Origin of the sequence: Streptomyces sp. NPDC004134 (assembly GCF_042874195.1) — a bacterium.
Taxonomy (GTDB): Bacteria; Actinomycetota; Actinomycetes; order Streptomycetales; family Streptomycetaceae; genus Streptomyces.
This window is the reverse complement of the sequence record NZ_JBIAMS010000012.1, coordinates 61590-175852: the sequence shown is the minus strand read 5'-3', so window position 1 is coordinate 175852 and position 114263 is coordinate 61590. Positions and strand designations below refer to the sequence as shown.

The window sequence follows — 114263 nt, the reverse complement described above, 5'->3', positions numbered from 1 at the left end:
TCACCCGGGCCGCCGAGCGCGAGCACGTGGCGCAGCCGTCGCTGTCGCAGTCCGTACGGGCGCTGGAGCGGGAGCTGGGCGCCGAGCTGTTCCACCGGGCCCGCGGGCACATCACGCTCACCGATGCCGGCGAGGCGCTGCTGCCGCTGGCGCGGCGGATCCTCGCCGACACCGAGACGGCGCGGCGGGAGGTGCAGGAGGTCGCGCAGTTGCGGCGGGGGCGGGTGCGGCTGGGGGCCACGCCGAGCCTGTGCGCGAGCCTGGTGCCGGACGCCCTGCGCACGTTCCACGCCCGCTACCCGGGCATCGAGCTGCACGTCCACGAGGACGGCTCGCAGGATCTCGTACGGACGCTCGCGGCCGGCGAGCTGGACCTGGCCCTGGTCATCACGCCGCTGGCGGGGCAGGCCCCGGCACTGACGACGACGGAGCTGCTGCGCGAGGAGCTGGTCGTGGTCTCGGCGCCGGACGCGCCGCCGGTCGCCGGGGCGGGCGGCGCGGGCCGCGGCATCCGGATCGGTGACCTGCGGGGGCGGCCGCTGGCGATGTTCCGGCACGGGTACGACCTGCGGGAGCTGACGGTCGCGGCGTGCCGGGAGGCGGGCTTCGAGCCGGAGTTCGGGGTGGAGGGCGGCGAGATGGACGCGGTGCTGGGGTTCGTGCGGGCCGGGCTCGGGGTGGCGGTGGTGCCGAGCATGGTCGCGGAGCGCTCGGGGCTGCGGACGACGGCGTTCGCGGCGCCGGGGCTGCACCGGACGATCTCCGTGGCGCACCGGGGCGACGTGTCGCCGCCCCGGGCGGCGCGGGAGCTGCGCCGGCTGCTGATCAGCGCGGTCGGCGGCGGCTCGGGGACGTGACACGGGAGCGCCGCGGCCGTACGGAAGCGGGGGACGCCCCGCGCGGCGCCGCGGCCGTACGGGGAGACGGCCGCGGCACCCCGCCGTCTCAGTACTCCAGCCCGTGCCCCAGCGGGTACAGGTCCGCGCCCGTCGCCCCCAGCTCCGGGATCGCCACCGGCAGCCGCCCCGTGGGCCGCAGGTCGCCGTAGAGCGCGTCGACCGCCCGGGTCAGCACTCCCGCCCCCGTGCCGTACGTGCACAGGTACACCGGCGCCTCCGGGAACCGCCGCACGTCGTACGGGTTGCGCACGGCCACCACCGCGACCGGCGTCCCCGACGCGAGCAGCGCCCGCACCAGCGCCGCCTGCGCCGCGCCCCGCTGCGCCACCGGCTCCGCCCCGGCCGCCGCGTTGGCGCTGACCAGCACCAGGTCGTGGTCCCGGGCCGCGGCCACCGCCGCGTCGATCACCGACTGGGCCGGCGTCCCGCCCGTCGCCAGCACCGTCGCGGTCTGCCCGGCGCGCGCCCCGACCGCCCGCGCCAGCCGGTCCAGCGCGGGCGCCGACGACGTCTGCCACCCGGCGACCAGCACCCGCCGCGCCCCCGCGGCCAGCGGCAGCAGCCCGGTGTCGTTCTGCACCAGCGTCACGGCCCGCCCGGTGAGCGCCCGCGCGTCCGCGACGTGCTCGGCGTTCCCGACGATCCGCTCCGCCCGGCGCTCGTCGACGAACGGGCCGAAGTACAGCCCCTCGTCGATCTTCCGCGCCAGGATGCGCACCACCGACTCGTCCAGCCGCCGCGCGCCGATCTCGCCGCCGCGTACGGCCGCGAGGACCGACTCGTACGCGACGTCCATCTGCGGCGGCAGCACCAGCATGTCCGCGCCCGCCGCGAACGCCGCCACCGACGCCCGCTCCGGCGGGTACTGGGACGTGGCGCCGCCCATGTCCAGCGCGTCCGTGACGATCAGCCCGTCGAATCCCAGCTCCTCGCGGAGCAGCCCGGTCAGGATGCGGTGCGACATGGTGGCGGGCACGCCGTCGTCGAGCGCGGGCACGAGGATGTGCGCGGTCATCACCGTGTCCAGGCCCGCGGCGATCGCGGCCCGGAACGGCGGCAGGTCCAGCTCGTGGATCTGCTCCAGGGTGTGCTCGATGCGCGGCAGCAGGAAGTGGCTGTCCTGGCCGGTGTCGCCGTGGCCGGGGAAGTGCTTGGCCGCGGACGCGACGCCGCCGCGGCGCTGGCCGCGTACCGCCGCCGCGACCATGCGCGCGACCTGCTGCGGGTCGGCGCCGTACGAGCGCAGGCCGATGACGGGGTTGTCGGGGTTGATGTTGACGTCGGCGACGGGCGCGTAGTTCTGGTTGATGCCCAGCGCCGCCAGCTCCCGGCCGGTGATCTCGGCGGCGCGCTGGGCGTCGGCGGTCGCGTAGGTGGCGCCCAGGGCCATGCTGCCGGGCAGTTCGGTGGCCGGCGGGGTGGGCAGCCGCTGGACGAGGCCGCTCTCCTGGTCGGTGGAGATGATCAGCGGGACGCCGCGGCGCTGCGCGAGCGAGGCGCGCTGCAGGCCGTTGGAGAGCCGCGCGATCTGGCGGGCGTCGCGGAGGTTGTCGTCGTTGCGGGCGCTGAAGTAGATGACGGCGCCGGGGCGGTACTTGCGTACGACGTCGGCGGGGGTGCGGACGCCGTAGCGCCGCTCGTTGACGGCGGCGGCCGCGTCGGTCACGTCGTCGGCGTCCTGCCCGGCGACCTCGACCACGAAGAGCTGGCCGACCTTCTCCTCCAGGGTCATCCGGCGGGCCAGCGCCGCGGCCAGCAGCCGGGCGTACGAACCCGACCCCGCCGTGCCGCCGGAGCGGGCCGCGGCGGGGCCCGCGGCGGCCGTGCCGGCGCCGAGCGCCGCCGCGGTGCCGAGGAGGCCGGTGACCGCCTGTCTGCGCGTGGTGGTTGACCGCATACGAACACTCCTCAGCGCATCGGGTGTGCTGCGTGGGCATCGGTGGCCGGCCGACGGGGCTGCTCCCCCATGGAGGCCGCCGAGGAGAACTCGGCCGCGGAGTCTGGCAACGGCGCGGGGGCGCGTCAATACTCCGGTGCCCGCGGTGTCACTTTCCTGTCAGATCCCGTAAAACCGGGTTATCCGCCGCATGGTGCCCCGCGCCGCGCTCACCAGGCGAGGCCCGCCGCCACCGGCAGGTGGTCGCTGCCCGTGGCGGGCAGCAGCCAGGCGCTCCGCGGCTCCACGCCGCGTACGAGGATCTGGTCGATCCGCGCCACCGGGAAGCCGGCCGGCCAACTGAAGCCGAAGCCGTTCCCCGCCTCCTCCTGGACCGAGCGCATCTGGCCGGTGAGGCCGTCGAAGGCCCGGTCGTCCACGGTGCCGTTGAGGTCGCCGAGCACCACCACGCGCTCGGCCGGCTCGGCGGCGACGGCCGCGGCCAGCGCCTCGGCCCCCGCGTCGCGCTGGGCGGTGGACATGCCCGCGCGGGGGTTCACGCGCACGGACCCCAGGTGGGCGACGTACACCGCCAGCGGGCCCCGCTCGGAGGCCACGGTGGTGCGCAGCGCGCGGGACGGGTACATGGCGATGTCGACGGGCCGGGTGTCCGACAGCGGGAGCTTGCTCCACAGGCCGACGGTGCCGCTCGTGGTGTGGTGCGGGTACGTCTTCGCCAGCTCCTCCTCGTACACCGGCCGCGCCGTGTCGGTCAGCTCCTGGAGCGCCAGCAGGTCGGCGCCGGAGGCGGCCAGATCGCGGGCGGTGCCGGCCGGGTCGGGGTTGGCGGCGCCGACGTTGTGGCCGGCGACCGTGAGGTCGCTGCCCGGCCGGGACTTGTCGGTGAGCAGCCCGCCGAAGAGGCTCAGCCACACCGTGACCGGCAGCACCAGCGCGACCACCGCGGACGCGGAACGGCGCCACAGCGCCCCGGCGAGCAGCGGGAGGACGAAGAGGCCGAACCACGGCAGGAAGGTCTCCGTGAAGCTGCCGAGGTTCATGAGGCCGGCCGGGATCCGCGCGTGCAGCGCCATCAGCAGGCCGAGCAGCAGGGCCAGCGCCGCGAGCACGGGGCCGCGCCGCCAGGGCGCGGGACGGCGGAGGGCGCGGGCCGCACGGCGGAGGGGCGGGGTACGGGGCCGGCGGGTGGGCGCTGTGTCCGCTGTGTCCGCTGTGTCTTGGGCCGCCGGGGTCTCCTGGGTGTCCGCGGTGTCTGCCTGGTCCGGCTGCTTCATCGTAAGAACTCGCTCGCTCAACTCTGCATCCTCGGGTCCTGGGTGGGGTCGGCGTACATGGGTGGGCAGCGGCCGCCGATCGCCTCGGTGCGCAGCTCGTAATGCCAGGGCTCGTTCCGGTAGACCGGGCACAGCCCGTAGGCGGCGCCGTGCTCGAAGAGCCACATCGTCGCGTCGGATTCGCCGAGGTCGACCGCGTCACCGGACACGTGCGGCGAGGTTTCCGCGGTGGCCACCCAGCGGGCGGCTTCTTCCTCCGACCCGTACTTCCCGATCGCGTCGCGCAGGAGCCGGTCCTGGTACGCCGGAGAGCGCCAGCCGCTGTTGACCCGGATCTCGACTCCGTACGCCGCCGCATCCGTCGCCGCCTTGCGCAGCGCGGTCCGCAAACCGGCGTCGAGTCCGGCCACCGCCGGAATGCCGTCGTCGAAAACCGTCGTGCCCTCGGGGACGACGCCGTCGTCCTCGCCGACCGGCCCCACCCGCTTGCGCTGCGGTGACTCCGCCGGCCCGGCCGGCTCCTGCGCCTCCGGGGAAGCCGGGGCGGCGGGGGAGGGCGAGGAGGCGGAGGCGGACGGGGTCTGCATCGACCGGTAGCCGAGCGGCGCGACGATCGCCACCAGGAGGGCGATCAGGCCGATGCCCAGAAGCGTGCGTATCCGCAGGGTTCCGCCGCGTGCCGCTCGCCGGGTTCGAGTCATTCCGCAAGTGCACGCGGTGGGCCGTTGCCGGCGCGTATGCGGTTTTCTATACGCGGACGATATGCGCGCGCTCGTACCATCTGCTCATGCGTGTGCTGATCGTCGAGGACGAGCCCTTCATGGCGGAGGCGATCCGCGACGGCCTCCGCCTGGAGGCGATCGCGGGCGACATCGCGGGGGACGGGGACACCGCCCTGGAACTGCTGGGCGTGAACTCGTACGACATCGCCGTCCTGGACCGCGACATCCCCGGGCCCTCCGGGGACGAGATCGCCCGCCGGATCGTCGACTCCGGCAGCGGCATGCCGATCCTCATGCTGACCGCGGCCGACCGGCTGGACGACAAGGCCACGGGCTTCGGGCTCGGCGCCGACGACTACCTCACCAAGCCCTTCGACATCCGCGAGCTCGCGCTCCGGCTCCGCGCGCTCGACCGCCGGCGCGCGCACATCCGGCCGCCGGTCCGGGAGATCGCCGGGCTGCGGCTCGACCCGTTCCGCCGCGAGGTCTACCGGGACGGCAGGTATGTCGCGCTGACCCGGAAGCAGTTCGCCGTGCTCGACGTCCTGGTGGCCGCGGAGGGCGGCGTGATCAGCGCGGAAGAGCTGCTGGAGCGGGCCTGGGACGCCAACGCCGACCCGTTCACCAACGCGGTGAGGATCACGGTCTCGGCGCTCCGCAAGCGGCTCGGCGAGCCCTGGCTGATCGCGACGGTCCCCGGCGTCGGATACCGCATCGACACGGCGTCCGGCGCCGACGGCGACGCGGAGGCGCCCGCGTAGACCGCAGGGACCGGGGATTGCGAAAGAAGTGTTGCGCAATACTTCTTTCCTATCTACGGTCCCCGCATGGGCCGAGAACCTGAGCGGATCACCGAGCTGGCGCAACTGAAGGCGTTCACCCACCCGTTGCGCATCGAGCTGTACCGGCTGCTCACGGCGGCCCGCACCGCCACCGCGTCGCACCTCGCGGAGCAGGCCGACGAGGCGGTGTCGCTGGTCAGTTACCACCTGCGCAAGCTCGCCGAGCACGGCTTCATCGAGGAAGCGGCGGAGCAGGGCAGGGACGGGCGGGAGCGCTGGTGGCGGGTCTCGGCGGAGCGGTCGTTCACCTTCAGGTCCGCGGACTTCGACGACACCCCGGAGGGCACGGCCGCGCTGACGGGCGTCACCCGCGAGCTGCTGGCCACCAGGAGCCGCACGTACCTCAACTACCTGGACCAGCAGTCCGGGTGGGGGCGGGAGTGGACGCGGGCGGCGTTCAGCTCGGAGTACACCGTGCGGCTGACGGCCGGTGAACTGCGGGAGCTGGCGGAGGAGATGGGTGCGTTCGTCCGCAGATGGCGGGAGCGGGCCGAGGCGGCCGAGGCGGCCGAGGCGGCCGAGGCGGCCGAGGCGGCCGAGGCGGGGGACGCGGGGGACGCGGGGGAGACGGGGGCCGCCGGGCGCGAGACCGTCGCCCTCCACCTCTACGGCTTCCCCTTCCGCCCCTGAGCCCGGGGCCCGCGCCCATGCCCGCGTCCCGCGACACCGGAGTCCCGCGGTGGCTCGTCGCGTACGCCCTCTCCGTGCTCGGCGACGGCGTGTTCTTCCTCGCCCTCGGCTGGGCCGCGCAACGGGTCGCGGGCCCGGCGGAGACCGGGGTGGTGATGGCGGCCGGCTCGGTGCCGCGCGCGGTGCTGCTGCTCGGCGGGGGAGTGGTCGCCGACCGCTTCGGGCCGCGCAGGGTCGTCATCGGCGCCGACGCGGCGCGCTGCGTCCTCATCCTGGGCGCCGCCGCGGCGCTGGGGATCGCCGCGCCCGGGCTGTGGCTGCTGGTCGCGGTGGCGCTGGCGTTCGGCGTGGCCGACGCGCTGTTCCTGCCCGCGGTCGGCGCCCTCCCGGCGCGGATCGCGCCGCCGGAGGAACTGGGCCGGATCGCCGGGCTGCGGGCGCTGGCCCTGCGCCTCGGCGGCGCCGCGGCCGCGCCGGTCGGCGGGTACGCACTGGTGCTGGGCGGGCCCGCGGCGGCGTTCGCGGCCGCGGGGCTGCTGTTCGCCGCCTCGGTGCCGCTGCTGATGACGCTGCGCGTACGCCCCCTTCCCGACGCGCCCGGCGCGCCGGGCACGGAAGCCGGAAGGGCGCCGCAACCCGCGGGCGCCGGGCGGGAGTTGCGCGAGGGGCTGCGGTACGTCCGGAGACACCCGCTGATCGGCCCGCTCGTCCTCTCCGGCGCGCTCAGCGAGTTCGGCCTCAACGGGCCGCTCAACGTCGGCCTCGTCCTCCTCGCCGCGGAACGCGGCTGGGGTGCCGCCGGACTCGGCTGGCTCGTCGGCGCGTTCGGCCTCGGCGCGGGGGCCGGTGCGCTGCTCCTGGCCGTCGCCGGCCGGCTGCCGCGCCCCGGCCTCGTCCACATCGCCACGCTCGTCGCCGCCGGCGCCGCCCTCGGCAGCGTCGCCCTCGCGCCCTCCCACGGGCTCGCGGTCGCCGCCTGCGGACTCGGCGGGCTCGCGGGCGGCGTCTGCGGCGGGCTGGCGTACGCGCTGATCCAGACCTCCGCCGCACCCGCCTACCTCGGCCGCGTCACCGCCGCCACCAGCCTGACGGGACTGGGGCTCGCGCCGCTGTGCTACCCGCTCGTCGGCGCGGCCATCGGCGCCTGGGGCAGCGCGCCGGTCTTCCTCGCCTGCGGCGCGTTCAGTTGCCTGGGCGCCGTCGTCTGCCTCGCCGCGCCCGCCGTACGCCGGGCGGAACTGCCCCGTCCCCGGGGCCGGCGCCGCACCTCCGCCACCGGCCCGCTGCCGGACCCGCCGCCCGCCCCGGCTCCGTAGCGGATCCGGCGCATCGCGCGGGCGCCCGGCGCAACCCGCCGCCGTGCGGCGTCAGATGCCGAGCGGCGCCGACCGCGCCTTGGCCACGGCCTCCTCGTCGCCCTCCAGTTCCACCTTCGCCGCCTCCTGCCGCCCGGTGACGAACAGCAGCAGCTCCGCGGGATCCCCGGTCACCGTGACCACCGGCGCGCCCCGGTGGGCCACCGCCGTCTGGCCGTCGGGGCGGCGCAGCACCAGCCCGACGGGCGACTTGCGGCCCATCATCTTCGCGCCGCGCTCCAGCCGGTTCCACAGCGTGTCGGAGAAGACCGGGTCCAGCTCGCGCGGCGCGTAGTCGGGCTGCGCGCGGCGGACGTCCTCGGCGTGCACGTAGAACTCCACGACGTTCGCGGCCTCGTCGACCTGCTTGAGCGCGAACGGCGAGAACCGCGGCGGCCCGCTGCGGATGAGCTGCACCAGCTCCTCGTACGGCTTCTGCCGGAACTCCGCCTGCACGCGCTCCAGCCGGTTCTGCAGCGGCTTGAAGAGGATGCCGCCGGCCGCGTCCTGCCGGCGCTCGCGCACCACCACGTGCGCGGCCAGGTCGTACGCCGTCCAGCCCTCGCACAGCGTCGGAGCGTCGGGACCGGCGCCCTCCAGCAGATCGGCGAGGAGGAGCCGCTCCCGCTTCGCATGGGTCGTCATGCCGCCACCCTACGACCGCCGGCGACGGCGGGGCACGCAATGCCGCGCCGGGAGTCGGCGCCCGCGCGGCGCGGGCGGGGTCAGGGCAGCGGCTGGGTCAGCTTCGGGCCGTCGGGCTCGGTGCTGAGGGTCAGCGCGCAGGAGATCTCGTCCTGGCTCTGGTACTCGTACGTCGTCATCGTCGGGTACATCGCGTAGTAGAAGTAGTGCCGCCCGTCCGCCGGCATCGTCTCCAGCTTCTCCTCCGCGGCCCGCTGGCACAGCCCCAGCGCCTGGTCGTCCAGCGCGTCGCCGTCCGGGAAGTCGCCGCTGAGCGTGCGGTTGCCGATGACCTCGCCGTCGTGCGGTCCCGTGCACGGGCGGGTCTCGACCGACTCGACGCCCGTGTCCAGCGACGGGTGGTCGAAGCACTCGCCGGTCCGCAGCACCACGTACGGGATGTGCGATTCGGTCGGCTCCAGCTCCCCCCGCGCGTCCGCGGTGCCCGCCGCGGAACCCGCGCTCGCGCTCTTCGTCTCCGGCCCGCCGAGGCTGTCCTGACCCGCCGGCCGCTCCGCGCTGCCCTGCGGCCGCGGGCCGCCCGCCTGCGTCCCGCCGTCGTCCCCGCCGCGCAGCGCGAGGAAGGCGGCGACCGCCACGGCGACGAGCAGGGCCGCGGCCACCGCTGCGGTGACGGCGGTCTTCGGCCCGCGGGGTCTTGCGGGCGTATCCGGAGGTGGGTTGGTCATGGGCGAAGCATGCCCTATCGACACGTTCCGATGTACGGGAAGCGGCCATCCCCGGCCGCGCGCGTCGCGCCCTCCGGCACCGTGGTGTGTCCGTCTCTGTTGGCACAATGGCCCCATGACCGGCAACCGGCCCGCGGGGCCCTCCGACCTCGATCCCGCCGTCGCGGCGCGCCTGAAGCGGAACGCCGACGGCATGCTGCCCGCCGTCGTGCAGCAGTACGACAGCGGCGAAGTGCTCATGCTGGCGTGGATGGACGACGAGGCGCTGCACCGCACGCTGACCACCGGCCGCGGCACGTACTACAGCCGCAGCCGAAAGGAGTACTGGGTCAAGGGCGAGACGTCCGGGCACGTGCAGCACGTGAAGTCGGTCGCGCTCGACTGCGACGCCGACACCGTGCTCGTCCGCGTCGACCAGGTCGGCCCCGCCTGCCACACCGGCAGCCGCACCTGCTTCGACGGACGCGAGCTGACCGTGGGCGGCGCCGAGTGACCACTCCGGACCGGGAGACCTTCCGCACGCTGGCCAAGGACCGCCGCGTCATCCCCGTCGTGCGCCGGCTGCTCGCCGACGGCGACACCCCCGTGGGGCTGTACCGGAAGCTCGCCGGTGAGCGCCCCGGCACGTTCCTGCTGGAGTCCGCGGAGAACGGCCGCACGTGGTCGCGGTACTCGTTCGTCGGCGTGCGCAGCGCCGCCACCCTGACCGAGCGCGACGGCCGGGCGCACTGGCTCGGCACCCCGCCCGTCGGCCTGCCCACCGGGGGCGACCCGCTGGCCGCGCTCCGCGCCACCGTCGAGGCCCTGCACACCCCGCGCGACCTGCACCAGGGCGCCGACGGCCGGGACGTGCTGCCGCCCTTCACCGGCGGCATGGTCGGCTACCTCGGGTACGACGCGGTGCGGCGGCTGGAGCGCATCGGCGACAGCGCCCGTGACGACCTGCGGCTGCCGGAGATGACGATGCTGCTCACCTCCGACCTCGCCGTCCTCGACCACTGGGACGGCAGCGTCCTGCTGATCGCCAACGCGATCAACCACAACGACCTCGACACGGGCGTCGACGAGGCGTACGAGGACGCGGTCGCCCGGCTCGACGCGATGACCGCCGACCTCGCCCGCCCCACCGCCGCGAGCGCGGTGCCGCTGCCGCCGTCCGCGCTGCCGGAGTACGGGGAGCTGTGGGGCGGCGCGGAGTTCAGGGCGGCGGTCGCCGACATCAAGGAGCGGATCAGGGCGGGGGAGGCGTTCCAGGTCGTGCCCTCGCAGCGGTTCGAGACGCCGTGCGCCGCGAGCGCCCTCGACGTCTACCGCGTGCTGCGGGCCACCAACCCCAGCCCGTACATGTATCTGATCCGGCTGCCCGACACCGGTGCGGGCGCGGGCGCGTTCGACGTCGTCGGCTCCAGCCCCGAGGCGCTGGTCAAGGTCGAGGACGGGCGCGCGCTGCTGCACCCCATCGCGGGTACGCGCCCGCGCGGGGCGACGCCGCAGCAGGACGCGGCGCTGGCCGAGGAGTTGCTCGCCGACGAGAAGGAGCGCGCCGAGCACCTGATGCTCGTCGACCTCGGGCGCAACGACCTCGGCCGGGTCTGCGAGCCCGGCAGCGTCGAGGTCGTGGACTTCATGTCGATCGAGCGCTACAGCCACGTGATGCACATCGTCTCCACGGTCACCGGCCGGCTCGCCCCGGGGCGTACCGCGTTCGACGTGCTCACCGCCTGCTTCCCCGCCGGGACGCTGTCGGGGGCGCCGAAGCCGCGGGCGCTGCAGATCATCGAGGAGCTGGAGCCCACGCGGCGCGGGCTGTACGGCGGCTGCGTCGGGTACCTGGACTTCGCCGGGGACGCGGACACCGCCATCGCGATCCGCACTGCCCTGCTGCGCGACGGCACGGCGTACGTGCAGGCGGGCGCCGGGATCGTGGCGGACTCCGACCCGGCGGCGGAGGACGCGGAGTGCCGCAACAAGGCGGCGGCGGTGCTGCGGGCGGTCGCGGCGGCGGGGCACCTGTCGCGGGCCGGCCGGGAGACGGCGGGGTAGCGGGGCGTACGGGGGCGGCGGTACGGGCCGTACGACGGCGCCGGGACCGTACGCGACGGCGTCCGCACGACCGCCCGCGCCCGGCGGCTCCGGTGCGGGTGCCCAGCCGCCTGCGCCCCCCTGCCGGAACCGGTCCCGACGGGTGCGAGACACTTACGGGGTGACATATCAGTCCGCCTCCCGCGCCCCGCTCGCCGCCGCCCTGCTCTCCGGCGCGCTCGGGGCCGCCGTGGTCCTCGTCGCCGCCGGCCGCACCTGGGCCGAGGGAGAGGCCGCCACCCCCGTCGCGGACGCCGTGCTTCACGTCACCGCCGGCGGCCGGGACGTCACCGGTGTGCCGTCGGCGCTGGCGATCGTCGGGCTCGCCGCCCTCGTCGCCGTCTTCGCCGTCCGCCGCGCCGGCCGTACCGTCGTCGCCGCGCTGCTCACGCTCTGCGGCATCGGCGTGATCGCCGCCTCCGCCCTCGGCGCCTCCGACACCGCCGCGCTCGACGACCAGGCCGCCGAGGCGGCCGGCCTCACCGACGCCGCGGTCGCCGCCGTCAGCCACACCGCCTGGGCCTGGGTGAGCCTGGCCGGCGGCGTGCTGCTGCTGTGCGCCGGGCTGCTCGCGCTGCGCTACGGCCCCGGCTGGCCGGCGATGTCCGGGCGCTACGAGCGCCCCGGCGCCGGCGCCGCCGCCCGCCCCCGGCGGGCCGCGCCCGTGGACCCGGAGCGGCCCGAGGAGCTGTGGAAGGCCCTCGACCGCGGCGAGGACCCCACCCGCGAGGGCTGACCGGCCCCCGTCGTCGGCGGCCGGGACCGATCGGGGACAATGGCCCCGTCTGGTGATATGAGCGGTTGTACGTTTCAAGGAGTGCAGTAATGGCGGAGAACCACGACCACGGACACACGCCGGCCGCATGGACCGCGGTGGTCATCATCTTCATCGGGTTCTGCGTTTCGGGCGCTCTGATGGTGATGGACCAGCCCCTGGCGTTCTGGCTGAGCCTGGTCATCATCCCCATCGGCGGCGTGGTCGGTGCGGTGATGCGCGGCATGGGCATGGGCAAGAAGCCGCTGCCGCCGGTGCGCACCGCCGGCGAGTAGCCCGTACGGTCCGCGCCCCGCCCCCGGCAGGGGAATCCGGGCCGGGGCGCGCGGCGCCGTAAGTGCGCCGCCTTTTCCTGCCGTACGCCGCACCACCGGATGCGGCCGCCTTTCCATACCGGGACAATCCGGGTGTGCCCGCCCGTACCGCCGCGACCGCCCCGCTACGGCGCCTCGCGCCCCCGCTCGCCGCGCTGGCCTGCGCCGCCGCCGGCCTCGCCGCGGTCGGCGCCGCCGACCCGAACGAGCCCGGCCGCTACCCGCCCTGCCCCGTCCTCGCGTACACGGGCCTGGCCTGCCCCGGCTGCGGCGGCCTGCGCTGCGCGTACGCGCTCGCCCACGGCGACCTCGCCGGGGCGTTCGGCGCCAACGCCCTCGCGGCCGCCGGCGCGGCCGTCCTCGCCGTCGCCCTGCTGGGCTGGCTGCTCGCCGCCGTACGCCCCCGCCCGCGCCCGCGCCCGCTCGGGCGGATCCGGATCCCGGCGCGACTTCCCGCGGGGTCGGTGCTGTTCGTGCTGGTCGCAGCGTTTACGCTGCTGCGGAACCTACCGTTCGGGCCGATGCCTGGACCGTAGCGGCAGCGTGTCCGGCTGGTGGGACGGAGAAGGTCCGGATTCGGGGCTTCCGCCCGGTGCCGGATACCATCAGAGGTACCCGAACAGCCGCCCGCCGGCGGCCGGCGCCAGGCGCCGGCCGGCACCGGCGCCAGCAGAAAGGGGTCCGCTCGCGTGAGTGTGCTCGACGAGATCATTGACGGCGTGCGCGAGGACCTCGCCGAGCGGCAGGCCCGGGTCGGCCTCGACGAGCTCAAGGAGCGCGCCGCCAGGGCCCCCCAGGCGCGCGACGGCGTCGCCGCGCTGCGCGGCGACAGCGTCACCGTCGTCTGCGAGGTCAAGCGCTCCAGCCCGTCCAAGGGCGCGCTCGCGGCCATCGCCGACCCGGCCGCGCTCGCCGCGGACTACGAGGCGGGCGGCGCCGCCGTCATCAGCGTCCTGACCGAGCAGCGCCGCTTCGGCGGCTCGCTCGCGGACCTGGAGGCCGTGCGCGCCAAGGTGGACCTGCCGGTGCTGCGCAAGGACTTCGTGGTCACGTCGTACCAGCTCTGGGAGGCGCGGGCGTACGGCGCCGACCTGGTGCTGCTGATCGTCGCCGCGCTGGACCAGGAGGCGCTGGTCTCGCTGGTGGAGCGGGCCGAGTCCATCGGGCTCACGCCGCTGGTCGAGGTGCACGACGAGGAGGAGACCGAGCGGGCCGTGGCCGCCGGGGCGAAGATCATCGGCGTGAACGCGCGGAACCTCAAGACGCTCGAGGTGGACCGCGGCAACTTCGGCCGGGTGGCCCCCGAGATCCCCGACCACATCGTCAAGATCGCCGAGTCCGGCGTGCGCGGCCCGCACGACCTCATCGCGTACGCGAACGACGGCGCCGACGCCGTGCTCGTCGGCGAGTCCCTGGTCACCGGCAAGGACCCGCGCGCCGCCGTCGCCGACCTCGTCGCCGCCGGCGCCCACCCCGCGCTTCGCCACGGGCGGGGCTGACGCCCCGGTGGCCACGCACGCGGACCGCCCACACCCGCCGCGGGGCGCGGCGGCCGGCCGCCGCGCCGCACTCGCCTCCGTCCGCCAGGCGGGAGGCGTCCTCGCCCCCGGGTGCCGGCCGCGCGGCTGCCGGGCGCCCGCGCGGCGCGTGCGCGGGCGGCGGGTGAGGTACCACATCGGGGCCGAGCCCGGCCAGATCAACGGCATGCGATGGCACGCGGCGTGTCCCCACGCCGTCCGCCATCCGTTCCGACCGAGGATCAGCCATGCCCGCAGAATTCTTCATCCCTGACCCGGAGCGTCAGGTGCCGACCGCCGAAGGCTATTTCGGCGCGTACGGCGGCAAGTTCATCCCCGAGGCGCTGCGCGCCGCCGTCGACGAGGTCGCCGTCGCGTACGAGAAGGCCAAGGGCGACGAGTCGTTCGTCGCCGAGCTGAACGACCTGCTGGTCAACTACACCGGCCGGCCCAGCCCGCTCACCGAGGTGCCGCGCTTCGCCGCGGAGGCCGGCGGCGCCCGGGTCTTCCTCAAGCGCGAGGACCTCAACCACACCGGCTCGCACAAGATCAACAACGTGCTGGGCCAGGCCCTGCTCACCCGCCGCATGGGCAAGACCCGCGTCATCGCCGAGACCGGCGCGGGCCAGCACGGCGTGGCCACCGCTACCGCCTGCGCCCTCCTCGGCCTGGAGTGCACCGTCTACATGGGGGAGATCGACACCGAGCGGCAGGCGCTCAACGTCGCCCGCATGCGGATCCTCGGCGCCGAGGTCGTGCCGGTGAAGTCCGGCAGCCGCACCCTGAAGGACGCCATCAACGAGGCGTTCCGCGACTGGGTCGCCAACGTCGAGCACACCCACTACCTCTTCGGCACGGTCGCGGGACCGCACCCCTTCCCCGCGCTGGTCCGGGACTTCCACCGGGTCATCGGCATCGAGGCCAGGCAGCAGTTGCTCGACCGCACGGGCCGGATGCCCGACGCGGCCGTCGCCTGCGTCGGCGGCGGCTCCAACGCCATCGGCCTCTTCCACGCCTTCCTGCCCCACCCCGCCGTGCGCCTGATCGGCTGCGAGCCCGCCGGGCACGGCCTGACCAGCGGAGAGCACGCCGCGACCCTCAGCCTCGGCGACCCCGGGATCCTGCACGGCTCCCGGTCGTACGTGCTGCAGGACGAGGACGGCCAGATCACCGAGCCGTACTCGATCTCCGCCGGCCTGGACTACCCGGGCGTCGGCCCCGAGCACGCCTACCTCAAGGACGCCGGCCGCGCCGAGTACCGGGCCGTGACCGACGACGAGGCGATGCAGGCGCTGCGGCTGCTGTCGCGCAGCGAGGGCATCATCCCGGCCATCGAGAGCGCCCACGCGCTCGCCGGTGCGCTGGAGGTGGGCCGCGAGCTGGGCCCCGACGGCCTCATCGTCGTCAACCTCTCCGGACGGGGCGACAAGGACATGGACACCGCCGCCCGCTACTTCGGGCTCTACGACGCCGAGGAGACGGACCGGTGACGGGCAACATCGCGCGGCTCGACGCCGTACTCGCCGCCGCGAAGGCGGAGGACCGGGCGGCCCTCATCGGGTATCTGCCCGCCGGCTTCCCCGACGTGGACACGGGCGTACGGGCCATGACCGCCATGCTCGAAGGCGGCTGCGACGCCGTCGAGGTCGGCCTGCCGCACAGCGACCCGGTGCTGGACGGCCCGGTGATCCAGACCGCCGACGACATCGCGCTCCGCGGCGGGCTGCGCATCAAGGACGTGATCCGCACGGTCGCCGAGGTGCAGTCCGCGACGGACGCCCCGGTGCTCTGCATGACGTACTGGAACCCGGTCGACCGCTACGGCCCCGAGCGCTTCGCCGAGGACCTGGCCGCGGCGGGCGGCGCGGGCTGCATCCTGCCCGACCTGCCCGTCGAGGAGTCGGGCCCGTGGCGGCAGGCGGCCGACAAGCACGGCCTGGCCACGGTCTTCGTGGTCGCCCCCAGCAGCCGCGAGCAGCGGCTGTCGGCCATCACGGCGGCCGGCAGCGGCTTCGTCTACGCCGCGTCGCTGATGGGCGTCACCGGCACCCGTCAGTCCGTGGGCCGTGAGGCCCAGGACCTGGTCCGGCGCACCCGCGGCACCGAGGCGGTACGGGACGGCGGCCTGCCGGTCTGCGTCGGCCTCGGCGTCTCGACGGCGGACCAGGCGGCAGAGGTCGCCGCGTTCGCCGACGGCGTGATCGTCGGCTCGGCGTTCGTCAAGCGGCTGCTGGCCGCCGGGGACGACCACGAGGCGGGCCTCGCGGCCGTGCGGGCGCTGGCCGGCGAGCTGGCCGAGGGGGTACGCCGCCGGGGCTGAGGGCCTCTGCGGATATCCACAGGGCCCTCCGCGGTGGGTACGGACGTGCGAAACTTGAGGTAGCAATCCGTGCCGCACAGGGGAGGGCCCGATGGCCGGCAAACAGCCCGGCGCCGACGACGAACCGCGTCTGCCCGAGGACATATGGGAGCGGTTCCAGAGGGACTCCCTGGGCCAGATAGAGGCCACCGCCCCGAAGGAGCGCTCCGCGCGGTGGTACGAGGTCACCGAGCGCCTCGCCGCCGAGGAGTCCCGGCGCGAAGCGGCCCCCAGGCAGCGCCGGGTGCCCCGGCCCCGTCCGCGGATGCCCCACGCGCCGGTGCCGCGCGCCCTCACGGTCTGCCTCGTCCTCGTCTCGGTCGTGCTGGTGCTCTCCGCCGCCGCCGCTTACCTGCAGTACGGGCGCGTGTTCTGATCCGTCACCGGGGGGCGGGTCCCTCGTTATAGCCGGGCGTGAGCGAGAACAACCCTCAGGGGAAGCGCACCGCCCGGGACCGGATGCAGGCCGAGCGCGAGCGGCAGAGGTCCAAGGACAAGCGTCGGCGGATGCTGACCGTGCTCGCCGCGGTGGTCGGGGTGCTCGCCGTGGTCACGGTGGTCGGCGTCCTCATCGGCCAGAACAGCGGCAGTGACACCAACGACAAGCCCGTCGCGTTCCCGAAGGGCGCCGTCGGCAAGGACCGCCTCGCGCTGCCCGCGGGCAAGGCGGACGCCCCGGCCGACCTCACGGTGTACGAGGACTTCCGCTGCCCGGCCTGCGGCCAGTTCGAGAGCCGCTTCAGCAAGACGATCAACGACCTGGAGGACGCCGGGAAGCTGCGCACCGAGTACCGGCTGGTCAGGCTCATCGACGGCAACTTCGGCGGCACCGGCTCGCTGAACGCCGCCAACGCCGCCGCCTGCGCCCAGGACGCCGGCAAGTTCGTCCCGTACCACGACGTGCTCTTCCGCAACCAGCCGCCGGAGAACGACGACGCCTTCGCCGACAAGGGGCACCTGAAGGACCTCGCGGGCAAGGTGGACGGGCTGCGCGGCAAGCGCTTCGACTCCTGCGTCGACGACGGCAGGTTCGACGGCTGGGTCGGCGCCTCCGACGAGGCGTTCGGCAAGTCCGGCCACAACTCGACCCCCACCGTCCTGCTGGAGGGCAAGAACATCCTCGGGCCTGGCTCGAACCTCACGCCGGAGAGCTTCAAGCAGCTCGTCGAGGACGCCGGCAAGGGCTGAGCCACCGGTGCGCGGCGGCGATATCGCGGAGAGTTACGGAGCCGTTGTCCCCGCGGGCTCCCCGCGCCGCGCCGCGGCCCTGTACCGTCGGTGCTGCTATGGATCTCGCATACATCCCCAGCCCTTCCGACGGCGTCTGGCACCTCGGACCGCTCCCGCTGCGCGGTTACGCCCTCGCCATCCTGCTCGGCATCTTCGCAGCCATCTGGCTCGGCGGACGCCGCTGGATCGAGCGCGGCGGCCGGGCGGGGACCGTCGCGGACATCGCCATCTGGGCCGTGCCCTTCGGCCTCGTCGGCGGCCGGCTCTACCACGTCGTCACCACGTACGAGCCGTATTTCGGCGAGGGCGGCGACTGGGTCAAGGCGTTCGAGATCTGGGAGGGCGGCCTCGGCATCTGGGGCGCCATCGCGATGGGCGCGCTCGGCGCCTGGATCGGCTGCCGCCGCCGCGGCATCCCGATCCCGGCCTACGCCGACGCCGTCGCGCCCGGTATCGCGCTCGCCCAGGCCCTGGGCCGCTGGGGCAACTGGTTCAACCAGGAGCTGTACGGCAAGCAGACCGACGTGCCCTGGGCCGTCGAGATCGACGCCGAGCACTCCGTCACCGGCACCGCCGAGACCTTCCACCCCACCTTCCTGTACGAGTCGCTGTGGTGCATCGGCGTCGCGCTGCTGGTGATCTGGGCCGACCGGCGCTTCCGCCTCGGCCACGGCCGGGCCTTCGCGCTCTACGTCGCGGCGTACACGGCGGGCCGTGGCTGGATCGAGTACCTGCGCGTGGACGAGGCGCACGACGTCCTCGGGCTGCGGCTCAACGTCTGGACGTCGATCCTGGTCTTCGCCGCCGCGGTGCTCTACATCGTGGTGTCGGCGAAGAAGCGGCCGGGCCGCGAGGAGGTCGTGGAGCCCGCCGCGCTGGACGAGCCCGGTGCCGCCGGGAAGGCCGGGGCCGACGCGAAGGACGGCGAGCCCGGCAAGACCGACGGCCAGGACGAGCCCGGCGACGCTTCCGGGGCCGCCGACGACCAGGAGCAGGAGCCCGCGACCGCCGGCGCGGCCGAGGCCAAGACCGCGGGGGACGCCCCCGCGGGGGAGCGCGGCCGGCACACGTAGCCGCCCGGCACACCGCACGCACGGCAGGGCCGTCACCGCACCCGCGGCGACGGCCCCGCCCGTGTCCGGCCCGGTTGCCCGGCCGGATCGTCCCCTAGAGTCTGTCCGGCGAGTCCGGCGACCGAACCCCGCCGGCACGGCCGGTAAGGGCACCTCCGCCGGGGGAGTCCCCCCGCGCATCCGAAGCAACCCCGCGGCCGCAGCGCCACTCACACCTCAGCCGCTCGCGCCCCCGCCGCCCGGCCGCCCCTCGCCCTTCGCGGCGGTCACGGTCCGCTCCAGGCGCTCGAAGTGCGCGTGCAGCGCGCGCAGTTCGTCCGCGACCTCGGACCTCGCCGCGCGCTCCGCGCTCTCCACATCCCCCGTCAGCCGCTTCGCGCGGCGCGCGGCGTCGCCGACGAACCAGGTGGCCACGGCCGCCGTGACCACGCTGAACAGCGCGATCCCCACGAACAGCAGCACCGTGGCGATCACCCGGCCGCCGAAGGTGACGGGGTACAGATCGCCGTAGCCGACGGTGGAGGCCGTCTCCACGGACCACCACAGCGCCAGCGGAAAGGAGGTGATGTTCGCGCGCGGCGCCGACCGCTCGACCGGCACGATCAGCCAGGAGCCGGCCAGCATCACGACGACGACCACGACCACCGCCCACCCGGCCGCCCGGACGTGGAGCCGCTGCCAGCGCTCGCTTCCCAGCAGCCGGCGCAGGAGGCGGGTGAAGACGGGGAGCGGCGGCACGCGGACACCTCGCTGCGGTACGGAAGACGCTGGGCCACCCCGAAGCTAACGCGCCCCGGCCACCCCGCCGCCCCCGGACACACCGGCCCCGGGCACCCGCGGGCCTCGGCCCGGCCGGCCGCGTCGCCCCAGGTGAGTACGGCCTGCCTTGCTGGCGGGCCGCCGGGACCCCGCGTATCGTCGAACTGAAGATCGACGAGGGGAGCGCGATCCATGTCCGCGGGGCTCCAGGCGGGCGGGCCGGCCGAGCGCCACGGCCATACCCACCGTGACGTCACCGGCGGCTGGCTGCGGCCCGCCGTCTTCGGCGCGATGGACGGGCTGGTGTCCAACCTCGCGCTGATCACCGGCGTTGCAGGCGGCTCGGTCTCGTCCTCGACGATCGTGCTCACCGGCCTCGCGGGGCTGGCGGCCGGGGCGTTCTCGATGGCCGCGGGGGAGTACACCTCCGTCGCCTCCCAGCGGGAGCTGGTCCTCGCCGAGCTGGACGTGGAGCGGCGCGAGCTGAGCCGGCACCCGGAGGACGAGCTGCGCGAGCTGAGCGACCTGTACGAGTCCCGCGGGGTGGACCCGGAGCTGGCCGCCGAGGTGTCCAGGCAGCTCATGCGCGACCCGGAGCAGGCGCTGGAGATCCACGCCCGCGAGGAGCTGGGCGTCGACCCGGGCGGCCTGCCGTCGCCGCTGGTGGCGGCGCTGTCGTCGTTCGGCTCCTTCGCCGTCGGTGCGCTGCTCCCGGTGCTGCCGTATCTGCTGGGCGCCACGGCTCTGTGGCCCGCGGTGGTGCTCGCGCTGGTCGGGCTCTTCGCCTGCGGCTCGGCGGTGGCGCGGATCACCGCCCGCACCTGGTGGTACAGCGGGCTGCGGCAACTGCTCCTCGGCGGGTCCGCGGCGGCCGTCACGTACGGCCTGGGCGCCCTCTTCGGGGCCACGGTCGGGGGCTAGCCCCCGGCCTGCGGGCGCACGACGCGGGCGCGAAGACGGGCCCTGGCGCCGGGCCGCGGGCCCGGCCGGATCCCGTATCCTCGAAAGCGATCCGCCCGCACGCCTGATCTATTTCCCCCGCGTTTCGAACCGGACCCACGCGGGCATGTGAGGGGAACCGCGGGCAGTGCCGCCCGCGCTTCGTCCTGCACGAACCGTGCAGATCCCCCGCGCGGCGGGGCGCACTCCCCGACCCGGAGTGTCCGGATGCTGATACGCGGTATCCGCTTCCTGAGCTGCAGGTCATCATGTAACCTGCACGAAATTTCGGCCAGGGCCAACGTCGTCCCTCGGCACGCATCACTGCCACGACGACGACGGGAGAGCCGATGCGGCACGCATCCCAGGCGGCCCGCCCTGCAGCGCAGGGGCTGTACGACCCCCGGTACGAGCACGACGCCTGCGGGGTCGGCTTCGTCGCCACGCTGAGCGGGGAGGCCAGCCACGCACTCGTCCAGCAGGCGCTGACGGTGCTGCGCAACCTGGAACACCGCGGTGCCACCGGCTCCGACCCCGACACCGGCGACGGCGCCGGCATCCTGCTGCAGGTCCCGGACGCCTTCCTGCGCGCCACCGCCGGCTTCCCGCTGCCGGCCGCCGGTTCGTACGCCGTCGGCATGGCCTTCCTGCCCGTGGCCGAGGACGAGGCCGCCGCCGTACGGGAGCGGGTCGGGGCCATCGCCGCCGAGGAGGGCCTGCGGGTCCTCGGCTGGCGCGAGGTGCCCGTCGCGCCCGGGCTGCTCGGCGCCGGCGCCCGCGCGACCATGCCGTCGTTCGCCCAGCTCTTCGTCGAGAGCGCCGACCCGGCGGCCCGCAAGAGCGGCATCGAGCTGGACCGGTCCGCGTTCGTGCTGCGCAAGCGCGCCGAGCGCGAGACCGACGTGTACTTCCCCTCGCTGTCCTCGCGGACCCTGGTCTACAAGGGCATGCTGACCACCGGGCAGCTCGAACCGTTCTTCCCGGACCTGTCGGACCGCCGGCTGACCACCGCCATCGGCGTCGTGCACTCCCGGTTCTCCACCAACACCTTCCCGAGCTGGCCGCTGGCCCACCCGTACCGCTACATCGCGCACAACGGCGAGATCAACACGGTCAAGGGCAACCGCAACTGGATGCGCGCGCGCGAATCCCAGCTCTACTCGGAGCTGTTCGGGGAGCACGACCTGGAGCGGGTCTTCCCCATCTGCACCCCCGACGCCTCCGACACCGCCTCCTTCGACGAGGTGCTGGAGCTGCTGCACCTCGGCGGCCGGTCGCTGCCGCACGCCATGCTGATGATGATCCCGGAGGCGTGGGAGAACCACGAGTCCATGGACCCGGCCCGGCGGGCGTTCTACCAGTACCACTCCACCGTCATGGAGCCCTGGGACGGCCCGGCCGGCGTCAGCTTCACCGACGGCACCCTCGTCGGCGCCGTCCTGGACCGCAACGGCCTGCGCCCCGGCCGCTACTGGGTCACCGACGACGGCCTGGTCGTGCTGGCCTCCGAGGTCGGCGTGCTCGACTTCGACCCGGACCGCGTCGTGCGCAAGGGCCGGCTGCAGCCCGGCCGGATGTTCCTGGTCGACACCGCGCAGCACCGCATCGTCGAGGACGACGAGATCAAGGCGGAGCTGGCCGCCGAGCACCCGTACGGGGACTGGCTGGACGCCGGCATCGTCGCGCTGCCCGAGCTGCCCGAGCGCGAGCACATCGTGCACACCCACGCCTCGGTCACCCGCCGCCAGCAGACCTTCGGCTACACCGAGGAGGAACTGCGCGTCCTGCTCGCGCCGATGGCCCGCACCGGCGCGGAGCCGATCGGCTCCATGGGCTCCGACACCCCGCTCGCCGGGCTCTCGGACCGGCCGCGGCTGATCTTCGACTACTTCACCCAGCTCTTCGCGCAGGTCACCAACCCGCCGCTGGACGCGATCCGCGAGGAGCTGGTCACCTCGCTGCACTCGGCGCTGGGCCCGCAGGCCAACCTGCTCAAGCCCACGCCCGCGTCCTGCCGTACGGTCACGCTCCCCTTCCCCGTCCTCGACAACGACGAGCTGGCCAAGCTCATCCACGTCAACGCCGACGGCGACATGCCGGGCTTCAAGTCCGTGACGCTCTCCGGGCTCTACCGCGTGCAGGGCGGCGGCCAGGCGCTCGCCGACCGGCTCGCGGAGGTCTGCACCGAGGTGGACGCGGCGATCGACTCCGGCGCCCGGCTGCTGGTCCTCTCCGACCGGCACTCCGACGCCGAGCACGCCCCGATCCCGTCGCTGCTGCTCACCTCGGCCGTCCACCACCACCTGATCCGGACCAAGCAGCGTGCCCAGGTCGGCCTGCTGGTCGAGGCCGGCGACGTGCGCGAGGTGCACCACGTCGCGCTGCTCATCGGGTACGGCGCCGCCGCGGTCAACCCGTACCTGGCGATGGAGTCCGTCGAGGACCTCGTCCGCGCCGGCACGTTCATCGAGGGCGGCCCGGACGGCGACGCGCAGGCCGCCATCCGCAACCTGATCAAGGCGCTGGGCAAGGGCGTGCTGAAGGTGATGTCCAAGATGGGCATCTCCACCGTCGCCTCGTACCGCGGTGCGCAGGTCTTCGAGGCCATCGGCCTGGACCAGGAGTTCGTGGACACCTACTTCCACGGCACCACGTCCAAGATCGGCGGCGCGGGACTCGACGTCGTCGCCCGGGAGGTCGCCGCCCGGCACGCCAAGGCGTACCCGGCCTCGGGCATCGCCCCGGCGCACCGGAACCTGGAGATCGGCGGCGAGTACCAGTGGCGCCGCGAGGGCGAGCCGCACCTGTTCGACCCGGACACGGTCTTCCGGCTGCAGCACTCGACCCGCACCCGCCGCTACGACATCTTCAAGCAGTACACGCAGCGCGTGGACGAGCAGTCCGAGCGGCTGATGACGCTGCGCGGGCTCTTCCGGCTGGCGTCGGACCGCCCGTCCGTGCCGCTCGACGAGGTCGAGCCCGTCGCCGAGATCGTCAAGCGGTTCTCCACCGGCGCGATGTCGTACGGCTCCATCTCGCGGGAGGCGCACGAGACGCTGGCGATCGCGATGAACCAGCTCGGCGGCAAGTCCAACACCGGCGAGGGCGGCGAGGACGCCGACCGGCTGTACGACCCGCGGCGGCGCTCGGCGATCAAGCAGGTGGCCTCCGGCCGCTTCGGCGTCACCAGCGAGTACCTGGTCAACGCGGACGACATCCAGATCAAGATGGCGCAGGGCGCCAAGCCCGGCGAGGGCGGCCAGTTGCCCGGCCACAAGGTGTACCCGTGGGTGGCCAGGACCCGGCACTCCACCCCCGGCGTCGGCCTCATCTCGCCGCCGCCGCACCACGACATCTACTCGATCGAGGACCTGGCGCAGCTCATCCACGACCTGAAGAACGCCAACCCGCGGGCCCGCATCCACGTGAAGCTGGTCAGCGAGGTCGGCGTCGGCACGGTCGCGGCCGGGGTGTCCAAGGCGCACGCCGACGTGGTGCTGATCTCCGGCCACGACGGCGGCACCGGCGCCTCCCCGCTGACGTCGCTCAAGCACGCCGGCGGCCCCTGGGAGCTGGGCCTCGCCGAGACGCAGCAGACGCTGCTGCTCAACGGGCTGCGCGACCGGATCGTGGTGCAGACCGACGGCCAGCTCAAGACCGGCCGCGACGTGGTCGTCGCCGCGCTCCTCGGCGCCGAGGAGTTCGGCTTCGCGACCGCGCCGCTGGTGGTCTCCGGCTGCGTGATGATGCGCGTGTGCCACCTGGACACCTGCCCGGTCGGCATCGCCACCCAGAACCCGGTGCTCCGCGAGCGCTACTCCGGCCAGGCGGAACACGTCGTCAACTTCTTCGAGTTCATCGCCGAGGAGGTCCGCGAGCTCCTGGCCGAGCTGGGCTTCCGCAGCCTGGACGAGGCCGTCGGCCACGCCGAGATGCTCGACATCACCCGCGCCGTCGACCACTGGAAGGCGCAGGGCCTGGACCTCGCGCCGCTGCTGTACGTGCCGGAGCTGCCGGCGGGCGCCGCGCGCTACCAGGTCACCGGCCAGGACCACGGCCTGGAGAAGGCGCTCGACAACGAGCTGATCAAGCTCGCCGCCGACGCGCTGGCCGCGCCGTCCGCCGCCGAGGCCCAGCCCGTACGGGCCCGGGTGGCGATCCGCAACATCAACCGCACGGTCGGCACCATGCTCGGCCACGAGGTGACGAAGAAGTTCGGCGGTGAAGGACTCCCCGACGGCGCGATCGACATCACCTTCACCGGCTCCGCCGGCCAGTCCTTCGGCGCCTTCGTGCCCCGCGGCGTCACGCTGCGGCTGGAGGGCGACGCCAACGACTACGTCGGCAAGGGCCTGTCCGGCGGCCGGCTCGTGGTCCGCCCGGACCTCGCCGCGGAGCACCTCGCCGAGTACAGCGTCATCGCGGGCAACACCCTCGCGTACGGCGCCACCGGCGGCGAGATGTTCCTGCGCGGCAAGGTCGGCGAGCGGTTCTGCGTCCGCAACTCCGGCGCGCTCGTCGTCGCCGAGGGCGTCGGCGACCACGGCTGCGAGTACATGACCGGCGGCCAGGCGGTCGTGCTGGGCGAGACCGGGCGCAACTTCGCGGCCGGCATGTCCGGCGGCGTCGCGTACGTCATCGACCTCGATCCGGACAACGTCAACGAGGGCAACCTCGCCGCCGTCGAGAAGCTGGACGACGCCGACCGGGAGTGGCTGCACGACGTGGTGCGCCGCCATCACGAGGAGACCGGCTCGACCGTCGCCGGGAAGCTGCTCGCCGAGTGGGACGCCCCCGACGCGGGCGTCGCCCGGTTCAGCAAGGTCTACCCGTCCACGTACAAGGCAGTGCTCACCGCCAAGGACGCCGCTGAGCGGGCCGGCCTCACCGAGGCCCAGACGCACGAGAAGATGATGGAGGCTGCGCTCCATGGCTGACCCCAAGGGCTTCCTGACCACCGGCCGCGAGGTCGCCGAGACCCGGCCCGTCGCCGAGCGGGTCAAGGACTGGAACGAGGTCTACGTCCCGGGCTCGCTGCTGCCCGTCATCAGCAAGCAGGCGGGCCGCTGCATGGACTGCGGCATCCCCTTCTGCCACAACGGCTGTCCGCTGGGCAACCTGATCCCCGAGTGGAACGACTTCGCCTACCGCGAGGACTGGACCGCCGCCAGCGAGCGGCTGCACGCGACCAACAACTTCCCGGAGTTCACCGGGCGGCTGTGCCCGGCGCCGTGCGAGACGGCCTGCGTGCTGGGCATCAACCAGCCGGCGGTGACCATCAAGAACGTCGAGGTCACCATCATCGACAAGGCGTGGGAGGCCGGCGTCGTCACGCCGCAGCCGCCGGAGCGGCTGTCGGGCAAGACGGTCGCCGTCATCGGCTCGGGCCCCGCGGGGCTGGCCGCCGCGCAGCAGTTGACCCGGGCCGGGCACACGGTCGCGGTGTACGAGCGCGCGGACCGGATCGGCGGGCTGCTGCGGTACGGCATCCCCGAGTTCAAGATGGAGAAGCGGCACATCAACCTGCGCGTCGAGCAGATGCGGGCGGAGGGCACCAAGTTCCGTACGGGCGTGGAGATCGGCCGCGACATCGACGCCGCCAAGCTGCGCAAGCGCTACGACGCGGTGGTCGTCGCCGCCGGCGCCACCACCGCCCGCGACCTGCCGGTGCCGGGCCGCGAACTGGCCGGCATCCACCAGGCGATGGAGTACCTGCCGCTGGCCAACAAGGTCCAGGAAGGCGACTACGTCACCCCGCCGCTTACCGCCGAGGGCAAGCACGTCGTGGTCATCGGCGGCGGCGACACCGGCGCCGACTGCGTCGGCACCGCGCGCCGGCAGGGCGCGGCGTCCGTGACCCAACTGGAGATCATGCCGCGTCCTTCGGACGAGCGCCCCGAGGGCCAGCCGTGGCCGGTCTACCCGATGACGTACAAGGTCACCTCCGCCCACGAGGAGGGCTGCGAGCGCGTCTACGCGGTCTCGACCACCCACTTCGAGGGCGACGAGGACGGCAACGTGGCCTTCCTGCACCTGGTCGAGGTGCGGTTCGAGGACGGCGGGTTCAAGCCGGTGCCGGGCACCGAGGAGAAGATCCCGGCCGAGCTGGTCACCCTCGCGATGGGCTTCACCGGCGTGGACCGGGAGAACGGTCTGGTCGAGCAGTTGGGCCTGGAGCTGGACGCGCGCGGCAACGTCGCCCGCGACGCGGACTACGCCACCAGCGTCCCCGGCGTCTTCGTCGCCGGCGACGCCGGGCGCGGCCAGTCGCTGATCGTCTGGGCGATCGCCGAGGGGCGTTCCGCGGCGCGCGGCGTGGACCGTATGCTGACGGGCGCCAGCGACCTGCCGGCGCCGATCCGGCCGACGGACCGGGCGCTGGTGGTCTGACGCCCGGCCGCACCACAGAGATGTCCTTGGGATGTCCCGTACAACGAGGTACGGAACAGCAAGACCCGCGGCGCCTGCCTCTCCCCGACCGTTGAGGCGGGCGCCTCGGCGCGTCCGGGGGCGCGGTGGGGCCGCGGGAGCGGGCGGGGCAGGCGGGGCGGACGGGATGGCTGCGGTCTGGTGCGGCCGGGGCGCAGCGGATACCTTCCGGGAAGGTGCGCCGTCATGCAACTCCCGTTCGTATCCCAGGAGTCCACATGCTCAGACGTCGCTCGACGGCACCGCTGTTCCTCGCCTTAGTGCTCGCCCTGTTCGCCCCGCTCACGGCCGCCGCCGCTCCCGAACCGACCGTCACCGGATCGGGTCCGGCCGCCGACGTCCCGCTGGAGGAGCTGGCGGTGACCACCACCCAGGTGGCCTCCGGACTCCGCCGCCCCATCGACATCGCCGCGCCCGACGACGGCAGCGGCCGGCTGTTCATCGCCGAGAAGCGCGGCACCGTCCGCGCCTACCACCCCGACACCGGCCTCGCCCCGGAGCCCGTCGCCGACCTCACCGACGTCGTCGACGAGTCCGGCAACGAGCGCGGGCTGCTCGCCATCGTCCCCGACCCCGAGTTCCCCGCGGTGCAGGACCTGTACGTGGTCTACAGCGCGCTGCCCGACGGGGCGATCACCCTCGCCCGCTACGGGCTCGACGACGGCGGTCTCGAGGTGCTGCTCGCCCAGGAGCACGCCGAGTACAGCAACCACAACGGTGGCACGCTCGCCTTCGGCCCCGACGGCTACCTCTACTGGACCATCGGCGACGGCGGTGGCGCCGGCGACCCGTTCGACAGCGGCCAGCGCCTCGACACCCTGCTGGGCAAGCTGCTGCGCATCGACGTCAGCAGGACCTGCGGCGACCTGCCGTACTGCGTGCCGCAGGACAACCCCTTCGCCGGCACCGCGGGCGCCCGCCCGGAGATCTGGGCGTACGGGCTGCGCAACCCCTGGCGCTTCTCCTTCGACCCCGCGGACGGCTCGCTGTGGCTCGGCGACGTCGGCCAGGGCCGCTGGGAGGAGATCGACCACGTCGCCCGTTCGGAGCAGCCGGGCGCGAACTTCGGCTGGTCCTGCCGCGAGGGCTTCGAGGTCTTCGACGAGGCCCAGTGCGCCGGGGACGCCGACTACACCGACCCCGTGTTCACCTACTCCCCGCAGACCGGCGGCTGTGCCGTGGTCGGCGGCCGGGTCTACCGCGGCGAGCGGTACGCCGACCTGCTGGGCGGCACGTACATCGGCACCGACTACTGCTCGTCGGCGGTCTGGGCGCTGCGTGCGGACGGCCGGGGCGGCTACCGGCAGGCCGAGATCGGCCGGTTCCCGACCCAGATCACCGATGTCGGCGAGACGGTCGACGGCGAGTTCTACGTGGTCAACGACCTGCCGGGCGGGCTGCACAAGGTCGCCTTCGAGCGGCAGCGGCCGACCTGCGCGCTGGACATCGCCTCGACCACCTGGGGCGGCGGCCTGACCGCGGATCTGACGCTCACCAACACGGGCAGCACGCCGATCGACGGCTGGACGCTGAAGTTCCCCCTGGCGATGGGGCAGACCGTGATCTCCGACTGGAACACCGACCTCTTCCAGGGCAGCGACATGATCACGGCGGCCAACGCCCCGCACAACGCGGTGATCGAGCCGGGGAAGAGTGTCTCGCTGGGCTATCTGGCGAGCCATACGGGTGATGTTTCGCCACCGAAGCGCGCCACGCTCAACGGAGACGCCTGCACGCTGACCGCTTCCGGTAAGGCCACCGGCTGACGCTTCGCCATAGCAAGCGCTTCCAACCCCGCCTCCGGTCGTGCGCCGGAGGCGGGCGGGAAGAAAATGGCGATGATAGTTTCGGATGCACAGCGCGCAACGCCAAAGGTCGGACAATTGTCGGATGGACGCTTCGGCGACACCTCAGACAACGGTTCGGCATCACCTCGAAACCACCCTTGACCCTGGTTAAACCACTCCATACCGTCCTGCTGGTCTAGACAAGTTCAGGTTCGGCTCAGTGGAGAGCGGGAGCGGTTCATGCGGAAGTTCGTCATCGGCGCCGTGAGCGCCGCAATGGTGCTGGGGCTCGCTGCCTGTGGCAGCGACTCCGACGATGGGGACGGCGGCGGCGGCGACGCACTGGACGGCAAGGGCAAGACCCTCGACGTCTGGATCATGAAGGGGACCAACCCCGATGCCGAGCCCTTCTTCGACAAACTGAACAAGGAGTTCGAGAAGAAGACCGGCGCGAAGGTCAACGTCGAGTACCAGCAGTGGGAGAGCGCCCAGCGCAAGTTCACCACTGCGATCGAGGGCGGCCCGGACCAGGTGCCGGACGTCGCCGAGGTCGGCACCACCTGGGTGCCCCAGTTCGCCGAGACCGGCGGTCTGGTGGACGTCACCGACCAGGTGAAGGACGCCGGGCTCGACCAGGACCTGGTCGAGGGGCTGAAGGACGCGGGCACGCTGGAGGGCAAGCAGTACGGCATGCCCTGGTACGCGGGCGTGCGCGGCCTCGTCTACCGCAAGGACATCTTCGACAAGCACGGCCTGAAGGCCCCGACGACCTGGGAAGAGCTCCGGGACGTCGCGCTCACCCTGAAGAAGGAGGAGCCGGACATGATCTCGTTCCCCGTCGCCGGCGGGGCCGAGATGTTCGCGATGCCCTTCGTCTGGGGCGCGGGCGGCGAGCCCGCCGTGCAGGAGGGCGACACCTGGAAGTCGGCCATCAACTCGCCGGAGTCCGTCGAGGGCCTGCAGTTCTACACCGACCTCGCCACGAAGGACAAGGTGTCCCCGGCGAAGGTCACCACCTGGCGCGAGGACGAGGTGGCCCAGGAGTTCACGAAGGGGAACGTCGCCATGACGATCTCCGGCAACTGGACCCCCAAGACCTTCCTCGACGAGGCCCCCGAGCTGGAGGGCAAGATCGCCGCCGCGCCGATACCCGGCAAGGACGGCGGCATGAGCCCGTCGTTCCTCGGCGGCTCCTACCTGTCGACGTTCGACAGCGACAAGAAGGAACTGGCCTGGGAGTACGTCAAGATGGCCACCACCGGCAAGTTCGCCGCCGAGTGGGCCGAGCAGACGAACTACTTCCCCGGCACCAACACCGAGCTGAAGAAGATCGCCGACAAGGGCGACCCGCTGGTCGAGCCGTTCGCCAAGCAGATGCTCGAGGCCGGCGCGACCGTCCCCAAGACCACCTCCTACGGCGAGATCCAGGCCAGCCAGGTGGTGCTGAAGTTGGTCCAGTCCGTGCTCAAGGGCGACCAGAGCGTCCAGGAGGCAGCGGACAAGGCCGCCGGCGAGATGGACGACATCTTCGCCAAGTCCGAGTAGACCCTGGTTTCGGACAAGGACACGGAAAGACACAGTGAAGGATTCGATCGCCGCCGAGGTCGCGCTGGCTCCTCCCACGGAGCCGTCGCGGCCCGGCCGCGCCTCCGCTGACGCCGCCCGCCGCCGCAAGCGGCTGGTGACGGTGACCCGGCCGTGGCTGCTGCTGGCACCCTCCCTCGTGGTGCTGGCCGGGCTGCTGCTGTGGCCGCTGATCGAGGTCGGCAAGCTGTCGCTGCAGGAGTACGAGGTCAAGTTCGGCGGCGGCGTCGGCACCTGGACCGGCTTCGACAACTACTCCGCCCTGCTCTCCAACGAGCTGCTGTGGAAGACGGTGCTGCCGAACACGGCGTTCTTCGCCTTCGGCTGCGTGATCCTCACGGTGGCGTTCGGCACCTTCGTCGCGTTGCTGCTCAACCGGCTGGGCACCGTGTGGCGGGTGGTCTGCTCCACCGCGATCATGGCCGCCTGGGCGATGCCCGCCGTCACCGGCACGTACGTCTGGGTGTGGCTCTTCGCCGCGGAGGACGGGCTGATGAGCCGGCTGGCGGGCGCTCTCGGGCTCATCGACCCCGAGACCACCAACTGGTTCACCGAGCGGCTCGGCTTCTACGCCATCGCCACCCTCAACGTCGTCCACCACGGCTTCCCCTTCGTCGCCATCACCGTGCTCGCGGGCCTGATGACCGTGCCGAAGGAGCTGTACGAGGCCGGGATGATCGACGGCGCGAGCGCCTGGCAGCGGTTCTGGCGCATCACCGTGCCGGCGCTGCGGCCGATCTTCCTGGTCGTGACCATCCTCTCGACCATCTGGGACTTCAAGGTCTTCACCCAGATCTTCCTCATGCCCGGCGGCAGCGGAAGCAACGAGGACGTCATGAACCTCGGCGTGTACTCGTACATCGAGGCGTTCGCCAAGAACGACTACGGGGCCGGCGCCGCCGCGGCGGTGATGCTCACCCTGCTGCTCATCGCCATCACCCTCGTCTACATCCGCACGCTCTTCCGGCAGGGGGAGGAGGACCTGTGAAACGCACCTCGATCGGCTCGCGCATCGGCCTGCCGGCCGCAGTCGCGGGACTGCTGATCTTCACCCTCTTCCCCGTCTACTGGATGATGAGCACGGCGCTGGACCCGCGGGCCGCCTCGCGCGGCTCGGACCTGCTGCCCAGCGGCGTCACGTTCGAGCACTTCAGCCGGGTGTGGAACGAGGGCGACTTCGACCGCTACCTGCTGAACTCGGCGATCGTCGGCCTCGGCACCATCCTGGCCGCCGCCGCGCTGTCGCTCTTCGCGGCCGTGGCCGTGGCGCGCTTCCGGTTCAAGTTCCGCACCTCCGTGCTGATCATGATCCTGATCGTGCAGATGGTGCCGCTGGAAGCGCTGGTCATCCCGCTCTTCCTGCAGATGCGCGACTACGAGATGCTCAACAGCCTGCTCGGGCTGACGATCGTCTACATCGCGCTGTCGCTGCCGTTCGCGATCTGGACGCTGCGCGGGTTCGTCGCCACCGTGCCGAAGGAGGTCGAGGAGGCGGCGTACATCGACGGCTGCACCTGGCCGCGGATGTTCTGGTCCGTGCTGCTGCCGCTGGTGGCGCCCGGCCTGGTGGCCACCAGCGTGTTCGCCTTCATCACCGCCTGGAACGAGTTCGTCTTCGCGTACACGTTCATGAAGGACAGCGAGAAGTACACGGCGGCCGTCGGGATCTACCAGTTCTTCGGCGAGAACGACACCGCGTGGGGGCCGGTCATGGCCAGCTCCACGCTGATCACGCTGCCGGTGCTGATCTTCTTCGTGATCGTGCAGCGGCGGCTGGCCTCCGGTCTCGCGGCCGGGGCGATCAAGGGCTGAGGACGCGGCACGTACCGGCCCGCGGACCCCGGGGGTTCCGCGGGCCGGTCACGTGTCGCACTCCAGCACCGCCTTGCACAGCCCGCAGCGCGCCCGTACGAACCCGCGCACCGGCACCCGGATCCGCTGGTGGCAGACGGGGCACGGGAACGACACCCGCATCGGGGGCCCCGCCTCGAAGGCGTAGCCGTCCACGGGGGCGGCCGTCGTCGTCAGCCCGCCGCCCGGCTCGCCGCCCGTCTCCCCGCCCGCCGCGCCCAGGAACAGCTCCTGCGCTCGCCTGCGGTCCCTGGTGTACCGGTGCCGGCCCAGCCGGCCGCTCGCCGTCAGCGGCGGGCGGGCGGCGTCCCGGCGCGCCATGCGCATGCCTTCGGTGTACGCCTCGTACGCCTGCGGGCTGGTGAACCAGACTTCCGGGTTCTCGCCGAAGGCGAGGGCGCGCTTGGCGACGACGTAGCCGAACTCCTCGGGCGTCAGATAGCCGAACCGCTGCGAGGCGCCGCCGCCCTCCCGGAAGGCGTCCAGCAGCAGCCAGCCCGCGCCGAGGTAGGCGGTCGCGGTGTCGGTGAGGATCTCGTTCTCCCCGGTGTCGGGGAAGGACAGGTCGAGGCGGTCCAGATAGACGTGCATCACCTCGTGCGCCAGCGCCCCGCCGATGTCCCTGCGGTGGTCGCGGAAGCGCGGGTTCAGCTCGACGAAGTACTCCGGCCCCGCGGCCAGCTCCACGACCGCGGCCTCCGGCATCTCCCGGAAGCCGACGATCACCCGCGCGTCCGGCAGCCGCAGATGCTGCACCAGCGTGTGCGCCACGCGCTGGACGCCGAGGTACAGATCCTCGTCCGCGGCCAGGGCGACGTCGGCCGGGGGGACGCTGACCGCGAAGTCGGCGTGCAGGACGTCCGCGGTGAGCCGCCGGTAGAGCGCCGTCAGGGCCGACCGCACGGTCCGCAGATGCGGAAAGCCGTGCACGACCTCGCTCGCGCTGTCCACCTGCGACCCCCAGGGTCCGACTCCAGCCCACTGTACGGGCCCCGTGCCGCGCGGCCCGGTGCGACGTATCGTGACGCGCATGAGCCCCAACATCGCCACCAACACCCGGGTCGACCTCGCCGGGCTGCTCGACTTCGTCCGGCCCAGGCACCGGGCCCTGCTGCTCACCCGGCGGGCCGACGGCTCGCCGCAGGCGTCGCCGCTGACCTGCGGGGTGGACGACGCGGGGCGGATCGTGGTGTCCACGTACCCGGAGCGGGCCAAGACGCGCAACGCGCGGCGCGACCCGCGGGCCGGGATCGTGGTGCTGTCCGACGAGTGGGACGGGCCGTGGGTGCAGGTCGACGGCGCGGCGGAGGTGATCGACGCGACGGAGGACGTGGAGCCGTTCGTGGAGTACTTCCGCAACATCGCGGGGGAGCACCCCGACTGGGACGAGTACCGCGAGGCCATGGTGCGGCAGGGGAAGTCGCTGATCCGGATCACGCCGGAGCGGTGGGGTCCGGTGGCCACCGGGGGCTTCCCGGCGCGGCTGTCGGAGGGGGCGTAGCCCCGCGGGTCAGGACGGCGGCGGGGCGAGCAGCGGCTCGCCGCCGGGCTCGACCAGCTCCAGCAGCAGCACCTCGTTGGCGCCCGTGCGGAGCACCGGGCCCGGGACGTACAGCGACTCCTGCGGTCCCACCGCCCAGTAGCGGCCCAGGCAGAAGCCGTTCACCCACGCCCAGCCCCGGCCCCAGCCGGGCAGCGTGAGCGCGGCGTCGCCGGGCTTCGCGATCTGCGCCGACGCCCGGTACAGCCCCGTGCCGCCCGTGTCCGGCGGGCCGTACGAGAGCGCCGCCACCGCCTCCGTGTCGTCGAAGGCGTCGAGGCGCAGCCCCCGGGCCCGTACGCCGTGCACGTACTGGCGCTCGTGCAGCAGCCCGCCAGTGATTCCCTTCGGCTCGCCCAGCCGCGGGCCGTAGTTGACGCGGCCCAGCGACTCCACCCACACCTCGACCTCGGCCGGACCCGCGACGTCCCCGAGCGGCGCCTCCTCGCCCTCCAGCGCGATCCGCCGCTCGCCGGCCGCGTCCCGCACGTATGCCAGCGCCACGTCGCGCAGTCCGGTGACCAGCAGCGGGTACGGGCGCCGCGGGCCGGGGATACGGAAGAGGTAGCGGACGAGACCGCGGTCGACGTCCAGTTCCTCGAACGTCGGCGGCGTCCCGTGCTCCCGCTCCGGGCCGCCCAGCGCCGCCAGCACCCGGGCCGCCGGCACGTGCCCGTCGACCGGCGCCGGCACGGCCGCGGGGAGGGCCGGGGGCGGGGGCGGCGGGTCGGGGAGCGGGCCGGCCGCGTACCGGGCCAGCACTTCGCGGAACGCCTCGAACTTCGGCGTGGCCCGCCCGTACTCGTCGACCGGCGCGCCGTAGTCGTACGACGTGACGTCCGGCTGGAGCGCCCCGCGGTGCAGGTCGCCCGCACGGTTCGCGCCCGCCCTGCCGCCGAAGCTGGTGCCGCCGTGCGCCATGTAGAAGTTCACCGACGCGCCGCAGTCGAGGATCTCCGCCAGCACCGCCGCGGCGTCCGCCGGTTCCCGTACGACGTGCTCCGCACCCCAGTGGTCGAACCAGCCGCACCAGAACTCCGCGCACATCAGCGGCCCGTCGGGACGGTGCCTGCGCAGCGTCGCGAACGCCTCCCGGGCGCCGGAGCCGAAGGTCACCGCCGCCGGCAGTCCCGGCAGCGAGCCGCCGGTGAGCATGTGGTCCTCGGGCCCGTCCGCCGTGAACAGCGGCACGGTCACGCCGCGGGCCCGCAGCCCGTCGGCGAGATGGCGCAGATAGGCGCGGTCGCTGCCGTACGAGCCGTACTCGTTCTCCACCTGCACCATCAGCACCGGACCGCCCCGCGTCACCTGCCGGGCGGCCACCTGCGGCAGCACCGCGTCGAACCAGTCGTCCACGGCGGCCAGGAACTCCGGGTCGCGGGTGCGCACCCGCGCGCCCAGCGGTCCCGTCAGCCAGTGTGGCAGCCCGCCGTTCTCCCACTCGGCGCAGATGTACGGACCGGGGCGGACGAGCACCCACAGCCCCGCGGCCTGCGCGGCGTCGATGAAGCGGCCGGCGGCCGCGACGTCCTCGTAGCGGCCGGGGTGCGGCTCGTGCAGGTTCCAGGGGACGTACGCCTCCACGCAGTTCAGGCCCATCGCGCGGAGCATCGCGAGGCGGTGGCCCCACTGCGCCTCGTGCACCCGGAAGTAGTGCATGGCCCCGGACAGCAGCCGCACCGGCCGTCCGTCGAGAAGAAAACTGTCGCCTTCCACCGTGAACTCAGGCACCGATTCCCGCCGTTCGTCGCCGATTGCCGGGCAAATACTCTCGCCCCCTGGCCACCCGCCCGTCCATGGACAAAGATCGACGGTGCTTGGACTCGGCGCTTGGACCCGGTGCCCGGACCCGGCGGCGGCGATGCAAGGAGGGCGGGCGATGAGCCACCACACGTGGATGCGCTACTTCACCCCCGGTCCGGTGCACCGCAAGCTCGGCCTGGTCTGCCTGGGCGTCGGCCTGCAGTACGGCGACCTGCCGGTCGTCGGGCCGCGCACGCTCGACCACCACGTCGCCGTCGTCATCAGCAGTGGCCGCGGCTGGTTCCGCAACGGCGACGGCCCGGTTCTGGACGTCGCGGCGCCGGCGCTGCTGTGGCTCACCCCGGGCGCCGTCCACCACTACGGGCCCGATCCCGCGACCGGCTGGGACGAGGCGTTCGTCGACTTCACCGGGTCCGCCGTGGCCGCGTACACGGAGCTGGGCTACGTCCAGCCGGAGCGGCCCGTGGTGCCGCTCAGCGACGCCACCGGGCCGCGCACCGTCGTCACCCGCATCGCCCGCGCCGCCCGCCGCGGCAACCCGATGCTGGAGGTCGAGACCTCCGCCGCCGTGCACGACCTGCTCGTGGCGCTGCGCCGGTCGCGCGCGGACATGGCACCGGACGGCGACCCGGTGCTGCCGGCGCTGGCCCGCGACGCCTTCCTGCCGCTGTCCGTCGCCGAGCACGCGGCGCGGCACGGGATGACGACGGCGGAGCTGCGCTCCGCAGTGCGCCGGGCGGCGGGGTGCAGTCCGAAGGACTACCTGCTGGGGATACGGCTCGGCCGGGCGAAGGAGCTGCTGGCCGCCACGGAGCTGCCGATCGCGGCGGTCGCCCGGCGGGTGGGGTACGACGACCCGGCGTACTTCTCACGGCTGTTCACGCGCCGGGTGGGGGTGGCGCCGGTGCACTTCCGCGACCAGCAGGGCCGCACGGCACCCGGCACCTGGAGCGACCGCGCCCCGGACACGGGGGACCCGCCGGTGGCGGAACGGACCCCGCGGGGGCGAGGCCCCGCGTAGGCGGCTGCCGGCCGCTGCCACCCGCGGTCACGGGTCACGCGCTCAGCGCGGGCTCTCCTCCTGGGCCGGTCCTCCGGCCGGCTCCCCGGCCGCCGTCCCGGCCTCCGGCGCCGCACCGGCCGCCGCCGCCCCCGCCGTGCCGCCCGAGGCGACGACGCGTGGGTCGCGGCGGATGCCGCGGCGGCGTGAGACCGCCACGCCCGCCAGGCACAGGGCGCCGCCCAGCAGCGTCGGCACCTCCGGGACCTCGCCCAGGGCCGCCCAGGACATCAGCACCACCAGCGCCGGGACCGCGTACGTCGTGGCGCCCATCTTTCCCGCCGTGGTGCGCTTGAGCGCGTACGCCCACGTCGTGAAGGCCAGCGCCGTCGGGAAGATGCCGAGGTACACCACGTTGGCCGTCGCGGAGAGCGGCGCGTCGCCTGTCTGCCCCGCCAACTGCCCGGCGAACGGCAGGCACAGCACCGCGCCCGTCATGCAGCCGTAGGCCGTGACCTGGAGCGGGGAGGCGTGCGCCAGCGCCGGCTTCTGGCTGACGACCCCGCACGCGTACGTCGCCGCGGCCAGCAGGCACAGCAGCACCCCGCCGAGGGAGGAACTGCCCCCGTCGGACATCGATATGCCCACCACCACGGCGCCCGCGAAGGACACGCCGAGGCCCGCGAGCAGCATCCGCGGGAAGCCCTCCTTCAGCAGCCAGCCGCTGAGCAGCGCCACGAGCATCGGCCCGACGTTCACGACCATCGCGGCCGTGCCCGCGTCGACCAACTGCTCGCCCCAGTTGAGCGCCACCATGTACACCCCGAACCAGAGCGTGCCCGACACGGCGATGCCCGGCCACGCCCCCCGCGGCGGCAGCCCCTCGCGGCGCACGAGCAGGAGCAGCGCCAGCGCGGCCGAGCCGGCCAGGAGCCGGCCGAGCGCCAGCGCACCCGGGCTGAAGTGCTCGCCCGTATCCCGGATGGAGACGAAGGCCGATGCCCACAGCACCACCGTCACCGCCGCCGCGGCCATCGCCCGCCGGTCCGCCCCCGCCTGCACGTTTGCCATGCCCAGGAAGGTAACAGCCGGCACTGACAACCGGCCCGCCCCTGTTACGGTGGCCGGATGACCGACCACTCCACGTCCCCGTCGGCCATGGACGGCCTCTCCGACTCCGATGTACGCGGCGAGCTGGACCGGCTCCGCGACAGCATCGACAACATCGACGCGGCCGTCGTGCACATGCTCGCCGAACGCTTCAAATGCACCCAGCAGGTCGGCCGTCTCAAGGCCGCCCACCACCTGCCGCCCGCCGACCCCGCCCGCGAGGCCCGCCAGATCATCCGCCTCCGCGAGCTGGCGGAGAGCGCCAAGCTGGATCCGGCATTTGCCGAGAAACTTCTCAACTTCATCATCGCCGAGGTCATCCGGCACCACGAGACCATCGCCAACTCCGCCGCCCCGGGGGCCTCCGGGGGCGAGTGACCGCGTGCAGGCCCGTCCCCGGGATCTCGACGGGTGCGGTGGACGGCAGCGACGAGTCGTTCTTCTCGATCTTCCAGGGCCCGTTCCGCGCGGGCACCCGGCGGCGGCTCACCGGGTCCGGTAGCGGGCGTAGATCAGTCCGCTGCCGAAGGCACGCTCCTCGACCAGCTCCAGGTCGAGGCGTACGCCCCCGGGGAAGAACGGCGTGCCGCCGCCGACCACGCTCGTGGTGATGAACAGGTGGTACTCGTCCACCAGGCCGGCCGCGATCGCCTGCGCCGCGAGGTTCGGCCCGTCGACGGTGAGGTCGTGAGCGGACTCGGCCTTCAGTCTGCGTACCGCTTCCGGGTCGAAGCTCCGCTCGATCCTGGTCTTCGCGCTGGACACCGACTCCAGCGTCGTGGAGTACACGACCTTCTCCGCGGCCTGCCAGTCGCGGGCGTACTGCAGGATGTGCGGCGGGTGGCCGGGCTCGGTGTGCGCGGTCTCCCAGTAGACCATCGTCTCGTACATCCGCCGGCCGTAGAGGTACGTGCCGACGGGGCGGAAGAGGTCGTTGATGAAGGTGTGCACCTCCGGGTCCTCGGCGCCCCTGCCGAGGTCGCCCTCGGCCGCCTTGGCGTAGCCGTCGAGCGAGGTGATCATCGAGTAGACGAGCTTTCCCATGTGTCTCCTTCGGGTACGGCGCGCCGGTCCGGCGGCCTCTGCGGATTGTGACTTCCGCACCGCCCGGAACTCATCGGCCGGCCGCCGGGCGTGTCACCACTTTGCGAAGGCGCCGTCCTCGTACGTCCAGGTGGGCGACCCCGCCGCGAGCGGCCCCCGCACCACGGCCGCGCGGACCGCGTCCGTCGTAGACCTCGGCGGGGGTGGCGATGCGGAAGACCTCGGTGATCCCGCTGGAGGCGGCGCCGCCCTTCGGCTGAGCGGCCCCGCACCGCACACGCGGGGGAGCCGCCCCGCTCGTGCTACGGCCCCTCGTGCGCCGCGTACGCCCCGCCGCCCGCGTCGTACGCCGCGAAGGTCCGCTCGGGCAGCAGCCAGCCCTCCTCGTGGAAGATCCGCGTCCCCGCCTCCCGCACGCCGGCGTCGGCCCCCACGCGCGCGACCCAGTCGCGGGGCGCCGGGCCCAGGAGGTCCCGCAGCCGGGCGGAGGCGGCGAGGAGGCGGGCGAGGAGGGCGGGTTGGTCCGGGGTGTGGGGGAGCGGACGGCCGCGGCCGTCGGAGAGGATGCCGCGGGTGTTGTAGTAGACGTATGTGTCCGGCAGCCGCCCGCCGCCGGGCAGCCGCACCGGGAACTCCGCGGCCGGCAGCAGGGCGCGCCCGTAGTTGGGCATCTCCGTGCTGTCCACGGCGCGCAGTTGCCCGTCGTCCAGCCACGTCACCCACAGCCGCGACTCGGCGGAAGCTTCGGCGTACGGGGCGGCCGCGACGTACCCCGGCGCGCTGATGTGCCCCGAGACGCCGACCCCGAGGCCGCCGGCGGTGACCGGGGAGACCGGCACGACGGCGGGCAGCCCCAGGTGCGTCAGCTTGTGCCGCACCTGCCCCGGCGCCGCGTTGGACCCCAGCGCCAGCACCGGCGCCCGCGCCGCCACCGGCGGCTGCCCGAGCGCCGCCAGCGCCTCGTCCAGCCCCGTGTCCGTACCGCCGTCCGCGACCCGCCACCGCCCCACCCCGCCCGGCGCGGGCCGCAGCGGCAGCAGCCGGTCGCCGGCGAGCAGCGAGGGTCCCGGCACCGGCGGTCCCGGATACGCCAGCGGCTCCAGCAGGGGTACGGTCGCGAGGCCCAGCGCCTCCAGGGTTCTGTCCGGCACGCCGAGCAGCGTAGTCCCGCCGCCCGCGCCCCGGACGCGGGTTCGAGGCCCGACCCCGCCCGGGTGTCGTCGTACCCGCAGGTCGTGAGGCAGCATAAGGCCCATGCCCGCACTCACCCGCGCCGAGGCGCAGCTCCGCGCCGACCTGCTGGACGTCCGCCACTACGCCGTCGACCTCGACCTGACGCGCGGTGAGGAGGTCTTCGGCTCCAGCACCGTCATCACCTTCGCCGCCCGCGCGGCGGCGGAGACGTTCGTGGAGATCCGGCCCGCCGAGCTGGTACGCGCCACGCTCGACGGCCGGGACCTCGACACCGGCGCGCTCGACGACAACCGGCTCGCGCTGCAACTCGCCGAGGGCGAGCACGAACTGCGCGTCGAGGCCGTCATGGGCTACTCGCGCACCGGCGAGGGCGTGCACCGCTTCACCGACCCCGCCGACGGCGAGACGTACGTCTACAGCCAGCTCTTCCTGGACGACGTGCAGCGCGCCTTCGCCGCGTTCGACCAGCCCGACCTCAAGGCCGTCTTCGACGTCTCCGTCACCGCGCCCGCCGGCTGGACCGTACTCGGCAACGGCATCGCCCACCAGGAAGCGGACGCGGGTCCCGGCGCCGATCCCGAAGCCGGTGTGCGCTGGCGGCTGACCACCACCCCGCCGCTGGCCACCTACCTGGTCGCCGTCGCCGCCGGACCGTGGCACTCCGTCCACACCGAGCACGCCGGGCTGCCCTTCGGCCTGCACTGCCGCCGCTCGCTCGCCGCCCACCTCGACGCCGACGCGGAGGAGCTGTTCGACGTCACCCGGCGCTGCTTCGACCGCTACCACGAGCGGTTCGCCGAGCCGTACCCCTTCGACTCCTACGACCAGGCGTTCGTCCCGGAGTTCAACGCCAACGCCATGGAGAACCCGGGCCTGGTCACCTTCCGCGACGAGTTCGTCTACCGCTCCGCCGTCACCGACACCGAGCGCCAGACCCGTGCCATGGTCATCGCGCACGAGATGGCGCACATGTGGTTCGGCGACCTGGTCACGCTGCGCTGGTGGGACGACATCTGGCTGAACGAGTCCTTCGCCGAGTACATGGGCTACCAGATCCTCGCCGAGGCCACCCGCTTCACCGGCACCTGGACCGACTTCGCCATCGCCCGTAAGAGCTGGGGCTACGACGCCGACCAGCGGCCCTCCACGCACCCCGTCGCCCCGCCGCGCGTCCCCGACAGCGCCTCCGCGCTGCAGAACTTCGACGGCATCTCGTACGCGAAGGGCGCCTCCGCGCTGCGCCAACTCGTCGCCTGGATGGGCGAGAAGGACTTCTTCGCCGGGCTCGACGACTACTTCTCCCGGCACCGCTTCGGCAACGCCACCCTCGCCGACTTCATCGAGTCCATGGACCGCGCCTCCGGCCGCGACGTGCCCGAGTGGGCCGACGCCTGGCTGCGCACCACCGGCGTCGACACCTTCCGCCCGGAGACCTGGCAGGGCGAGGACGACGTGTGGGTGCTGGAGGTGGAGCACACCGGGCGCCGCCCGCACCGGCTGGACGTCGGCCTCTACGACGAGGTCCCCGGCGAGCCGGGCCGGATGGTGCTGCGCGAGACGGTGGCGCAGGAGTTCGCCGAGGACCTCGGGCTGAAGTCCGCGTCCGCGGAGGGCCGGGCGCCGGACCTCGTGCTCGTCAACGACGGCGACCTCACCTACGCCAAGATCCGGCTCGACGAGGGCTCCTGGGAGACCGCGCTGCGCTGTCTGTCCGGCATCCCCGACCCGCTCAGCCGCGCCGTGCTGTGGAACGCCGCCCGCGACATGGTGCGCGACGCCGAACTCCCGCCTGCCGACTACCTCCGAGCCGCCGCCGCGCACCTGCCGGCCGAGGACGACCTCGCCGTCGTCCAGGGCGTGCTGGCCTTCGCCCGCGGGCCGGTCGCGGGCGTCTACGTCCCCGACGCGGACCGCCCCGCGGCCCGCGCGACGGTCGCGGAGACCTGCCGCGAGCTGCTGCGCCGCACCGACGACGACAGCGACCCCGGGCTGCGGCTCGCGGCCGTACGCGCCCTCATCGACTGCGCGGACGAGCCCGACGAGGTACGCGACTGGCTCGCCGCCGGCACCGTGCCCGGCGGCCCCGTGCTCGACCCCGACCTGCGCTGGCGCTGCCTCGCCCGGCTCGCCGTCCTCGGCGCCGTGACCCCGGAGCGGATCGAGGCGGAGGTGGCGCGCGACCCCGGCGCGTCGGCGCAGGAGGGCGCGGCGCGGTGCCTCGCCGCGCTGCCGGACGCCGGGGCGAAGGCGGCCGCCTGGGAGTCGATGTACGGGGGCGCGGGCGGCGCCGCCGAGCTCTCCAACTACCTGTTCACCGCCACCGCGCTGGGCTTCTGGCAGCCGGAGCACCGCGAGGTGCTGGCGCCGTACGTGCCGCGCTGGTTCGCCGAGACCCCGGCGCTCGCCGAGCGCCGCGGCCCGGCCATCGCCGAGGCGGCGGGGCGCTCCGGGTTCCCGCGGGGGTTCGTGGACGCGGAGACGCTGCGGCTCGGCGAGGAGTGCCTGGAGCGGGACGACCTGCTGCCGGCGCTGCGGCGGCGGCTGGCCGACCAGCTCGACGACCTGGGCCGGGCGCTGCGCGTACGCGAGGCGGCGGACACCGGGGGCGAGTAGCGGCACGGGGCCGGGCGGGGCTGCCGGAACGGCGTCGCGCCCGGCCCCGTAGCAGATCGTGGAACGCGTCCCTCCGCGTCCTGACGCGTTCCCACGTACGGGCGAACTCCCGGGCAGAACGGTGCGTTTCGGAGAAATGGCGGAAGTAGGTTAGGGCCGCCTCACCTCACCACCGGTCCTCCGGGACCGGCGCCCTCAGGAGCCTGCATGCCCGCTGCCGCCGAAGCCGCCCTCGCGGGCGGCCCCGCCGGCCCCCGCGCCCTCCGCCCGTACCTCGACACCGTCCTCGCCGCCCTCGGCGACGGCGCCGACCGCCGCCGGGGGCCGCTGCCCGCCGGCGGCCCGGCGGCCGTCGCCGCGCGGGTGCGCGAAGCCGTCCGCCCCGTGCTGCCCGACACCGGCGTCGGCGCGGACGCGGCCCTCGCCGCACTCGTCCGCGTCCTCGCCGAAGGCGCCGCCGACCCGGCGGACCCGCACTGCGCCGCCCACCTGCACGCCCCGCCGCTCGCCGTCGCCGCGGCCGCGGACCTCGCGGCCGGCGCGCTCAACCCGTCGCTGGACTCCTGGGACCAGGCCCCGGCCGCCGCCGAGCTGGAGGCCGAGGTGGCCGCCGCCGTCGCCGCCGAGGTGCACCCCGGCGCCGCCCGGCCCGACGCGCTGGCCACCACGGGCGGCACGGAGGCCAACCAGCTCGCGCTGCTGCTCGCCCGCGAACTCCTCGGCCCCGGCGTGCAGGTGGTCGCGGGCGCCAACGCCCACCACAGCGTGCGGCGCGCCGCGTGGCTGCTGGGCATGCGCGCCCCGCACGTCGTGCCGACGCCGCGCGGCGTCCTGGACCCCGCCGCCGTACGGGACGTGCTCGCGGACGTCCGCGGTCCCGGCGGCGCCCCGGGCCCGGCGCTGGTGGTCGCCACCGCCGGCACCACCGACGCCGGCGCCGTCGACCCGCTGCCGGAGCTCGCCGACGCCGCCGCGGCACACGGCGCCCGGCTGCACGTGGACGCCGCGTACGGCGGGCTGCTGCTGCTCGCCCCGCGCCGCGCGCACCTCGTCGCCGGGCTCGACCGGGCCCACACCGTCGCGCTCGACCTGCACAAGCTGGGCTGGCAGCCGATCGCCGCCGGCTTCCTGGCCGTACGCGACGACGCCGACCTGGCGCCGCTCGCGTACACCGCCGACTACCTCAGCGCCGACGACGACACCGACGCCGGGCTGCCCGCCCTGCTGCACCGCTCGCTGCGCACCACGCGCCGCGCCGACGTGCTCAAGGTCGCCGTCACGCTGCGGGCGCTGGGCCGCGCCGGGGTCGCGGAGCTGGTGGAGGGGACGTTCACCGCGGCGGCGCGGCTCGCGGAGCTGGTCGGGGAGGACCCGGAGCTGGAGCTGTACGCGCCGCCGACGCTGACCACGGTTCTCTTCCGGCCCGCCGGCGCCGACGACGCCGCGGTCGCCGCGCTGCGGCGGCGGCTGCTGTACGACGGGCACGCGGTGCTCGGCCGCGCCGAGGCGGGCGGGCGGCGCTGGCTGAAGGCCACGCTGCTCAACCCCCATGTCCAGCCGGGCGATCTGCGCAACCTGCTCAAGCTCGTCACCGAGGCCCACCGGGCACCGGCCCCTTCGCCCCGGCAGGAACTGGAGAACGGAACCGTCCCCGATGCCCGCTGAGCACACCGGCCGCCGGCGCCCCCTGGACCTCGCCGGGATCGGCATCGGCCCGTTCAACCTCTCGCTCGCCGCCCTCGCCGCCCGCGTCCGTGGGCTGACCACCGCGTTCTACGAGCGCCGCCCGGAGTTCCGCTGGCACCCCGGGCTGCTCATCGAGGGCACCACGCTCCAAGTGCCCTTCCTCGCCGACCTCGTCACGCTCGCCGACCCCACCAGCCCCTTCAGCTTCCTCAACTACCTTCGGGTGCGCGAGCGGCTCTACCCCTTCTACTTCGCCGAGCGCTTCCACGCCCACCGCGCCGAGTACGACGCGTACTGCCGCTGGGTCAGCGGGCAGCTTCCCGGCCTGCACTTCGGCCACCAGGTCGAGGACGTCCGCTGGAACGCCGAAAGCGGCCTCTTCGAGGCCGACTTCGCCCAGCTCGACGCCGCCGGCGAGGCCGCCGCGCTGGGCCGCGCGCACGCCCGGCACCTCGTCGTGGGGGTGGGCACCGAGCCGTACGTACCGGAGGCGCTGCGCCCGCTCGTCGGCTCGCCCACGGCCGACGTCGTGCACTCCGCCGACTACCTGCCCCACCGCGCCCGCCTCGCCGCCGCCGGGCACGTCACCGTCATCGGCGCCGGGCAGTCCGGCGCGGAGGTCTTCCTCGACCTGCTGCGGGCCCGGCCCGCGGGCGCGGAGGGGCTGCACTGGCTGGCCCGGTCCCCGGCGTTCGCGCCGATGGAGTACAGCAAGCTGGGCCTGGAGCAGTTCACGCCCGACTACGCGCGCTACTTCCACGGGCTGCCCGAGGAGGTGCGCGACGATCTGCTGCCCCGGCAGTGGCAGTTGTACAAGGGCATCGACGGCGAGACCATCGCCGCCGTGCACGACGAGCTGTACCGCCGCACCCTCGGCGGCGGCTGGCCCGACGTGGTCCTCACCCCCGGCGTCACCGTACGCACCGCGGGCCGCCTCGGCTCGGACCGCATCGAACTGCACCTGGAGCACGCCGCGCAGGGCGCCCGCGAGACGCTGCGCACCGACGCCGTGGTGCTCGCCACCGGCTACCGCGAGCGCCCGCTCGACGGCCTCCTCGCCCCGCTGGAGCCGCTGCTGCAGCGCGACGCCGCGGGCCGTCCGCAGGTCGACGAGCGGCACCGCCTCGTGCTCGACCCCGAGGTCACGGGCCGGATCTACGTCCAGAACGCCGAGCGGCACACGCACGGCGTCGGCGCCCCCGACCTGGGCCTGGCCGCGCACCGCAGCGCCGTCATCCTCGACGACGTCACCGGCGCGGAGCCGTACCCGCTGCCGAGCCGTACCGCCTTCACCACCTTCGGGCTCCGGCAGACCCGGCGCGCACGCCCCGGTGAACCGGCGCCCCCCGGCCCGCGCGCGCCGGACCCTGGCACAGTAAGGGCATGACGAACCCGCCCCCCGCTTCCGCCCCGCCCCCCTACGGCACCCCGGACCAGCCGCGCCTCGCCGTCCGCGGCGAGGCGCGGCTCGAAGTCGACCCGGAGATCGCCCGGATCGCCGTCACCGTCGCCGTCCGCGGCACCGACCGGCGCACCGCGCTGGAGGATCTGACCCGCCGGAACGCCGAGGCGCGCGACCTGATCAGGTCGTACGGCGACGCGGTCGAGAAGCTGGAGACGGGCGCGCTGCTCGTGACCCCGGAACTCGGCCGGCACGGCCGCGGCGAGCGCGTGCGCCGCTACCACGGCCGGGTCCGGCTGGCCGCGACGTTCAGCGACTTCACCGCGCTCGGCGAGCTGAGCACCCGGGCCGCCGACCTCGAACTCACGAGTGTCGAGGGGCCGTGGTGGGCGCTGCGCCCGGACTCGCCGGTGCACCGCGAGGCGCGGCAGCAGGCGGTGCGGGAGGCGGTGACGCGGGCCCGCGAGTACGCGGAGGCGATGGGCGCCGAGCTGACGGCCGTGCTGGAGATCGCCGACGAGGGCGCGGAGCGGCAGGAGGCGTGGATGGCGACGGAGGCGACCCGGGGCTACGGCGGCCTCGCGGTACCCGGCGGGGAGGCGGCCCCCGCGCTCGACCTCGAACCTCAGCGACAGACTGTCTACGCACGGGTGAACGCAAGGTTCACCATGACCCGTCCGCAACTCTGAAAGCGCTCATCAGAGCAGCGGCCCGCACGTTTTATTAGTTGTCAGCTCGATCTCAATAGACCTTCGCTCAAATGTCGTTGGGGAATGGCCAATACCCGGTTCCCTACCTGCCGGTAAGTCATAGAGTCGAATGTATGCGCCGAGCGAAGATTGTCTGCACCCTGGGTCCAGCCACCGACACATACGACCAGATCAAGGGCCTGGTCGAGGCGGGAATGGACGTCGCCAGGTTCAATCTCAGCCATGGCACCTACGCTGAGCACGAGGAGCGTTACGCGCGGGTGCGCAAGGCCGCGGACGAAACGGGGCGCAGCGTCGGCGTGCTCGCCGACCTTCAGGGCCCGAAGATCCGTCTGGCCACGTTCCGCGAAGGTCCTGTATTTCTCGAACGGGGCGATGAATTCACCATCAGCGTCGATCCGGTCGAAGGCGACCGCCAGTGCTGCGGTACGACGTACGCCGGGCTGGCCGCCGACGTCGGGCGGGGCGAGCGGATCCTCGTCGACGACGGCCGCGTCACGCTGGAGGTGACCGCCGTGGACGGGCCCCGGGTCCGCACCATGGTCATCGAGGGCGGCATGGTCTCCGACCACAAGGGCCTCAACCTGCCCGGCGTCGCCGTCTCCGTCCCCGCGCTCTCCACCAAGGACCGCGAGGACCTGCGCTGGGCGCTGCGCGCCGGCGCGGACATCATCGCGCTGTCCTTCGTCCGCTCCGGCCGGGACGTCCGCGACGTCCACCGGATCATGGACGAGGAGGGCCGGCGGGTGCCGGTGATCGCCAAGGTGGAGAAGCCGCAGGCGGTGGAGAACCTGGAGGGCATCGTCGACGCCTTCGACGGGCTCATGGTGGCCCGCGGGGACCTCGGCGTGGAAATGCCGCTGGAGCAGGTGCCGATGGTGCAGAAGCGGGCGGTCAAGCTGGCCAAGCGGAACGCCAAGCCGGTCATCGTCGCCACGCAGATGCTGGATTCGATGATCGAGGCGTCCCGGCCGACGCGCGCGGAGGCGTCCGACGTGGCCAACGCGGTGATGGACGGTACGGACGCGGTGATGCTGTCCGGCGAGACCAGCGTCGGCAAGTACCCGATCCAGACGGTGCGGACGATGGGCCGGATCGTGCAGGCGGCGGAGGAGGAGATGCTCGCCAAGGGCCTGCCGCCGCTTACCGAGCGCAACAAGCCGCGCACGCAGGGCGGCGCGGTGGCGCGGGCGGCCGCGGAGATCGGCGACTTCCTCGGGGCGCGTTATCTGGTGGCGTTCACGCAGTCCGGCGACACGGTGCGGCGGCTCTCGCGCTACCGCTCGCCGATCCCGGTGCTGGCCTTCACCCCGGACCCGGCGACGCGCAGCCAGCTCAACCTGACGTGGGGCGTGGAGACGTTCCTCGGCCCGATGGTGCAGACGACCGACGAGATGGTGGCGCAGGTCGACGAGCAGTTGCTGAAGATCGGCCGATGCCGCAAGGGCGACGTGGTCGTGATCACCGCCGGCAGCCCCCCGGGCATCCCCGGCTCGACCAACCTCGTCCGCGTCCACCACATCGGCGAGGACGACACGGTGAGCTGACGCACCGCGGAGGCGCGCCTCCGGCGGGGGTGGCCGGGTGGGGAACCAGGGCATCGCCGTGCGCGTGGGCCCGCGCACGCGGAACGCCGCGCCCGGCCGCCGCTGCTCGCCGCAGGCGGCAGCGGTGAGCCTCGCAACTCCCGCTCCCGCCGGCGGAGCCGCGGACCGGGCCGTGCCCGGCCCGCGCCCGGGGGAGAGGCGCTCAGTGCGCCGCCGACTCCCAGTCCGGGCCGACGCCCACCGCGACGTCCAGGGGCGCCCGCAGGGACACCGCGCCGGCCATCTCGCGGCGTACCAGCTCCTCCACCCGCTCGCGCTCGCCCGGCGCCACCTCCAGCACGACTTCGTCGTGCACCTGGAGCAGCAGCCGCGTCCGCAGCGACGCCGCCGTCAGCGCCCGGTCCACCCGCAGCATGGCCAGCTTCACGATGTCCGCCGCCGTGCCCTGGATCGGCGCGTTGAGCGCCATGCGCTCGGCCATCTCGCGCCGCTGGCGGTTGTCGCTGTTGAGGTCTGGCAGATACCGGCGGCGGCCGAACATCGTCTCCGTGTAGCCCGTGGCCCGGGCCTCGTCGACGACGCGGCGCAGATAGTCCCGTACGCCGCCGAAGCGCTCGAAGTAGTTCTCCATCAGCTTGTGGGCCTCGGCCGTCTCGATGCCGAGCTGCTGCGAGAGGCCGAACGCGGACAGACCGTAGGCCAGCCCGTACGACATCGCCTTGATCTTCCGCCGCATCTCGGCGTCGACCTCGGTGCGCGGCACCGCGAACACCTGCGAGGCGACCGTGTCGTGCAGGTCCTCGCCGGACGCGAACGCCTCGATCAGGCCCTCGTCCTCCGACAGATGGGCCATCACGCGCAGCTCGATCTGGCTGTAGTCGGCGGTCAGCAGCGACTCGTACCCCTCGCCGACGACGAAGCCGCGCCGGATCGCCCGGCCCTCGTCGGTACGGATGGGCACATTCTGCAGGTTCGGATCGGTCGAGGACAGCCGACCGGTGGCGGCGACGGTCTGGCTGAACGTGGTGTGGATCCGGCCGTCCGCCGCGATGGTCTTGATCAGCCCCTCGACCGTGGAGCGCAGCCGGGCCTGCTCGCGGTGGCGCAGCATGATGACCGGCAGCTCGTGGTCGGTCTTGGTGGCGAGCCAGGCCAGCGCGTCGGCGTCCGTCGTATAGCCCGTCTTGGTCTTCTTCGTCTTCGGCAGGTCCAGCTCGCCGAAGAAGACCTCCTGCAACTGCTTGGGCGAGCCGAGGTTGAACTCGTGCCCCACCGCGTCGTGCGCCTCCCGGACGGCCTGCTGCACCGCGCCGGCGAACTGCTCCTCCATGGCCTCCAGATGGGCCCGGTCGACGGCGACGCCGGCCCGCTCCATCCCGGCCAGCACCGCGGAGACCGGCAGCTCCATGTCGCCCAGCAGCTCCGCCGCGCCGACCTGCGCCAGCTTCTCCGACAGCGCCTCGCCGAGGTCCAGCACCGTACGGGCCGTGCGCATCAGCGCGTCCCGCTCGGCCGCCTCCTGGTCGCCCTCCGCGCCGTCGAGGCCCAGCTCCAGTTGCCCGTCGGCCGCCGGGGGCTCCAACTCGCGGCCCAGATAGGCGATCGACAGCGCGTCGAGCGCGAACGTCCGCCGTCCCGGGGTGACCAGATAGGCGGCCAGGGCCGTGTCCATCGCCACGCCCTCGACCGTCCAGCCGTGCTCGGCGAAGACGCGCATCGCGCTCTTCGCGTCGTGCACCGTCTTGGCGCTGCCGGCGTCCGCGAGCCAGCCGGCGAACGCCTGCTCGTCCGCGGCGTCCAGCCGGGCCGGGTCGAACCACGCGGCGGGCCCCTCCGCATGGGCCAGCGCGACCTCGGAGACGCTGCCGACGCCCAGTTGCCAGGTCCCGACGGTGGCCATGCCGAGGGGCGCGGAGCCGTGCTCGGCGAGCCACGGCGCCAGCTCGCCCGTCGCCAGCACCCGGCCTTCGACCTGCACGCCCGGCTCGGGCTCGACCTCCGCCTCGGCGGCGCCCGGATCGGCGTTGAACAGCCGCTCGCGGAAGTTGGGGTTGCGGAACTCCAAGGCGTCCATGACGACCTGGAGCGACGTCCGGTCGTACGGCTTGCGCTCCAGGCCCTCGGGTCCGGTGGGCAGCTCGACGGCGCGGTCCAGCTCGGTCAGCCGGCGGTTGAGCTTCACCGCGTCGAGGTGGTCGCGCAGGTTCTGCCCGGCCTTGCCCTTGACCTCCTCGGCGCGCTCGGCCAGCTCCGCGAACGACCCGAACTGCTTGATCCACTTGGCCGCGGTCTTCTCGCCCACGCCCGGGATGCCCGGCAGGTTGTCCGAGGGGTCGCCGCGCAGGGCGGCGAAGTCCGGGTACTGCGCGGGCGTCAGGCCGTACCGCTCCTCGACCTTCGCCGGGGTGAAGCGGGTCAGCTCGGAGACGCCCTTGGTGGGATACAGCACCGTCACCTGGTCGGAGACGAGCTGGAAGGAGTCCCGGTCGCCGGTGACGATCAGCACCTCGAACCCGGCGGCCTCGGCCTGCGTGGCCAGCGTGGCGATCACGTCGTCCGCCTCGAAGCCCTCGACGGCGAAGCGCGGCACGTTCATCGCGTCCAGCAGCTCGCCGATCAGCTCGACCTGGCCCTTGAAGTCGTCGGGCGTCGACGACCGGTTCGCCTTGTAGTCCGCGAACTCCGCGGAGCGCCAGGTCTTGCGCGAGACGTCGAAGGCGACGGCCAGGTGCGTCGGCGCCTCGTCACGCAACGTGTTCGACAGCATCGACGTGAAGCCGTAGATCGCATTGGTGACCTGCCCGCTGACGGTGGAGAAGTTCTCCGCGGGTAGCGCGAAGAACGCCCTGTATGCCAGGGAATGTCCGTCCAGCAGCATCAGGCGGGGGCTGCTGGGCTTACGGGGTTTCGATGCGTTCTCAGCCACGGCCCCGATCCTGCCATGCCGTACCGACAACGGAGCCCGTGACGGTGCGGCATGGCAGGATCGGTCCCGTACGTCCCACACCAGAAAGGGTGACCGCCATGGCCGGCAAACCGCCCGTCGGCGACCCCGTGCAGGACGCCCCCGAGGTCACCCCGCCCCAGCAGTCGGCCGTCGGCGCCGCCGCCATCGCGCACGCGCTGCGCACCGGGCAGGAGCAGATGGGCGTACGGCGTACGGCCCGCACCCTGCTGCGCGTCAACCAGCGCGACGGCTTCGACTGCCCCGGCTGCGCCTGGCCCGACCCGGACCGGCCGCACACCTTCGAGTTCTGCGAGAACGGCGCCAAGGCCGTCGCCGAGGAGGCGACGCTGCGCCGCGTCACCCCCGAGTTCTTCGCCGCGCACCCCGTCGCGGACCTCGCCGGCCGCAGCGGCTACTGGCTGGGCCAGCAGGGCCGGCTCACCCATCCCGTGTACCTCGCCGAGGGCGCCGAGACGTACGAGCAGGTCTCCTGGGAGCGGGCGTTCGCCATCGTCGCCGAGGAACTGAAGGCCCTCGACTCACCGGACGAGGCGGTCTTCTACACCTCCGGGCGCACCGGCAACGAGGCCGCGTTCCTCTACCAGCTCTTCGCCCGCGAGTTCGGCACCAACAACCTGCCGGACTGCTCGAACCTCTGCCACGAGTCGTCCGGTTCCGCGCTCACCGAGACCCTGGGCGTCGGCAAGGGCAGCGTCCTGCTCGACGACCTCCACCAGGCCGACCTGATCATCGTCGCCGGCCAGAACCCGGGCACCAACCACCCGCGCATGCTGACCGCGCTGGAGCGCGCCAAGGAGAACGGCGCCCGCGTCATCACCGTCAACCCGCTGCCCGAGCCCGCCATGGTCCGGTTCAAGAACCCGCAGACCCTGCGCGGCCTCGCGCGCGGCGGCACCCCGCTGACCGACCTGTTCCTCCAGGTCCGCGTCGGCGGCGACCAGGCGCTCTTCCGCGCCCTGGCCCGGCGGGTCCTCGCCGCGCAGGACTCCGGCGCCGGGGCCGTCGACGAGGAGTTCGTCGCGGAGCACACCCACGGCTACGAGGAGTACGCGGCCGCCGCCCGCGGCTACGCCGACGCGGACGCCGAGCGCGCCACCGGCCTGACCGCCGCCGACCTCGACCGCGCCGCGGAACTGGTGCTGGCCGCCGACAAGATCGTCGTCTGCTGGGCGATGGGCCTCACCCAGCACAAGCACGCCGTGCCCACCATCAAGGAGATCGTCAGCTTCCTGCTCCTCGGCGGCCACATCGGCCGCCCCGGCGCCGGCGTCTGCCCCGTGCGCGGCCACAGCAACGTCCAGGGCGACCGCACCATGGGCATCTTCGAGCGCCCCGCCCCCGCCTTCCTGGACGCGCTGCAGAAGGAGTTCGGCTTCGACCCGCCCCGCCACCACGGCTACGACGTCGTACGCGCCATCCGCGCGCTGCGCGACGGCGCCGCCAAGGTCTTCTTCGCGGTCGGCGGCAACTTCGTCTCCGCCTCGCCCGACACCGGGGTCACCGAGGCCGCGATGCGCCGCGCCCGGCTGACCGTGCACGTCTCGACCAAGCTCAACCGCAGCCACGTCGTCACCGGCGCCCGCGCGCTGATCCTGCCCACCCTGGGCCGCACCGAGCGCGACCGGCAGCCGGGACCCGACGGCCGCGGCCACGAGCAGTTCGTCACGGTCGAGGACTCCATGGGCGTCGTGCACGCCTCCCGCGGCCGGCTCGCCCCGGCGAGCGACGCGCTGCTGTCGGAGGTCGCGATCGTCTGCCGGCTGGCCCGCGCGGTGCTGGGGGAGGACAGCGCCACGCCCTGGGAGGAGTTCAGCGGCGACTACGGGCGCATCCGCGACCGCATCGCGCGCGTGGTGCCCGGCTTCGAGGACTTCGACGCCCGCGTCCGCCGCCCCGGCGGCTTCACCCTGCCGCACGCCCCGCGCGACGAGCGCCGCTTCCCCACGAGCACCGGCAAGGCCAACTTCACCGCGGGCCCGGTGACGTACCCCGAGGTGCCCGAGGGGCGGCTGCTGCTGCAGACGCTGCGCAGCCACGACCAGTACAACACCACGATCTACGGCCTGGACGACCGCTACCGCGGCGTGCGCGGCGGGCGCCGCGTCGTCCTCGTCCACCCCGACGACGGCGCGGACCTCGGCCTCGCCGACGGCGCGTACGCGGACATCGTCGGCGAGTGGCACGACGGCGTCGAGCGGCGCGCGGACGGCTTCCGCGTCGTGCACTACCCGACGGCCCGGGGCTGCGCGGCCGCGTACTACCCGGAGACCAACGTGCTGGTGCCGCTGGACTCCACCGCGGACACGAGCAACACCCCCACGAGCAAGTCCCTGGTGGTCAGGCTGGAACCGGCCGCGTCTACGGTGGAGCCCGACACGACGGTGTAAAGGACGGAGCCGGGCGCCCATGGGCGAGCACACCACGAAGTTCCCCCGAGAGATCCTCGACGAGTTCGCCGGCGTCGGCGTCGACCTGGAGAAGCTGTTCTCCGCCGGCGCCCTCGGGCAGCGCATGGGCCTGCGGGTGCTGGAGGCGGCGCCCGAGCGCGTCGTCGGCACGCTGCCGGTGGAGGGCAACACGCAGCCGTACGGGCTGCTGCACGGCGGCGCCTCCGCGGTGCTCGCCGAGACCCTCGGCTCCGTCGGCGCGATGCTGCACGGCGGCCCGGCGAAGGTCGCGGTCGGCGTCGACCTCAACTGCACCCACCACCGGGGCCTGCGCGCCGGCGTGGTCACCGGCGTCGCCACCCCGCTGCACCGCGGCCGGTCCACCGCGACATACGAGATCGTCGTCAGCGACGAGGAGGGCCGCCGGGTGTGCACCGCACGGCTCACCTGCCTGCTGCGCGACGCCTGACCCCGCGGCGGACCGGCGCACGGCGGCGGCCGGAGCGGCCGGGGCACAGGGCCTGCCCGGACCGCCGGCCGCCGCCGGGCGGCGTCAGCGGCGCGGCGCCCTCAGCCCGTCCCTGACGACGACCTTCTTCACCGGCCCGCGGTCCCCGTGGGCGTGCGTCCGCTTGGCCTTCTTGCAGTGCCCCCGGGGCACGTCCTTCACGTGCACCCGCTTGCCGGCCTGGCCCGCCTGGCCGGCCGGACCGTGCGAGACGTGCTTGGCCTGCGCCGCGCACGGGCGCTGCGGCGCGGCGTGCCCCTCGGCGGCGCTCGCCGCGCCCGCGGTGCCCAGCAGTACCGCCAGCGCCGCGACCGCGGTGACCGCGGCGCGCTTCATCGTGACGTTCATGGTGAGATATCCCTTCCGTGCCGGTCCGTCCGGCACGGGCACCACCTTCGACCGCGCCGCCCGCGGGTCCGAACTCCCGCCGCCCGCCCGCGTGTCCCGCCGCGGGACACCGCCGCGGCGCCGGGGATGAGAAGCCCATGAGAATCGTTCACCCGATACGCTCAGAGCGGCCGCCCCCGGGGCCGTCCCCTCTCATCGCGCTCTCATGCTTCTCAGCACCCCCTCACCCTGGCGGCGCCGGCGCCGCGTGCGGAATTCACCCGTCCGGGCGGTGCGAGGCAGTGCCCGGGACGGGATCCCGCAGGTCTGCGCGGGCCCCCCGAGGTCGCTGTGACCAGCACCACTCCGCATCAATCAAACTAGCTATGACCTGCGTGTTTAGCGAACATGCCGCGCGGGTACGTTGCTCGTCTCACAAACGCCTTCTAGCCTCGGGGCGCATGAACCTCCTCCGGAAGCTCAATCACAAGCTCGGCGCGACCACGGGTTTCGAGATCCGCAAGGCCGGGCTGCCGCATGCGCCTGCCCCGAAACCCGCCCCGGCCAAGGAGCCCGTGGAGCAGAAGCCGGTCGCCCAGGTCGCGTACCGCCCCCCGGAGGACCCCGAAGTCGACCGGCTGCTCAGGCGGCCGGTGTTCATCATGTCGCCGGTACGCTCCGGCTCCACCCTGCTGCGTCTGCTCCTCAACGCGCACTCGCGCCTGCACTCCGCGCACGAGCTGCACTTCCGCCGGCTGGAGGTCACCACCAGCACCAAGCTCGCCGAGCGCGCCATGGCCGAGCTGGGGCTGGAGCGCGGCGACCTGGAGCACCTGATCTGGGACCGGGTGCTCCACCGTGAGCTGGTCCGCTCCGGCAAGGACTTCCTGGTGGAGAAGACGCCCAGCAACACGTTCGCGTACAAGCGCATCGCCGCCTGCTGGCCCGACGCCCGGTTCATCTTCCTGCTCCGCCACCCCGCCTCCATCGCCAGCTCCTGGTACGAGGCCGACCCGGAGAAGCGCACCGAGGAGGAGGCCGCACTCGACGCGCTGCGCTACATGCGGGCCACCGAACGCGCCCGCCAGGCCCTGCCGGGGCACGTCGTGCGCTACGAGGAGCTGACCGACGACCCCGAGTCGGCGATGAAGGGCATCTGCTCCTACCTGGAGATCGACTTCGAGCCCGGCATGCTCGACTACGGCTCCCAGAACCAGGCCGGCTACAAGAAGGGCCTCGGCGACTGGAAGGACAAGATCCGCAGCGGCCAGGTGCAGGCCGGCCGCGCGCTGCCCACCGCCGAGGAGATCCCCGAGCCGCTGCGCGAGATCAGCGCCGCCTGGAGCTACATCGAGGGCCGGGCGGAAGACCGGGACGCCGCGGCCGCCGCCCGCGAGCCGCACGCCGAGATCGCCGAGGTCTGGCCCCGCGACGGCTCCGTACGCCTCACCGGCAGCCTGCACGGCGTCACCGACGGCGGCACCGGCTCCTGGGAGATGCTCCTCGTCCGGCGCGACCACGAGGACCAGCAGTTGCGCTATCCGGCCGGAATGGCCGACGGCGGGTTCGACGTCACCGTGCCCGTCACCGACCTGGCGCCCGCGGGGCTGACCACCCCGGCCCAGTGGGACATCCACCTGGCCGCGGGCGAGGGCGACGCGGAGGTCCGGCTGCGCGCCGGCCGCCACCTCGACGGGATCACCGGAAAGAAGAACATCATGGTCTACCCCGGGCAGCCCGCCCAGATCGACGGCGCCGACGTCGAGGTCAAGCCGTACTACACCATCAAGGACAACCTCTCCGTCGAGGTACTGCCGGCCTCATGAAGATCCGCTATCTGCTCATGCACGCCTACGGCACGGGCGGGACCATCCGCACCGTGTTCAACCAGGCCGGGTCCATGGCCGCCGCGGGCCACGACGTCGAGATCGTCAGCATGCAGCGCACCCGCGACGAGTTCCACTTCCCCCTCCACCCGAAGGTCACCGTCACCACCCTGGTCGACCAGCGGCCCGCCGCCCGCGAGGCGGAGCTGGCCGCGGCCGGCCCCCGGGCGGCGGAGAAGCGCGTCGAGCGCGAGGGGCAGCCGCCCCGGCACATCCCGTCGGGGGAGTTCGCGTACGAGCGCTACAACCGCCACGTCGAGGACACCGTCGTCGACTGGCTGGAGCGGCAGCGCGACGCCGTGATCGTCCCGACCCGGCCCGGGCTGAACTTCCTCACCGCCCGGTTCACCCCGCGCTCCTGCCACAAGATCGCCCAGGAGCACATGAACCTGGGGACGCACCCGTCGGACATCCGCACCGCCATCCAGCGCGAGTACCCGCGGTTCGACGCCGTCGCCGTCCTCACCCACGGTGACCGCGAGGACTACCAGGAGCTGCTGCCCGGCACCCGCGTCGTCCGCATCCCCAACGCCGTGCACACCGGCGACAAGAAACTGACCACCTACGCGGAACACGTCGCCGTGGCCGCCGGCCGGCTCTTCCCCCAGAAGGGCTTCGACATGCTGATCCCCGCGTGGGCGCAGCTCGTGGAGAAGTTCCCCGACTGGCAGTTGCGCATTTTCGGCACCGGCGAGAAGAAGGCCGAGCTGCGCCGGCTGATCAACGAGAACCACCTGTACAACCACGTCTTTCTGATGGGGCACACGCACAAACTGGACGACGAACTTGCGAGAGCATCCTTTTATGTGCTCAGCTCGCGGTTCGAGGGCCTGCCCATGGTGATGATCGAATCGATGACCCACGGACTTCCCGTGGTCAGCTTCGACTGCCCGACGGGCCCCGCCGACGTGCTCACCCACGGGAAGGACGGGCTGCTGGTGCCCCGGAAGGACGTGGACGGGCTCGCCGAGGCCATGGGGCAGCTCATGGACGACGAGGGCCTACGGGCCGACATGGGAGCGGCGGCACTGCAGACGTCGCGCTCCTACACTCCCGAGGCGGTCCATCCGCAGTGGGAGGCACTTTTCGAGGAGATTCACGGGAGTGGGAGTGCCTGACAACGCACCCGGCGCCGACGGCGTACACGCGCGCGGCGCCACGATCTGGCTCACCGGCCTGCCCAGCGCCGGCAAGACGACGCTGGCGCGCACCTTCGGCGAGCGGCTCCGGGACGCCGGCCACCGGGTGGAGGTGCTGGACGGCGACGAGATCCGGGAATTCCTCACCGCAGGACTCGGTTTCTCCCGGGGTGACCGCGACACCAACGTGCAGCGCATCGGCTTCGTCGCCGAGCTTCTCGCGTCGCACGGCGTGAAGGTCCTCGTGCCGGTGATCGCCCCGTACGCGGACAGCCGCGAGGCGGTGCGCAAGCGCCACCAGACGGAGGGTACGACGTATGTGGAGGTGCACGTGGCCACGCCTGTCGACGTCTGCGCCGAGCGCGACGTGAAGGGCCTCTACGCCAAGCAGGCGGCCGGCGAGATCTCCGGACTCACCGGCGTGGACGACCCGTACGAGCCGCCCGCGGACCCCGATCTGCGCATCCCCACGCACGAGCAGAGTGTCGAAGAATCCGCGGCGATGCTTCACGCCGCACTGGTGGAACGAGGTCTCGCATGAGCCAGTTCGAGCAGGCCGCCGCCCAGGACTTCCAGTTGCCGCACCTGGACGTGCTGGAGTCCGAGGCGGTGCACATCTTCCGCGAGGTCGCGGGGGAGTTCGAGCGTCCGGTGATTCTCTTCTCCGGCGGCAAGGACTCCATCGTGATGCTCCATCTGGCGCTGAAGGCGTTCGCGCCGGCCCCGCCGCCGTTCGCGCTGCTGCACGTCGACACGGGGCACAACTTCCCCGAGGTGCTGGAGTACCGCGACCGCGTCGCCGCGCAGCACAACCTGCGGCTGCACGTCGCCTCCGTCCAGGAGTTCATCGACCGCGGCGAGCTCAAGGAGCGCGCCGACGGCACCCGCAACCCGCTGCAGACCGTGCCGCTGCTGCGCGCCATCGAGGGGGCCCGCTACGACGCGGTCTTCGGCGGCGGCCGCCGCGACGAGGAGAAGGCCCGCGCCAAGGAGCGCATCTTCTCCCTGCGCGACGAGTTCGGCGGCTGGGACCCGCGCCGCCAGCGCCCCGAGCTGTGGCAGCTCTACAACGGCAAGCACGCCGTCGGCGAGCACGTCCGGGTCTTCCCGCTGTCCAACTTCACCGAGCTGGACGTCTGGCAGTACATCGCCCGCGAGAAGATCGTGCTCCCGGAGATCTACTACGCGCACCGCCGCGAGGTCTTCCTCCGCAGCGGCATGTGGCTCGCCCCCGGCGAGTGGGGCGGCGCCAAGCAGGGCGAGCGCGTCGAGACCCGCACGGTGCGCTACCGCACCGTCGGCGACATGTCCTGCACCGGTGCCGTCGACTCCGACGCCGACACCATCGAGAAGGTCATCGCCGAGATCGCCGCCACCCGCCTCACCGAGCGCGGCGCCACCAGGGCCGACGACAAGATGTCCGAGGCCGCCATGGAAGACCGCAAGCGCGAAGGCTACTTCTGATCATGACTGTGAACCCACCCGCCCCCGCCACGGAGCCGGCCGCGCTCACCGAGGTCTCCCTGCTGCGCTTCGCCACCGCGGGCAGCGTCGACGACGGCAAGTCGACCCTCGTCGGCCGGCTGCTGCACGACTCCAAGTCGGTCCTCGCCGACCAGTTGGAGGCCGTCGAGCGCGCCTCCGCCAGCCGCGGGCAGGAGGCCCCCGACCTGGCGCTGCTCACCGACGGGCTGCGCGCCGAGCGCGAGCAGGGCATCACCATCGACGTGGCGTACCGCTACTTCGCCACCCCGCGGCGCCGCTTCATCCTCGCCGACACCCCCGGCCACGTGCAGTACACCCGCAACATGGTCACCGGCGCCTCCACCGCCGAGCTGGCGGTCATCCTCGTGGACGCCAGGCACGGCGTCGTCGAGCAGACCCGCAGGCACGCCGCGGTCGCCGCGCTGCTGCGCGTGCCGCACGTGGTCCTGGCCGTCAACAAGATGGACCTCGTCGGCTACGCGGAGGACGTCTTCGCCACCATCGCGGCCGAGTTCACCAAGTACGCCAAGGCCCTCGGCGTGCCCGCCGTGACCACCATCCCGATCTCGGCGCTGGAGGGCGACAACGTCGTCACCCCGTCGGCCGTCATGGACTGGTACGCGGGCCCCACGGTGCTGGAGCACCTGGAGACCGTCCAGATCGACCACGACCCGCGCGGCCGCGTGACCCGCTTCCCCGTGCAGTACGTGATCCGCCCGCAGACCGCGGAGCACCGCGACTACCGCGGCTACGCCGGGAAGATCGCCTCCGGCATCTTCCACGTCGGCCAGCCCGTCACCGTGCTGCCCTCGGGCCACACCTCCAGCGTCGCCGCCATCGACGTGCTGGGCGAGAGCGTCGACGCCGCGTGGGCGCCGCAGTCGGTCACCATCCGGCTCGCCGACGACATCGACATCTCCCGGGGCGACATGATCGCCCCGAGCGAGCAGGCCCCCGACGCCACGCAGGACATCCAGGCCACCGTCTGCCACCTGCACGACACCGCGCTCACCCCCGGCGCCCGGGTGCTGCTCAAGCACACCACCCGCACCGTCAAGGCGATCGTCAAGCAGATCCCCGACCGGCTCACGCTCGACGACCTCTCCCACCACCCCGCCCCGGGGTCCCTGGAGGTCAACGACATCGGCCGGGTCGTGCTCCGCACCTCGGAGCCGCTGCCGATGGACGCCTACGGCGACTGCCGGCGCACCGGCTCGTTCCTGCTGATCGACCCCGCCGACGGCTCCACCCTCGCCGCGGGCATGGCGGGCGCCGCGTTCGCAGGCGCGGACAGCGAGAAGCGGGCCGAACTCGACGACGCCGAGTGGGACTTCTGACCGCACCCCGCCCGGCCGCCGGCCCGCCGGGACGCTGACGGCGTCCCCGCGGACCGGTCGCGGGCCGCGTACGCACGACGGCGGCGGGAGTCGGGGCACGGGCCCCGACTCCCGCCGCCGTCGCGTACGTTCGGTAGTCGGACGCGAGTACGTACGGGCCGCTGCGCAGCGGCCCGTACGCCCTTACTCTGTCCGCCATGAGCGCCCCCACCCGGCCCGAGCCCGGCCCAGAACCGGACTCCGGCCCACCCGCGGAGGTCCTCGGCGGCGGCTCCGCGGGGCCGCGCCTCGGCGAGCGCTGGACGGCGCTGCCGCCCCGCTCCCGCCGGCTCGCCGCCGCCGGCGCCGGACTGGCCGTGCTGGCCGCCGTCGGCGTATACGCCCTGGCCACACGGCCGGAGCCGGAGCCGCCCGCGCCCGTGCCGTACCCGATCCAGTCCACTCACTTCTCCTTTCTCGGGATAGAAACCCCCAAAGCGGGCGATAGCGTCTTTGACGCGCAGCTCATGGCCACGTCGGACAGCGGCGCCTCACTGGAGAAGATCACCCAGGGCTACAGCGGCCTGAAGCTGTCGGTCCGGCCCGCGCTGCCGCTGGACCTCGCCCAAGGCCAACCCACCCGGGTCACCGTCAGGTTCGAGGTCGTCCGGTGCGCGGGGCTTCCCCTCGACGCGAGTCTGCCCTCCCTGCGCGTAACGCTGCGTAACACGCGCGCAATACAGGACTACAGCTCCATCCTCGGCGGGACCTACGCCGCCGAACTGTCCCGGGCGCTGCGTACGATATGCGAACCCGCCCCGCGGGCGGCTCCCGGCGCATAGGACATCAGCAGCGGCTTCGCGCCCGTTCGGGCGTCCGGACTCCGTGGATCCGGCACAGACCACGCCCGCCGACGCGGAAGGTGGCTGTAAGGGTCATAACAAGAGAGTCACAGCATTGCCTGCACCTCTGCCCCCTCGACCCGGGGCGGCTTAGAGTCACGCCCAGTCACCGCGCAGCAGGTCACCTTCCGACGCCTGCCGCGTGCACCGGCCCACTCTGCGCAGTCGAGGCCGCGCCAGGGGAAAGGACAGATCGTGCGTCACCGTTCCTTGCTCATACTCACCACTGCGGTCACCGCAGGGGCTCTCACGCTGTCTGCTTGCGGTTCCCGCGACGACGACAGCGAAGGCGGGGGCGGTGGCGACGGAACGACCGTCGTTATCGGCCTCGACGCCCCGCTGACGGGTGACCTCTCCGCCCTGGGCATCGGCATCCAGAACTCCGCCGAGCTCGCCGTGAAGACGGCCAACGAGAACGAGGAGGTCAAGGGCGTCACGTTCGAGCTCGAGCCCCTCGACGACGTGGCCCAGGCCCAGCAGGGCCAGCAGAACGCCACCAAGCTCGTCGGCAACGAGGACGTCATGGGCGTCGTCGGCCCGCTCAACTCCGACGTCGGCCAGTCCATGCAGAAGGTCTTCGCCGACGCCGACCTGGTCCAGGTCTCGCCCGCCAACACCAACCCCGCCCTGACCCAGGGCGAGGAATGGCAGAGCGGCGAGAAGACGCGCCCGTTCGACACGTACTTCCGCGTGTCCACCACGGACGCGATCCAGGGCCCGTACGCGGCGCAGTACCTCTACAACGAGCAGAAGCTGAAGAAGGTCTTCGTCATCGACGACAAGAAGACCTACGGCGCCGGCCTCGCCGGCACCTTCGCCGACGAGTTCGAGAAGCTCGGCGGCAAGGTCGTCGGGACCGACCACGTCAACCCCGACGACAAGGACTTCGCGGCCATCGCCACGAAGGTCAAGAACTCCGGTGCCGAGTTCGTCTACTACGGCGGCGAGTACCCGGCCGGCGCCCCGCTGGCCGCCCAGGTCAAGAAGGCCGGGGCCAAGATCCCGACCGTCGGCGGCGACGCCCTGTTCAGCGCCGAGTACGTGGCCCTGGCCAAGGAGAACGCCGAGGGCGACATGGCCAGCTCCGTCGGCGCCCCGCTGACCGAGCTGGACACCGCCAAGGAGTTCATCAAGAACTACGAGGCGGCCGGCTACGAGGACGCGTTCGAGGCGTACGGCGGCTACTCCTACGACTCCGCCTGGGCGATCATCCAGGCCGTGAAGACCGTCGTCGAGGACAACGACGGCGAGCTGCCCGGTGACGCGGACGAGGCCCGCAAGGCCATCACCGAGGCCATGAACGACGTTTCCTTCGAGGGAGTGACCGGCAGCGTCGGCTTCGACGAGTTCGGCGACACCACCAACAAGCAGTTGTCGCTGTACCAGGTCAAGGACGGCGAGCACGTGCCGCTGACCAGCGGCGAGTTCGAAGGCTGACCAGGGCGACCACCACCGCCCATTGATCACATAGACCGCAAGCGGCGCGGGGGGCGCACACAGCGCCCCCCCCGCGGCCATATCTGACACCCACTCGGAGGCCCAGCGGTGAACGATCTGCCGCAGCAACTTGCCAACGGCCTGCTACTCGGCGCCTTGTACGGGCTCATAGCCATCGGCTACACGATGGTGTACGGCATCGTCCAGCTCATCAACTTCGCCCACGGCGAGATATTCATGATCGGCGGCTTCGGCGCCCTGACGATGTGGCTGTGGATGCCGAACGGCACCAGCCTGCTCGTCGCCCTGCCGCTGATGATCCTCATGGCCGTCATCTGTTCCGTGCTCGTCGGCGTCGGCGCGGAACGTTTTGCCTACCGTCCCCTGCGCGGGGCCCCCCGCCTCGCCCCCCTTATCACCGCGATCGGCCTGTCCATCGCCCTCCAGCAGGCCATCTGGGCCTGGTACCCCGAGGCCACGAAGTCGCGGCCCTTCCCCGAGTTCTCCGGCCCGCGCATCGACTTCGGCGCGTTCACCATCGAACGCGGCGAGCTCTACCTGCTCATCGCCGCCCCCGTGTGCATGATCGCCCTCGGCTTCTTCGTCTCCAAGACCCGCACCGGCCGCGCCATGCAGGCCACGTCGCAGGACCCGGACACGGCCAAGCTCATGGGCATCAACACCGACCGCATCATCGTCATGGCCTTCGCCATCGGCGCCGCCTTCGCGGCCATCGCGGCCATCGCCCACGGCCTGCGCTACGGCGAGGTCAACTTCAAGATGGGCTTCATCGCCGGCCTCAAGGCGTTCACCGCCGCCGTCCTCGGCGGCATCGGCAACATCTACGGCGCCATGATCGGCGGCGTAGTCCTCGGGCTCTCCGAGGCCATGGCCACCGCCTACATCGCCGACATCCCCGGCATGGAGCAGCTCGGCGGCGGTGCGTGGAAGGACGTCTGGGCGTTCGTCCTGCTCATTCTCGTACTGCTCTTGCGGCCCCAGGGCCTCTTGGGCGAACGCGTCGCGGATCGGGCGTGATAGCGATGACCACCCTGGAGAAGAACACTCCCTCCGCCACCGCCCCCGCGGGCGGCGCGCTGCCCCTCCCCCCGGGCGTCGCCCGGCCGCTCGCCTACGCCGGCGCCTTCGGCACGTTCGTCTCGACGTTCCTCTCGTGGACCTACACGGAGGAGTTCCCGGGCAACCTCACCGTCTACGGCTACCCCGGCGGGCTGCAGCTCCTGACGCTCACCGGCGCCCTGCTCACCCTGCTGTTCCTGCTCTCCGGCAGCGGACTGCGCGGACTGCGCTGGCTCACCCCCGGCGGCGCCAACAGCGCGGTACGGCTGCTCGCGCTCGGCACCCTCGGCGTCACCGGCTACACCGTCGGCGCCATCATCAAGAACCTCGGCGGCCTGATCAACGTCGACCCCGGCGGCTACATCGCCGTGGCCATGGCCCTGACCGCCGTCATCGGTACCCTCGGGCTGCCGTCCGACGTCCCCCCGGACGCCGAGAACCCGCCCGCCAACCCCTGGGCGCACCTGGTGCACTCGCTGAAGGCGCCGGTCCCGGGACGGGTGCGGGACCTGCCGGGCTGGGTGGAGATCGTCATCATCTCCGCCGCCTTCGCCCTCGGCCTGTACGTGTTCACGTTCGGCATCGACACCGACTACGCCGAACTCTTCATCGGCTACATGGTGCTCGTCTCCTTCGCGTTCCCCGCCGTGGGCCGCGCGGGCCTCACCCGGCAACTGGGCCAGCTCACCGCCAAGCACCGGAACGTGACCGTGACCGCGGCCTTCGTCGCCGCGTTCGCCTTCCCGTTCACCCAGAGCAACGACGCCTACGCCAGCATCGGCACCAACATCCTCATCTTCGCCACCGTGGCGCTCGGCCTCAACGTCGTCGTCGGCCTGGCGGGCCTGCTCGACCTCGGCTACGTCGCCTTCCTCGGCGTCGGCGCGTACACCGCCGCCCTGGTCTCCGGCGCACCCACCTCCAGCATCGGGGTCACCTTCCCGTTCTGGGCGGCCGTGCTCACCGGCGCCGCGGCGTCCCTCGTCTTCGGCGTGCTCATCGGCGCCCCGACCCTGCGGCTGCGCGGCGACTACCTCGCCATCGTGACCCTCGGGTTCGGCGAGATCTTCCGCATCGGCGTGCAGAACCTCGACGGCGACTCCGGGCCCGACGTCACCAACGGCCCCAACGGCATCCCGAACATCCCGGAGCTGGAGATCTTCGGCTTCAACCTCGGCGAGGAGCACACCATCCTCGGCCAGGAGCTGGGCAGGTTCTCCAACTACTTCCTGCTCATGCTGCTGTTCACCGTCGTGATCGTCACGATCTTCCGGCGGGCCGACCAGTCGCGCATCGGCCGTGCCTGGGTCGCCATCCGCGAGGACGAGACCGCCGCCCGCGCCATGGGCATCAACGCCTTCCGGCTCAAGCTCCTCGCGTTCGCGCTCGGCGCCACCCTGGCCGGCATGGCGGGCACCGTACAGGCGCACGTGACGTACACCGTCACGCCCACCCAGTACAAGTTCGTCGAAGCCGTGCCGCCGAACTCCGCGTTCCTGCTGGCGGCCGTCATCCTCGGCGGCATGGGCACCGTCAGCGGCCCGCTCATCGGCGCGTCGCTGCTCTACCTGATCCCCGCCAAGCTGCAGTTCGTCCAGGAATACCAACTGCTGCTCTTCGGCGTGGCGCTGGTCCTGCTCATGCGCTTCCGCCCGGAGGGCCTCATCGCCGACCGCCGGAAGCAGCTCGAGTTCCACGACACCGGCCAGTTGGACGTGCCCAAGGAAGATACCGACCTCGGCAAGAAGGTGGGGGTGTGACACAGATGGTCAGCGAAACCGTCCCCGCCAAGGGACCCGGCGGCGGGACCGTCCTGGACGCCCGCGGCGTCACCATGCGCTTCGGCGGCCTCACCGCCGTACGCAACGTCGACCTGACCGTCGACCACGGCGAGATCGTCGGGCTCATCGGCCCCAACGGCGCCGGCAAGACCACCTTCTTCAACTGCATGACCGGGCTCTACATCCCCACCGAGGGCACGGTCAGGTACAAGGGCACGGTCCTGCCGCACCGCTCCCACCGCGTCACCGAGGCGGGCATCGCCCGTACCTTCCAGAACATCCGTCTCTTCGCCAACATGACGGTCCTGGAAAACGTCCTCGTCGGCCGGCACACCCGCACCCACGAAGGGCTGTGGTCCGCGCTGCTGCGCAACCCCGGCTTCAAGCGGGCGGAGCGGGAGTCGGAAGCGCGCGCCATGGAACTGCTGGAGTTCACCGGGCTGGCCGCCAAGCGCGACCACCTCGCCCGCAACCTCCCCTACGGCGAACAGCGCAAGCTGGAGATCGCCCGGGCGCTGGCGAGCGAACCGGGGCTGCTGCTCCTCGACGAGCCCACCGCGGGCATGAACCCGCAGGAGACCCGGGCCACCCGCGAACTGGTCTTCGCCATCCGCGAGCAGGGCATCTCGGTGCTCGTCATCGAGCACGACATGCGGTTCATCTTCGGGCTCTGCGACCGCGTCGCCGTCCTCGTCCAGGGCGAGAAACTGGTCGAGGGCACCCCCGAGGTCGTCCAGAGCGACGAACGCGTCGTGGCCGCGTACCTCGGGACCCCCTACGAGGGCGTCCCCGAGGACGAGGCCGTCGAGGAGGTCGCCGCCGCCGAGGACGCGGTCGCCAAGAACACCGGGAGCACCAGCGCCCCCAAGAAGAGCAAGGAGGGCGACGCGTGACCGCGCTACTGCAGGTCGACGACCTGAAGGTCGCCTACGGCAAGATCGAAGCTGTCAAGGGCATCTCGTTCAGCGTCCAGAGCGGCGAGGTCGTCACCCTCATCGGCACCAACGGCGCCGGCAAGACGACGACCCTGCGCACCCTCTCCGGACTGCTGAAGCCCTCCGGCGGCAAGATCTTCTTCGACGGCACGCCGCTCAACGGCGTCGGCGCCCACAAGATCGTCGCCATGGGCCTCGCCCACTCCCCTGAGGGCCGCCGGCTCTTCCCCCGCCTCACCATCACCGAGAACCTCCAACTCGGCGCCTTCCTCCGGAAGGACGCGGCGGGCATCGAGCAGGACATCAAGATGTGCTACGAGCTGTTCCCGATCCTCGGCGAACGGCGCAAGCAGGCAGCCGGCACCCTGTCCGGCGGCGAGCAGCAGATGCTCGCCATGGGCAGGGCCCTGATGTCCCGGCCCAAGCTGCTCATGCTCGACGAACCCTCCATGGGCCTCTCGCCGATCATGATGCAGAAGATCATGGAGACGATCCGGGAGCTGAAGGCCCAGGGCACCACCATCCTGCTCGTCGAGCAGAACGCCCAGGCCGCGCTCTCCATCGCCGACCACGGCCACGTGATGGAGGTCGGCAAGGTCGTCCTGTCGGGCACCGGAGAGGAACTGCTGCACGACGAATCCGTGCGCAAGGCGTACCTCGGCGAAGACTGAGAGCCCAGCGCACGGCCAGAGCGGCCCGCGCCCCGGGGAGGGGGGCACGGGCCGTTCGCGCGCGTTCGTGGCGCAGGTCGCGCGGAAGCCCGTAGAGGCTCCGCGGACTAAGCCTGCTTCTTCTTGGCCTTCTTCTCCGCGTCGTCCTCGATCACGGCCTCGGCCACCTGCTGCATCGACAGCCGGCGGTCCATCGACGTCTTCTGGATCCACCGGAACGCCGCCGGCTCCGACAGCCCGTACTCGGTCTGCAGGATGCTCTTCGCCCGGTCCACGAGCTTCCGCGTCTCCAGCCGCTGGGTGAGGTCGACGACCTCCTTCTCCAGCGTCTTCAGCTCCGTGTAGCGCGAGACGGCCATCTCGATGGCCGGCACCACGTCACCCTTGCTGAACGGTTTCACCAGATACGCCATGGCCCCGGCGTCCCGCGCCCGCTCCACCAGCTCGCGCTGGGAGAAGGCGGTGAGCATGAGCACCGGCGCGATGGAGTCGGCGGCGATCCGCTCGGCGGCGGAGATCCCGTCGAGCACGGGCATCTTCACATCCAGGATCACCAGATCGGGCTTCATCTCCCGCGCCAACTGCACCGCGGTCTCCCCGTCCCCCGCCTCCCCGACGACGGTGTACCCCTCCTCCTCCAGCATCTCCTTCAGATCGAGCCGGATGAGGGCCTCGTCCTCCGCGATGACGACCCGGGTGGTCAGCGGCGGCACGTGCTCGTCGCCTCCCGCGCTGGCGGCGGCGATGTCCTCCGGGGTTTCGGGGGTCTCGGGGGCGCTCACGGTGCTCCTCGGGGTATTGCCTGGCTGCGATAGGGGGGCACCCACGAGGGTACCGACCGCGCCATCGGCGGTGAGCACGCGGTAGGCTTGGCCCGCGCAGAGCGAGCCCGGTTGGTGGAACTGGTCAGACACGCGGTTCTCAAACAACCGTGCCTTCGGGCATGTGGGTTCGAATCCCACACCGGGCACTTCTCGCTCGACCGGAGTGCATCATTCTCGTGAATTCCGGCGGCGCATCCGTGCGGCCGCGTTCGGTCGCGCACAGTTGTTCCATGCACACGCACGGCACGGATGTACGTGATCGGGCACTCGCCCTGCTGCGCACGGGCGCGCGGAACGCCGACATCGCCCGAGACCTCGGCGTTCCCGTAGGAACGGTCGGCTACTGGCTTTGCCGGGACCGGGCCAGGCGCGGGACATCACCGGGTGCCCCGGACCGCCCGTGCCCGCGGTGCGACGGCCGGCCGCTGGACGACACGGCCTACGCCTACCTCCTGGGCCTCTACCTGGGCGACGGCCACATCGTCCGGTACTCCGGGCACCGGGTCCCCAGCCTCATGATCACCTGCGCCGACGCCTGGCCCGGCCTGATGGGCGACTGCCACCGCGCCATGAGCGCGGTCTTCCCGCACAACAAGGTCTGCTCGGTCGCACGGACGGGCTGCCACAACGTGAAGGTCTACTCCCGGCATCTGCCGTGCCTGTTCCCCCAGCACGGCCCCGGCCCCAAGCACGAGCGGGCGATCCGTCTGGAGACCTGGCAGCAGGGCATCGTCGACGCGTATCCGTGGCCGTTCATCCGGGGGCTGGTCCATTCCGACGGGTGCCGGATCACCAACTGGACCGCGCGCACCACCGGGGGCGTGACGAAGCGATACGAGTACCCCCGCTACTTCTTCACCAACCGCTCCGCCGACATCATCCGGCTGTTCTGCGACACGCTCGACCGGGTCGGGGTCGAGTGGAGGGCCGGTGGGCAGCGGGCGCGGGCGGCCAAGAACATCTCCGTCGCCAGGCGTGCCTCCGTCGCGCTCATGGACGCGCACGTCGGGCCCAAGTACTGACCCCACCCCTACCTCCGCCCCGCCGGTGTCCTAGGGGTATCCGCGGGGTGTGCGGGTGCGGTCACCGTTCATCCACAGGCGGTAGAACGCGGCATCAACTTGACGTATGGTCGCGAGCATTGCTGTGCGGGGGAGCCTGCAGACCTACGGAGGGGACGGGTAGGCGATGTCTGCGCCGACGCGACGACGACTGCGCAAGGGTGCGATGACCGCGGCGGTGGCCGCCGCCGCGATGGCGGCGCTCACGGCCTCACAGGCGCCGGGGCTTTCCGCCGGGCCCGACGCCCCCGGGAAGAGCGCCCCTGACCAGGCGCCCGGCGGCGGGGAGGACTCGATCACGGGTGGCTCCCCTTATTACACCGACCTGCCGCCGCTGGAGAGCGCCAACCCCTCGCCCGGTGACGAACTGGAGGACGAGGCAGACGACTCCGGTATCCCGGCGACCGTCCTCGACGCGTACAAGCAGGCCGAGAGCCGGCTCGCGAGCACGAACCCCGGGTGCAACCTGGAGTGGGAGCTGCTGGCGGCCATAGGCCGGGTCGAGTCGGGGCACGCCCGCGGCGGTGACGTGACCGCGAACGGTACGACCCGGAACCCGATCCTCGGTCCCGTGCTGAACGGCAACGGCTTCGCGAACATCACGGACACCGACGGCGGCGAGTACGACGGGGACACCACCCACGACCGCGCCGTCGGTCCCATGCAGTTCATCCCCTCGACCTGGGCCACCTGGGGCAGCGACGGGAACGACGACGGCGAGCGGGATCCGGACAACGTCTACGACGCGGCCCTGTCCGCCGGGCGCTATCTGTGTGCGGGCGGGCGGGATCTGTCCTCGCAGGCCGACCTGGAAGCCGCCATCCTCGGGTACAACCAGTCGGAGTCGTATCTCCGTACGGTCCTGACCTGGTACGACTTCTACAAGGAGGGCGGCGCCGACTCGGTGCCCGACGGCACCGGCGCCGATCCGGGCGACCGCAGCGACGGCATCAACACGCCGACGCCCTCGCCGAGCCCGTCGGGGAGCGACCGCCCGGGCAAGGGCGGCGACGACGGCAAGGGCGGCGGCGAGGAAGACGGCAAGGACGACGGCAAGGGCGGCAACAGCCCCGGCCCCGGCCCCACCGAGCCGCCGCCGCCCGGCGGCGAGGACCCCGGCGACCCGTCGCCGGCACCGACCATCGCGGATCTGCGCGTGGTGAGCCCGCAGTCCCCGACCGCGTACACCGGCGCCGACTTCGCCGAGCGGCCGAAGGTGCGGGGCGTGACCTCGCGCGGCACGGGCGTGTCCGGCAAGACGGTGACGTTCACCATCAGCGGCCAGACCGGCGCGGTCTTCGCCGGTGGCGGCAAGACCGCCTCGGTGACCACGAACGGCTCCGGCTACGCGACGGCGCCCGTGGTCAAGGCGGGCCAGTTGACCGGGGACTTCACGATCCGCGCCACGACGAGCGGCGGCGTGAGCCCGGTGGAGTTCGCCGCCGAGGTGGAGGCGTCGTACGGGCTGGCCCGGGTCGGTGACGCGGCGCTGAAGGCGGCGGCGGGCGGCGAGTTCGGCACCGTCGAGGCCAAGGTGACGTACCGCGGCGGTCCCGCGGCGAAGGCGCCGGTGACGGCGGCGATGGTCACGGAGGCGGGCGAGCCGAACGACAAGGGCCCGTACTTCGAGGACACCGAGGGCAACCCGGTCCGCAAGCTGAACCTGACGACGGAGGACGACGGCACGGTGAAGCTCCCGACGATCCACGCGGGCGACACGGCGGGGACGTACCTGCTGCTGCTCACGACGAGCGAGGGCGTGACGCTGACGCTGGAGCTGACCGTCGAGCAGGGCGCGGCGTAGGACGGGCAGGGCCGGCGGTCAGCCGGCCCCACCGGTCAGCGGCCGGCGTTCGTGCGGCGCGTCGTGTGCCGGGTGGGCGTGGCGGTGGCCGGGTCCTCGGGCCAGGGGTGCTTCGGGTAGCGGCCGCGCAGCTCGGCGCGGACCGCGGGGTAGCCCTGCCGCCAGAAGGACTCCAGGTCCGCGGTGACGGCGGCGGGGCGGCCGGCGGGTGACAGCAGGTGCACCAGGAGCGGTACGCGGCCGTCCGCGATCCGCGGGGTCCGGTCGAGGCCGAAGAGTTCCTGGAGCTTGACGGCGAGCACGGGCTGCTGCGGGTCGTCGTAGTCGACGCGGATGCGGGAGCCGCTGGGCACGTCGATGCGTTCCGGGGCGAGTTCGTCGAGGCGGGCGGCTTCGCCGCGGGCCCAGGGGAGGAGCCCTTGGAGTACGCGGCCGGCGTCGATGCGGCGCGGGTCGTCGTCCAGCCAGTCGTCGGCGCGGGCGAGGAGTGCCTCGTCGGAGACGTCGGGCCAGGGGTCGCCGAGTGCGCCGTGGAGGAACGCCAGCCGGCGGCGTAGCGCGCGGGCGTGCTCGGACCAGCGCAGCAGCGCGGTGCCTTCGCGGCGCAGTCCGTCGAGGCGGGCGGCCCGGAGGCGGTCGGGGTCGGGGCGGGGAAGGGGCCGGGCGCGGAGTTCGACGGCGCCGAGGCGGGTGACGCGGCGGGCGACGGTTTCGTGCCGCTCGGCGGACCAGGTGACTTCTTCTTCGGTGCGGAGCAGGGTTTCGGCGGCCCGTAGCGCGGTGGCTTCGTCGAGGGGGGCGCCGAGCCGCAGCCGGGCGCCGGCGGCGCCGACGGGCCGGTCGGCGACGGCGACGGCGAGCCACGGCTGCCCGCGCAGGGCGGATTCGGCGCCGGCTTCCACGCGGGTGCCGGATGCCATGAGGTACGAGCCGTCGCCGCGGCCCCGGGCGACGCGCTCGGGGAAGGCGAGCGCGGCGACGAGACCGGCGACGGCGTCGTCGCCGAGTCCGCCGCCGCCCTGGCCGCCGACGTCGCGGGAGGCAGCGGTGCGCCCGGCGGCGCCGTGGGCGGCGGCTTTCGCGGGTGGGGTCGCGCCTTCGCCCGTGGCGGGTGTGCGGGACGGGGTGCCGGGCTCGTCTTCCCAGTGCGCGCCCGCCGGATTCGGGTCGTCCGCCGGTGGCCGCAGCGCCCGCCGCAGGCGCTGGGCTTCGCGGCGCCAGCGGGGGGCGTAGGCGTCGCCGCCGCGGCGGGCGCGGCGCCAGGCGGCGGCGAGGTCGTCGCCGTACGAGCGCGGCGGCTCTTCGCTGAGCAGCGCCACCGCCTCGGCCGCCGCGCGGGGGCCGGCTTCCGCGGCGGCGTCGAGCAGGGCGCGGCCGAGCCGGGGGTGCAGGCCGAGGCCGGCGAGGCGGGTGCCGCGGGGCGTCGGGCGGCCGGCGGTGTCCACGGCGCCGACCGCCCGCAGCACGTCGCGGGCGGCGGCCAGCGCGCCCGGCGGCGGGGTGTCGAGCAGGGCGAGCCCGGTGGCGTCGGGGTCGCCCCAGCAGGCGGCTTGCAGGGCGAAGCCGGCCAGGTCGGCGACGGCGATCTCCGGCGACGGGTAGCGCGGCAGCCGCCCGTCCTCGGCCTGCGACCAGCAGCGCAGCGCCAGTCCTGGCCCTTCGCGCCCGGCGCGGCCCAGCCGCTGCGTGGCGGTGGCGGCGGAGACCCGTACGGTCGTGAGTGCCCCGAGCCCGCGGGCGTGGTCCATGCGCGGTTCGCGTGCGAGACCGCCGTCGACGACGATCCGCACGCCCGGCACGGTCAGGCTGGACTCGGCGACCGCGGTCGAGAGGATCACGCGCCGCTCGCCGGGGGCGCTGCCGCGCAGCACGGCGTTCTGCACCTCGGCGGGTGCCTGTCCGTGCAACTGCAGTACGTCTGCGGCCGTGTCCGCCAGCAGTCCGGCGACCCGGGCGATCTCGCCGACGCCCGGCAGGAAGCAGAGCACGTCGCCGTCCGGCCGGCGCAGCCCTTCGCGTACGACGTCGGCGATGTGGGCCAGCAGCGCCGGGTCGACGCGGGTGCCGTGGGCGGGGCGTACGCCGGCGGGCGGGGGGCGGTAGCCGATCGCGACGGCGTGCATCGTGCCCTCGCCGCGTACGACGGGGGCGGGCGCGGCGGCGTCGGGCGCGGTGAGGAGGCGCGCCCAGGCGGCGGTGTCGGAGGTGGCGGAGGCGGCGACGAGCCGCAGTTCGGGGCGGAGGGTGGCGCGTACGTCGACGAGGAAGGCGAGCGCGGTGTCGGCGTCGAGGTGGCGTTCGTGGCACTCGTCGAGGAGCACGGCGTCCACGCCGGCCAACTCGGGGTCGCGCTGGAGGCGTTGCAGGAGGACGCCGGTGGTGACGACCTCGACGCGGGTGCGGGGCCCGGCGCGGCGCTCGCCGCGGACGGTGAACCCGACCCGTTCGCCGGTCTCTTCGCCGAGCAGCCACGCCATGCGGCGTGCGGCGGCCCGCGCCGCCATGCGGCGGGGTTCGGCGACGAGCACCCGGCGGGGCCCGTCGCCGGTGCCGGGGACGAGTCCGGCGAGGGCCAGCGGGACCAGCGTGGTCTTGCCGGTGCCGGGCGGTGCGCCGAGCACGGCGGCGCCGGGTCCTTCGAGGGCCGCGCGCAGGGCGGGCAGCGCGTGCCGTACGGGCAGGGCGTCGAGTGCGTCGGAGCGGAGGGCCACGGACGCCAGTGTGCTACGGACCGCGCCCCGGCCGCCGCCCGGGGCCGCTGCCCGCGGCGGGCTCTAGGCCGCTTCGCAGACGAAGATCGCCGTGCCGGGGATCAGGTGCCCGCGCAGCGGCGACCAGCCGCCCCACTCCTGGTCGTGCCACTGCGGCCACTCCGGCTCCACGAGGTCCAGCAGCCGGAAGCCGCCCCCCACCACGTCGCGCACGCGGTCGCCGAGCGTCCGGTGGTGCTCGACGTACAGTGCGCGCCCTTCTTCGTCCTGCTCGACGTACGGCGTGCGGTCGAAGTACGACGCGGCCACCGAGAGCCCCTCGGGCCCCGGTTCGTCGGGGAACGCCCAGCGCACGGGGTGGGTGACGGAGAAGACCCACCGCCCGCCGGGCCGCAGCACCCGCCTGACCTCCCGCATCACCGCGACCGGTGCGGCGACGAACGGCACGGCGCCGTATGCCGAGCACGCCAGGTCGAACGCCCCGTCGCGGAACGGCAGCGCGGTCGCGTCCGCCTGCAGCAGCGGGAACGGCGCGGCCTGTGCGGGCGCTTCGAGGGCCAGGCGGCGCGCGTGCTGCAACTGACGGTGGGAGAGGTCCAGCGCTACGGGCCGCGCCCCCTGCTCGGCGAGCCAGCGCGAGCACTGCGCCGCCCCCGCGCCCACCTCCAGCACCGCCCGCCCGGTCAGCGAATCCGGGGGGCCGAGCAGCCGGGCCTCGGCCTCGTCCAGCCCTTCGGGGCCCCAGATGAAGCGGGCGCCGTCCGCGCCGCCGAGGAAGCCGCCGTGCTCGCGCTGGTAGTCGTCGGCGTTGCGGTCCCACCAACCACGGCTCGCTTGCCGGGTTTCCCGCGCTGGGACGGGCCGTCGGGTAGCCTCTGCCGGAACATCCGCGTCAGCGGCCCCGCCGACACCGCCCGTACCGTTTTCGTACTCGTGGACCATCGGCGGACCCGTCGTAGTACCTTCCTGCCACGCGCGAGAGTGACGGAGCGCCACTACTGCCGGGTATGGGGCGGCATGCCCCAGGTGCACTCTTCGCGCATTGACCATGCCCGGCTGCCCCCGTATGCTACAAGTTGCGCTGCGGGCCTGCGCGCCTCGGACGGAGTAGGTCGCGCTCGCATCTGTTGTATGTCCCCTCGGTTCACGAGGCGCTGCCGGACTCCCGGGTGGAGTCGGGAAAGCGCCTCTTAGGCTGTCCGGCTTCGGCGGTGCGATCACAGGGCTCTCGGCGTGGAGTGACGACGACTCAACTTGCCCGTACCGGAGCCCAATCCCACATGACGAGCAGCACCGAGAACACCGCGGCCGCCACGACGCAGGTCGCGGTCAACGACATCGGTTCCGAGGAAGCCTTCCTCGCCGCGATCGACGAGACGATCAAGTACTTCAACGACGGCGACATCGTCGACGGCGTCATCGTGAAGGTCGACCGGGACGAGGTCCTGCTCGACATCGGCTACAAGACCGAGGGTGTCATCCCTTCCCGGGAACTCTCGATCAAGCACGACGTCGACCCGAACGAGGTCGTCGCCGTCGGCGACGAGATCGAGGCCCTTGTCCTGCAGAAGGAGGACAAGGAAGGCCGGCTGATCCTCTCGAAGAAGCGCGCGCAGTACGAGCGTGCGTGGGGCACCATCGAGAAGATCAAGGAAGAGGACGGCATCGTCACCGGTACCGTCATCGAGGTCGTCAAGGGCGGTCTCATCCTCGACATCGGCCTGCGGGGCTTCCTGCCCGCGTCGCTGGTCGAGATGCGCCGCGTGCGCGACCTTCAGCCCTATGTCGGCAAGGAGCTCGAAGCCAAGATCATCGAGCTGGACAAGAACCGGAACAACGTGGTTCTGTCCCGCCGTGCCTGGCTCGAGCAGACCCAGTCCGAGGTCCGCCAGACCTTCCTCACCACCCTCCAGAAGGGTCAGGTGCGGTCGGGTGTGGTCTCCTCGATCGTCAACTTCGGCGCCTTCGTGGACCTGGGCGGCGTGGACGGCCTGGTGCACGTGTCCGAGCTGTCCTGGAAGCACATCGACCACCCGTCCGAGGTCGTCGAGGTCGGCCAGGAGGTCACGGTCGAGGTCCTGGACGTCGACATGGACCGCGAGCGCGTCTCGCTGTCCCTGAAGGCGACCCAGGAAGACCCGTGGCAGCAGTTCGCGCGCACGCACCAGATCGGTCAGGTCGTGCCCGGCAAGGTCACGAAGCTGGTTCCGTTCGGCGCGTTCGTCCGTGTCGACGAGGGCATCGAGGGCCTGGTCCACATCTCCGAGCTGGCCGAGCGCCACGTGGAGATCCCGGAGCAGGTCGTCCAGGTCGGCGACGAGATCTTCGTCAAGGTCATCGACATCGACCTGGAGCGCCGCCGCATCAGCCTCTCGCTGAAGCAGGCGAACGAGACCTTCGGTCCCGACCCGATGGCCGTCGACTTCGACCCGACGCTCTACGGCATGGCGGCGTCGTACGACGACCAGGGCAACTACATCTACCCCGAGGGCTTCGACCCCGAGACCAACGAGTGGCTCGACGGGTACGAGAAGCAGCGCGAGGAGTGGGAGGGCCAGTACGCGGAGGCCCACACCCGCTTCGAGCAGCACCAGGCGCAGGTCGTCAAGTCCCGCGAGGCCGACGCCCAGGCGGCGGCCGAGGCGGGCGACTCGGCGCCGGCTCCGTCCGGCGGCGGTTCGTACTCCTCCGAGGGTGCGGACGACTCCGGCGCGCTGGCCTCGGACGAGGCGCTGGCGGCCCTCCGCGAGAAGCTGGCCGGCGGCCAGAGCTGATCGCGGGCCTGCCGGCCCGGGTAGTAGTACGCAGCACGACAGACGGAAGCCCGTCGTCCCCTCCGGGGGGCGGCGGGCTTCCGCCGTGCGTGCCCCTTGCGGGCCGTACGGCCCGGGCTCGCGGGGGCCGGCGCCTTCGCTCCGGGGCGTGCGCCCGGGCACGTACGCTGGGGTCATGCCCCTGCCCGTACGTCAGCTCCGCCTGCCCCAGGGCCGCGCGGCGGACACCGCCCTCGCGGCCGGTACGGGTGCGCTGGTGGCGCTGGGCACGGTGCAGGCGTTCGTCGGCCAGCGCCGGGAGCCGTGGGCGACGACGGCGCTGGGCTGGGCGCTGATCGCGCTGGCCTGCGGGGCGCTGTACTTCGCCCGCCGCCGTCCGGTCGCCGTGGGTGCGTTCGTCGTCCCGGTCGTCGGCGTCTACTACGTGAGCAGCGCGTACGACGGTCCGCTGTTCGTCGTGCTCGTCATCGCGCTGTACTGCGTGGCCGCCGCGGGGCGGCTGCGCGCGGCGGCGGCGCTGGGCGCGCTCGTCGTCGCCGGTACCGCGGCGGGGACGCTGTCGGGCAACGACGACGTCAACGGCATCGCGCTGTTCATGCTCACCGGCTGGGTGGTCGCGGTGGTGGCGCTGGGCGCGATGTGGCACGGCAGGCGCGCGCACGTCGAGGGCGAGGCGCGCCGGCGCGCGACCGAGGAACGGCTGCGCATCGCACGTGAGTTGCACGACGTCATCGGGCACAACATCTCGCTGATCAACGTCCAGTCCGGCGCCGCCCTGCACCGGCTGAAGAAGAGCGCCACCCCCGACCCGGCCGCCGCCGGCGCGCTGGCCGCCATCAAGGAGACCAGCCGCGAGACGCTGCGCGAGCTGCGCACCACGCTGGGGGTGCTGCGGCAGGTCGACGACGAGGCGCCGACGGCGCCCGCGCCGGGGCTGGCGCGCCTGCGCGAGCTGACGGAGCGGGCGGCGGACACCGCGGGGCTGCGGGTGAAGACGGTGGTGGAGGGCGCGGAACGGACGCTGCCGGCGGAGCTGGACCTGACCGCGTACCGGGTGGTGCAGGAGTCGCTGACGAACGTCGCGCGGCATGCGCGGGGGGCCACGTCCGTGACCGTACGGCTGGACTACGGTGACCGGGAACTGCGGCTCGCGGTGGAGGACGACGGCCGGGGCGCCGCAGCCGAGGCCCGCGCAGGGGGCGGGTCCGGCGCCGGACCCGGCACCGCCGCGGTCGGCGGCGGCAGCGGCATCGGCGGGATGCGGGAGCGGGCGCGGGCGGTCGGCGGGGAGCTGGCCGCGGGCCCGCGGCCGGGAGGCGCCGGGTTCGCCGTCACCGCCCGGCTGCCCTACGGAACGGAGCACGCCCAGGCATGATCAGGATTCTGCTCGCCGACGACCAGAAGCTGGTGCGCGCCGGCTTCCGCTCGATCCTGGCGGACGAGGACGACCTCGACGTGGTCGGGGAGGCGAGCGACGGCGACCAGGCGGTGGCCGCGTGCCGCGAACTGCGCCCCGACGTCGTCCTGATGGACATCCGGATGCCGGGCACCGACGGCCTGGAGGCGGCCCGGCGGATCGCCGCGGACGAGCGGCTGGCGGACGTCCGGGTCGTCATCCTGACGACGTTCGACCTCGACGACTACGTGTACGGCGCGCTGCGCGCCGGCGCCGCCGGGTTCCTGGTCAAGGACACCGAGCCGGAGGAGCTGATCCACGCGGTGCGGGTGGCGGCCCGCGGCGACGCGCTGATCAGCCCGTCGGTGACGCGGCGGCTGATCGCCGAGTTCGCCGGCCGGGTGAAGGCGCCGGAGCCGAGTCCGCGGCTGAACGCGCTGACGGAGCGGGAGGCCGAGGTGATGCAACTGGTCGCCGCCGGGCTGACGAACGACGAGATCGCGGCCCGGCTGGTACTGAGCCCGGCGACGGCGAAGACGCACGTGAGCCGGATCATGACGAAGCTGGGAGTGCGCGACCGGGCGCAGTTGGTGGTGCTGGCCTATGAGTCGGGGATGGTCCGCCCGGGCTGGCTGGCCCCCTGACGCCCCCGCGCCGGCCCCGCGATGTCACGCGCCTCATTCCCAGCGCCGGACCCGACGTGCCCGACTCTCTGCGCCGGACCCGACGTGCCCGACTCCCTGCACCCGGCCCGACGTGCCCGACTGCACACGCCCGCCCTGATCCGCCCCACTCCATGTCCCCGCGCTGACGTGCCGCCTCCGCGTGCTCGACCCGACGTGCCCGGCTCCGTGCCCCGTCCCGACACCCCCGGTTTCGCACTCCGACCCCCCGTCCCCCACGCACCCGCCCAAGGGTAGGCCGCCCCGCCGACAGCGACCCGTCCCCCGGACCCTGACGACCCGGTGACCCGCCCCGCCGCAGCGCCGGTGGGCGGAGGCCGTAGGGGATTCGGGAGCGCCCCCTAGGGGACTCGGCGGCGTTACGGGGGCGGGCGCAACCCGGGTAGTACGGGACCGGCGGCGGGCGCAACCAGCGGGGTAGGGGCGGTGTCCGCGCCCGGCCGACGTGCCCGCCCCAGCCGGCCCCCCACGCTGGCGTCATGTCCGCACACCGCGCAGCTCCGCCGCCCACCGATCCCGGCACCCGCCCCGGTCTCTTCGCCCGCCTCGCCGACTGGTCGCGCCGCCGCCGGCGGCTGGCGATCCTCCTCTGGATCGTCGTCCTCCTCGGCGTCACCGCCGCCTCCCAGGGCGCCGGAAGCAACTGGCGCAACGACTTCTCCCTCCCCGGCACCGACTCCCAGGCCGCCACCGACCTGCTGGAGAAGCACGGCTCCGCGCAGGCGGGCGACAGTCTGGAGATCGTGTTCAAGGACGAGCGCGGGCTGCGGGCTGCGGGCACCGAGCAGGACGTCGAGCGCATGCTGGAGCAGGTGCGCGGGCTGCCGAGCGTCGTGGACGTGCGCAGCCCGTACGCCGACGGCGGCGCGGCCGTCTCCGAGGGCGGCGACGTCGCGTACGCCACCGTCACCCTCGACGGCAAGGCGGAGACCGTGCCGAAGGCGGACGTCGAGAAGATCATCGACACCGCGCAGGACGCACGGACCGACGCGCTCCAGATCGAGCTGGGAGGCGAGGCCGTGCGCGGCGCCGAGGAGGAGGGAGGCGGCGGCGCCGAGGGCGCGGGCATGCTCGCGGCGCTGGCGATCCTCGTGCTGCTCTTCGGCTCGCTGGTGGCCGCCGCGGTGCCGCTGGTCACCGCGCTGTTCGCGGTCGGCACGGCCGTCGGCCTGATCACCATGGCCGGGCACGTCTTCACCGTCGCCGATTTCACCCCGCCGATCATGATGCTCGTCGGCCTCGGCGTCGGCGTCGACTACGCGCTGCTGATCTTCTACCGGTACCGCCACGAGCTGATCCGCGGCGCCGACCGCGACAGCGCCGCCCGCATCGCGCTCGACGCCGCCGGCCGCACGGTCTTCTTCGCCGGCTGCACCGTCATCGTCGCCCTCCTCGGCCTCGTCGCCCTCGGTCTCGGCTCGCTGCAGGGCGTGGCGCTCTCGGTGGCGCTGACCGTGCTGGTCACGATGGCCGCGTCGCTGGTGCTGCTGCCCGCGCTGCTCGCCGTGCTCGGCCGGCGCATCCAGCGCCACGTGCTCAAGCGCGCCGAGAAGGCGGCGGCCAAGGGCAAGGTCGAGGGCAGCCGCTGGCGAGCCCTGGCGGACGCCGTGCAGCGCCGCCCGCTGCCCGCGCTGGTCGCCGCCCTGGTCGCGCTCGTGGCCCTGTCGGCGCCGGTGCTGGGCATGCGGCTCGGCTTTGCCGACGCCGGGAACGACGCCCCCTCCAGCACCAGCAGGAAGGCGTACGACCTGCTCGCCGAGGGCTTCGGGCCCGGCTTCAACGGCCCGCTCTTCGTCGTGGCGCAGGGCGGCGCCGGAGCCGGCGCGGCCGGTGCCGCCGAGGCGGGGGAGCAGGCGCAGGCCCGTATCGCGGCGACCGACGGCGTCGCCGCGACGACCCCGCCGCTGCCGTCCGAGGACGGCGAGGTCGCGACCGTGATCGTCTTCCCCGCGTCGGCGCCGCAGGACGAGGCGACCGCGGACCTCGTGCACGACCTGCGCGACGACGTGCTGCCGCCGCTGGCGGCGGAGACCGGCGCCGAGTACCTGGTCGGCGGGGCCACCGCCGGTACGCAGGACTTCTCCGACACCGTCGCCGACCGGATGCCGCTGTTCGTCGCCCTCGTCGTCGGCTTGTCGACACTGCTGCTGATGGTGGTCTTCCGGTCCCTCTGGATCCCGCTCAAGGCGGCGGTGCTGAACCTGCTGTCCATCGGCGCCGCGCTCGGCGTGATCACGCTGGTCTTCCAGGAGGGCTGGTTCGGTGTGGAGCAGGGGCCCATCGAGGCGTTCATCCCTGTGATGATCTTCGCGATCGTCTTCGGGCTCTCCATGGACTACGAGGTCTTCCTCGTCTCCCGGATGCACGAGGAGTGGGAGCGTACGAAGAACGCCGGGCACGCGGTACGCGAGGGCCTGGCCGTCACCGGGCAGGTGATCACGGCGGCGGCGCTGATCATGATCGTGGTGTTCGCGGCCTTCATCCTGAGCCCGAGCCGGATGCTCCAGCAGTTCGGCCTGGGGCTCGCGGTGGCGATCCTGCTGGACGCGCTGGTGATCCGCTGCCTGATCGTGCCCGCGGTGATGCAGTTGCTCGGCCGGCACGCCTGGTGGCTGCCCGGCCCGCTGGCCAGGAAGCTGCCGCGGGTGGCGCTGGAGCGGCCCGAAGGGGCCGAAGGGCACGACGAGGGGGAGCGGTCCGAGCAGCGGGGGGTCGGGGTCTCGTAGGGCACCACCGGCAACCGCCGGGCGCGCGGAGGCCCGCCCGTACGGCCATGGCTGCGGTCACGGCGGTACGGGCGGGCCCGTGCGCCTACGGCGGGGCTGTACAGGGCCTCTGCCCGTACGGCGGGGCTGTACGGGCGGGGATCCCCTGCGCGTGCGGCAGGCGCGCGGCCACGCCCGCACCCGCCGGGGGCGCGCCCCCCGCGCTCAGCGGCGCTTCTCCGCCTCCTGGTGCCACTCGCCGCCCTCCCGGCGGTCGAGCCACACCACCGGGTGCGCCTCGGCCTGCGACAGCTCCTTCCACCAGCCGCCCAGCGTCCCGCGCACCTGCACCGTCGGCAGCGCCTCGGCCAGCGCCGCGCGGGCCAGGTCCGGCTCGTTGCTGTTGCGGTCCTCCGCCGAGACGGTGTCCCAGGCGGAGAGCATGGCGCGGGCGGCGTCGTAGGTCTCGACGGCGTACGGGCGGCCGGCCAGGTCGTCGCCGAGGGCCTTGCGGACGGCGGCGCGGCGGCCGGCGTCGGGGTCCAGGCGCACGTCGTAGTGGCCGCGGACGGTCAGCCAGCCGTCCGGCACGGAGAAGTCCGCGTCGGCGGCGGCGTTGCGTCCTGTGCACGTCGGCGCGGTCGGGTCCCACAGCGCCTTCACGCCGGTGAACCCGCTGTTCTCGACCTGCTCCAGCCAGTCGGCCAGGTTCCCCGCCCCGCCTTCCAGGAACACCGCGTCGGGCTCGAACCGGCCGATGGCGTCGGCGAGCTGCCCCGCGTCGTCCGTCTGTACCTCCACGCCGTCGGCGCGCAGCCGGTCGACCAGGGCCCGGGTCGGTCCCGCGGCGGTGTCGCCGCGGACGTAGACCTTCCTGACCCCGGGCTCGGCGGCGAGGTGGCGGGCCATCACGACGCCCATGTCGGCGGTGGACGCGGAGGAGCGCAGCTCGTTGGTGTCCGCGTACCGCGGCTCAGGGCTGAGGCCGGCGCCGTCGTGGCGGCAGGCGCGTACGACGGGGAGGCGGAAGGACGTCAGGCCGCTCTCCGGCAGCTTGAGCGCGGGGTCGCCGCCGACGACCCCGGTCAGGCCCGGCTCCATCTCCAGCCAGCGCGCTATGAGCCGGCGGTTCGCGGGCTCGGTGGACTCCTTGTGGGCGGTGAGGTCGGAGACGGCCAGCGGGGGCGTGGCCACGCCGCCGTTGCCGCCGCCGGTGCCGGTCCCGTGGTCGGAGAGCGCCCGGGTCACGCTGCGGTTCAGCACGGTGTCCTGCCCGCCGCCCGGGTCGGCGTCGCCGAGGGCGCCGATGCGGTACACGCCCGTGAAGGCGGCGGCCGTGGTGGCGTCGGGCGACGGCGTCCCGGGTGGTCTGAGCCCGGTGCCGCCGGGCCATGCGGACACGACGATGCTCGCGATCACGAGGACGCAGGCACCGATGGCGGCGAGCGTGAGGGAGCGCGACATGCGGCGCCGCCCCCCTCGGCGGGGCCGTAGCGGCTCCCGCAACCCACCGCGCCCGTCCGGGACTTCTCCTCCCGGCCCCTCCTCAGGCACGACGACCCCCTCCTTCTGCGAAGAAGGACGCTATACGCAGCGGCGAGGTTCCGCCGCCGTACGTCATGATCCAGCCAGTTCACCGGCCGGCTCCGGGGGCGGGGGAGAGGGCTGCCCCGGTGTATGCAGACGCCGCGGCCGCCGCCCGCGGAATCCGTCCGCGTCACCGGGAATCACCGCGGGCACGCGGGGTGTTACACCCTCATGAGCATGTACGAATGGGACCCCAGCGGGCTCGCGGCCGTCGACGCGGTGCTGGAGCACGACTCGGCGGGGCTGACCCTGCTCTACCACCTCGAAGGCTTCATGGACGCCGGCGAGACCGGCGCCCAGATCAACGAGCGGCTTCTCGACGACCTTCCGCACGAGGTCGTCGCCCGCTTCGACCACGACCGGCTCGTCGACTACCGCGCGCGCCGGCCCCTCATGACGTTCCGCCGCGACCACTGGGCCGCGTACGAAGTCCCCAAGCTCGAACTGCACCTCGTACGCGACGCGACCGCCAGCCCGTTCCTGCTGCTGACGGGCCCCGAGCCGGACGTGGAGTGGGAGCGCTTCGCCGAGGCCGTCCGCGAGATCGTGGAGCGGCTGAACGTGCGCCTGGCGGTCAACTTCCATGGCGTCCCCATGGGCGTGCCGCACACCCGCCCCGTCGGCCTCACGCCGCACGGCAACCGCATCGACCTGGTGCCGGGCCACCGCGGCGTCTTCGACGAGGCCCAGGTCCCCGGCAGCGCCGACGCGCTGCTGGAGTACCGGCTCGGGGAGGCCGGGCACGACGTCCTCGGCGTCGCCGCGCACGTGCCGCACTACCTGGCCCGCACCCCGTACCCCGACGCGGCGCTGACCGTCCTGGAGTCGATCACCTCCGCGACGGGCCTCGTCCTGCCGGGCGTGGCGCACGCGCTGCGCTCCGAGGCGCTGAAGGTGCAGAACGAGATCGAGCGCCAGGTCGACGAGGGCGACGAGGAACTGGTGGGCATGGTCCGCGGGCTCGAGCACCAGTACGACGCGCTGGCCGGCGGCGACGACCGGGAGAACCTGATGGCAGAGCCCGCCGAGCTGCCCTCGGCGGACGAGCTGGGCAACGCTTTCGAGCGGTTCCTCGCGGAGCGCGAGGAGGGCGACTGAGGCGCGGACCGCGCGGGGGCGGCCGCCGGAGCGCGGGCTGTACGCTCCGGCGCCCGCCCCCGCGCGTTTGCGGCCTACGCTGGACCCATGCTGACGGTGGGACTGACCGGCGGGATCGGCGCCGGCAAGAGTGCGGTGTCGCGGCTGCTCGCCTCGTACGGGGCGGTGCTCGTGGACTCCGACACGATCGCCCGCGAGGTGGTGGAGCCTGGCACCCCGGGTCTCGCCGCGGTCGTCGCGGAGTTCGGTGACGGCGTGCTCGCAGCGGACGGCAGTCTGGACCGGGCGGAGCTGGGGAGCATCGTCTTCGCCGACGCCGAGCGCCGCCGCGCGCTGAACGCCATCGTCCACCCCCTGGTCCGCGAGCGGTCCGCGGCGCTGCAGGAGGCGGCGGGCCCGGACGCGATCGTCGTGAACGACGTGCCGCTGCTGGCCGAAAACGATCTTGCCGGGCTGTACGACGTCGTCGTGGTCGTCGACGCCGCGCCCGCCACCCGGCTCGACCGGCTGGTGCGGCTGCGCGGCATGGCGGCGGACGAGGCGCGCTCCCGGATGGCGGCGCAGGCCACGCGCGAACAGCGGCTGGCGATCGCCGACATCGTCGTGGACAACGACGGGACGCCGGAGGAGCTGGCGGAGCGGGTACGGAAGGTCTGGGAGGAACTGGTGGCACGCAAGGGGGTCAGGGGGCGGAATAGCGGGGCATGATCCCGTGTTGGGAGGGCGCATCGCCTCCCGCTGGTCTCCCGGCGTGGAAGAAGGCGGGCGGGAGACGGAAAGACGCAGCAGACGAGGAAGGAGTCCGCCGTGGCCGAGCGCAGCCCGGAGACCGACGTCGTCGACTACCGGGCGGCCGAGCAGTTGCTCGCCGCCCGCGATCCGCGCGGCGCGGTCCAACTGCTCGACCCGCTGGTCGAGGCCCATCCCGAGAAGGTCTCGCCGCGGCTGCTGCGCGCCCGCGCGTACTTCATGAGCGCCCGCCTCGGCCCGGCGGAGGCCGACTTCCGCACGGTCGTCGACCGCGAGCCGGACAACGCCTACGCGCACTTCGCCCTGGCCCGCACGCTGGAACGGGCGGGGGGCGACCCGGACGAGGTGCGCCGGCACTTCCGCCTGGCGGCGGCGCTGGACCCGCGGCCGGACTTCGTGGACGCGGCGGGCTTCGAGGAGTAGGAGCCGCGGGCGGGCGGGCGTCCGCGGGTGTGGGTGTGGGCCCGGCGCGGGCGTTCGGCTCGTATCAGGTCTGGGCCAAGTCCGCGGGACCGTGCTCTGCTGGGCTGATGACGACCTCGCAGCCGTGTCCGGCCCCGTATCCCACCGTCCCGTACGAGCCTCTCGGCGTGCCGGCGCCGGACGCGGAGGTGCGCAGCCGCGCCTTCCACGACGCGATGACCCGCCGCCGCACCGTACGGGACTTCTCGCCCCGCCCGATCCCGGACGGGGTCCTGGAGTGGGCGATCCGCACCGCGGCCACCGCGCCCAGCGGCGCCAACGTGCAGCCCTGGCGCTTCGTCGTCGTCACCGACCAGGACCGCAAGAGGCGGCTGCGGGAGGCGGCGGAGCAGGCGGAGCGGGAGTTCTACGCGCGCCGGGCGTCGCCGGAGTGGCTGGCGGCGCTGGCGCCGCTGGGCACGGACTGGCACAAGCCGTTCCTGGAGGCGGCGCCCGCGGTGATCGTCGTCTTCGAGGTGCACAAGGGGCCGCAGAGCCCGCGCCCGTACTACACGAAGGAGTCGGTCGGCATCGCCGTCGGCTTCCTGCTCGCCTCGCTGCACCAGGCGGGGCTCGCGACGCTCACGCACACGCCGAGCCCGATGCGGTTCCTCGGCGAGGTGTGCGAGCGGCCGCCGGAGGAGCGGGCGGCGTACGTGATCCCCGTCGGCTACCCGGCGGACGGGGCGCGGGTGCCGGACATCCGGCGCAAGGAACTGGACGACGTGCTGATCCGCCTCTGAGCGCACGGAGCACGCCGGGCACTCCGGCGTGAGGTGCCCGGTGCGCGCTGGAGCGCGCTGACGTGCGCCTGTTTGGGCCGCGGGGGCCGCAGAAGCTGCTGCGGTGCACCGAACCGTTGACCGCATGACGCGGGCCGCTTACTCTGATGCGCGCATGCCAGAAAGCGCTTTCTAGACGGACGGGTCAGACGCGGGAGAGGCGGTTGTGCGCATGATCGGCAGGCACGAAACGGACCAGGGAGCCGACGGGACGAGCAGGTCCCGGCGGCCGGCGAACAGCGGGCTGGGAAGGCGCGCTCTGCTCACCGCGGCGCTCGGCGCCGGTACCGCCGCCGCCCTCGGTGGCGCGGCGGGACCCGCGGCGGCGGCCGAGGCGGAGGCGTGCGCCGGCGGCGGCCGGCCGGGCAAGCGGCGTATCCCGCCGGGCGGCATCGGCATGCACCTCTACACCATGCGCGGGCCCCTGGCCACGGACTTCGCCGGGACGCTGCAGCAGTTGTCGGACATCGGCTACGCCACCGTCGGCGTCAGCGGCCGGCACGGCCACAACGCGCAGCAGATCCGCGGCATGATCGACGACGCCGGGCTCTCCGCCGTGCTGGAGCACGTCGGGTGGGACATCGTCTCCGGCAGCGGGCTGCCGAAGGCGATCGAGGACGTCCACACCCTGGGCGGCAAGTGGGTCGTCGTCCCCAGCCTGCCCGGCGCCATGCACACGCCGGCCGGCTTCCGCGAGGCCGCGCGCAAGATGAACGCGGCGGGCCGCGCCTGCCGCGACGCCGGCCTGCAGCAGGTGCTCTTCCACAACCACGGCAGCGACCACGCCACCGTCGACGGCGAGGTGCTGTTCGACATCCTCGTCAACGAGACCGATCCCCACCTGGTCGCCTTCGAGTTCGACGTGTACTGGGGAGCGCGCGGCGGCGCCGACCCGCTCACGTACTTCCGCCGGCACCCCGGCCGCTTCCCCGCCCTGCACGTCAAGGACATGGCGCCGAACGGCGACTTCGCCGACGTCGGCTCCGGCGTGCTGGACTTCCCGAGGATGTTCCAGGGGGCGAAGAGCGGCGGGGTCAAGCAGTGGCTCGTCGAGCACGACAACCCGTCCGACCCGTTCGCGACGGCGCGCAACAGCTACGAGTACCTGGCGGCGCTGCGCTACTGAAGCGCTGCCGTCCCGCGCCGCTCAGGGCGCGCCGCGGGCGCTGACGGCGCAGCCGGTGCTTCCGGTGCGCTCCCGGGCGGGGAGCGCACCGGGGCGGACCCGCACCCCGGGCGGGTGTTCGCGGGTCCCGGCGCGGCGGCAGCGGCCACCTCGGCGGGACCTCCTGGCCCCCGTCGACGGCCGCTGCCGCTCGGGCCGTTGCCGCTCGGGCCGTTGCCGTGAGAGCCGCGGCCGCTCCGGCTGCTGCCGCAGTGCCGCACCCGGAGCGGCCGGCGCCGGGCCGCGGACCCGGCGTGGCCCCCCTGCAAGGACCGCCCCGCTACGCCCGGTTCAGCGCCCGAGCGGCGCCGGTGGCCACGGCGGTGGCGAGGATCCACCCGGCGGCGGCGAGCAGATACGCCACCCACTGCGCGCCGCCGCCGGGCGCGAACGCGTTGCCCTGGCCGAAGTCGACGACCGGCAGCAGCGTGTCCAGCGTGTAGACGAACGGGTTGAACTCGATCTCCTTGCCGGGCTCCAGCGGCCGCGGCTCCTTCGCCCAGAAGAGCAGCGAACCCAGCGCCAGCAGCCCGGCAAGCCAGGCCACGGCGCGCTCGGGACGGTAGCCGTAGCCGACGACGGCGTCCTGGATGCCGCCCCAGGCGCGGGCGTACCAGGGCAGTTGGCCACGGCGGGCGCGCTGCTTGGCGAGCAGGACGCGGCGGGCGTCGTCCTCGTGCCCGAGGTGGCGGTACACGGCGGCCAACTGCTCGTACGGCTGCGGAATGTACGCGCCGTCGCCGCGGCTCAGCCAGGGCAGCCGCTCGGCGGCGGAGAGCGGGTCGTGGAGCTGTTCGTACACCGCGCCGTCGAGGCGGACGCGGGGCGGCCAGGTGGCGGCCGCGTCGTGCAGTACGCCGAGTGCCGAGTAGCGCATGTCGAGGGCTCCGTCGAGGCGTGTGGTGCGCATGTCGGCCTCGCGGGCGGTGGTGCGGCGCAGGCTGAGCGCGGTGGCGCCGGGAGTGTGGCCGCTGACGCGGCTGCCGTCGGCCTCGATGCGGCCGGTGATCTGCGCGCCCGACAGCCGGACCAGGCCGGTGGCCGTCACGTGGTCGAGCACGGCGTCGGCGCCGATCTGGATCCCGTACGCGTCGAGTGCGGCGTCGTCCGCCTCGGCCCGCAGATGGGCACCGCTCATCACCAGCCGGCCGCCGACGGTCGCGTCGGCCAGCCGTATCTGGCCGTGGGACCTGAAGTCCCTGTCGAGCACGACGTCGGAGCCCACGTGCATGCCCGGGGCGTCCAGGGTGCGGCCGCCGGGGTTGTCGAGGGTGGCGGAGCGCAGGAAGGTCGCGCCGGCGACGGTGGCGTTCCGGAGGCCGAGCCTGCCGGTGGCCGACAGCCGGTACGCGGAGAAGTCGCCGTCGACCTGCACCCGGGCGGCGTCGAGTGCGGCCTCTCCGGACCCGCCGTCGAGCCGGGCCGTGCGCAGGTCGAGGCTGCCGCCGATGCGGGCGCTGCGCAGCACGACCGTGCCCTGCGCGGAGAAGCCGTCGCGCATGAGGACGTCGTTGTCGACTTGCAGACGGGTGGCGTCCAGCGCTTCGCCACCGGGGTTGCGGAGCCGGGCGCCGTTGAGGATGAGGGTCCCGGCGATGCGGGTGGCGACCAGCCGGATCTTGCCGTTGGCCGTGCAACCGGTGAAGCGGAGACTTCCCTCCGCCCAGAGGTGGGACGCGAGCATTCCCGGCAGGTGCGAGCCGTTGAAGCTGAGCTGCCGCGTACGGGCGCCGTACAGGTCGACGGACTCCTCGAACGAGCAGTCCTGGAGCCGTAGATGGTGCTGTACGTCGGCGTGGTCGAGCGCGAAGCGGCCGGTGATCCGGGCACCGGTGAGCTGCACCGCGGCGGTGTGCCCGGACTCGCCGTCGCGGGCGCCGAGCAGCAGCGCGGTGACGACCTCGGCGCGCACGACCCGCTCCGGGCCCCAGGCGGCGCCCCCGGCCGGGTCGTCCGCGGCGGGGTCGCCGGTACGGAGGTCGACCTGCCCGGCGGTGGGGAAGGCGTCCCACAGCCGCCGCTCGGGCGGGCTCAGCTCGTCCGGTCCCACGTGTGTGCCCCCTGCCTGCGGCGCGTCGACCGCGGTACGCCTGCTCACATCCGCTGCCCGTACTCAACCACCCCCGCCGTCCCACCGGTTGGGCAGCCCGCAGATCACCCGGCAGAGCCGCGGCGGGGCAGCCCGCAGCGGCGCCGCCCCGAAGGCCGCCGTGCGCTCGGGAGAGCCGCCCGCGGGAGAGCCGCCCGCGCCGAGCCGGCCGGGCCACCCGCCGCCCCGATCACCCAGTCCCCGGCCCCGCGCCTGGCCGCACGCGGGCCCACGCCGACGACACGGCTTCCGGTGACGTATACGCGCCGGCAGATCCCCCCTCGCCGCGCGGCCCCCAGCCGTGCTCGGGCGACCTCCTCCCGCCGCGCGGCATCATGGGGCCGTGCAGTTGGAACCGATCTCCTGGGAGCGGCTCACCGAGGCGCTGGCCGAGCGCATCGCCGAGACGAAGGCGGCGGACGGCGGCCCGTGGCTGCGCGTCGCCGTGGACGGCGCCCCCGCGGCGGAGCCCGGGGTGCTCGCCGCCCGGGTGGGCGACGCACTGCGGCTGCGCGGGCGCGAAGCGCTCGTCCTCGACGCGGGCGGGTTCCTGCGCCCCGCCTCGCTGCGCTACGAGTTCGGGCGCGAGGACCCCGACGCGTACTACGACACCTGGCTCGACACCGCCGCACTCTGGCGCGAGGTCTTCGGCCCCCTGGAGCCCGGTGGCGACGGCCGCGTCCTGCCCGACCTCTGGGACCCCGCCACCGACCGGGCCACGCGCAGCCCGTACGTCCAACTGCCGCCCGGCGCCGTCGTGCTGCTGCACGGGCCGCTGCTGTTCGGCCGCTGGTTCCCCTTCGACTTCGCGGTCCACCTCCGTCTCTCAACCGCCGCCCTCGCCCGGCGCACACCCGTGCAAGAGCGCTGGACACTGCCCGCCTTCGCCCGCTACGAGGACGAAGCCGACCCCGTGGCCTCCGCCGACGTGCTCGTACGCCTGGATGATCCGCGCCGCCCGGCCTGGCGCCCCGAGCGGCCGTAAGCGACGACCGCCCGTGACCGGGCTATACGTCACCGCAGGCCCGCACCAGACCGGTTGTTCCCAGGGCCCCGCCACCGTCAGCGCCGCCGCCTCGGCTCGTGGAGTTCCCTGGTGTCACGTACCGGCTCGTGCGGTTCCTCGTCGCCGCGTATCGGCTCGTGCCGTTCCCCGGCCCCGCGTATCGGCTCGGGCGGTTCTTCGTCCTCGCCCGTCGGCTCGTACGGCGGCACTTCCGGGCCCGGCTGGAAACGCGAGCCCTCTCTGATGTGCCGGAGCACCACCGCGATGTCGATGGCCGTGATCAGGGCGAGGGCCGCGGTCACCCCTGCCCACACCGGTTGGTTGACGGCGACGAAGAACACCGTGCCCGCGATCATCCAGAGCGTTCCCCACAGCGCCAGCCAGAAGCGCATGCGAAGCGGAGAGCGGGCGTGCACGGGCTCGTCGCCGGAGCGGATCGGCCTCATGCCTAGCACCTCCTACCTCCAGCATCCGACTCTCCGGGGCCGAGGTCCAACCAGGCACGTTGCGCTTACGACCCCCTACTGCGCGCAGCGCGCCAGGGATATCTGCCGGCCCCGCTGCCAGTCCGCCTCCGGCAGTCCCTCCGCCCGCTCGGCGTCGGCGAGCCCGTCGGCCCTGCGGGCGGACCACACCGCGGCGTCGGCCCCCTCCCACGCCTCCTCGGGCGCGGCGCCGGGGCGTCCCGCCCCGGTCGGCTCCGCACGTTCCGCCAGCTCGGCGGCCATCCCCGCCAGATCCAGCCCGGCGCCCTCGGTCTCATCCACGTCGCACGCGGCCAGGCCGAGCTCCTGCTCCGCCGATTCGAGCTCTGCGACAACGTCGTGGTAGTCCATGCCCTGGAAGCTACAACCCCCCACTGACAGCGGCCGCCCCGACTGCCCTCAGCGCCCCATTTCCCCCGGCATATGACACCCTGCCGCAGACGCCCCGCTGCGCCCGCCTGGCGCCCGTCCGGTGCCCGCCGGGCGCCCCGCGGCCGCGGCCCGGCGCCCGCCACCACCGCCGCTTCGCGCGCCCGCCCGCTGTTGCTACGGTGCCTAGCGTGACCACGCCGACCGACGAGAACGGCCACGCGAGCCTGCCCGGCCAGCACGGCCCCACCGCCACCACCGAGATAGACCCGCGCGCCGCAGGTGCCGTACGCACCTCGTACGCGCCCGACCCCGACGGCGACCCGGATCCCGGCGAGGTCGTCTGGACCTGGGTCCCGTACGAGGAGAACGACGGCCGCGGCAAGGACCGCCCCGTCCTCGTCGTCGCCCGCGAGACCGCCGGTACGGTCCTGGCCGTCCAACTGTCCAGCAGGCGCCGCGACGACGACCACGACTGGGTGCGCATCGGCGCCGGGCCCTGGGACCGCGAGGGCCGCGAGTCGTGGGTCGACCTGGACCGCGTGCTGCGCCTCCACGACGGCGGCATGCGCCGCGAGGCGTGCTCGCTTGACCGCCAGCGGTTCCACCTCGTCGAGCACCGCCTGCGGCTGCGCTACGGCTGGCGCTGACCCCCGGCTACGTACCGGACACGGCCCTCACAGCGCCGTCAGCACCCGCGGGCCGTCGTCCGTCACCGCGATCGTGTGCTCGATGTGCGCCGCCCTGCTGCCGTCCGTCGTCCGCAGCGTCCAGCCGTCGCCGTCGACCCCGTAGTCGTCGGAGCCGCCCGACAGCAGCATCGGCTCGATCGCCAGCGTCAGCCCGTGCCGCAGCTTGAAACCGCGCCCCGCGCGCCCGCGGTTGGGCACGTGCGGGTCCTCGTGCATCCGCCGCCCGATGCCGTGCCCGCCGAAGTCCGCCGGCATCCCGCAGCCCGCCTGCGCAGCCACGCGCCCGACGGCCGCCGAGATGTCGCCCAGCCGCCCGCCCGCGACGGCGGCCGCGATCCCGGCGTCGATCGCGCGCTGCGTGGCGGCGATCAGCGCGGTGTCCTCGGGGCGGGGCGTGCCCACGGTGAAGCTGATCGCCGCGTCGCCCGTCCAGCCGTCCAGCTCCGCGCCGAAGTCGAGGGACACGAGGTCGCCGTCGCGCAGCCGGTACGCAGTGGGGATGCCGTGCACGATCGCGTCGTTGACGGAGGTGCAGAGGACCGCGGGGAAGGGCGTGGAGGCGAACGACGGCCGGTAGCCGAGGAACGGCGAGCCCGCCCCCGCCTTGTCCAGCACCTCCCGCGCGACCTCGTCCAGCTCCAGCAGGCTGACGCCGACACCGGCCGCGTCCCGCGCGGCGGCGAGGGCCTGGGCGACGATGCGGCCGGCCTCCCGCATGGCGTCCAGCGCGGCGTCGTTCTTGATTTCGACCATGATGCGGCTCTCCCTCGGCCTCCCAATTACTATACCGGTATTAGTATCACGCTCATGGTTCGTACTCCACTGACCCCCGAGGAGCGCCGCCGCGGCGAGCGCTTCGGCGCCCTGCTGCGCGCCGCCCGAGGCGAGCGCAGCATGACCGACGTCGCCGCGGCGGCCGGCATCTCCGCCGAGACCCTTCGCAAGATCGAGACCGGCCGCGCCCCCACCCCGTCCTTCTTCACGATCGCCGCCCTGGCCACCGCCCTCGGCGTCTCCCTCGACGCCCTGGCCGACACCTGCGCCGCACCCGAGCCCGAAGCCCCGGCGGACAGCACCGTCCACGCGGCGTAGCGCCCAGGGGTCAACTCCCGGCCCCGGGCCCCGCCCGACCCGGTGAGTCCGCCGCCGTAAGGCCGTAGCGGGGCGCGGCGGCGGGCATGGCGCACCCATGACGTACGCGAACGGCATCCGCGAGACCTCCGGCGGCTGGGAGGCGCGCTACCGCGCCGCCCTGGAGCGCGGCGCAGGACGCGGCGAGGCGCTGCTGACGGGGGTGGCGGCGCTGGCGCTGTACGGGTTCCGCAGCGTGCCCGCCGCCCCGGACGTGCGCGTGGTCGACGTGCTCGTGCCGCCCCGCCGCCGCTTCACCGCGCCGCCCGGGGTCCGCGTCCACCACGCGCTACGCCGCCTGCCCCCGCCCGTCCGCCTGGCACCCGGACTCCCCGCCGCCCCGCCGGTCCGCGCCGCCGCCGACGCCCTGCGCGACGTACTCGACCACGACCGGACCGCCGCCCTGTTCCGCGAACTGCTCGACGCCCGCGCCACCCCGCCCGCCGCCGTGGCCACCGCGCTCCGCGCCGCCGGCCTGCACACCCGCCCCGACGTCGCCGCCTTGCTCGCCGCCCTCGGGCCCGCGGCCCGCCCACCCGCCGAGATCCGCGCCCGCACCGTGATCCGTACCGCGGAACTGCCGCCCCCGCTCTGGCACATCCCCCTGCACCTCGACGGCTACTGGCTCACCACCCCGCACGCGCACTGGCCGCGCACCGGCGTCCTCCTCCACCTCACCGAGCCGCCGTACCGCCACGACGACGGCACCGTGGAACACCACAACGCCCTGGAATCCCTGGGCCTGCACCTCGTCCACACCACACCGCGTCAGTTGTTCCGCGAACCGGACGCCTTCACCGCCGCCGTCCGCGACGCCCTCGCCGCGGGCCCGCACGGCCCGGCGCGGGACCGGCTGCGCGCGCGCCCGCGCCGCAAGCGCGTGTGCTGACGCGCGGAGCCCCCGGACCCACCACCGCGCGCCGCTACGCCCCTTGCCCCGGCCGTCCGCCCGGGGTACGGACCGCCGTTGCCGCCGTGGCGCAGCCCGCCGCCGCGGCCGTCCGCGGGTCGCTGCCGGCCTGCACGGCCGCCAGATAGGCGCCCGTGAAGGCGTCGCCCGCGCCCGTGGTGTCGAGGGGGACGACGGGGGTGGCGGGGATGTGCACCGCGGGCGCGCCGGGGATGGCGAGGTGTGCGCCCTCGTCGGCGGCGGTGACCACGGCGGTGGCGTCGAGCGCGGTTGCCAGGGCCGCCGCCGCGGCGGCGGGGGAGGGGAGGCCGGAGAGCAGCGCGGCCTCCGCGGAGTTGGGGAACAGGGTGTCGGCGGTGGCGATCGCGGCGAGGAAGGCCCGTACCCCCGCCTTCGCGAGGAAACCGGCCGACGCGGGATCCACGCTGACCGTCGCCCCGCGCGCGTGCGCCTCGGCGGTGGCGAGCACGGCGAGGGCGCGGCCGGGGGCGGTGAAGAACAGGTAGCCGGAGAGGTGGACGTGGGTGACGCCGGCCAGCAGCCCCGGCGCCCAGTCGGCCGGGCCCAGCCGGAACGACGCCCCGTTGTCCGCCAGGAACGACCGCTCCCCGCCGCCGTCGACCAGGGCGACGACCTTGCCGGTGGGCGCCTCGGGGTCGACGCGGACGTGGGCGTCGACCCCGGCGCGCACGAGAGCGGCGCGGTGCCAGTCGGCGGAGTCCCGTCCCGCGCGCGCCAGCAGACGCACCCGCGCGCCGCAATGCGCCGCCCACGCGGCGACGTTCGCGCCGGCGCCGCCGGGCAGGATCGCGATGTCGGCCGGTGTGTCGGTGCCGGGGGCGAGCGGGGCGGCGTGGCGGGCGACGACATCGGTGACGACGTCACCGATCACGAGCAGCACTCCGCGACGAGCACCGTCCCCGCGTGGACCGCTACGCCCGTCCGTCCGCGCTCCGGTGCGTGCCGGTGTCCGCGCTCCGGTACGCCGCGGTCCCGTCGGCCCGCGCGTACCCGACTCCGTACGATCGTCCGCCCCCGTGCCCCCGCTCACACCCGCCCCCTCACACCCGCCCCCTCACACCCGCCCCCTCACACCCGCCCCCTCACGCTCCGCCCGCCACCGCGATCTCCGCCGCCAGCCGCACGTTCCCCCGCACCGCCGCGAGGTTCGCCTCCAGCGACGCCCCCCGCGTGTGCTCCGTGAGGTACCCCAGCAGGAACGGCGTGATCGCCTGCCCGCTCACCCCCCGCCGCCCCGCCTCTCCCAGTGCGTCCGCCAGCACCGCGTCGTGCACCGCCGGGTCCAACTGCTCGGCCTCCGGCACCGGATTGGCCACGATCACCGCCGACGGCGGCACGTCCAGCTCCCGCTGGGCGCGCAGCACCGCCGCGACCTCCGCCGGCGTACGGACCGTCCACTCCACCGGCTCCCCGGACGTCCGCAGGTAGAACCCCGGGAACTCCGCCGTGCCGTACCCGAGGACCGTCACGCCAAGCGTCTCCAGACGCTGCAGCGTCGCCGGCACGTCCAGGATCGACTTCACCCCCGCGCACACCACCGCGATCCGCGTCTCCGCCAGCAGCCGCAGGTCCGCCGACTCGTCCTGCGACTGCGTCCACTCCCGGTGCACCCCGCCGAGCCCGCCGGTGGCGAAGACGCCGATGCCGGTGCGGGCCGCGAGGAACGCCGTGGCCGCCACGGTCGTCGCGCCGCTGGCGCCGAGGGCGGCGGCCGGCGCGAGGTCGCGTACGGTCAGCTTCCGCACGGTGGCGTCGGAGGCGATCCGCTCCAACTGGGCCCTGCCCAGCCCGACATGCGGCCTGCCGTCGAGGACGGCGATGGTGGCGGGCACCGCACCCGCCGAGCGGACGATGTCCTCCAGTTCGGCCGCCACCTGCAGATTGCGGGGGCGGGGCAGGCCGTGGGCGATGATCGTCGACTCCAGCGCGACGACCGGCCGCCGGTCCGCGAGCGCGGCGCGTACCTCGTCAGTCAGGTGCATGCGCCCACGGTACGTGCCGGGCGTACCCCGGTGATCAGCCCCTACGTGTCGTACAGGCCGTCCCACGGCTCGTGGAACCCGAGCCGGTCCGGGTACAACTCCGCCCAGTCCGGCTCGTCTTCACCGGCGCCCGCCGCCGGCTCCGCGTGCCGCTCCGCGACCAGCCCGAAGCGGATCCCGTCCACCGACACCTCGAACGGCCTGATCGCGATGTCGCCGAACACCAGCCCCGGCAGGTCGTCGAGCCAGCCCTCCATCTTCGCGTCCATCCGCCCGTCGGCGGGCACGCCGGGGCCCGGGGTCCAGATGTCGGAGCCGGTGTGGTGGCCGTCGGCGCCGAAGCGGTGCAGCACGGCGTACCAGCGGCGGTGCTCCAGCCAGTCGGGGCCCATGCGGTAGTCGGGCGGGTACGCGGCGGTGATCGAGGCGAGGAACTGCCCGTCGTCGTAACGGCCGATGTTCTCGGTGCGGTAGCCGGGCTCGTGACGTATCGGGATGACCTCAGGGATCGCCATGGCCCAGACCTTAAGGGGTGGCCGCGGCGGCCGGCATCCGGGTCCCCGTCGGCGCGCGGCGCACGCACCGACGGAAGCGGGCGGCCGCGCGGGGGGATACGCGGGCGACGTCAGCCCTTACCGTCGATGGATGGACGACGTTGACCGCGCTGCCGACCCTGACGCCGCCCCCGACGCTCCTGACGCCCCCGCCCGTCCGCTCCTCCTGCTCGACGTCGACGGGCCCCTCAACCCGTACGCCGCGCGCGTACAGCCGCCGGGCTACGGCGAGTACGTGGTCACCGGCATGCCCGCGGGCCCCATCCGGCTGTGGCTGCGGCCGGAGCACGGCGAGCGGCTGCTGTCGCTGCCGTACGAACTGGTGTGGGCCACGACGTGGATGCACGAGGCCAACACCGTCATCGGCGACCGGGTGCTGGGGCTGCCGCCGCTGCCGGTCATCGAGTGGCCGTCGATGTTCACGACCGACGACCCGGACGGGCTGTACTGGAAGACGCGGCAGGTCGCCGCCTGGACCGCCGGGCGGACGTTCGCCTGGGTGGACGACGAGATCACGGCGGCGGACACGGCGTGGATCGAGGAGCACCACGCGGGGGAGGCGCTGCTGCGGCGGATCGACCCCGCGCGCGGGCTGGTGGAGGAGGACTTCGAGGCGCTGGAGGCGTGGGCCGGGGAACGGGACCAGACGCGCCCGTGACGGGCCGCAGCCCCCTCTCCCCTCCCGCGCACCCAGGCGTCAACCGTCCGCCATCTCCAGCAGCTTGAGGACCGTGTTCCAGTTGCGCGCCGTCGCCGTCACAGCCAGCCTGCGGCCGGAGAAGTCGGCCGCCAGCTTCGACCGCCCGATCCCGCCGGGGCACCAGACGTAGACGACGCGGTCCCCGATCGCGAACCTGTCGGGCGCGTACGACGCGGGGTCGGCGGTACGGAACCACGCGTCGGCCGGCGCGGGACCCGAGAGGAACACCGCGAGGAACCGCGCCGGTTCCGCGGCGCCCTCCGGCAGCGGGTTGCCGGCGACGACGGCCGCGATCTCGTCCCGTGTGCGGGCGACGACCGCTATCCGCAGGCCGAACTCCCGCTCCACGACCGCCTCGACCGCCGCGGCGGTCTGCTCCGGCGGCGTGCCGGGGTCGTCGAAGACGACGTTCCCGCTGGCCACGTACGTGGCGACGCCGCCGAAGCCGTGGTCGGTCAGCGCCTTGCGCAGCCCGGCCATGGGGACCTTGTTCCTGCCGCCGACGTTGATGCCGCGCAGCAGGGCGATCTGCTTGCTCACGCCCGGTGCCTCCCTTGCCTGTCCGCCCGGCCTGCCCGCGCGCCGTGGCCGGGCTCGGGCCGACCTCCTCGCACCGTCAGAACAGCGGCTCCGGCAGGACGCCCTCCAGCGCCAGCAGGCTCCGCTTCGTGTCGAGTCCGCCGCCGAAGCCGCCCAGGCCGCCGTCGCTCTCGACCACGCGGTGGCAGGGGACCACGATCGGCAGCGGGTTCGACGCCATGGCGCGGCCGACCGCCTGCGCGGCGCCCGGCTCCCCGACCCGGTCGGCGAGGAACTGATAGCTGACCACCGAGCCGAACGGCACCTCGGCCGCCAGCTCCTCCAGCACCCGCCGGTTGAAGCCGTCGGACAGCGACCAGTCCAGCTCCAGCCGGAACTCCTTCAGCTCGCCCGCGAAATACTCCCGCAACTGCCGCTCGGCCACCGCTATGTGCGCCGCGGGGCCCGCCGGCTCCTCCCGGCCCGCCGGGCCCGCGGCGCCCGGCTTGGCGTGGAACCCGACCTTGACCAGCCCCCGGTCCGTGGCGGCGAGGAGCAGCGGGCCGATCGGCGAGTCGACCACCCGGCGGCCCTGCCGGGGTGCGATGGCATCGGTGGCGTCCATGCCGCGAGCGTAGGACACGGCACTGACAACCGCAGGCGCCCGCGCCCCGCCCCGGTTCCCGCCCAACGCGACAAATCGGCCGCGTACCGATTGCGTATCGGCTGCGCCGCGGGCGGTGGAAACACGTCGGTCCCGACTCGCACAGACCTACGATTCCTTCTGGTTGCCCTGTACATCTGTCGACAGATCTGTAGACACATCAGTAGACCCGGGAGTCACTCCGTGCTTGCTGCCCCCGTGCCCGTCGACGGGTTCACGTATGGCCTGCTCACCCCCGTCACCGCCTTCATCATGGCCGCGGTCGGCAGTGCCCTGGGGCTGCGCTGCACCATGCGCGCGCTGACCGTCGAGCCCGCGCGGCGGGCGGGCTGGCTGCTGCTCGGCGCGGTCGCCATCGGCACGGGCATCTTCGCCATGCACTTCATCGCGATGATGGGCTTCACGGCCGACTCCGTCCACATCAACTACAACGTGCCGATCACGCTGGCGAGCCTCGGCGTGGCCATCGTCGTCGTGGGGATCGGCGTCTTCATCGTCGGCTACCTCGGCCGCACCGCGTTCGCCCTCACCACCGGCGGCATCGTCACCGGGCTCGGCGTCGCGGCCATGCACTACCTGGGCATGGCGGGGATGAAGATGGACCGGGGCCGACTGGTCTACGACGGCACGGTCGTGGCGCTGTCCGTGCTCATCGCCGTGGTCGCCGCCACCGCCGCGCTGTGGCTGTCGATGACCGTGAAGCGGTTCGGCGTCGCGGTGGGCGCCGCGCTGATCATGGGCGTGGCCGTCTCCGGCATGCACTACACGGGGATGGCGGCGCTGGAGGTGCAGGCCCACGCCGCCAACGCGGCGGCGGAAGGGAAGAGCCCGGCGGAGATCCTGGCGCCGATCCTGATCGGTCCCGTGCTGCTGCTGGTGTTCGTCGGGCTGTTCGTCGGCATGGACCCGCTGGAGAACGAGTGGCGGGTGTCCGTGGCCGACGAGGGCATCGTGGGCGGGGACGCCGCCGCTCCCGAGCCCGCGGGCTCGGGAGCGACGTCGTACTTCGAGCGGGACGGCGGCCGGCCGGGCGGTATCTGACCCGCGGGCCGGGGCGGAGGCGGTCCTGAGGGCTCTACGTACCGGAAGCCCCGGCGTCCCGGCCGGACCAGGCGCCCCGGGCCCGCGGCCCGCCGCCCCCGGCCCGTACCGGAAGACCGCCTTCTGCCGCTACTCCGCGGCGACCCCGAACCCGGCGTCCGCCAGCGCCTCGGCGATCAGGTCGGGCTTGTTGGTGATGATCCCGTCCGCGCCCCACTCTGCCAACTGGACGGCCCGCGCCGGGTCGTCGACCGTCCACGTGTAGCTCTCCAACTGCTTGCCGTGCGGCCCCTTCAGGGCGTGCACGGCCGCGTAGTACTCGGCGGACATGGTGCCGTGGTTGGAGTTGATCTGGTCCGAGAAGGTGGCGTACTCGGGCAGGTCCGCCACCGCCGGGGCGCCGAGGAAGCCGGTTTTCACGTCCGGCCGCAGCTCGTGCACGGTCTTGATGGAGTCCGCGCCGAAGCTCTGCACGACCAGCTTGTTCTTCACGGCCGGGCGGCTCAGCCAGCCGCTCTTGCGCAGCTCGGTGAGGATCTCCTTCTCGATCCCCGGGTACAGCTCCGGCTTCTTGATCTCCAGCACCAGCTTCTGGTGGTTCTGCGTGACCCGCTTCATGTACTGGTCCAGGTTCGGCACCCGCGTGCCCGCCCACTCCGCGCCCTTCCAGCTACCGGCGTCGAGCGTGCGGATCTCCTTCCAGGTGAAGTCGGAGACCTTCCAGGGGGCGCGGTCGGGGAACACCTCCTCCACGTTGGTGGTCCTGGCGAGCGTGTCGTCGTGCATGATGACCAGCTCGCCGTCCTTGCTGCGCTGCACGTCGTTCTCGACCCAGTCGATCCCCATGTCGCGGGCCGTGTCGATGGCGGCGAGGGTGTTCTCGGGGGCGTACGCGGAGGCGCCGCGGTGCGCGACGGTCACGATCGGTGCGGCGGAATCGGGGTCGGCTGCGGGCTCGGCAGCGGTCGCGGTGGCGGAGGTGGCGGCCGCGGTGAGCACGAGGCCGGCCAGCGCCGTCAGAGCGCCGGACGCGCGCGTAAGCGTGCGGGAGGGCATGCAGTCTCCTCGACTAGAGGTGATCACTTGTCGCCGCAGGGTCCCAGTGGCAGGCGACAGAGTACGAGGCCGGGGATGGCCAGAGATTGAACGCCGATATCGGCGCGGTGAACGCGTGCCGATTCCGGTCGGCGCAGGTGGAAGGCTTGAGGAAGCGCTTGCTATGCCGTTTCGGGGCCCGCCGATCTGGCTGGAATTGATCTGGTCGGCGGCCCAGGGAGTTCGGTATTGGGCCAGGTCAGCGAGGACGCCGGGGTGATGCGCGGCGCGTTGTCAGCGGCGGGTCGTACGGTGGGGGCATGCGGCCCGTCACAGACATCCAACGCACCACGGCGCCTTTCGAGGTCGTCAGCTCTTATCAGCCGAACGGCGACCAGCCCGCCGCCATCGACGAGCTCGAACGGCGGATCAGGGCGGGCGAGCAAAACGTGGTGCTGCTCGGCGCGACCGGCACGGGCAAGTCGGCCACGACGGCCTGGATGGTCGAGCGCCTGCAGCGCCCCACGCTGGTCCTCGCGCCCAACAAGACGCTGGCCGCGCAGTTGGCGAACGAGTTCCGCGAGCTCCTGCCGAACAACGCGGTGGAGTACTTCGTCTCGTACTACGACTACTACCAGCCCGAGGCGTACGTCCCCCAGACGGACACGTACATCGAGAAGGACTCCTCGATCAACGAGGAGGTGGAGCGCCTGCGCCACTCCGCGACGAACTCGCTGCTCACCCGGCGCGACGTCATCGTGGTCGCCTCCGTCTCGTGCATCTACGGCCTGGGCACGCCGCAGGAGTACGTCGACCGGATGGTGCCGCTCAAGGTCGGCGAGGAGATCGACCGGGACCAGTTGCTGCGCCGCTTCGTCGACATCCAGTACGCCCGCAACGACCAGGCGTTCACCCGCGGCACGTTCCGGGTCCGCGGCGACACCATCGAGATCTTCCCGGTCTACGAGGAACTGGCCGTCCGCATCGAGATGTTCGGGGACGAGATCGAGGCCCTGTCCACGCTCCACCCGCTGACCGGCGAGGTCATGAGCGAGGACGACGGCCTCTACGTCTTCCCGGCCTCGCACTACATCGCGGGACCCGAGCGCATGGCCAAGGCCGTCGCCGGCATCGAGACCGAGCTGGGCACGCAGCTCGGGACGCTGGAGAAGCAGGGCAAGCTGCTGGAGGCGCAGCGGCTGCGCATGCGCACAACGTACGACCTGGAGATGCTCCAGCAGATCGGCACCTGCTCCGGGGTCGAGAACTACTCGCTGCACATGGACGGCCGCGAGACCGGCTCCCCGCCGCACACCCTGCTGGACTACTTCCCGGAGGACTTCCTCCTCGTCATCGACGAGTCGCACGTCACCGTCCCGCAGGTCGGCGCCATGTACGAGGGCGACGCGTCCCGCAAGCGGACCCTCGTCGACCACGGCTTCCGGCTGCCGTCCGCGCTGGACAACCGCCCGCTGAAGTGGGAGGAGTTCCTGGAGCGCATCGGCCAGACGGTCTACCTCTCCGCCACCCCCGGGCCGTACGAGCTGTCCCGCGGCGACGGTGTCGTGGAGCAGATCATCCGCCCCACCGGGCTCGTCGACCCCCAGGTCGTCGTCAAGCCGACCGAGGGCCAGATCGACGACCTTGTGCACGAGATCCGCACGCGCGCGGAGAAGGACGAGCGCGTCCTCGTCACCACGCTGACCAAGAAGATGGCCGAGGACCTCACGGACTACTTCCTGGAGCTGGGCATCCAGGTGCGCTACCTGCACAGCGACGTCGACACGCTGCGCCGCGTCGAGTTGCTGCGCGAACTGCGCGCCGGGGAGTACGACGTGCTGGTGGGCATCAACCTGCTGCGTGAGGGCCTGGACCTGCCCGAGGTGTCCCTCGTCGCCATCCTCGACGCCGACAAGGAGGGCTTCCTCCGCTCCGGCACGTCGCTGATCCAGACCATCGGCCGCGCCGCGCGCAACGTCTCCGGCGAGGTGCACATGTACGCGGACAGGATCACGCCGGGCATGGAGAAGGCGATCGACGAGACCAACCGGCGCCGCGCCAAGCAGATCGCGTACAACGAGGAACACGGGATCGACCCGCAGCCGCTGCGCAAGAAGATCAACGACATCGTCGCGCAGATCGCCCGCGAGGAGGTCGACACCGAGGCGCTGCTCGGCTCGGGCTACCGGTCCACGAAGCCCGACGCCGCGGCGAAGGCGCCGGTGCCGGAGCTGCGGCAGAAGACGAAGCCCGCCCGCCGCGGCGGGGCCGGGGCCGGTGCGGCGCCCACGGAGACGCCCGCCGCCGATCTCGCCGCGCAGATCGAGGACATGACCGCCCGGATGCGGTCCGCCGCCGCGGACCTCCAGTTCGAGGTGGCGGCCCGGCTGCGCGACGAGGTAGCGGAGATGAAGAAGGAGCTCCGGCAGATGAAGGAGGCCGGGCTGTCGTAGCGCCGGGTTGTGCGGGGCGTGGGAGCGCCCCGGGCGTACGCGGAGCGTGGCCGTCCGGGAGCGCACAACCGGTGGTGTGTAGCAGGAGCGCCACAAATCCTCCTCCGGGGGGAGCACAGGGCCGCTGTCCTGCGTAATGTGCGTGGCAGCGCGCCGGTCATGGCGCGTTCGGAGCAGGAGGGGAACGTAAGCGTGTCGATCAACTTGTCCAAGGGTCAGGCCATCAGCCTGCAGAAGTCCGATGGCGGCACCCTCAGCTCGGTCCGCATGGGGCTGGGCTGGCAGGCCGCCGAACGGCGCGGTCTCTTCGGTAAGCGCACGCGCGAGATCGACCTCGACGCCTCCGCCGTGCTCTTCGCCGACAAGGAGCCCGTCGACGTGGTGTTCTTCCAGCACCTCGTGAGCGACGACGGCTCGGTCCGGCACACCGGTGACAACCTGGTCGGCGGCGCGGGCCAGGGCGGTGACGACGAGTCGATCCTGGTGGACCTGCAGCGCGTGCCGGTGCACATCGACCAGATCATCTTCACCGTGAACTCGTTCACCGGCCAGACCTTCGAAGAGGTGCAGAACGCGTTCTGCCGGCTCGTGGACGAGAGCAACGGCCAGGAGCTGGCGCGCTACACGCTCACCGGCGGCGGCACGTACACCGCCCAGATCATGGCGAAGGTGCACCGGACGGGGTCCGGCTGGGGCATGACCGCCCTCGGCTCGCCGGCCAACGGCCGTACCTTCCAGGACCTGATGCCGTCGATCCAGCCGCTTCTCTAGGAGCGCGGGGACGACCGGTTTCCGAGGCATGACGCGACGTCGACGGCCGCAGCGAGTGCAGGGGAGGGCCGCATGACGGCCGAGTTGGTCCGCGGGCAGAACCATCTGCTGCCGCAGACCCGGGTGGAGATCAGGATTTCGGCGGGGAGCCCGGTGACGCCGGGCGCCACGCTGGGGGGAGAGGACGGCAGGGTCAGCGACCCGGGCCGGATCGCGCACCCCGGCGCGCCGCAACTGCCGGGACTCGAGGTGCCGGGACAGGCGGCGGCGGAGCACCGGCTGGCGGTGGACCTGGACGCGGTGCCGCCGGACGTGGAGCGCGTGCACGTGCTGCTGGCGCTGCCCGCGGGCGTGCCGGGGCCGCGGAGCTTCGGCGCCATAGCGCCGCCGTCGGTGGCCGTCACGGGCCTCGACGGCACGGCGATCGCGCGGTTCGTCATCACCGGCCTGGACAGCGAGTCGGCGGTCACCGCCGTGGAGCTGTACCGGCGGGGCGACGCGTGGAAGATCCGTGCCGTGGGCCAGGGGTACGCGGGCGGGCTCGCCGCCATGCTCGCGGACCAGGGCCTGCCGGAGGCGCAGCAGCTCGCCGCCGACATCGAACGGGCCGTGGCCGAGGGGCTGGCGCGCGCCGTCGCCCCGGCGCCGCCGCCGGTCACCGGCCAGCCGGCCGGTTCCGGGGCCAGGCGGCCGCAGCAGGCCGCCGAGGAGCGGCAGGCGCAGGCAGGACCCGTCGACTACCGCCACCCGCGCCGCGCCGCGGCGGCGGGTGCCGCGGGCGCGTCGGGTGGTTCGAGCGGCGGACCTGGTACGCCTGGCGCGTCCGGTGCGCCGCGCGCCCCCGCGTCCGCCGCGGCGCCCCCGCCCCCCGGTGTCGGGGCCGGCGCGGGCGCGCGTCCCGGCGCCCCGGCCGGCGCGGGCAGCGCCGCCGGCGGCGTACCGCCGCAGTCCGGGGGCTCGCAGTCGGGCCCCGCCGCACCGGTCGCGGGGGACGCCCCCGGCTGGAGCATGGAGGAGCGGCTGTACAACCAGGTCTGGGGCATGTTCGAGGACCTGGCCCGTACGGTCGCGGCGTACCGCAGCGCCGTCGACTTCGCCGACTCCCGGATGGACCGCGAGCTCGACCAGCTCCTGGCCGACCCGCGCGCCCGGATGGGCTCCATCGCCGACTCCGCGCGCGCCGAGGTGCTCGCCCGCCACTCCACCCTGGTGGACCGGGCGCGCGAGGTCCTCGACCGCGACCTCGGGCAGCTCGTCGCCGAGGCCGGCGTCGTCGAGCCCGCGCTGCCGCCCGCGTTCGCCTCCTGGGCGAGTCCCGTGTGGCACGAGTACGAGGTGCCGGAGGACGCGCCGATGGCCCTGCGCCTCGGCGACCTCCACCTGCCCGAGCACACGGAGCTGCGCGTTCCGCTGCTCGTACGGCTGCCGCTGCAGCGCGGCCTGTGGGTGGACAGCGGGACCTCCTCGCTCGGTCCCGGCGCGCTCGAAGGCGACTCCGAGCACGGCTTCCCGGACTCCGCGGAGCGGCGCGCGCTGGCGCTCGACACCGCCGTGGCGCACGCCGCCCGGCTGCTGTCGGTGCACCCGGCGGGCGAGTTCAACGTGCACTTCATCGACCCGGGCGGCACGGCCACCACCGCGCTCACCCCGCTGCTCCACTCCGGCGTCCTGGCCGAGCCGCCGCCGAAGGGCGCCGCGGGCGTCACCGACACGCTCACCCGGCTGACCCAGCGCATCGACCTCGTCCAGATGGCACTGCGCAGCGGCGCGGCCGACGCGCTGCCGCCGGACCTGGACCCGGCGCAGCAGCTCCTGGTGGTCAACGACTTCCCGCACGGCTTCGACGACCGCGCCATCAGCCAACTGCGGTACCTGGCGGACGAGGGTCCTTCGGTCGGCGTGCACCTGCTGGTCGTCGCCGACCGCGAGGACGCCAAGGGCTACGGCCCGCTGCTGGACCCGTTCTGGCGGGGCATGCTGCGGCTGACGCCCACCCCGGACGACCACCTGGCCGACCCCTGGATCGGCCACGCCTGGACGTACGAACCGGCGCGCGCGCCGATGGGCAGCCGGGTGCTGGAACAGGTGCTGGCCCAGGTCGCGGCGGCCCGCCGGGCGCTGCGCCGCTGACGTCGATCGGTCCCGCGTCACCCACGGCCCGCAGGCACTGCGCCTGCGGGCCGTTCGCGTGCCGTACCTCTCCGGCTCGTACAGGCTGTGACCTGCATACTTGATCGGAACTTTGCCATGGCTTGGCTCGTTCTATACAGTCGACGGTTGGGGGTGAGCTTCCAGTTCCACAAGTGGAAGGCACGCCCGGCAACCATCACGCTGAACATGCCGGACTTGCCGCGGAGGACGAGTGGACGTATCGCTGACCCTGTGGGTGCTCACGATCGTGGGCCTGTGTGCCCTGATCGGCACCGACTTCTTCGTCGGCCGGAAGCCCCATGAAGTGACGCTCAAGGAGGCGGGCACCTGGACGATCATCTGGATCGTCCTCGCCGGGCTCTTCGGCGTCGGGCTGTTGATCTGGGGCGACGGCCAGGCGTCCGGTGAGTTCTTCGCCGGCTACGTCACGGAGAAGTCGCTGAGCGTCGACAACCTCTTCATCTTCGTGATCATCATGAGCAAGTTCGCGGTCCCCCCGCAGTACCAGGCCCGGGTGCTCATGGTCGGTGTCCTCATCGCGCTGGTGATGCGCGCGGCCTTCATCGCCGCGGGCGCCGCGCTGATCGCGTCCTTCTCCTGGGTCTTCTACATCTTCGGCGCGTTCCTCATCTACACCGCCTGGAAGCTGATCCAGGAGGCCAAGGGCGACGACGAGGAAGAGGAGTGGGAGGAGAACCGGCTGCTCAAGATGGTCGAGCGCCGCTTCGCCGCCACCGACAAGTACCACGGCACGAAGCTGTTCATCACCGAGAACGGCAAGCGGCTGATGACGCCGATGCTGATCGTCATGCTGGCGATCGGTACCACGGACCTGCTCTTCGCGCTGGACTCCATCCCCGCGATCTTCGGCCTCACCCAGGACCCGTACATCGTCTTCACGGCGAACGCCTTCGCGCTGATGGGCCTGCGGCAGCTCTACTTCCTCATCGGCGGCCTGCTCAAGAAGCTGGTCCACCTCTCGTACGGGCTGTCGGCCATCCTCGGCTTCATCGGCGTGAAGCTGGTGCTCCACGCCCTGCACGAGTCCGGGGTGCACGTCCCCGAGATCAGCACGGCGATCTCGCTGAGCGTGATCGGCGGCGTCCTCGTCATCACGACGATCACGAGCCTGCGGGCCTCGCGCCGCCTGGAGGCGGAGCAGAAGGAGAAGGAAGAGGAGCCCGCCGAGGCCCGCCGCCCGGGCGCGGGCGACGACTGACGAAGACCCTCTGCGTGCCCGGCCCGGAGGGCGTCCGGGCCGGGCACGCGGAGTCCGCCCGTTCGACGGGCAGGGGAAGCCGCCGTCTGCCGGACGGCGGCTTCCGCGCTCACCAGCCGCGTTCGCGCCACTCCGGCAGGTGCGGGCGTTCCGCGCCCAGGGTGGTGTCGTCGCCGTGGCCCGGGTAGACCCAGGTTTCGTCCGGCAGCTCCGCGAAGATCTTGGTCTCCACGTCGTGCAGCAGTGACGTGAAGCGCTCCGCGTCGCCCCAGGTGTTGCCCACGCCGCCCGGGAAGAGGCAGTCGCCCGTGAAGACGTGGGGGTGGCCGTGCGGGTCGTCGTAGACCAGGGCGATGGAGCCCGGGGTGTGGCCGACGAGGTGGCGCGCGGTGAGGGGGATGCGGCCCACCGTGATCGTGTCGCCGTCGTCCACGAGGACGTCCGTGGGGACGTCGATGTCGGCGGCGTCCGCGCGGCCCGCGTAGGTGCGGGCGCCCGTGGCCGCGACGACCGGGGCCAGGGCCTGCCAGTGGTCGCCGTGGCCGTGGGTGGTGACGGCGGAGGTGATGCCGTCGCGGCCGATGAGGGTGAGCAGCGTGTGGGGCTCGTTCGCGGCGTCGATCAGCAACTGCTCGTCCGTCGCGCGGCAGCGCAGCAGATAGGCGTTGTTGTTCATCGGTCCGACGGCGACCTTGGAGATCATCAGGTCCGTCAGCTCGTGCACCTCGGCGGCGCCGCCGACGGTGACCTTGCCCGTGTACGACATGGGGCCAGCCTCTCAGAGCGGGGGCAGGGTCGGCAGTGCGGCGCCGTCCTCCGTGCGTACGCCCGTGCCCGCGGTGCGGCCGGCGAGCCAGCCCATCAGGGCGTACGGGGCGCCGGTGACCCGCACCGGATCGCCGGCGGACTGCGGGGCGCCGGTGGTCCAGGTGCTGCCGTCGGGCGCGGAGAGTGACAGGGGGGTCACCTGTTCGTTGCCCGCGAAGCGTGCGGTGAGGAAGTCGATCTCCCGGGTCACGAACTCCTCCGGGAGCTGGTCCAGGGTGTAGCCCGCGTCCAGGTCCACGTGGTGCAGCTCCACCTCCACCAGCCGCCGGAAGGGGATCCGGGCCATGACATCCGTCACGCCGTTGCGCAGCTCGCAGCGGGCCGCCCAGCCGTCCGCCGGGATGTCCGCCGCGGTCTGCGCCAGCCGGTCCGCGGTCGCCCGTACGTCGTCGAGCTGCTCGGCCAGCGGGCGGTGGGCGCCGGCCTCGATGCCGGCGTCCCGGGCTTCCGCGCTCGCGTACATGGGGCGGCCGGAGAGCACGTTGACCAGGGCGTCGGCGTTGCGGGCGAGGTGGGCGAGCACGTGGCCGCGGGTCCAGCCGGGCAGCGCGCTCGGCGCCCGTACCGCGTCGTCCCCGAGGGGACCGAGGCGGGCGGCGCCGGCGAGGAGGCTGTCGGTGGCGGCTCGTAGGGTGGCCATGTCGCGTACGGGGTCGTACGTGCGACCTGCGCTTTCTGTCATCGGATCCCCTGGAGGCGAGCGGGTGGGAATGCTGGGCCGGACGTCGTTGTCAGACCCAGACGTTAGCGTGTGGCTCGATGGGAGAAAGCTGCGGACAGCTCCGCCGCCACCCCCATACGCTTGACAAGGGGCGCCGTCCGTCCGGACGGTCCCCGCCGCTCATCAAGAAAGGTCCGACCGGCGTGGCCGACCGTCTCCTCGTCCGTGGCGCTCGCGAGCACAATCTGAAGAACGTCTCGCTCGACCTGCCCCGCGACTCCCTCATCGTCTTCACGGGACTCTCGGGGTCCGGCAAGTCGTCCCTGGCGTTCGACACGATCTTCGCCGAGGGCCAGCGCCGCTACGTCGAGTCGCTGTCCAGCTACGCGCGGCAGTTCCTCGGCCAGATGGACAAGCCGGACGTCGACTTCATCGAGGGGCTGTCGCCGGCCGTCTCGATCGACCAGAAGTCCACGTCGCGCAACCCGCGGTCCACCGTCGGCACGATCACCGAGGTCTACGACTACCTGCGGCTGCTCTTCGCCCGCATCGGCAAGCCGCACTGCCCGGTCTGCGGCCGGCCGATCACCCGGCAGTCGCCGCAGGCGATCGTGGACAAGGTGCTGGCGCTGCCGGAGGGCAGCCGCTTCCAGGTGCTGTCGCCGCTGGTGCGCGAGCGCAAGGGCGAGTTCGTGGACCTCTTCTCGGACCTGCAGTCGAAGGGGTACAGCCGGGCGCGGGTCGACGGGCAGACGTCGTCGCTGACCGACCCGCCCAAGCTGAAGAAGCAGGAGAAGCACACGATCGAGGTGGTCGTCGACCGCCTCACGGTCAAGGAGAGCGCCAAGCGCCGGCTGACCGACTCCGTCGAGACCGCCCTCGGGCTCTCCGGCGGGATGGTCATCCTCGACTTCGTCGACCTGGACGCGGACGACCCGGACCGCGAGCGGATGTACTCCGAGCATCTCTACTGCCCGTACGACGACCTGTCGTTCGAGGAGATGGAGCCGCGCTCCTTCTCCTTCAACTCGCCGTTCGGCGCCTGCCCCGACTGCACGGGCATCGGCAGCCGGATGGAGGTCGACCCCGAGCTGATCGTCCCCGACCCGGACAAGTCGCTGGACGAGGGCGCCATCCACCCGTGGTCGCACGGCCACACCAAGGACTACTTCGCCCGGCTCGTCGGCGCCCTCGCCGACGACCTCGGGTTCCGTACGGACATTCCGTGGGCCGGGCTGCCGCAGCGGGCGCAGAAGGCGCTGCTGCAGGGGCACCGGACGAAGATCGAGGTGCGCTACCGCAACCGGTACGGGCGCGAGCGGTCGTACACCACCTCCTTCGAGGGCGCCGTGCCGTTCGTCAAGCGGCGGCACGCGGAGGCGGAGAGCGACGCGAGCCGCGAGCGCTTCGAGGGCTACATGCGGGAGGTCCCCTGCCCGACCTGCAACGGGACGCGGCTGAAGCCGGTCGTCCTCGCGGTCACGGTGCAGGACAGGTCGATCGCCGACATCTCGGCGATGTCGATCAGCGACTGCGCCGACTTCCTCGGTGCGATGGAGCTGAACGACCGCGAGAAGACCATCGCCGAGCGGGTGCTGAAGGAGGTCAACGAGCGGCTGCGGTTCCTGGTCGACGTGGGCCTGGACTACCTGTCGCTCAACCGCGCCGCGGGCACCCTCTCCGGCGGCGAGGCCCAGCGCATCCGGCTCGCCACGCAGATCGGCTCCGGTCTCGTCGGCGTGCTGTACGTGCTGGACGAGCCGTCCATCGGGCTGCACCAGCGGGACAACCACCGGCTGATCGAGACCCTGGTCCGGCTGCGCGACCTGGGGAACACGCTGATCGTCGTCGAGCACGACGAGGACACCATCAAGACCTCCGACTGGGTCGTCGACATCGGCCCGGGCGCCGGCGAGCACGGCGGCAGGGTGGTGCACAGCGGCTCGCTGAAGGAGCTGCTGGACAACGACGCGTCGGTCACCGGGCAGTATCTGTCGGGGAAGAAGGAGATCCCGACGCCGGAGATCCGGCGGCCCGTCGACGGCACGCGGGAACTCGTCGTCCGCGGGGCGCGGGAGAACAACCTCCAGGACATCGACGTGGCGTTCCCGCTCGGGGTGCTCACGGCGGTCACGGGCGTCTCGGGGTCGGGCAAGTCGACGCTGGTCAACGACATCCTGTACACGCATCTGGCGCGCGAGCTGAACGGCGCCCGGAGCGTGCCCGGGCGGCACACCCGGGTCGACGGGGACGACCTGGTCGACAAGGTGGTGCACGTCGACCAGTCGCCCATCGGCCGTACGCCGCGCTCCAACCCCGCCACGTACACCGGCGTCTTCGACCACGTCCGCAAGCTGTTCGCGGAGACGACGGAGGCGAAGGTCCGCGGCTATCAGCCGGGCCGGTTCTCCTTCAACGTCAAGGGCGGTCGCTGCGAGAACTGCTCCGGTGACGGCACGATCAAGATCGAGATGAACTTCCTCCCGGACGTGTACGTGCCGTGCGAGGTCTGCCACGGCGCGCGGTACAACCGCGAGACCCTGGACGTGCACTACAAAGGCAAGTCCATCGCCGAGGTGCTGGACATGCCGATCGAGGAGGCGCTGTCCTTCTTCGAGGCGGTGCCGGCGATCGCGCGCCACCTCAAGACGCTCAACGAGGTGGGGCTGGGGTACGTGCGGCTGGGCCAGCCGGCGCCGACGCTGTCGGGCGGCGAGGCGCAGCGGGTGAAGCTGTCGAGCGAGCTGCAGAAGCGGTCGACGGGCCGCACGGTGTACGTGCTGGACGAGCCCACGACCGGGCTGCACTTCGACGACATCAAGAAGCTGATCGGCGTGCTGACCGGCCTGGTCGACAAGGGCAACACGGTGATCGTCATCGAGCACAACCTGGACGTCATCAAGACCGCCGACTGGGTCGTCGACCTCGGCCCCGAGGGCGGCAGCGGCGGCGGCCTGGTGGTCGCGGAGGGCTCGCCGGAGGAGGTGGCGGCCGTGCCTGCCAGCCACACGGGGAAGTTCCTGCGGGAGATCCTGGGCGACCGGGTGAGCGACTCGCCGCCGGCGCGGAAGCGGGTGACCGCCAAGAAGACGGCGAAGCGCGCGAAGGCGACGCCGGCCAAGGCACCCGCCAAGAAGGCGGCGGCGAAGAAGACGGCCGCCAAGCGGCGCGGCTGAGGTCCGGACCGCGGCGCGCGGCCGGCCGTGCCGCCGGCCCGCGCCGCCGCGTCCCGGCGGCGTACGCCGCCAAGACACCCAGCGCCGCCTCGCGCGCGGTGTCCCGCGGGCCGCGCGGCCGGGGCGCCCGGGCACCGGTCAGGACTGTCACGGCGACACGCCCGCCGCCTCCCACCTGGTACGGACCTTCCTGACACGATCTCAAATGACGGACCGGCGGCGGCAATTGTTCGGTCGGAGTTTGCGCGCGCCCTCTGGTGTAGACCACTCTCCACTGCCAGGCTGTGGCCCGCCGTGCGCAAGAAGCGTGCGTTCCCGTGTCGTTCCAAGGAGAAAACGTGCTCAGAGCGGGAGTACGCAGTAAACCCTTCCGACCCAGGGCCGTCGCGGCAGCGGCGGCTTCCTTGTTGCTCCTCGGCGCCCCCGCGGCCGTCGGCCAGGAGCGGCCCGCCGCCGCGACCGGCGCCGCCGGTGCGGTGTCCGTACCGGCAGGCGAGGGCATGGACATCGCCTCCGTCTCCCGGCCCGTCGCCCCCGGCATGGAACTGACCTCCTTCGAGCGGCTGGAGACCGACAAGTGGCTCAAGGCCGACGCGCTCAGCGTCGACCTGGGGGCCGGCACCCGCGTCGACTACCTCGGCGGCAAGGTCTCCGAGCGCGCCCCCGTCTCCAGGCTCGCCGCGGAGCACGATCCCGGACCCGGCCGCACCACCGTGGCCGCCATCAACGCCGACTTCTTCGACATCAACGAGACCGGCGCCCCCCTCGGCCCCGGCGTCGAGGAGGGCCGCCCGACGCACTCGCCCGCGCCCGGGGTCTCCGAGGCGGTCGGCGTCGGCCCCGACCAGGCGGGCCGCGTGCTCGACCTCTACTTCGACGGCACCCTCACCCTCCCCGACGGCGAACACCCCCTCGGCGGCCACAACGCCGCCAACGTCCCCGCGGACGGCATCGGCGCGTACAACGCCCAGTGGGGCAAGGCCGACCGCGCCATGACCGTCGACGGCGCCACCGAGGTCACCGAGGTCGCCGTGCGCGACGGCAAGGTCGCCGAGGTGACCGCCGGGCCGGGGAAGGGCGCGATAGCCGAGGGCACCACGGTGCTCGTCGGCCGCGACACCGGCGCCAAGCTCCTCGCCCGACTGCGGCCGGGCGACGCGGTGCAGGTGGAGTACGACGTCCGCACCGACGACGGCAGCCCCGTGCCCCGTACCGCGGTCGGCGGCCGCGGCGTCCTGGTCGAGGACGGCGTACCGCAGAACTGGGAGGGCCGGCCGAACAACACCGCCGCCCCCCGCACCGCGGTCGGCTTCTCCAAGGACGGCGGCACCATGCACGTGCTGACCGTCGACGGCCGCCAGGCGGACGCCGGCGGCGTCACGCTCACGCAGTTGGCGAAGATGATGGACGCCCTCGGCGCGTACGACGCGCTGAACCTCGACGGCGGCGGCTCCTCCACCCTCGTCGCCCGCGCGCCCGGCTCCGACGAGCGGTTCGTGGAGAACTCCCCGTCCGACGGCGAGGAGCGGGAGGTGCCCAACGGCCTGGCGTTCACCGCCCCCGGCGGCAGCGGCAAGCTCAAGGACTTCCGTGTCACCACCGTCGCGGAGCCCGCGCTCGCGCCCGGCGTCGACCCGGTGCCCGGCGGCCACCCCGACCGCGTCTTCCCGGGGCTGACCCGCGAACTCGCCGCCGCCGGCTACGACGAGACGTACGGGCCCGCGCCCGGCCGCCCGTCGTGGTCCAGCAACCGCGGCGACGTCGGCGGCGTCGACGGCGACGGTACGTTCACCGCCCGCCGCGGCGGCACCGCGAAGGTCACCGCCCGGCGCGGCGGCGCGTCCGGAAGCGTCGAACTGACCGTCCTGGACGAGCTGGAGCGGATCACGCCCACCAGCGAGCGCGTCGGCCTGGCCGACCCCGGGGACGCGGCGGCCTTCGGGATCGTCGGCCGCGACGCCCACGGCGCCAGCGCCCCCGTCGACCCCGCCGACGTACGACTCGACTACGACCGCGCGCTGTTCGACATCGCCCCGGACGAGCGCAGCGGCGGCTTCACCGTACGGGCCCGCACCACCGAGCCGACGGCCTCCGGCGTGCTCAAGGTGACCGTGCAGGGCAAGGTCACGCACGTCGCGCTGACCGTCGGCCTCACCGAAAGCGTGCTGGCGGACTTCGGGAACGCGGCCGACTGGAAGTTCTCCACCGCCCGCGCCACCGGCTCGCTCGCCCCGGAGCCCGCGGGCCACGCGGGCGCCGGGATGAAGATCACGTACGACTTCTCCCAGTCCACCGCCACCCGCGCCGCGTACGTCACGCCGCCGCAGCGCATCGAGATCCCGGGCCAGCCGCTGAGCTTCGGGCTGTGGATCAAGGGCGACGGCAAGGGCGCCTGGCCGTCGTTGCAGCTCAAGGACGGCGCCGGCGCCGACCTGATACTCCGCGGCGACTACGTCACCTGGCAGGGCTGGAAGCAGGTGGTCTTCCAGGTGCCGGAGGGCACGCAGTACCCGCTGTCGGTCTTCCGCTTCTACCTCGCGGAGGCCAAGCCCGCCAGCCAGTACAGCAGCGAGGTCGTCATCGACGAACTCACCGCGCAGAGCCCGCCCGGGGTCGACCTGCCGCGCACGGCGGCGCACCGCGATCCGCTGATCGACTCGGGCGCCGGGACGGCGGGCCGGGACTGGCGGTACGCGGTGATGTCCGACGCGCAGTTCGTCGCCCGCGAGCCGGACAGCGCGCTCGTCCGGCAGACCCGGCGCACGCTGCAGGAGATCAGGGCGGCCCGGCCGGACTTCCTCGTCATCAACGGCGACCTGGTCGACGAGGGTTCGCCCGCGGACCTGAAGTTCGCCCGCACGATACTGGAGGAGGAGCTGGGCGACGCCGTGCCCTGGTACTACGTGCCGGGCAACCACGAGGTGATGGGCGGCTCCGTCGCCAACTTCGTCGCCGAATTCGGCCCCGCGCAGCGGACGTTCGACCACAAGGGCACCCGCTTCCTCACCCTCGACACCTCCTCGCTGACCCTCCGCGGCGGCGGCTACCCGCAGATCGCGGAGCTGAAGCGGCAGTTGGAGGCGGCGGCGGCGGACCCGTCCGTGCGCTCGGTGACCGTGATCCAGCACGTTCCGCCGCGCGACCCGACCGCGCAGCGCGCCAGCCAGCTCAGCGACCGCAAGGAGGCGCGGGTGCTGGAGGACTGGCTGGCGGACTTCCGGGCCCGTACGGGCAAGGGCGCGGCGTTCGTCGGCGGGCACGTCGGCACGTTCCACGCCGAGCACGTCGACGGGGTGCCGTACCTGATCAACGGCAACTCCGGGAAGGCCCCGGCCACCCCGCCCGGCGAGGGCGGGTTCTCCGGCTGGTCGCTGATCGGCGTCGACCAGGTGACGCCCGGCGAGCAGCAGCGGGCGCGGAACACGCCCTACCGCGGGCTGCCCGACTGGGTGTCCGTGCAGACCCGGCCGCACGTGGACGCGCTGGCGGTGACCGCGCCCGAGGAGGTCCGCGCCGGCCGCTCGGCGGCGGCGTCGGCCTCGGTCGCGCAGGGCGCGCGGCAGGTGCCGGTGGCCTGGCCGGTCAGCGCGGACTGGTCCGGTACGGACCGGCTGCACATCGGCCCGCCGCGGGAGGCGGACCGGGGTGACATCGCGGCGTACGACCCGGCCACCGGCGAGGTGACGGGGCTGCGGCCGGGAACGGTCACGCTGACGGTGACGGTCAACGGCGTCACGCAGGGGGACCGGGTCACGGTCACCCGGTAGCGGGGAGGGCGGTCGCGGGGGGGCCCGGGGGCCCCCCCCCCCCCCCCCCCCGGGGCCGCGGGGGGCCGCCCCCCCCCCCGCCGCCGCGCTCCGCGGGCCGCGCCGGCCGGGCGG

96 protein-coding genes and 1 tRNA gene (1 of these 97 only partly in view) are annotated in these 114263 nt (G+C 73.4%); 68 read left to right on the top strand and 29 right to left on the bottom strand.

Annotated elements, in window-relative coordinates; translation table 11 throughout:
- Window positions 1-857: the 3' portion of a LysR family transcriptional regulator gene (locus ACFYVJ_RS17525; protein WP_388892210.1), read on the top strand. Its footprint begins 52 nt before the window's first position; 857 of the gene's 909 nt are visible here — the last part of the coding sequence; the start codon falls outside the window, past its left edge; the stop codon is at window positions 855-857.
- An 88-nt stretch (window positions 858-945) separates the two neighbouring features.
- On the opposite strand, the gene ACFYVJ_RS17520 is transcribed toward ACFYVJ_RS17525, so the two are convergent.
- From ACFYVJ_RS17520 to ACFYVJ_RS17510, 3 genes are all read right to left on the bottom strand, one after another.
- Window positions 946-2796 (bottom strand): glycoside hydrolase family 3 protein, encoded by a 1851-nt coding sequence (locus ACFYVJ_RS17520; protein WP_388892207.1) that lies wholly within the window; start codon window positions 2794-2796, stop codon window positions 946-948.
- 209 nt (window positions 2797-3005) lie between these two features.
- On the bottom strand, window positions 3006-4070 hold the full coding sequence (locus ACFYVJ_RS17515) for an endonuclease/exonuclease/phosphatase family protein (protein ID WP_388892204.1): 1065 nt from the start codon (window positions 4068-4070) through the stop codon (window positions 3006-3008).
- Between the two features lie 17 nt (window positions 4071-4087).
- The gene (locus tag ACFYVJ_RS17510; RefSeq protein WP_388892201.1) at window positions 4088-4771 is read right to left on the bottom strand and encodes a M15 family metallopeptidase; all 684 of its coding nucleotides are present in this window, start codon (window positions 4769-4771) and stop codon (window positions 4088-4090) included.
- Window positions 4772-4857: 86 nt separating this feature from the next.
- On the opposite strand from ACFYVJ_RS17510, the gene ACFYVJ_RS17505 reads away from it, so the two are divergent.
- From ACFYVJ_RS17505 to ACFYVJ_RS17495, 3 genes are all read left to right on the top strand, one after another.
- A complete protein-coding gene (locus ACFYVJ_RS17505) occupies window positions 4858-5553 on the top strand; it encodes a response regulator transcription factor (RefSeq protein ID WP_388892198.1) in 696 nt (231 codons plus the stop codon).
- Window positions 5554-5619: 66 nt separating this feature from the next.
- Window positions 5620-6264 carry an ArsR/SmtB family transcription factor gene (locus ACFYVJ_RS17500; protein WP_388892195.1) on the top strand — a complete coding sequence of 215 codons (645 nt, stop codon included), beginning with the start codon at window positions 5620-5622 and terminating at the stop codon, window positions 6262-6264.
- Window positions 6265-6281: 17 nt separating this feature from the next.
- Window positions 6282-7580 (top strand): MFS transporter, encoded by a 1299-nt coding sequence (locus ACFYVJ_RS17495; RefSeq protein ID WP_388892192.1) that lies wholly within the window; start codon window positions 6282-6284, stop codon window positions 7578-7580.
- A 51-nt stretch (window positions 7581-7631) separates the two neighbouring features.
- Here the strand turns inward: ACFYVJ_RS17495 and ACFYVJ_RS17490 are convergent, their stop codons facing one another.
- Both ACFYVJ_RS17490 and ACFYVJ_RS17485 read right to left on the bottom strand, forming a co-directional pair.
- Window positions 7632-8264 (bottom strand): TIGR03085 family metal-binding protein, encoded by a 633-nt coding sequence (locus ACFYVJ_RS17490; protein ID WP_388892189.1) that lies wholly within the window; start codon window positions 8262-8264, stop codon window positions 7632-7634.
- A gap of 80 nt (window positions 8265-8344) precedes the next feature.
- Window positions 8345-8992, bottom strand: coding sequence for a hypothetical protein (locus tag ACFYVJ_RS17485; RefSeq protein ID WP_388892186.1), 648 nt, complete (start codon window positions 8990-8992; stop codon window positions 8345-8347).
- A gap of 115 nt (window positions 8993-9107) precedes the next feature.
- On the opposite strand from ACFYVJ_RS17485, the gene hisI reads away from it, so the two are divergent.
- From hisI to lgt, 12 genes are all read left to right on the top strand, one after another.
- Window positions 9108-9485, top strand: coding sequence for a phosphoribosyl-AMP cyclohydrolase (hisI, locus tag ACFYVJ_RS17480; protein ID WP_101425077.1), 378 nt, complete (start codon window positions 9108-9110; stop codon window positions 9483-9485).
- Window positions 9482-11035 (top strand): anthranilate synthase component I, encoded by a 1554-nt coding sequence (locus ACFYVJ_RS17475; protein ID WP_388892182.1) that lies wholly within the window; start codon window positions 9482-9484, stop codon window positions 11033-11035. The genes hisI and ACFYVJ_RS17475 overlap by 4 nt, the downstream gene beginning before the upstream one ends.
- Before the next feature lie 160 nt (window positions 11036-11195).
- On the top strand, window positions 11196-11810 hold the full coding sequence (locus ACFYVJ_RS17470; protein WP_388892179.1) for a TIGR02234 family membrane protein: 615 nt from the start codon (window positions 11196-11198) through the stop codon (window positions 11808-11810).
- Window positions 11811-11899: 89 nt separating this feature from the next.
- A complete protein-coding gene (locus ACFYVJ_RS17465) occupies window positions 11900-12124 on the top strand; it encodes an HGxxPAAW family protein (RefSeq protein ID WP_388892176.1) in 225 nt (74 codons plus the stop codon).
- 134 nt (window positions 12125-12258) lie between these two features.
- Entirely contained in the window at window positions 12259-12699 is a 441-nt protein-coding gene (locus ACFYVJ_RS17460) for a DUF2752 domain-containing protein (protein WP_388892173.1), read from the top strand.
- Between the two features lie 153 nt (window positions 12700-12852).
- Window positions 12853-13662, top strand: coding sequence for an indole-3-glycerol phosphate synthase TrpC (gene trpC / locus ACFYVJ_RS17455; protein WP_101425081.1), 810 nt, complete (start codon window positions 12853-12855; stop codon window positions 13660-13662).
- A gap of 7 nt (window positions 13663-13669) precedes the next feature.
- Window positions 13670-13954: a tryptophan biosynthesis modulator TrpM gene (gene trpM / locus ACFYVJ_RS17450; protein WP_388892169.1), complete on the top strand. Its 285-nt coding sequence runs from the start codon at window positions 13670-13672 to the stop codon at window positions 13952-13954.
- Window positions 13929-15170 carry a tryptophan synthase subunit beta gene (gene trpB, locus ACFYVJ_RS17445; RefSeq protein WP_388892166.1) on the top strand — a complete coding sequence of 414 codons (1242 nt, stop codon included), beginning with the start codon at window positions 13929-13931 and terminating at the stop codon, window positions 15168-15170. The genes trpM and trpB overlap by 26 nt, the downstream gene beginning before the upstream one ends.
- Window positions 15167-16000, top strand: a complete 834-nt coding sequence (gene trpA / locus ACFYVJ_RS17440) for a tryptophan synthase subunit alpha (RefSeq protein WP_388892163.1) — start codon at window positions 15167-15169, stop codon at window positions 15998-16000. Before trpB ends, trpA begins: the two co-directional genes overlap by 4 nt.
- Before the next feature lie 91 nt (window positions 16001-16091).
- On the top strand, window positions 16092-16415 hold the full coding sequence (locus ACFYVJ_RS17435) for a hypothetical protein (protein WP_388892160.1): 324 nt from the start codon (window positions 16092-16094) through the stop codon (window positions 16413-16415).
- A 38-nt stretch (window positions 16416-16453) separates the two neighbouring features.
- Window positions 16454-17227: a DsbA family protein gene (locus ACFYVJ_RS17430; RefSeq protein ID WP_388892157.1), complete on the top strand. Its 774-nt coding sequence runs from the start codon at window positions 16454-16456 to the stop codon at window positions 17225-17227.
- 98 nt (window positions 17228-17325) lie between these two features.
- A complete protein-coding gene (gene lgt, locus ACFYVJ_RS17425; RefSeq protein WP_388892154.1) occupies window positions 17326-18342 on the top strand; it encodes a prolipoprotein diacylglyceryl transferase in 1017 nt (338 codons plus the stop codon).
- 216 nt (window positions 18343-18558) lie between these two features.
- On the opposite strand, the gene ACFYVJ_RS17420 is transcribed toward lgt, so the two are convergent.
- Window positions 18559-19080, bottom strand: a complete 522-nt coding sequence (locus ACFYVJ_RS17420; protein ID WP_388892151.1) for a potassium channel family protein — start codon at window positions 19078-19080, stop codon at window positions 18559-18561.
- Between the two features lie 213 nt (window positions 19081-19293).
- Here ACFYVJ_RS17420 and ACFYVJ_RS17415 point away from each other — a divergent pair, with 213 nt between their 5' ends.
- The 7 genes from ACFYVJ_RS17415 (at window position 19294) to ACFYVJ_RS17385 (ending at window position 31652) form a co-directional block, all read left to right on the top strand.
- The gene (locus ACFYVJ_RS17415) at window positions 19294-20022 is read left to right on the top strand and encodes a VIT1/CCC1 transporter family protein (RefSeq protein WP_388892148.1); all 729 of its coding nucleotides are present in this window, start codon (window positions 19294-19296) and stop codon (window positions 20020-20022) included.
- 368 nt (window positions 20023-20390) lie between these two features.
- Complete coding sequence (gltB, locus tag ACFYVJ_RS17410) at window positions 20391-24977, top strand: glutamate synthase large subunit (RefSeq protein WP_388892145.1); 4587 nt, start codon at window positions 20391-20393, stop codon at window positions 24975-24977.
- On the top strand, window positions 24970-26430 hold the full coding sequence (locus tag ACFYVJ_RS17405; protein ID WP_388892142.1) for a glutamate synthase subunit beta: 1461 nt from the start codon (window positions 24970-24972) through the stop codon (window positions 26428-26430). The genes gltB and ACFYVJ_RS17405 overlap by 8 nt, the downstream gene beginning before the upstream one ends.
- A gap of 257 nt (window positions 26431-26687) precedes the next feature.
- Window positions 26688-28235, top strand: a complete 1548-nt coding sequence (locus ACFYVJ_RS17400) for a PQQ-dependent sugar dehydrogenase (RefSeq protein WP_388892139.1) — start codon at window positions 26688-26690, stop codon at window positions 28233-28235.
- Between the two features lie 261 nt (window positions 28236-28496).
- Window positions 28497-29801 (top strand): sugar ABC transporter substrate-binding protein, encoded by a 1305-nt coding sequence (locus ACFYVJ_RS17395; protein WP_388892136.1) that lies wholly within the window; start codon window positions 28497-28499, stop codon window positions 29799-29801.
- A gap of 34 nt (window positions 29802-29835) precedes the next feature.
- The gene (locus ACFYVJ_RS17390) at window positions 29836-30828 is read left to right on the top strand and encodes a carbohydrate ABC transporter permease (protein ID WP_388892133.1); all 993 of its coding nucleotides are present in this window, start codon (window positions 29836-29838) and stop codon (window positions 30826-30828) included.
- The gene (locus tag ACFYVJ_RS17385; protein WP_388892129.1) at window positions 30825-31652 is read left to right on the top strand and encodes a carbohydrate ABC transporter permease; all 828 of its coding nucleotides are present in this window, start codon (window positions 30825-30827) and stop codon (window positions 31650-31652) included. The genes ACFYVJ_RS17390 and ACFYVJ_RS17385 overlap by 4 nt, the downstream gene beginning before the upstream one ends.
- A 48-nt stretch (window positions 31653-31700) precedes the next feature.
- Here ACFYVJ_RS17385 and ACFYVJ_RS17380 read toward each other — a convergent pair whose 3' ends face one another.
- Window positions 31701-32642: a hypothetical protein gene (locus ACFYVJ_RS17380; RefSeq protein WP_388892126.1), complete on the bottom strand. Its 942-nt coding sequence runs from the start codon at window positions 32640-32642 to the stop codon at window positions 31701-31703.
- Window positions 32643-32721: 79 nt separating this feature from the next.
- Between ACFYVJ_RS17380 and ACFYVJ_RS17375 the strand changes: the two genes are divergently transcribed.
- Window positions 32722-33192 (top strand): PPOX class F420-dependent oxidoreductase, encoded by a 471-nt coding sequence (locus ACFYVJ_RS17375; RefSeq protein WP_388892123.1) that lies wholly within the window; start codon window positions 32722-32724, stop codon window positions 33190-33192.
- A gap of 9 nt (window positions 33193-33201) precedes the next feature.
- Here ACFYVJ_RS17375 and ACFYVJ_RS17370 read toward each other — a convergent pair whose 3' ends face one another.
- Window positions 33202-34962 carry a beta-galactosidase gene (locus tag ACFYVJ_RS17370; protein WP_388892120.1) on the bottom strand — a complete coding sequence of 587 codons (1761 nt, stop codon included), beginning with the start codon at window positions 34960-34962 and terminating at the stop codon, window positions 33202-33204.
- 148 nt (window positions 34963-35110) lie between these two features.
- Between ACFYVJ_RS17370 and ACFYVJ_RS17365 the strand changes: the two genes are divergently transcribed.
- Window positions 35111-36016: a helix-turn-helix domain-containing protein gene (locus tag ACFYVJ_RS17365; RefSeq protein ID WP_388892117.1), complete on the top strand. Its 906-nt coding sequence runs from the start codon at window positions 35111-35113 to the stop codon at window positions 36014-36016.
- Between the two features lie 42 nt (window positions 36017-36058).
- Here the strand turns inward: ACFYVJ_RS17365 and ACFYVJ_RS17360 are convergent, their stop codons facing one another.
- On the bottom strand, window positions 36059-37066 hold the full coding sequence (locus ACFYVJ_RS17360) for a DMT family transporter (RefSeq protein WP_388892114.1): 1008 nt from the start codon (window positions 37064-37066) through the stop codon (window positions 36059-36061).
- A gap of 57 nt (window positions 37067-37123) precedes the next feature.
- Here ACFYVJ_RS17360 and ACFYVJ_RS17355 point away from each other — a divergent pair, with 57 nt between their 5' ends.
- Entirely contained in the window at window positions 37124-37483 is a 360-nt protein-coding gene (locus tag ACFYVJ_RS17355) for a chorismate mutase (protein WP_388892111.1), read from the top strand.
- 108 nt (window positions 37484-37591) lie between these two features.
- Here ACFYVJ_RS17355 and ACFYVJ_RS17350 read toward each other — a convergent pair whose 3' ends face one another.
- Together ACFYVJ_RS17350 and ACFYVJ_RS17345 are read right to left on the bottom strand one after the other, a co-directional pair.
- Window positions 37592-38149 (bottom strand): dihydrofolate reductase family protein, encoded by a 558-nt coding sequence (locus tag ACFYVJ_RS17350; RefSeq protein WP_388892108.1) that lies wholly within the window; start codon window positions 38147-38149, stop codon window positions 37592-37594.
- A 302-nt stretch (window positions 38150-38451) separates the two neighbouring features.
- Window positions 38452-39300 (bottom strand): hypothetical protein, encoded by an 849-nt coding sequence (locus ACFYVJ_RS17345; protein WP_388892105.1) that lies wholly within the window; start codon window positions 39298-39300, stop codon window positions 38452-38454.
- Window positions 39301-39403: 103 nt separating this feature from the next.
- Here ACFYVJ_RS17345 and pepN point away from each other — a divergent pair, with 103 nt between their 5' ends.
- The 5 genes from pepN (at window position 39404) to pyk (ending at window position 47301) form a co-directional block, all read left to right on the top strand.
- Window positions 39404-41956: an aminopeptidase N gene (gene pepN / locus ACFYVJ_RS17340; protein ID WP_388892102.1), complete on the top strand. Its 2553-nt coding sequence runs from the start codon at window positions 39404-39406 to the stop codon at window positions 41954-41956.
- A 207-nt stretch (window positions 41957-42163) separates the two neighbouring features.
- Window positions 42164-43621, top strand: coding sequence for a pyridoxal phosphate-dependent decarboxylase family protein (locus ACFYVJ_RS17335; RefSeq protein ID WP_388892099.1), 1458 nt, complete (start codon window positions 42164-42166; stop codon window positions 43619-43621).
- Window positions 43611-45029 carry a lysine N(6)-hydroxylase/L-ornithine N(5)-oxygenase family protein gene (locus ACFYVJ_RS17330; RefSeq protein ID WP_388892096.1) on the top strand — a complete coding sequence of 473 codons (1419 nt, stop codon included), beginning with the start codon at window positions 43611-43613 and terminating at the stop codon, window positions 45027-45029. Before ACFYVJ_RS17335 ends, ACFYVJ_RS17330 begins: the two co-directional genes overlap by 11 nt.
- Window positions 45026-45733, top strand: a complete 708-nt coding sequence (locus ACFYVJ_RS17325; protein WP_388892093.1) for an SIMPL domain-containing protein — start codon at window positions 45026-45028, stop codon at window positions 45731-45733. Before ACFYVJ_RS17330 ends, ACFYVJ_RS17325 begins: the two co-directional genes overlap by 4 nt.
- Before the next feature lie 134 nt (window positions 45734-45867).
- Entirely contained in the window at window positions 45868-47301 is a 1434-nt protein-coding gene (gene pyk, locus ACFYVJ_RS17320) for a pyruvate kinase (RefSeq protein ID WP_388892091.1), read from the top strand.
- A gap of 202 nt (window positions 47302-47503) precedes the next feature.
- On the opposite strand, the gene polA is transcribed toward pyk, so the two are convergent.
- Window positions 47504-50179 (bottom strand): DNA polymerase I, encoded by a 2676-nt coding sequence (gene polA / locus ACFYVJ_RS17315; RefSeq protein ID WP_388892308.1) that lies wholly within the window; start codon window positions 50177-50179, stop codon window positions 47504-47506.
- A gap of 146 nt (window positions 50180-50325) precedes the next feature.
- Between polA and ACFYVJ_RS17310 the strand changes: the two genes are divergently transcribed.
- Together ACFYVJ_RS17310 and ACFYVJ_RS17305 are read left to right on the top strand one after the other, a co-directional pair.
- Entirely contained in the window at window positions 50326-52656 is a 2331-nt protein-coding gene (locus tag ACFYVJ_RS17310; RefSeq protein WP_388892089.1) for an FdhF/YdeP family oxidoreductase, read from the top strand.
- 19 nt (window positions 52657-52675) lie between these two features.
- Window positions 52676-53125, top strand: coding sequence for a PaaI family thioesterase (locus ACFYVJ_RS17305; protein ID WP_101425109.1), 450 nt, complete (start codon window positions 52676-52678; stop codon window positions 53123-53125).
- 84 nt (window positions 53126-53209) lie between these two features.
- On the opposite strand, the gene ACFYVJ_RS17300 is transcribed toward ACFYVJ_RS17305, so the two are convergent.
- A complete protein-coding gene (locus ACFYVJ_RS17300; RefSeq protein WP_388892087.1) occupies window positions 53210-53512 on the bottom strand; it encodes a hypothetical protein in 303 nt (100 codons plus the stop codon).
- 440 nt (window positions 53513-53952) lie between these two features.
- On the opposite strand from ACFYVJ_RS17300, the gene ACFYVJ_RS17295 reads away from it, so the two are divergent.
- The 11 genes from ACFYVJ_RS17295 (at window position 53953) to ACFYVJ_RS17245 (ending at window position 66123) form a co-directional block, all read left to right on the top strand.
- Window positions 53953-55317, top strand: coding sequence for a sulfotransferase family protein (locus ACFYVJ_RS17295; protein ID WP_388892085.1), 1365 nt, complete (start codon window positions 53953-53955; stop codon window positions 55315-55317).
- A complete protein-coding gene (locus tag ACFYVJ_RS17290; protein WP_388892082.1) occupies window positions 55314-56495 on the top strand; it encodes a glycosyltransferase family 4 protein in 1182 nt (393 codons plus the stop codon). The genes ACFYVJ_RS17295 and ACFYVJ_RS17290 overlap by 4 nt, the downstream gene beginning before the upstream one ends.
- Window positions 56488-57057, top strand: coding sequence for an adenylyl-sulfate kinase (gene cysC, locus ACFYVJ_RS17285; protein ID WP_388892079.1), 570 nt, complete (start codon window positions 56488-56490; stop codon window positions 57055-57057). Before ACFYVJ_RS17290 ends, cysC begins: the two co-directional genes overlap by 8 nt.
- On the top strand, window positions 57054-57980 hold the full coding sequence (gene cysD, locus ACFYVJ_RS17280) for a sulfate adenylyltransferase subunit CysD (RefSeq protein WP_388892076.1): 927 nt from the start codon (window positions 57054-57056) through the stop codon (window positions 57978-57980). Before cysC ends, cysD begins: the two co-directional genes overlap by 4 nt.
- A 2-nt stretch (window positions 57981-57982) precedes the next feature.
- Window positions 57983-59338 carry a sulfate adenylyltransferase subunit 1 gene (locus tag ACFYVJ_RS17275; RefSeq protein WP_388892073.1) on the top strand — a complete coding sequence of 452 codons (1356 nt, stop codon included), beginning with the start codon at window positions 57983-57985 and terminating at the stop codon, window positions 59336-59338.
- A gap of 197 nt (window positions 59339-59535) precedes the next feature.
- Complete coding sequence (locus tag ACFYVJ_RS17270; RefSeq protein ID WP_388892070.1) at window positions 59536-60159, top strand: hypothetical protein; 624 nt, start codon at window positions 59536-59538, stop codon at window positions 60157-60159.
- Between the two features lie 255 nt (window positions 60160-60414).
- The gene (locus ACFYVJ_RS17265) at window positions 60415-61656 is read left to right on the top strand and encodes a branched-chain amino acid ABC transporter substrate-binding protein (protein ID WP_388892067.1); all 1242 of its coding nucleotides are present in this window, start codon (window positions 60415-60417) and stop codon (window positions 61654-61656) included.
- Window positions 61657-61764: 108 nt separating this feature from the next.
- Window positions 61765-62694, top strand: a complete 930-nt coding sequence (locus tag ACFYVJ_RS17260) for a branched-chain amino acid ABC transporter permease (RefSeq protein WP_101425117.1) — start codon at window positions 61765-61767, stop codon at window positions 62692-62694.
- A gap of 5 nt (window positions 62695-62699) precedes the next feature.
- Window positions 62700-64496 (top strand): branched-chain amino acid ABC transporter permease, encoded by a 1797-nt coding sequence (locus ACFYVJ_RS17255; RefSeq protein ID WP_388892305.1) that lies wholly within the window; start codon window positions 62700-62702, stop codon window positions 64494-64496.
- Between the two features lie 5 nt (window positions 64497-64501).
- Entirely contained in the window at window positions 64502-65410 is a 909-nt protein-coding gene (locus ACFYVJ_RS17250) for an ABC transporter ATP-binding protein (protein ID WP_388892303.1), read from the top strand.
- Window positions 65407-66123 (top strand): ABC transporter ATP-binding protein, encoded by a 717-nt coding sequence (locus ACFYVJ_RS17245; RefSeq protein WP_101425120.1) that lies wholly within the window; start codon window positions 65407-65409, stop codon window positions 66121-66123. Before ACFYVJ_RS17250 ends, ACFYVJ_RS17245 begins: the two co-directional genes overlap by 4 nt.
- Window positions 66124-66230: 107 nt before the next feature.
- Here ACFYVJ_RS17245 and ACFYVJ_RS17240 read toward each other — a convergent pair whose 3' ends face one another.
- On the bottom strand, window positions 66231-66905 hold the full coding sequence (locus tag ACFYVJ_RS17240) for an ANTAR domain-containing response regulator (RefSeq protein WP_388892064.1): 675 nt from the start codon (window positions 66903-66905) through the stop codon (window positions 66231-66233).
- Window positions 66906-67010: 105 nt separating this feature from the next.
- Between ACFYVJ_RS17240 and ACFYVJ_RS17235 the strand changes: the two genes are divergently transcribed.
- From ACFYVJ_RS17235 to ACFYVJ_RS17225, 3 genes are all read left to right on the top strand, one after another.
- Window positions 67011-67093 (top strand) — tRNA-Leu (locus tag ACFYVJ_RS17235).
- Between the two features lie 84 nt (window positions 67094-67177).
- Window positions 67178-67969, top strand: coding sequence for a helix-turn-helix domain-containing protein (locus tag ACFYVJ_RS17230; RefSeq protein ID WP_388892062.1), 792 nt, complete (start codon window positions 67178-67180; stop codon window positions 67967-67969).
- A gap of 406 nt (window positions 67970-68375) precedes the next feature.
- Entirely contained in the window at window positions 68376-69812 is a 1437-nt protein-coding gene (locus tag ACFYVJ_RS17225) for a lytic transglycosylase domain-containing protein (RefSeq protein WP_388892300.1), read from the top strand.
- Between the two features lie 35 nt (window positions 69813-69847).
- On the opposite strand, the gene ACFYVJ_RS17220 is transcribed toward ACFYVJ_RS17225, so the two are convergent.
- Both ACFYVJ_RS17220 and ACFYVJ_RS17215 read right to left on the bottom strand, forming a co-directional pair.
- Window positions 69848-72523, bottom strand: a complete 2676-nt coding sequence (locus ACFYVJ_RS17220) for an ATP-dependent RNA helicase (RefSeq protein ID WP_388892060.1) — start codon at window positions 72521-72523, stop codon at window positions 69848-69850.
- Window positions 72524-72586: 63 nt separating this feature from the next.
- Window positions 72587-73465: a class I SAM-dependent methyltransferase gene (locus tag ACFYVJ_RS17215; protein ID WP_388892057.1), complete on the bottom strand. Its 879-nt coding sequence runs from the start codon at window positions 73463-73465 to the stop codon at window positions 72587-72589.
- Between the two features lie 338 nt (window positions 73466-73803).
- Between ACFYVJ_RS17215 and rpsA the strand changes: the two genes are divergently transcribed.
- From rpsA to ACFYVJ_RS17195, 4 genes are all read left to right on the top strand, one after another.
- On the top strand, window positions 73804-75297 hold the full coding sequence (gene rpsA / locus ACFYVJ_RS17210) for a 30S ribosomal protein S1 (protein WP_018835634.1): 1494 nt from the start codon (window positions 73804-73806) through the stop codon (window positions 75295-75297).
- 175 nt (window positions 75298-75472) lie between these two features.
- The gene (locus ACFYVJ_RS17205) at window positions 75473-76672 is read left to right on the top strand and encodes a sensor histidine kinase (RefSeq protein ID WP_388892053.1); all 1200 of its coding nucleotides are present in this window, start codon (window positions 75473-75475) and stop codon (window positions 76670-76672) included.
- The gene (locus tag ACFYVJ_RS17200; RefSeq protein WP_388892050.1) at window positions 76669-77337 is read left to right on the top strand and encodes a response regulator; all 669 of its coding nucleotides are present in this window, start codon (window positions 76669-76671) and stop codon (window positions 77335-77337) included. Before ACFYVJ_RS17205 ends, ACFYVJ_RS17200 begins: the two co-directional genes overlap by 4 nt.
- Before the next feature lie 518 nt (window positions 77338-77855).
- The gene (locus ACFYVJ_RS17195) at window positions 77856-80102 is read left to right on the top strand and encodes an MMPL family transporter (protein ID WP_388892047.1); all 2247 of its coding nucleotides are present in this window, start codon (window positions 77856-77858) and stop codon (window positions 80100-80102) included.
- A 204-nt stretch (window positions 80103-80306) separates the two neighbouring features.
- On the opposite strand, the gene ACFYVJ_RS17190 is transcribed toward ACFYVJ_RS17195, so the two are convergent.
- On the bottom strand, window positions 80307-81545 hold the full coding sequence (locus tag ACFYVJ_RS17190) for an ABC transporter substrate-binding protein (RefSeq protein WP_388892044.1): 1239 nt from the start codon (window positions 81543-81545) through the stop codon (window positions 80307-80309).
- A 300-nt stretch (window positions 81546-81845) separates the two neighbouring features.
- Here ACFYVJ_RS17190 and ACFYVJ_RS17185 point away from each other — a divergent pair, with 300 nt between their 5' ends.
- The 5 genes from ACFYVJ_RS17185 to ACFYVJ_RS17165 all read left to right on the top strand — a co-directional run bounded on the left by ACFYVJ_RS17185 (window position 81846) and on the right by ACFYVJ_RS17165 (window position 85886).
- Window positions 81846-82766 carry a PAC2 family protein gene (locus ACFYVJ_RS17185; protein ID WP_199850678.1) on the top strand — a complete coding sequence of 307 codons (921 nt, stop codon included), beginning with the start codon at window positions 81846-81848 and terminating at the stop codon, window positions 82764-82766.
- Window positions 82767-82853: 87 nt separating this feature from the next.
- A complete protein-coding gene (coaE, locus tag ACFYVJ_RS17180; protein ID WP_388892041.1) occupies window positions 82854-83474 on the top strand; it encodes a dephospho-CoA kinase in 621 nt (206 codons plus the stop codon).
- 99 nt (window positions 83475-83573) lie between these two features.
- Entirely contained in the window at window positions 83574-83939 is a 366-nt protein-coding gene (locus ACFYVJ_RS17175; RefSeq protein ID WP_388892039.1) for a tetratricopeptide repeat protein, read from the top strand.
- A 107-nt stretch (window positions 83940-84046) separates the two neighbouring features.
- Complete coding sequence (locus tag ACFYVJ_RS17170) at window positions 84047-84721, top strand: nitroreductase family protein (RefSeq protein WP_388892036.1); 675 nt, start codon at window positions 84047-84049, stop codon at window positions 84719-84721.
- A 283-nt stretch (window positions 84722-85004) separates the two neighbouring features.
- Window positions 85005-85886 carry a sugar phosphate isomerase/epimerase family protein gene (locus ACFYVJ_RS17165; RefSeq protein ID WP_388892296.1) on the top strand — a complete coding sequence of 294 codons (882 nt, stop codon included), beginning with the start codon at window positions 85005-85007 and terminating at the stop codon, window positions 85884-85886.
- A 319-nt stretch (window positions 85887-86205) separates the two neighbouring features.
- On the opposite strand, the gene ACFYVJ_RS17160 is transcribed toward ACFYVJ_RS17165, so the two are convergent.
- Window positions 86206-87975, bottom strand: coding sequence for a hypothetical protein (locus tag ACFYVJ_RS17160; protein WP_388892034.1), 1770 nt, complete (start codon window positions 87973-87975; stop codon window positions 86206-86208).
- 382 nt (window positions 87976-88357) lie between these two features.
- On the opposite strand from ACFYVJ_RS17160, the gene ACFYVJ_RS17155 reads away from it, so the two are divergent.
- Window positions 88358-88999: a uridine kinase gene (locus ACFYVJ_RS17155; protein ID WP_388892031.1), complete on the top strand. Its 642-nt coding sequence runs from the start codon at window positions 88358-88360 to the stop codon at window positions 88997-88999.
- Between the two features lie 77 nt (window positions 89000-89076).
- Here ACFYVJ_RS17155 and ACFYVJ_RS17150 read toward each other — a convergent pair whose 3' ends face one another.
- Entirely contained in the window at window positions 89077-89466 is a 390-nt protein-coding gene (locus tag ACFYVJ_RS17150; protein ID WP_388892028.1) for a DUF6343 family protein, read from the bottom strand.
- Window positions 89467-89541: 75 nt separating this feature from the next.
- Complete coding sequence (locus tag ACFYVJ_RS17145; protein ID WP_388892026.1) at window positions 89542-89856, bottom strand: hypothetical protein; 315 nt, start codon at window positions 89854-89856, stop codon at window positions 89542-89544.
- Window positions 89857-90065: 209 nt separating this feature from the next.
- Here ACFYVJ_RS17145 and ACFYVJ_RS17140 point away from each other — a divergent pair, with 209 nt between their 5' ends.
- The gene (locus ACFYVJ_RS17140) at window positions 90066-90524 is read left to right on the top strand and encodes a type II toxin-antitoxin system PemK/MazF family toxin (protein WP_388892023.1); all 459 of its coding nucleotides are present in this window, start codon (window positions 90066-90068) and stop codon (window positions 90522-90524) included.
- 27 nt (window positions 90525-90551) lie between these two features.
- Here the strand turns inward: ACFYVJ_RS17140 and map are convergent, their stop codons facing one another.
- Window positions 90552-91319: a type I methionyl aminopeptidase gene (gene map / locus ACFYVJ_RS17135; RefSeq protein WP_388892020.1), complete on the bottom strand. Its 768-nt coding sequence runs from the start codon at window positions 91317-91319 to the stop codon at window positions 90552-90554.
- Between the two features lie 54 nt (window positions 91320-91373).
- On the opposite strand from map, the gene ACFYVJ_RS17130 reads away from it, so the two are divergent.
- On the top strand, window positions 91374-91658 hold the full coding sequence (locus ACFYVJ_RS17130) for a helix-turn-helix domain-containing protein (protein ID WP_388892017.1): 285 nt from the start codon (window positions 91374-91376) through the stop codon (window positions 91656-91658).
- A gap of 97 nt (window positions 91659-91755) precedes the next feature.
- Complete coding sequence (locus ACFYVJ_RS17125) at window positions 91756-92586, top strand: hypothetical protein (RefSeq protein WP_388892015.1); 831 nt, start codon at window positions 91756-91758, stop codon at window positions 92584-92586.
- Window positions 92587-92620: 34 nt separating this feature from the next.
- Here ACFYVJ_RS17125 and ACFYVJ_RS17120 read toward each other — a convergent pair whose 3' ends face one another.
- The 3 genes from ACFYVJ_RS17120 to ACFYVJ_RS17110 all read right to left on the bottom strand — a co-directional run bounded on the left by ACFYVJ_RS17120 (window position 92621) and on the right by ACFYVJ_RS17110 (window position 95125).
- Window positions 92621-93508: a carbohydrate kinase family protein gene (locus ACFYVJ_RS17120; protein WP_388892012.1), complete on the bottom strand. Its 888-nt coding sequence runs from the start codon at window positions 93506-93508 to the stop codon at window positions 92621-92623.
- Between the two features lie 202 nt (window positions 93509-93710).
- Complete coding sequence (locus tag ACFYVJ_RS17115; RefSeq protein ID WP_388892009.1) at window positions 93711-94610, bottom strand: pseudouridine-5'-phosphate glycosidase; 900 nt, start codon at window positions 94608-94610, stop codon at window positions 93711-93713.
- Between the two features lie 41 nt (window positions 94611-94651).
- Window positions 94652-95125, bottom strand: coding sequence for a hypothetical protein (locus ACFYVJ_RS17110; RefSeq protein ID WP_388892006.1), 474 nt, complete (start codon window positions 95123-95125; stop codon window positions 94652-94654).
- 130 nt (window positions 95126-95255) lie between these two features.
- On the opposite strand from ACFYVJ_RS17110, the gene ACFYVJ_RS17105 reads away from it, so the two are divergent.
- Window positions 95256-95822: a hypothetical protein gene (locus tag ACFYVJ_RS17105; RefSeq protein WP_388892003.1), complete on the top strand. Its 567-nt coding sequence runs from the start codon at window positions 95256-95258 to the stop codon at window positions 95820-95822.
- Window positions 95823-95861: 39 nt separating this feature from the next.
- On the opposite strand, the gene ACFYVJ_RS17100 is transcribed toward ACFYVJ_RS17105, so the two are convergent.
- Both ACFYVJ_RS17100 and ACFYVJ_RS17095 read right to left on the bottom strand, forming a co-directional pair.
- Window positions 95862-96404, bottom strand: a complete 543-nt coding sequence (locus ACFYVJ_RS17100) for a DUF1697 domain-containing protein (RefSeq protein ID WP_388892000.1) — start codon at window positions 96402-96404, stop codon at window positions 95862-95864.
- A gap of 76 nt (window positions 96405-96480) precedes the next feature.
- Complete coding sequence (locus ACFYVJ_RS17095) at window positions 96481-97008, bottom strand: methylated-DNA--[protein]-cysteine S-methyltransferase (RefSeq protein ID WP_388891997.1); 528 nt, start codon at window positions 97006-97008, stop codon at window positions 96481-96483.
- Between the two features lie 222 nt (window positions 97009-97230).
- Here ACFYVJ_RS17095 and ACFYVJ_RS17090 point away from each other — a divergent pair, with 222 nt between their 5' ends.
- Entirely contained in the window at window positions 97231-98088 is an 858-nt protein-coding gene (locus ACFYVJ_RS17090; protein WP_388891994.1) for an MHYT domain-containing protein, read from the top strand.
- Window positions 98089-98217: 129 nt separating this feature from the next.
- Here ACFYVJ_RS17090 and ACFYVJ_RS17085 read toward each other — a convergent pair whose 3' ends face one another.
- A complete protein-coding gene (locus ACFYVJ_RS17085; protein WP_388891991.1) occupies window positions 98218-99144 on the bottom strand; it encodes a glycerophosphodiester phosphodiesterase in 927 nt (308 codons plus the stop codon).
- A 299-nt stretch (window positions 99145-99443) separates the two neighbouring features.
- Here ACFYVJ_RS17085 and uvrB point away from each other — a divergent pair, with 299 nt between their 5' ends.
- The 4 genes from uvrB to ACFYVJ_RS17065 all read left to right on the top strand — a co-directional run bounded on the left by uvrB (window position 99444) and on the right by ACFYVJ_RS17065 (window position 105717).
- A complete protein-coding gene (gene uvrB / locus ACFYVJ_RS17080) occupies window positions 99444-101576 on the top strand; it encodes an excinuclease ABC subunit UvrB (protein ID WP_388891988.1) in 2133 nt (710 codons plus the stop codon).
- A gap of 159 nt (window positions 101577-101735) precedes the next feature.
- On the top strand, window positions 101736-102347 hold the full coding sequence (locus tag ACFYVJ_RS17075; RefSeq protein WP_388891985.1) for a TerD family protein: 612 nt from the start codon (window positions 101736-101738) through the stop codon (window positions 102345-102347).
- A gap of 72 nt (window positions 102348-102419) precedes the next feature.
- On the top strand, window positions 102420-104477 hold the full coding sequence (locus tag ACFYVJ_RS17070; protein ID WP_388891982.1) for a TerD family protein: 2058 nt from the start codon (window positions 102420-102422) through the stop codon (window positions 104475-104477).
- Between the two features lie 232 nt (window positions 104478-104709).
- Window positions 104710-105717, top strand: coding sequence for a TerC family protein (locus ACFYVJ_RS17065; RefSeq protein WP_388891978.1), 1008 nt, complete (start codon window positions 104710-104712; stop codon window positions 105715-105717).
- 109 nt (window positions 105718-105826) lie between these two features.
- On the opposite strand, the gene ACFYVJ_RS17060 is transcribed toward ACFYVJ_RS17065, so the two are convergent.
- Entirely contained in the window at window positions 105827-106483 is a 657-nt protein-coding gene (locus ACFYVJ_RS17060; protein ID WP_388891975.1) for an MBL fold metallo-hydrolase, read from the bottom strand.
- A gap of 12 nt (window positions 106484-106495) precedes the next feature.
- Window positions 106496-107185 carry a maleylpyruvate isomerase family mycothiol-dependent enzyme gene (locus ACFYVJ_RS17055; protein WP_388892293.1) on the bottom strand — a complete coding sequence of 230 codons (690 nt, stop codon included), beginning with the start codon at window positions 107183-107185 and terminating at the stop codon, window positions 106496-106498.
- A 224-nt stretch (window positions 107186-107409) separates the two neighbouring features.
- Between ACFYVJ_RS17055 and uvrA the strand changes: the two genes are divergently transcribed.
- Together uvrA and ACFYVJ_RS17045 are read left to right on the top strand one after the other, a co-directional pair.
- Window positions 107410-110382, top strand: a complete 2973-nt coding sequence (gene uvrA / locus ACFYVJ_RS17050) for an excinuclease ABC subunit UvrA (protein WP_388891972.1) — start codon at window positions 107410-107412, stop codon at window positions 110380-110382.
- 500 nt (window positions 110383-110882) lie between these two features.
- Entirely contained in the window at window positions 110883-114149 is a 3267-nt protein-coding gene (locus ACFYVJ_RS17045) for a phosphodiester glycosidase family protein (protein WP_388892290.1), read from the top strand.
- Window positions 114150-114263: the final 114 nt, after the last annotated feature.

Bases quoted from the DNA above. Each gene is read 5' to 3' on its own strand.
- map (WP_388892020.1), bottom strand. From the start codon at position 91,319: ATGGTCGAAATCAAGAACGACGCCGCGCTGGACGCCATGCGGGAGGCC.
- ACFYVJ_RS17400 (WP_388892139.1), top strand. From the start codon at position 26,688: ATGCTCAGACGTCGCTCGACGGCACCGCTGTTCCTCGCCTTAGTGCTC.
- ACFYVJ_RS17405 (WP_388892142.1), top strand. From the start codon at position 24,970: ATGGCTGACCCCAAGGGCTTCCTGACCACCGGCCGCGAGGTCGCCGAG.
- ACFYVJ_RS17095 (WP_388891997.1), bottom strand. From the start codon at position 97,008: ATGGACGCCACCGATGCCATCGCACCCCGGCAGGGCCGCCGGGTGGTC.
- ACFYVJ_RS17110 (WP_388892006.1), bottom strand. From the start codon at position 95,125: ATGGCGATCCCTGAGGTCATCCCGATACGTCACGAGCCCGGCTACCGC.
- ACFYVJ_RS17495 (WP_388892192.1), top strand. From the start codon at position 6,282: ATGCCCGCGTCCCGCGACACCGGAGTCCCGCGGTGGCTCGTCGCGTAC.
- ACFYVJ_RS17310 (WP_388892089.1), top strand. From the start codon at position 50,326: ATGGCCGGCAAACCGCCCGTCGGCGACCCCGTGCAGGACGCCCCCGAG.
- ACFYVJ_RS17215 (WP_388892057.1), bottom strand. From the start codon at position 73,465: ATGGTCCACGAGTACGAAAACGGTACGGGCGGTGTCGGCGGGGCCGCT.
- ACFYVJ_RS17435 (WP_388892160.1), top strand. From the start codon at position 16,092: ATGGCCGGCAAACAGCCCGGCGCCGACGACGAACCGCGTCTGCCCGAG.
- ACFYVJ_RS17505 (WP_388892198.1), top strand. From the start codon at position 4,858: ATGCGTGTGCTGATCGTCGAGGACGAGCCCTTCATGGCGGAGGCGATC.
- cysD (WP_388892076.1), top strand. From the start codon at position 57,054: ATGAGCCAGTTCGAGCAGGCCGCCGCCCAGGACTTCCAGTTGCCGCAC.
- ACFYVJ_RS17270 (WP_388892070.1), top strand. From the start codon at position 59,536: ATGAGCGCCCCCACCCGGCCCGAGCCCGGCCCAGAACCGGACTCCGGC.
- ACFYVJ_RS17195 (WP_388892047.1), top strand. From the start codon at position 77,856: ATGTCCGCACACCGCGCAGCTCCGCCGCCCACCGATCCCGGCACCCGC.
- ACFYVJ_RS17395 (WP_388892136.1), top strand. From the start codon at position 28,497: ATGCGGAAGTTCGTCATCGGCGCCGTGAGCGCCGCAATGGTGCTGGGG.
- ACFYVJ_RS17105 (WP_388892003.1), top strand. From the start codon at position 95,256: ATGGACGACGTTGACCGCGCTGCCGACCCTGACGCCGCCCCCGACGCT.
- hisI (WP_101425077.1), top strand. From the start codon at position 9,108: ATGACCGGCAACCGGCCCGCGGGGCCCTCCGACCTCGATCCCGCCGTC.
- ACFYVJ_RS17045 (WP_388892290.1), top strand. From the start codon at position 110,883: ATGGACATCGCCTCCGTCTCCCGGCCCGTCGCCCCCGGCATGGAACTG.
- ACFYVJ_RS17255 (WP_388892305.1), top strand. From the start codon at position 62,700: ATGACCACCCTGGAGAAGAACACTCCCTCCGCCACCGCCCCCGCGGGC.
- ACFYVJ_RS17185 (WP_199850678.1), top strand. From the start codon at position 81,846: ATGTACGAATGGGACCCCAGCGGGCTCGCGGCCGTCGACGCGGTGCTG.
- ACFYVJ_RS17190 (WP_388892044.1), bottom strand. From the start codon at position 81,545: ATGTCGCGCTCCCTCACGCTCGCCGCCATCGGTGCCTGCGTCCTCGTG.
- ACFYVJ_RS17290 (WP_388892082.1), top strand. From the start codon at position 55,314: ATGAAGATCCGCTATCTGCTCATGCACGCCTACGGCACGGGCGGGACC.
- ACFYVJ_RS17055 (WP_388892293.1), bottom strand. From the start codon at position 107,185: ATGGCCACCCTACGAGCCGCCACCGACAGCCTCCTCGCCGGCGCCGCC.
- ACFYVJ_RS17075 (WP_388891985.1), top strand. From the start codon at position 101,736: ATGGCGCGTTCGGAGCAGGAGGGGAACGTAAGCGTGTCGATCAACTTG.
- ACFYVJ_RS17365 (WP_388892117.1), top strand. From the start codon at position 35,111: ATGAGCCACCACACGTGGATGCGCTACTTCACCCCCGGTCCGGTGCAC.
- ACFYVJ_RS17205 (WP_388892053.1), top strand. From the start codon at position 75,473: ATGCCCCTGCCCGTACGTCAGCTCCGCCTGCCCCAGGGCCGCGCGGCG.
- ACFYVJ_RS17415 (WP_388892148.1), top strand. From the start codon at position 19,294: ATGTCCGCGGGGCTCCAGGCGGGCGGGCCGGCCGAGCGCCACGGCCAT.
- ACFYVJ_RS17085 (WP_388891991.1), bottom strand. From the start codon at position 99,144: ATGCCCTCCCGCACGCTTACGCGCGCGTCCGGCGCTCTGACGGCGCTG.
- ACFYVJ_RS17070 (WP_388891982.1), top strand. From the start codon at position 102,420: ATGACGGCCGAGTTGGTCCGCGGGCAGAACCATCTGCTGCCGCAGACC.
- ACFYVJ_RS17490 (WP_388892189.1), bottom strand. From the start codon at position 8,264: ATGACGACCCATGCGAAGCGGGAGCGGCTCCTCCTCGCCGATCTGCTG.
- ACFYVJ_RS17300 (WP_388892087.1), bottom strand. From the start codon at position 53,512: ATGAACGTCACGATGAAGCGCGCCGCGGTCACCGCGGTCGCGGCGCTG.
- ACFYVJ_RS17115 (WP_388892009.1), bottom strand. From the start codon at position 94,610: ATGCACCTGACTGACGAGGTACGCGCCGCGCTCGCGGACCGGCGGCCG.
- ACFYVJ_RS17510 (WP_388892201.1), bottom strand. From the start codon at position 4,771: ATGACTCGAACCCGGCGAGCGGCACGCGGCGGAACCCTGCGGATACGC.
- ACFYVJ_RS17350 (WP_388892108.1), bottom strand. From the start codon at position 38,149: ATGGGAAAGCTCGTCTACTCGATGATCACCTCGCTCGACGGCTACGCC.
- ACFYVJ_RS17150 (WP_388892028.1), bottom strand. From the start codon at position 89,466: ATGAGGCCGATCCGCTCCGGCGACGAGCCCGTGCACGCCCGCTCTCCG.
- ACFYVJ_RS17170 (WP_388892036.1), top strand. From the start codon at position 84,047: ATGACGACCTCGCAGCCGTGTCCGGCCCCGTATCCCACCGTCCCGTAC.
- ACFYVJ_RS17145 (WP_388892026.1), bottom strand. From the start codon at position 89,856: ATGGACTACCACGACGTTGTCGCAGAGCTCGAATCGGCGGAGCAGGAG.
- ACFYVJ_RS17355 (WP_388892111.1), top strand. From the start codon at position 37,124: ATGACCGACCACTCCACGTCCCCGTCGGCCATGGACGGCCTCTCCGAC.
- lgt (WP_388892154.1), top strand. From the start codon at position 17,326: ATGGATCTCGCATACATCCCCAGCCCTTCCGACGGCGTCTGGCACCTC.
- ACFYVJ_RS17060 (WP_388891975.1), bottom strand. From the start codon at position 106,483: ATGTCGTACACGGGCAAGGTCACCGTCGGCGGCGCCGCCGAGGTGCAC.
- ACFYVJ_RS17130 (WP_388892017.1), top strand. From the start codon at position 91,374: ATGGTTCGTACTCCACTGACCCCCGAGGAGCGCCGCCGCGGCGAGCGC.
- ACFYVJ_RS17125 (WP_388892015.1), top strand. From the start codon at position 91,756: ATGACGTACGCGAACGGCATCCGCGAGACCTCCGGCGGCTGGGAGGCG.
- ACFYVJ_RS17305 (WP_101425109.1), top strand. From the start codon at position 52,676: ATGGGCGAGCACACCACGAAGTTCCCCCGAGAGATCCTCGACGAGTTC.
- ACFYVJ_RS17335 (WP_388892099.1), top strand. From the start codon at position 42,164: ATGCCCGCTGCCGCCGAAGCCGCCCTCGCGGGCGGCCCCGCCGGCCCC.
- ACFYVJ_RS17230 (WP_388892062.1), top strand. From the start codon at position 67,178: ATGCACACGCACGGCACGGATGTACGTGATCGGGCACTCGCCCTGCTG.
- coaE (WP_388892041.1), top strand. From the start codon at position 82,854: ATGCTGACGGTGGGACTGACCGGCGGGATCGGCGCCGGCAAGAGTGCG.
- ACFYVJ_RS17295 (WP_388892085.1), top strand. From the start codon at position 53,953: ATGAACCTCCTCCGGAAGCTCAATCACAAGCTCGGCGCGACCACGGGT.
- gltB (WP_388892145.1), top strand. From the start codon at position 20,391: ATGCGGCACGCATCCCAGGCGGCCCGCCCTGCAGCGCAGGGGCTGTAC.
- pepN (WP_388892102.1), top strand. From the start codon at position 39,404: ATGCCCGCACTCACCCGCGCCGAGGCGCAGCTCCGCGCCGACCTGCTG.
- polA (WP_388892308.1), bottom strand. From the start codon at position 50,179: ATGCTGCTGGACGGACATTCCCTGGCATACAGGGCGTTCTTCGCGCTA.
- ACFYVJ_RS17275 (WP_388892073.1), top strand. From the start codon at position 57,983: ATGACTGTGAACCCACCCGCCCCCGCCACGGAGCCGGCCGCGCTCACC.
- ACFYVJ_RS17250 (WP_388892303.1), top strand. From the start codon at position 64,502: ATGGTCAGCGAAACCGTCCCCGCCAAGGGACCCGGCGGCGGGACCGTC.
- ACFYVJ_RS17465 (WP_388892176.1), top strand. From the start codon at position 11,900: ATGGCGGAGAACCACGACCACGGACACACGCCGGCCGCATGGACCGCG.
- trpB (WP_388892166.1), top strand. From the start codon at position 13,929: ATGCCCGCAGAATTCTTCATCCCTGACCCGGAGCGTCAGGTGCCGACC.
- rpsA (WP_018835634.1), top strand. From the start codon at position 73,804: ATGACGAGCAGCACCGAGAACACCGCGGCCGCCACGACGCAGGTCGCG.
- ACFYVJ_RS17330 (WP_388892096.1), top strand. From the start codon at position 43,611: ATGCCCGCTGAGCACACCGGCCGCCGGCGCCCCCTGGACCTCGCCGGG.
- ACFYVJ_RS17485 (WP_388892186.1), bottom strand. From the start codon at position 8,992: ATGACCAACCCACCTCCGGATACGCCCGCAAGACCCCGCGGGCCGAAG.
- ACFYVJ_RS17375 (WP_388892123.1), top strand. From the start codon at position 32,722: ATGAGCCCCAACATCGCCACCAACACCCGGGTCGACCTCGCCGGGCTG.
- ACFYVJ_RS17520 (WP_388892207.1), bottom strand. From the start codon at position 2,796: ATGCGGTCAACCACCACGCGCAGACAGGCGGTCACCGGCCTCCTCGGC.
- pyk (WP_388892091.1), top strand. From the start codon at position 45,868: ATGCGCCGAGCGAAGATTGTCTGCACCCTGGGTCCAGCCACCGACACA.
- ACFYVJ_RS17325 (WP_388892093.1), top strand. From the start codon at position 45,026: ATGACGAACCCGCCCCCCGCTTCCGCCCCGCCCCCCTACGGCACCCCG.
- ACFYVJ_RS17500 (WP_388892195.1), top strand. From the start codon at position 5,620: ATGGGCCGAGAACCTGAGCGGATCACCGAGCTGGCGCAACTGAAGGCG.
- uvrB (WP_388891988.1), top strand. From the start codon at position 99,444: ATGCGGCCCGTCACAGACATCCAACGCACCACGGCGCCTTTCGAGGTC.
- ACFYVJ_RS17200 (WP_388892050.1), top strand. From the start codon at position 76,669: ATGATCAGGATTCTGCTCGCCGACGACCAGAAGCTGGTGCGCGCCGGC.
- ACFYVJ_RS17515 (WP_388892204.1), bottom strand. From the start codon at position 4,070: ATGAAGCAGCCGGACCAGGCAGACACCGCGGACACCCAGGAGACCCCG.
- ACFYVJ_RS17360 (WP_388892114.1), bottom strand. From the start codon at position 37,066: ATGGCAAACGTGCAGGCGGGGGCGGACCGGCGGGCGATGGCCGCGGCG.